The sequence below is a fragment of the Bradyrhizobium sp. Pha-3 genome (assembly GCF_042258615.1).
Taxonomy (GTDB): Bacteria; Pseudomonadota; Alphaproteobacteria; order Rhizobiales; family Xanthobacteraceae; genus Bradyrhizobium.
The window spans coordinates 1305193-1420046 of sequence record NZ_CP170152.1; the positions used below are offsets into that span (position 1 = coordinate 1305193).

Genomic DNA, 114854 nt, shown 5'->3' on the forward strand with positions numbered 1-114854 from the left:
CCACGCGGCTGATGCAGCTCGCGTCCTGGCTGCTGCTGCATCGCGCGGTCAAGGAAGGCGAGATGACGCTGACCCAGGCCAATCGCGAAAAGACCAAGGTGAAGCTGTCGGCCGCCGATCCTGGCCCGGTCGACATGGTGACCAAGCTGCCGGAGCAATTGCAGCAGCTGATCGCCCGCTCGATGGATCTGCAGGCGCGCGTCCGCCGCCTCGACACCACGATCCATGCGCCGGCGCCGGATCGCTCGTCGATCGGCAACCCGCTGGTGCCGCAGCTCAACCGCCTCAAGGCTGCGTTCGAGCAGTAAGATCCGAACACTCAGTGTGAAGCCTCGGTGCGGCGCGGCTTGGCCCGCCGCTGTGACGTGTGCTGATCGATCACGCGTCGCAGCCGGATCGCCGCTGCCTCTAGCTCGTTCGGTTCAAATCCGCCGAAGCCGAGCATCAGGCCGGGCCGCGCCGCTGCCTTGTACATCGGTGAAATCGGCCGCACGACGATGCCGTCGGCAAGTGCTGTCTTCGCCAGTCGCACATCATCGAAGCCTTGTGGCAACCACAGCAGCAGATGCATGCCCTGGTCGCTCGGTTGCAGCGTGACGTCATCGGGCATGTGACGTCCGAGCGCCGCGATCAGCGTCGCGCGCCGCGCGGCATAGACGCCGCGAATGCGCCTGATATGCGCTTCGAACAGCCCCTCGCGCATGTAGGCCGCCAGCACGTGCTGGTCGGTGGTCGGTGAATGCCGGTCGAGCAGCGCCCGCGCGCCGGCGAAGGCGTCGATCAGCGGCAGGGGCGCCACGACGTAGCCGAGCCGCAGCGAGGGAAACAGCACCTTGCTCAGCGTACCCAGATAAATCACGCGCGACGGCGCGAGGCCTTGCATCGACGGGAAAGGATGACCGGCATAGCGCAGCTCGCTGTCGTAATCGTCCTCGACGATCCACGCATTGCTTCGCTGCGCCCACGCCACCAGCGCGTTGCGGCGGGCCATGCTCAAGGGCATGCCCAGCGGGTACTGATGCGAGGGCGTCACGAAAGCCGCGTGCGCATCCGGACACGCGGCAATCGCCGCATCGACGTCGATGCCTTGTGCATCGACTGCAACACGCGTGGTGACGAGATCGAGATCGTCGAGCACGGCCGTCATGCCGGGATAGGCGGGATCCTCAGCCCACACCCGATCGCCCGCCGACAGCAGCACGCGGCCGGCGAGATAGAGGCCCTGTTGCGTGCCGGCCGTGATCACGACCTGCCCGGGTTCGCAATGCACCGCGCGGGATTTGCGCACATAGTCAGCGATTGCCTGCCGCAGCTCCATCAGGCCGCGCGGATCGCCGTAGCTTGCAGGCGCTGCCGCGCGAGATGCGCGCACGCGGTTGCCGAGGCGGCGCCAGTTGTCGTCGGGCGCGACCGCGCCGCCGGGGACCGCGATCGCGAACGGGATTTCGGGCATCGGCGTGAAGGCCGCCACAACCTTGGCAAGCCGCACCGCGCGCGGCGGCAACTCGATCGGTGCTGATTTGTTCGGGCTGCGGCCAGCCGCCGGGCGGGGTGGCCCTGCTTGTTCCGCGAGCGTCGGCGCGACGCGGGTGCCGGCGCCGACCTGCGATTCCAGATAGCCCTCGGCCTGCAACTGCTCGAAGGCTTCCATGACCGTGCCGCGCGCAACGGCGAGCGAGGCCGACAGCGCGCGGGTCGACGGCAGATATTCGCCGGCCTTCAACTCGCCATTAGCGATGGCGGCGCGCAGGGCCCGCGCGATCTGGCGCCCAACCTGTCCGGCGCCGCGGTCGACCGCCCGCAGCGAGGGGATGCTGATGGTGGGGCGCAGGCGGGGCATAGTGGACCAGTCATTGTCATCGAAAGTGGCTCTTATCATAGGCCACTTCGGCGCTATTGTGCGAGCAGCAATTGATGAGGTCGACCAAGAGGTCTGCAATGTACCTGCCGCCGCATTTCAAGATCGACGAGCTCGGCCCGATCCACGCCGCGATGCGGGCCTCAAAGCTCGCGACGCTGGTCACCGCGACCGCCGACGGGCTGATCGGAACGCCGCTGCCGCTGATCCTCAGTGAAAACGAGGGTGATTACGGCACGCTGTACGGTCACGTCGCGCGGCCCAATCCGCAGTGGAAGCTGCCCGCCGTGGGTGACGCGATGGCGATCTTCATGGGCCCCGACGCCTATGTGACGCCGTCCTGGTACGTGACCAAGGCCGAGCACGGCAAGGTGGTGCCGACCTGGAACTACCTCGCCATCCACGCCTATGGCGCTGCCGAGTTCTTCGAGGACGCGGATCGCCTGCTCGACGTCGTGACCCGCTTGACCGAATTGCACGAGAAGTCGCGCAAGGAAGTCTGGCAGGTCAGCGATGCGCCCGATGATTTCATCAAGGCGCAGTTGCGCGGCATCGTCGGCTTCCGGATGCCGATCACGCGGATCGACGCCAAGAAGAAGATGAGCCAGAACCGCAAGCTCGAGGATCGCACCGGTGTCATCGCGGGCCTTGGCGCCAGCGACAACCCTGGCGACCGCGAAGTCGCGGCGATGATTCCGGCGAACTGACGAAGCCATCGATGGAATTGTACCTTGCCTTTGCGGTCACGACCGCGACCTTCGCGCTGATCCCGGGGCCGGCCATGCTGTACGCCGCGGCCCGCACCCTCGCAGGCGGCCGGCGTGCGGGGCTGATGGCCTCGCTCGGCCTGCATCTTGGCGGCTATGTTCATGTCATTGCCGCGGCCGCCGGCCTCGCGCTCCTGTTTCATGCGGTGCCGCCGCTATTCATGGCGATGAAGCTTGCCGGTGCGGCCTATCTGGTCTGGCTCGGGCTGTCGCTGTTTCGCGATCGCGACACTGCAAAGCGCCCCGAGCTTGCGCCGCCCTCCGCGGAGCGCGCCTTCGCGCAAAGCATCGTCGTCGAGGTGCTCAATCCGAAGACCGCGATCTTCTTCCTTGCGTTCCTGCCGCAGTTCGTCGATGCGTCGGCGAGCCTGCCGGTATGGGCCCAGCTGTTCCTGCTCGGCACGACAGTCAACCTGACGTTCTCGGCGGTCGATATCGTCTGCGTGTTGTTCGCCAGCGCCGTGATGGCAAAGCTGCAGCGCTCCCGGAGGTCGCAGCGGATCATGCAGCGGATCGGCGGCAGCATCCTGGTCGCGCTCGGCGCGCGGCTCGCCTTGCAGGATCGCTAGAGGCAGTCATCGTCCATCAGCGGCGACGGTGTCGATCAACGCTTCGCCAACCTGCGCCAGGAGCCGCTTCTGCAGATCCGGGGCGTGGACTCACAGATCCCAAAAGCTCGATCGCCCCGCGTCGATGGCCTCGTCAAATCAGCGGCACTAGCTAGTCCGTAGATCGGGTTTTGGGCGCGGGCAGTCAACCTTCGGAAGAATGCATGACCGGCGGCAAGAACTGAGCCGCGAGGCGCATCAATTCGGATTGGCGCGAGGTCCCAGTCTTCTCGAACACTTTGGCAATATGGGTCCGAACGGTAGTCATTGCTGTCCCCATGGTCCTTGCTGTCTCTGCAGGCGTCCGGCCGGCGAGCAGGGAGCCGAGGACGCGCGTCTCCGCGGACGTCAAACCAAAAAGTGATGCCAGGGACTCCGCGGGGATAGCCGTGCGCATTTCCGATGTGACAAACAAGGCCGCGCTCGCGCGTAGCGCTATGCGTTTGCCTCGATTGCCGCCTGCAAGCGGTAGGACATGAATCAGAGCGGGCGAGCCATCGGCCTGCGGCGCAGGCAGGCCGATTCCGAGCTTGCCGACCGCAGCCTCATTCGCCGCCGCGGTCGCGACGGCGGTCCGAAGTGCGGCTGATGTTTGGGGCGATCCGGTTCGCAGCTCGCCCCGATGGGAACTGATCGGAGATCCGGATTTGAGCATGGTCTCGGCCGCACGATTGGCATGGACGATTTTTGTTTCACCATCGAGAAGAACGATACCTGCCTGGAAGAGATCAAGTGAAGCCCGCAGCGTTTCGGCTTCGATCGCCTGCATATTGAGCACATCGCTGATCGTCACTGCGCGCCGGATGTGCGGCGCCAGCAGTCTCATGATCGCCAGATCGCGCTCCGTTATGTGGCCGAGGCTCTTGTGACGCCACACCCCGAAGGCGCCGATCCGGCTGGGCTGACGCAGCGGGGTCATCTGGATGGTATCGATGAAGCCCAGCGGCTCCGCCCATTCGCGGTAGTAGCGAGACTGGACGAACCGCTGCGGAATATCGCGCAGAGCGGTCAGTGGTTCATCGATCGGCCGTTCATGGAGGTCGGCGACGCCGTCCCAAAGTCCGGCCAGCTCTGTGGCACAGATTTGAATTTTCTCGAGCCACTCAGGCTCGTAGTTCCAATGTTCGCGAATGAGCGAGGAGAGCGTGTTGAGATCATGAGCCCCAATGATCCCGGCGGCACAATTGGTTGCCTGGCATACTTCGCGAATGGCATTTGGCCATTGTCTCGGATCGATGGCGCAATCGTAAATGGCGCCGACAACGTGCGAAAATTCGGCGACGGAAGCAATATCTTCTCGCAAGGGCGACTCCCGAACTGAGGGGCACTCCCATTCAAATCTTTTGAGCGTTCGGCTCTCTATTCGGCGCCATTCAGCGGCGGATCGCGAAATTGCGCGTCTGCACCAGTTTTGCTGAAGGCCTCATCAACATGAATGATGCCACAGGGGCGTGACCAGGCACAATGGCCCACCCATGGCGGCGGGAGTTGCGCTGGCAGCATACGCAGTCCCCATGCGCGAAGATGCGACAGTAATCCTGACGTGAAAGGGAAGTCGGGCGCCTGTGTCGCGATGATCAGTGCACGGTTGGCGAATGAGCAAGGCAAACGAATTTACCAAGGAGGATACTTCAATGTCGATTGCACAATTCACCCGGTTCAAGAGCGACAAGTCCGAGGAGATGATCGCGGCCGCCAGGGAGGCGAAGGCGATCGTCGAAAGACATGGCGCCGAATTCCTCCGATTGTCGCGATTCCACACCGGCGCGTGGGCCGGGGAGTGGCTGGCCGTCACGCGCTACTCCAATTGGGAGGTGTACGGCAAAGTTCAGGAGGCGCTGTCGAAGGATCCGGCCTTTGCAAAGCTCGTCGCGCATATGCGCACCATTTCGGAATTGACGGGCCGCAACATTACCGTCGGCGTCGATCTCTGATCGCCGCGACCCACTTTCGCAATCCAGCTGTGATGACCGGTCGCGAGCCACGGTGACAGTGCACTTGATTCGCCACCCGCGAGTTAAGTGCACTGTCATCGTGATCTTGTCTTGGACATCCTTCGCGAATGGCGTCTGGCACCGCTTCGGGTGGATGGCGAAATCGCAGGCAACGTGCGAAAGCTCAGCTACGGAAGTAGTGCCTTCTCGCAATTCTTGTCCCCCAACTGAGGGGCTCTCCCATTCAAATCTTTTGAACGTTTGGCTGTTTGGCCGGCACCATTCAGTGGCGGATCGTGAATTCGCACGTCTGCTCCAGATTTGCTGCCAGCCTCATCAACATGAATGATGTCACGGTGCCGCGATTGGGCACAATGGCCCACCAATGGCGAGGAGCCGCGGTGGCAGCATACGTGGTCCCGATGCCCAGAAGAGATACGACACGGGCACAACTGACATCGAGATCGAGATCGGCAACATCATCCCGTACAGCGGGCCAGTGTCGGAAGAAACACCGTCGCAGGAGACACCGCAATGAGCACGACGCACGCCACAAATTGGCTGGACCGGACATCTCGACCGACTCGGCATGTCGCCAGCTTCGTCTGGAAATATTGGGATGCCTTTCAGGAGCGCCGCGAACGCCAGAAACTGCGCGCTTCCTTGGCCGATTTGAGTGACAGGGAATTGATGGATATCGGCATCGCGCGTGACCAGATCGACTACGTCGCCTCGAACCGCACGATCGACCCGCGCGGCCTGTGATCCATCTCTCCGATGAACGTCTGATATCGGGCGCCGACGGATGACCGGAATTGGACACGCCCAGACGCACCGTTCCGCGGTGCCCGCTTCCGCTTTGAGTTACGTAAGGCCTTGATGATCGGCCTCGTCTGAATGCTCGGGAGAGTGCCATGCCAGCCCGTTATTCGCACCGCATTCCCGGAGATCTCGACCTCGCGATGCGTGTCTTTCAAGCTGATAGTTCCTGGTATGAAAACTATTGGCTAAGGGAGCGCAAGCCGCGACCGGCCGGCATGGTCGCTCGAACTCTTCGGGCGATCGTGTCTTGCCTTCGCCTGGCTCGCGTGGCTTCGGTCCAGAGGGCGGTGTTGGTGGCAAGATTGCCGATCAAGAACGTATTGAGCCTTTCCGGTCGATGGTTGACCAAGGGGCAGTTACACGTTCGATGGAAAAACGGCCGAACATCACATTGAGATTTCGTCAAATGCCGTGTGGACGGGACCGGCGCGGGTTCGGACGTCAAACGCGATGAAGGCAGAGTGCTCGGGGCCCATGGGTGCGATCGGCACCCGGCTTTCCCTGCGCCCTCTTGAGAGAGAGGGCGGAACGAAGAGCAAGGCTCGGACAAATCATGTCGCGAGAACGCGAAGCTGCATCCCCACCACAACTGTCATCGCACACTCGACCGGGCGATGACGCCGAACTCGCTCGAGATCGTGCTACACATTCAGTGTCGTCCTGGCGAAAGCCAGGACCCATTACCCCAATTCTCAATTGTTGCGCGCGCTGGGGCCACGATCCCGTTCATCACCGCATGCGGTGGTTTTGGGTCCGGCTTTCGCCAGGACGACGCGTGGAGAGGGTGGCGCTCGCTCAGCCAATTCGCACCAGCCCAAAACAAAAACGCCCCCGAAACGGAGGCGTTTTGCGTGTGATCGTAAGGGCGATCCCGAAGCGGACTTTAGTCCTTCTTGAGGAAGCCCGAAAACTTCTTTTGGAAGCGCGAGACACGGCCGCCGCGGTCCATCAGCTGCTGGGTACCGCCGGTCCAGGCCGGATGCGACTTGGGGTCGATGTCGAGGTTCAGCGTGTCGCCTTCCTTGCCCCAGGTGGAGCGGGTCAGGTACTCGGTGCCGTCGGTCATGACGACCTTAATCGTATGATAATTCGGATGAATATCGGCTTTCATGGCAGTTCCTTCGGCGCGCTAGCGCCCGTCTCAAGACATCTAGGTACGGGATTTGGGCGGCTCTATAACCCATGGAGCCTCCCAAAACAAGCCAAGAAACCGGGCTCAAGCCCATCACCGGATTGGGACTTTACCGGATTTGCCAGCCGGGGGTCGGCGGGCCTATGTGGTGGGTCATAGAACCGGTCTAGATTAATGAGTGTAGCCGAACAGCTTGAGACCCCTCGCGGCACCCCCGAGCCGCCGCACGACGTGTTGCTCGATGAGGAGGCCTTCATCGAGAGCCAGATCATGGAGCCGGCGAAGAGCCGTGCCCGCTTGCGGCCCCTGCTTGCGCTCGCGCCCTATGTGGCGCGCTACAAGGGACGGGCGATCCTCGCGCTGATCTCGCTGACGATCGCGGCGATCACCACGCTGATCGTGCCGGTCGCGGTGCGGCGGATGATCGACCTCGGCTTCACGCCCGAAGGCATCGCGATGATCAACAGCTATTTCAGCGTGATGATCGCGGTCGTTGCGGTGCTCGCCTGTGCCAGTGCCTCGCGCTACTACCTCGTCATGACGATCGGCGAACGCATCGTCGCCGATCTCCGGCGCGACGTGTTCGCGCATCTGATTTCGTTGTCGCCCTCGTTCTTCGATTCCGCACGGTCGGGCGAATTGGTGTCGCGGCTCACCGCCGACACCACGCAGATCAAATCCGCGGTCGGTGCCTCGGTGTCGATCGCGCTGCGCAATGTGATGCTGTTCTTCGGCGCCGCCGCGATGATGGTGATCACCAGCCCGCGGCTCTCCGGCTTCGTGCTGCTCGCGATTCCGATGATCGTGATTCCGCTTGTCGCATTCGGCCGCTGGGTGCGGCGGCTGTCGCGCACCGCACAGGACACGCTGGCCGATGCCAGCGCCTATGCCAGCGAGCTGGTCAATGCGATCCGCACCGTGCAGGCCTATACCGGCGAGCGGCTTGCCAGGGCGCGCTTTGCCCGCGAGGTCGAGCAGGCCTATGAGGCCGCGCGCAGCTCGACCAAGGCGCGCGCAGTGCTGACGCTGATCGTCATCTTCATCGTGTTCGCCAGCGTCGTCGTGATTCTGTGGGTCGGCTCGCACGACGTGCTGATCGGCGCCATCAGCCCCGGCCGGCTCGGCCAGTTCATTCTCTACACGGCTTTCGCCGCGAGCGGCCTCGGCCAGCTCAGCGAGGTCTGGGGCGAGGTCTCGGCCGCATCGGGCGCCGCCGAACGGCTGTTCGAGATTTTGCGCGTCAGGCCGCAGATCGCGGCTCCCGCTTCGCCGCGCGCACTGCCGCAGCCCGCGCGCGGCGACGTCGGCTTCGACAATGTCAGCTTTGCCTATCCCACACGGCCCAACGCGCTTGCGGTCGACGGCGTGTCGCTGGCTGTACGCTCGGGCGAGAAGGTCGCGATCGTCGGTCCATCCGGCGCCGGCAAGAGCACGCTGTTCCACCTGCTGCTTCGCTTCTACGATCCGAAATCGGGCACCATCTCGCTCGACGGCGTGCCGATCCGGCAGGCCGATCCGGCCGACGTGCGTGCGCGCATCGCGCTGGTGCCGCAGGATTCCGTGGTGTTCGCCGCGAGCGCCCGCGACAACATCCGGTTCGGCCGGCCCGACGCCACCGACGCCGAGGTCGAGCGGGCCGCCGATCTGGCGCACGCCACCGAATTCCTGCGCCGGCTGCCCGATGGCTTCGACGCCCAGCTCGGCGAGCGCGGCGTGACCCTGTCCGGCGGCCAGCGGCAGCGCATCGCGATCGCGCGCGCGATCCTGCGCGATGCGCCGCTGCTGCTGCTCGACGAGGCGACTTCGGCGCTCGACGCGGAGAGCGAGACGCTGGTGCAGACCGCGCTGGAAGAACTGATGCGCCACCGCACCACGCTTGTCATCGCGCATCGCCTGGCGACCGTGCTGTCGTGCGACCGCATCCTGGTGATGGACCAGGGCAGGATCGTCGAGCAGGGTACCCACGCCGAGCTGGTGGCGGCCAACGGTCTCTATGCGCGGCTAGCGCGGCTGCAGTTCGAGGGAATTTGAACGGGCCGCGGTCGGCCGCTTATGCCGATCCTATGAGATCGCCCGCGCGCTCCCCTCGAAAACCTATTGCCGCACCGGGATAGTCACGCCGCGCCGGGAATCGGCGCGGGGGTGTTTGATCGATGCGCCGTGACGGAGCGACCGAAACGCAGGGCAAACTGCTCTGCGCCTGGCAACTCGCCGTGCTTCGCTTCGCGGTGACGCTCGACAATGCCGAGCGCATGCATGTGCTCGCCGTCGCCGGTGAGCTTGACCGGTTGAGCGGCGCGGCCGAGGGCGCGTTCCAGTTCTTCCGCAGGACGACTGCGGAGCTCTGTCACGCCATCACCGGTAACGATGCGCATGCCGAGTCTATCGTCCGGCGCTTCGAGAGGCAGATCGACAATCCGCGATTGCGGCGGGCCTTCGAGGCTGCGATCGCGAGAGACCAGACCCCGCCGAAGATCGTCACAAGCCGGACCAGGCCGAGCGAAGATCTCTGGAGAGGCCTCGCCCCGCGACGCGCCACCGGAACGTAACGAACTCACTGCAAGGCCAAACCCGTCATCCTGAGGAGCGCGGCACGCGCGTCTCGAAGGATGCACGGCCCGGCCGGTGGCCGTCGATCCTTCGAGACGCCGCTTCGCGGCTCCTCAGGATGACGGGGAAAGCAGGGAATCAGCCGAGCCGATGTTGATCCGGTCCCGTCCTTCTCCGCCCGCGCAATCGACGATTGCATGACACCACGCCGCGGCGTTCTCGATCGAGCCGTCGCGATGGATGCGATGCATTTTTGTCTCTTGGCCCCGACTGGGTCCGGTCGTAAGCCTTTCATGAAGGCGAGCGGTCGGTGTCGGACAATGCGGGGAGTGGCGAGATGGGTGGTTTGGTGATCAGCGGCGGCCGGGTGGTGGATCCGGCCAGCGGGATGGACGCGATCGGCGACGTGGCTGTCGTCGACGGCAAGATCGCCGCGGTCGGCACCGGCCTCGGCGGCGCCGAGCGGCAGATCGACGCGGCCGGGCTCGTGGTGGCGCCCGGCTTCATCGACCTGCACGCGCACGGCCAGACCATCCCGGCCGACCGTATGCAGGCCTTCGACGGAGTGACGACATCGCTCGACCTCGAGGCCGGCGTGCTGCCGGTCGCGTCCTGGTACAAGCGGCAGGCCGAGAAGGGGCGGGTGCTGAACTATGGCGCGGCGGCCAACTGGGCGTTCGCGCGGATCGGCGCGATGACCGGCTCGAATTCGGAAAGCTCGCTGGAATCATTCGGCGCAGCGATGCGCGATCGCCGCTGGATCGAGAACGTGGCGACTGAAAGCGAGGTCGGCGGCATCCTCGCGCGCCTTGCCAACGGACTGAACGAGGGCGGCATCGGCATCGGCATTCTCAACGCCTATGCGCCCGGCGCCGGCGTGCAGGAATTGACCGCGGTGTGCCAGCTCGCGGCCGATCATGCGGTGCCGACCTTCACCCACGTCGCCTACATGTCGCGCATCGATCCCGAGAGCGCGGCCGAGGCCTATATCCGCCTGATCGGCTATGCCGGCGCCACCGGCGCGCACATGCACATCTGCCATTTCAACTCGTCGAGCAAGACGGACATCGAGCGCTGTGTTGCGCTGATCGCGAAAGCGCAGGCGCAGGGCCTGCCGATCACCGTGGAGGCCTATCCCTACGGCACCGGCTCGACCGTGCTGGCGGCGACCTTCTTCAGCGATCCGAAATTCGAGGAACGCAACGGCCTCGGCTATGATTCGGTGCAGCGCGTGACCGACGGTCATCGCTTCGGCAGCCGCGAGGAGCTGCTGGCGGCGCAGGCCGCAGAACCCTCGACACTGGTGCTGTGGCATGTGCTCGATATCGAGAACAACGCGCATCATCGCGATCTGCTCGACATGGCGGTGCTGTATCCGGGCGGTGCGATCGCGTCCGACGCGATGCCGTGGACGCTGTCGGATGGCCGTCCCTACACCGGCGACGCCTGGCCGCTGCCTGACGATGCCACCTCGCATCCGCGTTCGGCCGGCTGCTTTACCCGCTTCATCCGCGAATGGGTGCGCGAGCGCAGGAAGGTGTCGCTGCTCGAGGGCATCCGCAAATGTGCGCTGATCCCGGCGGAAATCCTGTCCGCGAGCACGCCGGCGATGCGTGCCAAGGGCAGGCTGCAGGCGGGCGCCGACGCCGACGTCGTGGTGTTCGACTTCGAGACGCTCAGCGATCGCGCGACCTTCTCCGCGATGAACCGCCCGGCGGAAGGCGTGCGGCATCTCGTGGTCGGCGGCCAGCCGCTGATCAATGACGGTGTGCTCGATGTGGCCGCAAGGCCCGGACGGCCGGTGCGCCGTCCGGTCACTGGGGGCTGACGTGCCGGTCCCGATCCTGCTGGTCGCGGGTTTTCTCGGGGCGGGCAAGACCACGGTCTTGAACCATCTGCTGGCGCATGCGCAAGGCCGGCGCATCGCCGCCGTGGTCAATGATTTCGGCGCGATCAACATCGACGCGGAGCTGATCGCCGGCGCCAGCGATGGCGTGGTCAGCCTGAGCAATGGCTGCATCTGCTGCACGCTGGAGGGCGATCTGCTGCGCACGCTCGCAACCCTGCTTCGACGTGATCCGCGTCCCGAATTCATCGCGATCGAGACCAGCGGGATCGCCGATCCCGCCGATATCGTGCGCAACCTGATGGACCCGGTGATCTGGAAGGAGGCGCCGCTGGAGACGGTGCTGTGCGTGGTCGACGCGACGCAGCCCGCGGCGATGTTGAAAGACGCGCTGCTGCGCTCGCAATTGCGGGCGGCGGATGTGGTGGCGCTGAGCAAGGTCGATCTGGCCGATGCGGCCGCGTGCGCCGTGATCCGCGATGCCGTCCGCGCGGTGCGTCCGGCGGCTGTCGTCGTCGATGCTCTGCATGGCGAGGTGCCGGCGGCGTTGCTGTTTCCGGCGGATCTCGATCATGTGCCGGCGCCGCGTGAAACTGCGCCGCGACGGCCGGTATCCGACCGGTTCGAGACGCTGAGCTGGACCTCGGAGCGGAAGGTAGCGCTACCGCGCTTGCAACAGGCGATCGGCAAACTGGCGCCGAAGCTGGCGCGGGCGAAGGGATTGTTCGAGACGGTGGAGCAGCCCGGTCGGCTGACGGTGTTTCAACTCGCCGGCGGACGCGCGACGCTGGCTGCCGGCGGCGAGCCGGCACCCGGCGTACCACGCACGCGAATCGTCTTCATCGCCGAGATGGGCGCTCTGTCGCGGGCCGAGATCGACGAGGTGTTGGAAGGTTGCGTCGAGTGACGTAAATGTCCCGTCATCCTGAGGAGCGCGTAGCGCGTCTCGAAGGATGCACGGCCCGGCTGGTGGCCGTCGATCCTTCGAGACGCCGCTTCGCGGCTCCTCAGGATGACGGGTCTAGGAAGTCTTCGCGTCGTCGCAGGCGCTGTGTCGTCGCCGCAGCACCATCCCGCAAAGCATGTGTGCGACAATCGCATCGAATTGACAGCCCATCCCGCACCACCTATCGTTTCTGCCGACGGTTCCCTTCGGGGATCAAAAGGGAATGCGGTGCGAGGGTAACCCCAATGCCGCAGCTGTCCCCGCAACTGTAAACGGCGAGCCTTTCGTCAATTTGCCACTGGGCTATCAGGCCCGGGAAGGCGTCGACAGGCGATGACCCGTGAGCCAGGAGACCTGCCGTCAGTCGTGGTCACACGCGAGCACATCGGGCGGGGGCGTCCTGGTGGGATCGGAGCACTGCCTTTTGGGCAATGCGCCAGTCCGCGTTCGCGGTGACGTGCCACGTTACCGCGAGTCCCTTTTGATGTCTCCGTCCTCTCCTGCCGCGCGCCGTTGGCGCCTCGGTCTCGTTTGCTCCCTGTCATCGCTGCTGCTGCCGGCCGAGGGTTCGGCACAAACAGCTCCGCCCACCACGCTCGATCCGATCGAGGTCGCCCCCTCGACATCCGCAAAACCCAAGCCCGCGGCGCGAAGCAGCAATCCCGCCGCCGCATCACGATCGCGCGCCAGACCTGCAACGGCGGCTGCTGCCGGCGGTGCGCCGCGCGCGGCGGCGTCGGGCGCATCGGGATCGGCATCGCCGACGCTCAACGCCACCACGCAGGGCGGCACCGGCAGCCGGCTCAATCTGACGCCGCTGCAAACGCCGGCCAGCGTCGAGATCATCACGGCGCAAACCATCGCCGAACGCGGCCAGCATAATGTGACCGACGCCGTCACCCAGGACGCAGCCGGGTTCATCGCAACGCCGGCGCCCGGCAATGGCGGCCTGTCGTTCAGCACTCGCGGCTTTGCCGGCAGCAACTCGGTGATGACGCTGTATGACGGCACGCGCTTCTATATCGGCTCCGGCACCCTGACGTTCCCCTACGACACCTGGTCGACGCAACGCATCGAGGTGCTGCGCGGCCCGGCTTCGGTGCTCTACGGCGAAGGCGCGATCGGCGGCGTCATCAACGTCGTTCCGAAGAAGCCGCAGGGCACGCCCTATAACGAGGCCGAGGTCTCGCTCGACAGCAACATGACACGGCGGCTCTCGGTGGACAGCACCGGTCCGATCAATCCGAATGTGTCCTACCGCATCAACGCCACCGGCAACATGTCGGAAGGCTGGGTCGATCGCGACAAGACCTCGAATGCAGTGGTCTCCGCGGCCGTGCGCGTGCAGGCATCGGAAAATCTCGCCTTCACGCTGTCCGAAGATTACGGCGACCGCAGCCCGTCGCGCTATTTCGGCACGCCGCTGATCAACGGTTCGATCCAGGATGCGCTGCGCTTCAAGAACTACAATGCGCTGGACAGCGCCATCCGTTATCAGGACAGCTGGACCCAGTTCAAGACCGAGTGGGATGTCGCCGACGGCATCAAGGTCAACAACACGTTGTATTATCTGACCAGCGAGCGGCACTGGCGCGATATCGAAAACTACACCTGGAATCCGAAGACCCAGCTGATCGACCGTTCCAACTATATCGAGATATTCCATGACCAGAAGCAGCTCGGCAACCGGATGGACACGACCTTCAGCGGTCACGTCTTCGGACTTGCGAACCAGTTCGTTGCCGGGTTCGACGTCAACCGGATCGACTTCACCCACACCAACAACTCGCCCTATGGTGGCGCGTCGTCGGTCAATCCTTACGTGTTCGATCCCGGATCGTTCTTCGCGACGACCACGGCGACGACGCCGGGCTTCAACGCAATCGTCAATCAATACGCGCTGTTCGCCGAAGATCGCCTGTCGCTGACCGATCAATTGTCGCTCGTCACCGGCGTCCGGTACGATCGTCCCGAGGTCGATCGGACAGATTACAAGACGCCGGCGAACAGTTTTGAAACCACGCTGTCGGGCACCAGCTGGCGAACCGGGCTGGTTTACGAGCCGATCAAGAACCTCGCGTTCTACGGCCAGTATGCGGTTGGCGTCGATCCGGTCAGCAACCTGATCTCGCTGTCGACCTCGCAGAAAACCTTCCAGCTCGCGACCGGTAAGCAGACCGAGATCGGGGTCAAGCAGTCGTTCTGGGGCGGCCGCGGCGAGTGGACGCTGGCTGCTTACGAGATCGTCAAGACCGGCCTGACCATTCCCGATCCCAGCAATCCAACCGCCGGCCTCGCCTTGCAGATCGGCCAGCAATCATCCCGCGGGGTCGAAGGAACGATCGGGCTCGCGCTGAACGACGGCTGGCGCGTCGACGCAAATCTGGCGCTGCTGCGCGCCCGATACGACAACAACAGCCAGGTCGTCGGCGGCAAGATCGTCAGCTACAACGGCAATGTTCCGGTCAACGTGCCGCAGCAGGTCGCGAACGTCTGGCTGACCTGGGACTTCGCGCCCAACTGGTCCGTCTATGGCGGCGTGCAGATCGTCGGTGCGATGTACGCCGATCTCGCTAACACCCAGTTGCGGCCGGGCTACAATGTGGTCAATGGCGGCATCAGGTGGAAGCCCGATGACCGCACCACCGTTGCGTTCCGCGTCTACAATTTGTTCGACAAGGTCTACGCGGTGACCTCGAACGGGACGGGGCAGTGGCTGCTGGGCATGCCGCGCACCGCGGAACTGTCCGTCAATGTGAAGTTCTGAACATGCGCAACGCTCTGATCCGGCGAGGGCGGCGATGGCTCTATGTCGTCCATCGCTGGATCGGCATTGCGACATGTCTCTTCTTCGCGATGTGGTTCATCTCCGGCCTCGTCATGATGTACGTGGCCTTTCCGCGCCTCACTGACGACGAGCGCCTCTCTGCGCTCCCTGTCATCGTTTGGAACAAGGTGCAGGTCGCTCCTGATCGCGCGATGGCGATCGCGGGCATGGAGCATTATCCGCGCGATCTCCGTCTCTCGATGATGGACGACGTTCCGGTCTATCGCGTGACCGGATGGAAGGGTGGCGCCGTCACCATTTCGGCGATCGACGGCGGCGTGATCGACCGGATCACGCCGGATCAGGCCCTTGCTGTCGCCCGGCACCACACGCGTGCCGTGCAGCCGCAACTGCTCGATACCGTGACGCGCGATCAATGGTCGGTCACCGCGCGCTTCGATCCGTTGCGGCCGCTCTATTTGATCGGCCTCGGCGATCCCGATGGTACCGAGCTCTATGTCTCGTCGCGCAGCGGCGAGATCGCGCTCGATACCACCCGGCAGGAGCGCGTCTGGAACTGGCTCGGATCGATCCCGCACTGGATCTATCCGACCGTGTTGCGCAAGGACGGTCCGCTGTGGCGGGACGTGGTGCTGTGGATATCGGGCATCTGCCTCGTCGTCGCGGTCACCGGCTTCTGGATCGGCATTCTCCGCCTGCGGCTGGCGAGCCGTTACGCTGATGGCGCCGTCTCGCCCTATCGCGGCTGGATGGCCTGGCATCATATAGCCGGTCTTGTCGGCGGCATCTTCGTCTTCACCTGGATGTTCAGCGGCTGGCTGTCGCTCAATCCCGGCGGCGCGTTCTCCGGCCGCGGCCTCACGCGCGAGGTCGCGGTCGGCTACAGCGGCCACGACACGCCCGATATCGTCGCCGGCTTGCCGTCGCGGCCGTCGGAATCGGCAGTGGAGGCGCACTTCGTCTGGATCGGCGGACACCGGCTGATGCTGCTCGACGACAGCAACGGCCGTCGCAGCCTCGCCGATCCAGTGACCGGCGCGCCCGTGACGCTCTCGCAGGACGAGATCATCACAGCTGCGCGCGGCGCGATGCCGAAGGCTGCAATACTGTCGGCGCGGCAGCTCGATGAACCGGACGCCTACTGGTACACGCTGCATCATCAGCGCGAGCTTCCCGTGTTGCGGATCGGCTTCGACGATCTTGCCCACACCTGGCTGCACGTCTCCCCGGTCACCGGCGAAATCCTCGACCGCAGCGACGACAGCCGCCGCTCCTATCGCTGGCTGTTCAACGCACTGCACAGCCTGGACTTCCCGCTGCTGCTGCGCATCTGGCCGGCGCGCGACGTCGTGGTCTGGCTGCTGTCGGCGGTCGGCACAATCGTCTCGATCAGCGGTATCGTGATCGGCTGGCGCCGGTTGCGGCGGCGCAAGGTGCGCCCGGCGTGAGGACGCCGTCCTTGTTAGCAGATTGTCACAATCTATTCCTATGTTGCGCCTGCCGCGGGTTTTGATGAACGGCTGTATCGATCACCGATGGATCGTGCTGTTCAGTTGGGGCTTGAGGATCAAGGCGGCGCCTCATGCACTTTGTTCAATGGGTCGGAAGATCGGGGCTGCGCGCGAAGCATGATCGGATGTGGCAGCGCCTTCTCGCCCTGGTCATAGGCACTCTCGTTGCCGGGAATATCCAGACGGTAACGATGGCCGGGAGCCCTGAATCAGTTCGGACACCGGCAACGGTCGATTTCAATATTGCGGCCCAGCCCCTGGTCTCCGCACTCGATGCCTACAGCGCGGCCACCGGTCGTCAGGTCGTGTACGACGCCACCCTGGCGGCAGGTCGCAGCGCGCGGGCCGTCAAGGGATCGATGACGCCCGACATGGCGTTGCAGCTTCTGCTCGAAGGAACCGGTCTGGTCGCGGTCTATGCCGCGGCGAACGCCTTCACGATTGTACCTGCGGCTACCGCGCCGCAGACGGCGTCGATGCACAGCTTCATGCCGTATCTTGCGGCCGTCCAGAGCAGCGTCGAGGAAGCATTCTGCCGGTCCGCGCTGACCGCGCCGGGCGGCTATCGGATCAAGTTCAGGTTCTGGATCGGGCACGCTGGCGAAGTGCTGCAGCCCCAGCTGCTCGGCTCGACCGATGACGGCGCGCGTGACCGGGCGATCGCCGCCATGTTGGGTGCTGTCGTGATCGGCCGGCCGCCGCCGCCGGACATGCCGCAGCCCGTCATGATGGCGGTTTCGCCGCGGCCGCCTTCCGAGACCGGCGACTGTGCTGCGCGTGACCCAAGGCGCCCGGGACTGGTCGCGCGATGACGGAAACCACTTCGACCACGCTTCGGCAGGTGCTCGTCGAGCGCTACGACGAGCTTCGGCGCCGCCTCGCGCGGCGTCTCGGCGACGAGAAGGCGCGCGAAACCCTTCACGAGACGTGGCTGCATCTTCGCGACAAGAACGGCCCGGGCGTGGTGGACAGCCCGATCGGCTATCTGCTGCGCAGTGCGCTCAATCTTGCGATCAGCCGCGAGCGCCAGGAGACGCGCCGGATCAAGCGGTTCGAGGTGCAGCCGATGCTCGAGATCGCCGACGCGGCGCCCGGCCCGGAACGCGAGGTCGAATCGCGGGAGCAGATTGCGCACCTGGAGCAGGTGCTTGAGGAACTCACGCCGCGCCGCCGCACGATCCTGCTCGCATCCCGCCTGGAAGGCACGCCGCTCCGGGAAATCGCCGCGCGCCTCGGGGTTTCGCAGCGTTTGGTGGAGCTTGAGCTGAAAGCCGCGCTCGAGCATTGCGCCAAGCGGTTTAATAAAAAAGTCACAAGACGTTTCGGTCCGGCACCGCGGGAAACGTCCTGATAGGAGAGCGTCAGAGTGTTGCGTATTTGGATGGAAGTGCTGCCAAGAGAAACGCCCGATCGATGACACGGAGCGACGAACCGTCGGAGGAGCTGACCGCGATCGAGAGCGAGGCGCTTGCACGCGTCCAGCGGCTTGGTTCGGGTCGGGCCACTCGACGGGACATCGAGGAGACCAAGCACTGGGGAAGCCAGAGCACCGCTCATTCGGAGGCGCTGGCACAGGCCAGCCTGCTGTGGGATCAGCTCGGCCCGGCCGGCGCCAACCTGCTGAAGCGGCGTGGCGATTCCATGCTGGCGGATGTCCGGCGGCAGCCGCGAATGACGCGGCGGGCGGTGCTGGGAGGTGCACTTGCGACGTCGGCCGCCGCGTATCTCGTGGTGTCGCCGCCCTTGCAGTTGTGGCCATCGCTGCAGGATGTGATGGCGGATTATCGCACCGCTGCCGGCGAGCAGCGCAAGCTCACGATCGATGGCGGTGTCAAGGTGACGCTGAACACCGGAACCAGCGTCAATGTCCAGCCCAGCGAGGCCAGCCTCGATCGGATCGAGATCCTGACCGGGGAAGCCGTGATCGCGACGGCTTCGGCGAGCCGCGAGGTGCGTGTGGTTGCCGGCGACGGCGAGATGAGTGCGCGCCAGGCACAATTCAACGTCCGTCATGAGCAGCCCGGCACCTGCGTGACGTGTCTCGATGGCGAGGTCCAGGTCACCCGCCACGGCTCCGTCGCGGCGCTGCGTGCGGGGCAACAGGTCAGTTATGCAGCGCGTGGTCTCGCGGCGCCGATGTCGGTCGATCCTGCTGAGGTGACGGCCTGGCGCGACGGAATGCTGATCTTTCACGATGCTCCGCTTGGCAACGTCGTGACCGAGATCAATCGCTACCGGTCGGGCAAGGTCATGGTGACAAACGCGGAATTGGAACGCCGTCTCGTCAACGGTCGGTTCCGCATCGACAATGTCGATGGCATCCTGGCCATGTTCCAGCAAATCTTCGGCGCGAAGGCGCGACATCTGCCCGGCGGCATCGTGCTGCTGAGCTGACGTCGAGCGAGCCATGAAAGCGCGCATCATGCCTGCGCAGGAATTGTGATGCAGCCCGCGATTTTGTCGTTCGGTCCCACCGATCAAATGGCGTCCTTGGAGACGAGAAGCCTGGCATACGGTCAAGCCGTGTGACGAGCACCTGCGCAGATCCGATCTGCGCATCTTTCCGTCCGTTGTTCCCAGGGGACATCCTATGCCGTCTCGTCAGCGCGTTGCCCGCCGTCCTCGTCTCGATCCGCGTCGGGTCGCGCCGCTTCCGTCGCGGCAGCGGATCGGATTGGTATCGCGCTCCATGCTGCTCGCGGGAACAAGCACGTTGGCGCTGCTGCTGAGCGGGCTTGAGGGCGCATCCGCGCGTCCGCTCGGCAATTTCGCGACGACGACGTCGGCGCCGGCGATCGCCAGCGACGCGGCAACTGCCGCGGCCCAGCAGGCGAGGGAGGTCGCCAGGCAAAGCCAGGGCGCGCTGACGCGGGCGACCCAGGCCATCCAGGCGTTGCAGGCTGCGCAGTCCGCCGCACGCAGTGCAGCCGCCGCCTCGCAGCGATCGGCCACCTTGCCGCAGGTGGCGGTGCCGAACGGCCTCGCGCCGGGCGGGCTTCAGGTTGCGCCCGGTGCCGTGCCCGGCTCGAGCCTCTGGCAAGGTGCCGCCCTGCCGAGCCAGACCGCAAGCGGCGGTCAGACCGCGGTCACGATCAATCAGACCGCGCCGCAGGCGATCCTCAACTGGCAGAGCTTCAACGTCGGCAGCCAGACCACGCTCAATTTCAACCAGCAGGCCAGCAGCTGGACCGCGCTCAACCGCGTGGTCGGCAACACCGCACCGAGCCAGATCCTCGGCCGCATCACCGCGCCCGGCCAGGTGCTGGTGATCAACCAGAACGGCATCATCTTCGGCGGCGCGAGCCAGATCAATGTCGGCTCGCTGATCGCATCAACCGCCAATATCGCCGACAGCCAGTTCCGCGCCAGCGGGCTCTATTCGACCCAGAGCGGCACCAGCTATCTGCCGAGCTTCACCGGCGCCGGCGGCAAGATCGTGGTCGAGAGCGGCGCGCTGATCACCACCAATGCGCCGTCGTCGGTCACCTCCGGCGGCGGCTTCGTGCTCATGATGGGCACCGAAGTCGACAATGCCGGCGCCATCACCACGCCGAAGGGGCAGACCCAGTTCGCCGCCGGCGACGATTTCATCCTGCGCGCCGGCTACGGCACCAATGCCAACCAGAACTCGACCACGCGCGGCAACGAGATCGCGCCGGTGCTGTATCGCGGCAGCAGCAGCGGGACCGTCACCAACACGGGTCTCGTCCTCGCCCAGCAGGGCGACATCACGCTCGCCGGTCATGCCGTCACCCAGGATGGCATTCTCGTCTCCACCACCTCGGTCAACCAGCGCGGCACCATCCATCTGCTCAACTCGGCGTCCGACACGACCGGCAGCGTCACGCTGACCAATAACGGCATCAGCCTGATCCTGCCGGAGACCGATGCGGCGGCCGCACTGGTGGCCGGCATCGATCCGAACGCGACGGCGTTCAATTCGCAGCGCGACGCCCTGATCGCCTCGGCCAAGCCGAACCTGCTGGCGACCGGCCAGTTCGACAACCTCTCGACGCTGTCCGATCGGCCCGATCAGTCGCGCATCGAGATCGTCACCGGCGGCACCGTCGATTTCAGGAATGGCTCGCTGACCATGGCGCAGGGCGGCCAGGTGACGGCCGCAGCCGGCAAGCGGGTGTTCGCCGAAAGCGGATCGGTGATCGACGTCTCCGGCACCACCGGCACCGTGCTGCCGGTGTCGGCCAATGCGATCAAGGTCAACGTCCAGGGCAACGAGCTGCGCGACAGCCCGCAGAACCGCGACGGCGGCGCGCTCATCAACAGCAATCTGTGGATCGACGCCCGCGATCTGACGCTGGTGCCGGCCGGCACCGGCGGCTATGCGACGGACCGCTATTACACCGCGGGCGGGCTGCTCGAGGTCTCCGGCTATCTCAACAACACCGGCCACAAGATCGGCGAATGGACCGCGGTCGGCGGCACCATCACGCTGTCGGCACCGGAGGTGGTGGCGCAGCGCGGCGCGATCTTCAATATCTCGGGCGGCGCGGTGCAATATCAGAGCGGCTATGTGCAGCAGACGCTGCTGCTCGGCAATGACGGCCGCATCTACAATGCCGACGCTGCCCCGGCCAACCTGACCTATGTCGCGGTGGCCAACGGCTTCATCGTCAATCACGCGCACTGGAACGTGGTCGAGGTCTATCTCAGCCCGTTCGGCAAAGGCAGCTCGCGCTGGGAGAACGGCTACACCGTGGGCCGCGACGCCGGCAGTCTCGTTCTCGCGACCCCGACCTCGGTGTTCGAGGGCACGATCCTCGCCAATGTGATCGACGGCGAAAACCAGATCGCCAAGCGTCCGGCCGGCGTCGCCGACGGCTACAAGCTGACACAGAACGCCGTGCCGCTCGCCGGCACGCTCGCACTCGGGCAGTACAATGGTTATGGCCTCGCCAACGCCTACAACACCGATGTGTCGTTCGGCAACGTTGCGCCGGTCGCAGGCGGCCTGGACCTGACTTCCGCGCTGCCGGCGGATCGCACCAACACGGCCTGGTTCGATGCGCCGACGCTGAACAGCTTTGGCCTCGGCGGCCTCAACATCAATACATCCAACAAGATCGCGATCAATGCACCGCTGCAGCTCTCGGCCGGTGCGCAGGTCAAGCTGATCGCTCCGACGGTCGACGTCGCAGCCGACATCACCGCGCGCTCCGGCACCGTCACCGTGAGCAACATCCTCAATGCAGCGACCGGCACAGTTACGCTGACCAATGCGACCGGGGGCGCGTCGCTGACGCTGGAATCCGGCGTCACCATCGATACGCGCGGCCTGTGGGTCAATGCGCAGCTCGATCCGAACAGCGTGTCAGGTCTCGGCTTCCTCGACGGTGGCAACGTCACCTTCGATTCCACCGGTGACCTGACGCTCGCTGGTGGTAGCACGATCGATGTCTCATCGGGCGGAGCCATTCTCGCCAATGGCAAGACCCGGGGCGGCAAGGGCGGCAATGTTACGCTGATCGCCGTTGATCCGGCCGGCGGCGGCACCGCCGTCAATGGAATGTTGACGCTCGGCAGCAGCATTCGTGCGGCCGGCCTCAGCGGCGGCGGCACGCTGACCATCTCGACGCCGGGGACCGTGGTGATCAGCGATCAAGCAAGCCTGTTCGGCGGCACGCTGCTCGCCAACACGCCTGCGAAGGCGAACCTCGTCCTGGCGCAGCCGCTGACGATTCCCGCCGGCCAGCCGCTGCCGATGCCGTACAGCGTGGTGTTGACGCAGGCCCCTCTCGATACGCCACTGCCGGGCGGCGTCGTACCAGGCGATCAGCGCACCGACGGCAGCGGACAGTTCGGCGTCACCGTGCAAAACGACTGGGTCGTGCCGACAGGCATGACGGCCACCGATTGGAATACCATCACATTCTACCAGGCCGGCCAGACGATTCCGGCGGGCTCGAACATTTCCGCTTTCGGCGGCGCGTTCCCGGTCGGCTATGTCGTTCCGTCCGGGACATTTCCGAATGGCATCAGAACGCCAGCCTTCACCTACACGATTGCGGCCGGGAGCGCGCGGTCAACGGACACCACATACGCGCCAGGCGCTGTGATCCCTGCCGGAACCAGCCTCGGCGTCACCGTCGCGGTCCAGTCGCCGGTCGTCCTCACGCCAAGCCTCTTTGCATCCGGTTTCGCGAACTACGACATCAACGGCGGGACGGAGACGCTGGTGACGAATGGGACGGCCGTTGTGCCGACCATGCCGGTCTACCGGTTCACGGCGAGCAGCTATGCCGCGCGGACCGGTACCGATCCGGCAACGGCACTGTCGTTGTGGCAGCCGCCGCTGTTCACCGAGAGCCCGCTGAACGCGACGCTGACGCAGCGGGCCGGCGCCAGCGTAACGCTGCATTCATTGATCAAGGGCGGCCTGGAGCACGGTGGTGGTCCGATCGTGATCGGCGACGGTGCATCGATCACGGTCGATCCCGGTCAGAGCATCAAGCTCGATGACTATAATCAGATCACGATGGACGGCCGGCTGACCGCGCATGGTGGCAGCATCACGCTGATCAACGAGTCCGACAATTCACTGGGGGCCTCGCGCAACTTCGACGCGTACGGCCAGGGCCGTGCCCTGTCGCTGTGGATCGGCGCAAATGCCGCGGTCGACGTGTCGGGCGCGGCTTACACGGCCACTGACACCACGGGACGGACGTATGGCACCGTCACCGATGGCGGCAGCATCAACCTGGGTGGCGCAACCGGCTTCGTGATCGTCCGGCCCGGCGCCGAACTCAATGCCGACGGCGCCGGCATCACCGTCAACTCCGCTGCCGGCATGTCACCAAATGCGGCCGGCAGCGCGCAGGCGCTCGTGAGCAATGGCGGCTCCATCGCACTCAGCTCATCGAGCGGCCTCTATCTCGATGGCAATATCCACGCCGCGGCCGGCGGTGCGGGCGCGGCGGGCGGCAGCCTGTCGATCTCGCTATCCAGCGCCGTTTTTCCCGGCGACGGCTCCTTCGTGCCGAATAATGCGCTCGTACCTAGTACGATCATCGTGACCCAGACGCAGCAAGCGCTGCTGCCTGTCGACATCGCGCCGGGGACCGACGCTTCGAAGCTGACATTCGGCCAGGCCGTGGTCAGTGCCGACATGGTCAAGGCCGGCGGCTTCGGCAATCTGTCGCTGAGTTCGGGCGACTACATGCAGTTCTCCGGCAATTTGTCGCTCGCGCTTGGCCAAAGCATTACGCTCACGGCTGCCGCCTTCACGTCGGGCGCGGCGGTGCCGGGCCTGCCGGTCCCCGTCGGTTCGCCAAGCAAGCCGGATCCTTCCGCGCCGATTCCGACCGGCGATGTCCTGCTGTCGGCGCCCTATGTATTGCTGCGCGAACCGGCGGCGACCACCGCCGGATTCATCGGCAATCCCGGCTCGGCCGGCGTTCCGAGCAGGGCGAGTTTCGAGGTCGATGCCAACCAGATCGACGTTCAGGGGCTGATCCAGTTCTCGGCATCCGCGCCGAACAGCATGTATTCGCCTGGCTTTGCCGACGTCAGGTTCGTGAGCAAGGGGGACATCCGTTTCCTGGGCCTCTCCACACCGGGGCAGGCGACGCGGCTCTCGACCGACTGGAATCTCGATCTCATTCCCGCCCAGCTCTATCCGGCCACCGGCGTTGTCGCGGTCGTCACCGCCGGGCAGAACAATTTTACGGCTGCGCAGTCCGATCAGCCGCCCACGCTGACCATCGGCCGCAGCACCGATACCATACCGGACGCACCGCTGTCGGTGTTCGGCAGCCTCGCGCTCGCCGCGCCTGTCGTCGAGCAGGGCGGCATCGTCCGCGCGCCATTCGGAGCCATCGTGCTCGGCAATAACAATCCGTTCGACAACCGCATTCCGACGCAACGGGTCGACGTGCTGCCGGGCAGCCTGACCTCGGTCTCGATGGCGGGCATGTCCATCCCCTATGGCGGCACCATCGATGGCGTGACCTACAGCTACAACGGGTCGAGCGTGAGCCGGATCGACGTGACGAACTTCGGCAATGTTGGCCATCAGTCCGGCGTCACACTGGACAGTCAATCCATCAACGTCGAAAGTGGTGCAACGCTCGACATGTCGGGCGGCGGCATCCTCAGCGGAGCCGCGTTCATTTCGGGTCGCGGCGGCTCGGTGAACGTGCTCAACACGCCGCTGATCAACGCCAATCCGGCCACGCCTGTCAGCAAGCCGAGCGACAAGGTGTATGCCATCCTGCCTGGCTATGCGTCCGGCTATGCGCCCGTTGCGCCCGAAAATGGCGCTGGCGATCCGGCCATCGGCCAGCAGATCACCGTTCCGGCCGGCGTGCCGGGCCTGCCGGCAGGCACCTATACATTGCTTCCGTCGAACTATGCGTTGTTGCCTGGCGCCTATCGCGTTGAACTTGGCGCGGGCACGCGAACGCCGATCAACGGCGCCGTCACGATCGGCAACGGCACATATGTGACCTCGGCGTATACGAGCACCACCAATACCGCGATCAGAAGCGCGCTTGCATCGCTGGTGTTGATCACTCCGGGCACGTCTGTACGGAAATATTCACAGTACAACGAACAGGGCTACAGCGACTTCATGATCGCCAATGCCACACAGTTCGGCGGCGTACGTCCACTGCTGCCGGCCGACGGCAAGATGTTGATGCTGGCGTTCGAGACGCCATCGACGACGCCACCAACCGCGCCCGCACTGACATTCAACGGCACCGCGCTGTTACAGGCCGGACAAGGCGGCTTCGCGGGACAAGTGGCCCTGTCAGGCGTAGATGAAATCTATGCTGGCTCGCCAACACCGGGCTTTGCCGGCGTATCCGTCCGCGCAGGTGATCTGGACGCGATCGGCGCTCCACGGCTGATCGTCAACGGCTCCGATGGCATCGTCAACGGCACGATGATCTTTTCCGGCGGAAGAGACCTCCACATTCGCGACGGCGTCACGCTGACCGCCAGTGAAGTGTTCCTGGTCGGTGGCAACATCACGGTCGGCAACAACGTCACGCTCAGCACCATCGGGCAGGGGCCTGCGTCGTTCGACTCCACCTCTCTTGGCGTGAGCTACACCACGGGCTCCGGAACAACGGTGCTGGCGCTGTCCAACGGCAACCTCGACTTTCTGGGTTCGAATGGCGGCTCGGGCGCGATCACGATCGGTGCCAACTCGCAGCTCTATTCCGAAGGCACGCTGGTGTTTGCCACCAACGGCGCCTCGAACATCGATCCGTCCGCGCATTTCGGATCGCGCAACATCACGCTCGCGGTCGGCAGCATCAATATCGGCGACAGCGGCACGATCGGTGCGTCGGGTGCGCCGACCGGCTTTATGTTCAACCAAGCCCTGTTCGATACGCTCGTCCACGGCGACCCCACCCATGCCGCGCCTGCGCTGGAGAAGATCACGCTGAGCGCTGCGAACTCCGTCAACCTGTTCGGCTCGACCGGTCTCGATGCCACCGGCACCGGCATCGATCTCGTGCTGAATACGCCGGCGATCTATGGCTACGGGAGCGCCGGCGACACCGCGACGATCGCCGCGGGCAAGATCACCTGGAACGGCATCGCCGGCGCGCCGCCGCCGGCGCTTGGGGCCGGTGGGCTCGGGAGCGGCCTCGGCACGCTCAATCTCGTTGCGGGCGAGATCGATTTCGGCAAGGTCGCCTCGCTGGATACGACGGCCCCGAGCCGCGTCATCTACGGCTTCGGCAACGTCAGCATGACGGCCAGCTCGCAGATCGTCTCCGCCGGCAACAGTTCGCTGTACGTCTACCAGGCGCCGAGCACGGCGGCCGGCGCGGTGTTCGGCCAGAGCGGCACCGGCGGAAACCTGACGCTGTCGACGCCGCTGCTGACCGGCGGACAGAAGTCGATCATGAATTATACCACCGGCGGCGCGCTTGATATCACCGTGCCCGCGGGGCTCGCGCCGAGCGCGGCGACGTCCACGGTCTCCGGCGCCGAGATCGACCTGACCGGCGACAGCGTCGCGAACGCCAGCACCGTCCTGTTGCCGAGCGGCAAGCTGATGGTGAACGCGACCAACAACATCACGCTCGGGAGCGGCGGCCGCATCGATCTCTCCGGCCAGGCCTCGATGATCCAGCGCGCGACTGTCTATGGCTTCGGCGGCACCGCGATCTTCAACAGCAGCCACGGCGGATTCACGCAGGCGGCCGGCTCCGTGATCGATGTGTCCGCCACCAACGCCAGCGGCGGATCGATCAGCGTCAGCGCCGGCAGCGGAGCGGTCTCGTTCGGCGGCCGCCTCGTGGGCAGTGCCACCGGCAGCAACACCAGCGGCGATTTCAGCGTCACCGCCGCGAGCATGAGTAGCGCGGATTTCGCCGCGCTCAATGCGCTCCTGACGCAAGGCGGCCTGTTCGATGCCCGCAGCTTCGACATCAAGAGCGGGGACCTCGCGATCGGTGACGGCGTCAAGGCGCACAGCGTGACGGTCTCGGTCGATAGCGGTGGCTTGATTGTCGCCGGCACGATCGACGCCAGCGGCGCCGCACCCGGCACGATCCGCCTTTCGGCCGGCAACGGCCTCACGCTTGCATCGAGCGCCGTGCTCGATGCTCACGGCACGGTGTTGCAGACGGACAGCTACGGCCAGCCGATCGAGGCCAAGAACCGCGGCCATATCGAGTTGACCGCGGCTCGCGGCACGCTGACGTTGATGTCAGGCGCAACCCTGGATCTCACGGTGCCGGATCCCAACGGCATCGCCTATGGCGATGTCGTGCTGAACGCACCGCGCGTCGACGAGACATCGGGTAACATTGCGATCAACGCAGCCAGCTCGCTCACGATCAAGGGAGCGAACAGCATCGCGCTGAATGCGTTCTGGACCTACGATCTGCCTGATGGCAGCACCATCACCCAGGTGACGCTCGATGGCTACGACACGGCGAGCACCGCCTTCATCAACGCCGCACTGGGCAATGCGCGGTGGTCGGCAAACTTCTCCGGTCTGTCGGCCTATGGCAGTGCATTCCATCTGCGTCCAGGTGTCGAGATCACGTCGAGCGGCGACCTGTCGACTTCGGGCGATATCGACCTTGCCAAGTATCGCTACGGCGCGGGTGCGGATCGTGATCCGAACTCGGTAGCGTACGGTGCAGGCGAGCCCATCGCCCTCGTGGTCCGCGCGGGCGGCAATCTCTCAATCAATGGAAGCATCTCGGATGGATTTAGGGCCGGCAGAGGCACCGATCCCACCAACGTCGCCATTTTGCCTGCCTCCCTGTCCACCGACACGGCTCACTTCGCCGCGCAAGGCACTCTGCTGTGGCGGCTGGTAGCCGGCAACACGGTTACAGTCACTGCACCGGGAGGCTGGACCGTACCGACCTTGGTGACCGGAGCCGGGTTCCCGCTTCCTTTCCGGCCGCAAGGCGCTGACGGCACGACCTACGCGTCGGGCACTGTGATCCCGAAAGGGACCCTGTTGACGCGTCTCTATATTCCCAAAGGTAACGAAGCTTCCGTGACCGGACTGTCGCTTCAGACCGACCCCGGCAGTCCTGCTCCGGCTGCAACGTCGGCACGCGCGGTGATGCTGCCTGCCGGCTCGCTCTCCGCCTCAATCCGCCTGGTCGCGGGCGCCGATCTCGCTGCGGCTGACCAGCGGATGCTTCGGACGACGCAGACGCTCAACGGAGCGGGCAACCTTATCTTGAACGATCCCGCTTACAATCTGGTGCCGAACGGCACGTTCTTCAGTGTCCTCCGTACCGGCACCGGCAGTCTCGAGTTGCTGGCGGCCGGAAGCTTCAGCGAGGCCACGCCCTACGGCGTCTACACCGCCGGCACGCAATCCGCGCCTATTCTTGCGCCCAATGGTAGCAATCCCTACGATCTGACCGGGACCCTAACCGGCGGTGCACAGCACGCATGGTATCCAACCCACGGCGGCGATCTGTCGCTCATGGCGCAGCAGGATGTCAGAGGTTACATCACGACCGCGGACAATACGTTCCACTATGTCGACACGGACCGGATCGGCAACTGGCTGCAAACCCAGGGCGGCGGCGGACTGTCGCCTGATCCGACCGCGTGGTGGATCAACTTCGGCGCCCTCGTCAAGGCCGGCCTGGATGCACGCAGTGCCTCCCTTGTCGGCTTCCAGGGAATCGGCACGCTCGGTGGCGGCAACCTGACGGTGATCGCGGGCCGCAATGCCGGCGCGTCGGACGGCAGCGGCGCAAATATTTCCACCGGGCTCGATCTTGCGGTCGCTTCGACCGGGCGGCTGCTGCCGGACGGGACGCTGCTGCAGACCGGTGGTGGCGACCTGACGCTGAGCGTCGGAGGCATTCTCAATCCTATGAACCCACTCACCGCGTCGGGATCTGCGTGGCCCGATTATTTCGGGTCGGTTGCCGATCTGCGCGGCAACATCGGCGTTCGTGCCGGGGCGGTCGGAACTGTGGTGCAGAATGGGCGGAGCGGAGGGGCCTCTTCGGTCGATCCGCGCACGCTTGATCCATCCACCTTCAAGGATTCGATGAAAACGCCGGGCCCGACATTCACGCCGGGCGACGGCAGCGTCAGCGTCACGACACGCGGCGATCTCGTGATCAGCGGGGCGAGCGACGCGGGCATGGCGGCGTTGGTCAATGTCAATGGCGGCCCCTACACCCGGGTCAATGGCGACGGATCGACCACGCTGATGAGTTCGGGCGGGCGCACCAACTTCACGCTGTGGACGTCAGCCACTGCGATCAGCCTTTACGCAGCGGGCGGCGATGTGGCGCCATTGGCGGGAGACTCCGCCGGCAGGCAGGACGCGAACGGCTTCTATCCGGGAACGCTGATCGTTGCGGCCGCCAACGGCGATATCCGCTTTGCCGGGGGTCTCTCGATCGAGATGATGCCGTCGCCCTACGGCCAGCTCGAACTGCTGGCGGCAGGGTCGATCTACGGGCAGGGCCAGGTGCTGTCGATGTCGGGCGCCGACATGAGCGCACTGGCGACGCCATTCCATCCGGTGCTCTACATCGGCTCGAGAAACACCAACGCGTCGCCGGACGCAGCCTACCGCAACAACAATTTCAATGCGATCGCCTTTGGCGAGGACACGCCGGTCTCCAATCTGCATCAGGGGGATACCCAGCCAGCGCTGGTCTATGCCGGCGTCGATATCGACGATCTTGGCCTCGGCGCGACACTGACCATGATCCGCAGTGGCTCCAGCGGCTTCAATCCTCTGCATCGCACCTGGTATCTTGCGGCCAAGCCGTTCGAAGTCATCGCCGGACGCGATATCGTCGGCCTCGGTGCGACGCCGGACGTGTTCTTCAACACCAACCCCACCGGTGTTTCGCTGATGCAGGCCGGCCGCGACATCATCTACCAGTCGGTCAACGTGGTCGGCCCGGGCTTGCTTCAGACCCAGGCCGGCCGCAACCTGTACCAGGGCTATTATGGTTCGCTGACCAGCGTCGGGGATGTCGTCAACCCTGCCAACAGCGCGGGTGGCGCCGACATCACGGTGCTGACCGGCGTCGGCGCGAACGGCCCGGATTATGCCGATTTCGCCAAACGCTATTTCAATCCTGCCAATCAGCTGCCGAGTAATGGCACACCGCTTGCCGGCAGCGGCAAGGTGGTGCACGCCTATGGCGCTGAGTTGTTGGCATGGCTCCAGAAGCGTTACGGCTACGCCGGAAGCGCGGCCGACGCGCTCGCCTATTTCCTGGCGCTGCCGAGCGAGCAGCAGGGCGTCTTCGTCCGCCAGGTCTTCTATGAAGAACTGACCCTCGGCGGCCGCGAGTACAATGATGCGAACGGGCCGCGTTACAAGAGCTATCTGCGCGGCCGCGAGGCGATCGCGATGCTGTTTCCCGACCAGGATGCGAACGGCAGGCCGCTCACTTACTCAGGCGGGCTTACGATGTTCAGCGGCTTCGCGAAGGACCCTTCCAACGATCCGTATCAGGCCGATACCGGCATCCACACACAGTACGGTGGCGCGATCCAGGTCCTCAATCCGGGCGGGCGAACCATCCTCGGCGTGGAAAGCGTCACGCCGGGCGCGGGGTCCGGCCTGATCACGCAGGGACGCAACAGCCCGATCGACATCTATTCGCTCGGCAGCATCCTGCTTGGCCAGAGCCGCATCATGACGACTTTCGGCGGCAACATCCTCGCATGGTCCGCCACCGGCGACATCAACGCCGGCCGCGGCTCGAAGACCACAACGATCTTCACGCCGCCGCTGCTGAGCCAAGATAGCTACGGCAACGTCACGCTCTCGCCGGCTGCGCCCTCGAGTGGCGCCGGCATCGCCGCGCTCGCGACCATCCCCGGCACTCCGCCGAGCGACGTCGACCTGATCGCGCCGCTCGGCACCATCGATGCGGGCGAGGCCGGCATCCGCGTCTCGGGCAACGTCAACCTCGCCGCGCTGCAGGTGGTCAACGCCGCCAACATCCAGGTGCAGGGCACCTCGACCGGCATTCCGACGGTGCAAGGGCCGCCGGTCGCGGCGCTGACATCAGCGTCAAACACCACTGCCGCCAGCCAGCAGGCCGCGGCGCCACCGCCAAAGAACAATGACCAGCCGTCGATCGTGATCGTGGAAGTGCTCGGCTACGGCGGCGGCGACGGATCTCCGCCTCAGGGGCAGCCGGAGCAGCAGCGCAAGCCGCGCGAAAAGCAGAGCTACAACGAGAACAGCGCCTTCCAGGTCATCGGGCTCGGCGATGCGACGGGCTCGTCAGGCAGGTGACGCGCGAATGGACGACTTCCGGGAAAGCGAGCGGGCTCTCCCGGAATCGCCAGCGCGGCGCGCATAGACTTGGGATAGCGATCGGCGATTACTTGACCGTCAGATGCACGTCCGGTGCTTGCCGGTCGGGGACCCATTCCAATGCAAACCGCTGGCCGGCGATGATCTCATAGGTCGAGAGCTTGGATGCGACCGCATCGCGGAAGCGGAGATAGGCATCGCGCTGTCGCCCGCCGGTGCGGGCCGCCGCCAGATTGAGCCATTTGTAGGCCAGCAAGAAATCGGTCGGAACGCCGTGGCCCTTGTCGTAGCTCAGGCCGAGCATGGCTTGTGCGAACGGATCGCCCTGCATGGCGCCGCGATAGTAGAGATCGGCGGCGGCCGCGTAGGCCTGCGGTACGCCGAAGCCGTGCTCATACATGAAGCCGAGCATGCCGAGGGCTCTTGCGTTGCCGCGATCGGCGGCCGGCGAGAGCTCGTGAAATGCCCTGACATAGTCGCCGCGATGGAAGGCGGCCGTTCCGCGCGCAAGGCTGTCGGCGCTCGCGACCGATGCGGTCATCGCCCAGGCCACGACCGCAAGCGAAGCGTAAAGGTTTGTCCGAAGCGCGCGCGTAAGGAGCATCGTGTCGCCCCGCTCAATGGAAGCTGGTGGTGATCGGCGCATTGGTCGTCGTCGTGGCGATGCTGCCGCGCAGTTTCGAACGAAGCTCCTCGGCCACGATCTGGGCGTCGGAACCGTTGCGGATGATCTGCGGGCGAATGAAGATGATCAACTCGGTGCGCTGGGTGCCGTTGCTCTGATGCCCGAAGGCATCACCGAGGCCGGGAATCTGGTCAAGCACGGGCAGCGCGTTGCGGTTGCCGCTCTGCTGTTCGCTGATCAGGCCCGCCAGCAGCACGGTCTGGCCATTGGCGACCGCGATCTGGCTCTTGACCCTCCGTTCCGACACCGTCGGGGTCAGGCTGTTCGCGCTGGTCTGCGGAACGTTGCTGATCTCCTGCTCGACATCGAGCCGCACGGTGCCATTCACGCTGACGCGCGGCGAGACCCGCAGGATGATGCCGGTGTTGCGATAGTCGATGGTGTTGACCACCGTGTTGCTCCCGGTGAGCACCGTCGCGCTGCCGGTCGACACCGGGACGACGTCACCGACCTGCAGCGTCGCGACCTGGTTGTTGATCACGACCAGCGACGGATTGGAGAGCACCTTGACGCTGGTGACGGCATGCAGCGCATCCAGGATCAGGCTCGGCTGCGTCTCGGATCCGATCAGGAAGTTGAAACCCGGGAAGGCGCGGTTGATGAAGGCATTGGTGACCGAGCCTGCGACGGAGGCGACCCCGGTGGTCGCGTCCGTGGTGGTCGCGGGCGCCGTGGTGGCTTGAGTGCCCGTGAACGAGCCGACGTTCGGCTTCAGGCCGAGGTTCCTGCTGGTGAGGTAGGTCTGCACACCGTAGGACAGGGTGTTGTTGAGCGTGACCTCGGCGATCGTCGCATCGATCGCGACCTGGAGCTGCGGCTCGTCGATCTGCTGCAGCGTCGCCTCGATGATGCGGTAGTTGGCCTGGTCGGCATAGATCAGGAGATTGTTGTTCACGGCATCGGGCGTGATCCGCACATCCTGCATGACGGGCTGGCCGTTGCCTGAGCCTGAGCTAGCGCCGCGTCCGCTGTCCAGTGCGGCATTGTTGCCCTGGCCTTGATTGGGGTTGTTCGCTTGCCCGCCGGCGCCAAATCCCTGGCCGAGGCCCTGGCCCGTTGCGCCCGTCCCTGACGTGCCGCGCGAGGCAAAGCTGTTGGAGTTCGAGCCCAAGTTGCCGTTCGCCGACAGACGGTCGGCGACGCTTGACGTCGACGAGGTGCCGGAGCCGGGCGCGAGCTGGCTGTCGGCGCTGTCGAGCAAATTGCCGGACGATCCGCCGAGGAACATGTCGGTCAGAACCCGCGCGATCTGGCGCGCGTCGCCGTATTTGACGCGGTAGACATGGACCGAGGTGCGCGCGGTGTCGTTGCGGTCGAGGCGCTTGATCCAGGTCGCCGCCGTGTGCAGCATGTCCGGCTTCTTGGTCACCACCAGCACCGCGTTGAGGCGTGCGATTGGCATGAACTTGATGACGTTCTGGCTGAGGCCGTTCTCGCCGGAATCGACGATCTTCTCCAGCTCCGCAATGACGGGTGCGGGCGAGCCGCTCGAGATCGGGAAGATGCCGACCGATTGGCCGCGCATCCAGTCGACGTCGAAGCTGAGCACGGTGTCGACGGCGGTGCGGCGCTCGGCGCCGGTGCCCTGGATCAGGAGCAGATTGCGCGTCGTGTCGGCGCGGATCGAGCCCGCCCTGGTGGCGAAGCTGTCGGTCAGCTTCAGCAGGGTCTGCGCCGACACATATTGCAGGGGGACCACCGAGATGCCGAATCCGGGTTCGGGATTGGCGGCCGCGGCATCGACGCGGCCGCCGCCGACGGCGTCGCCGAGCGGCGTCAGGCGATAGCCCGCAGTATCCTTCAGCAACACCACGCCGCTCAGGCGAAGCGCGTTTTCAAGCACGAAAACCATGTCGGATTTCGGCACCGGTCGGACCGACACCAGGCTCACCGTGCCCTGTACCCGCGGGTCGATGGTGTACCCGACATGCAGGATGTCGCCGAGCACGACCTTGGCGACGGTCGCCACCGGCGTGCTTTCGAAATTCAGATCGAAGCCATTGCCGTTCGAGGCCGGCTGCGGCCGCGCGTCGGCGACCCCGGTCACTTCGCTTCCCTCATACATCGCCGCGCGGACGCTGCCGCCCTGGCTGCTGCCCGCCGCCGCCAGCCCGCTCACCGGTTGCGGCTGGCGCGGCAACAGATCGAGCGATCGCACCTTGTCGGTGACGTCGATCTGGGATGCGTCCACGCTCTCGCCGACCGTCGCGGAATTGCAGGACGCCAGCAACCCCAGCGAAGTCAGGGCAAAAATGGCCGCCAAGCCGCCCCGGATCGTCGGGCAGCGGCCCACTGTGCCTACGCGTTGCATGAAGGCCCTTCGCTCTGACTAACTGAAATTTCGACGGCGTGCGAGGATCGGTCCTACCCGGTGGGACTCTTAGCGATCGAACATGACAGAAATAAATTGGTTACATGATTGTCGTTCGCGACCTGCCATCGCATCGCACCAAATCTGTGCAGTCGGCGCGCCGCCGTGTCCGCCATGCCACGTCAAGGTTTCTTGAGCGAGGCGAACGATGTGACTTCGCACAGCTGTCACACTTCGGATCGATAACCGCAGAATTGCCGGGAGCCGAACGCGACGGCGCACGGCACGGACTGATCCGGGATAGTGTGGCGGGATATCGAGAATGGCCAACGACCTGTCCGTTCGGTTCGTGGATTATCTGCGTCAGAGCAATCACCTGGCGTCGATCGACGGATCGCCTGAACGGACCGGGCAAGGCGCCGACGTCAGGCAATTGAAACTGTGGGAGATCACCAGTCTCTCACCGACCGAGTTCGCCGACGAGGCCGCGCGCTTCTTCGCACTCGGCCGCCTGACGCTCCAGGATATGACCTCGGCCGAACCGCTGGTCGGAGCATTCTCGCCGCGTTTTCTGCGCGAGACCATGGTCTATCCGTGCCGGACGGCCGATGGGAGCACTGTCCTCGCGGTCGTCGACCCGACCGACCAGGCGACGCTGCGGGCGGCGCAGATCGTGCTCGGCGCCGGCATCAATGTGAAGGTGGCATCGTCGGAAGACGTCGCCATCGCCCTGAACAACTCTTCCAGCGCCGAGGAGGCCGAGACCACCGACACGGCCGCGGCGCTGCCTCGCGAAGACGACATCGAGAGCCTGCGCGATCTCGCCAGCGGTGCGCCGGTGGTGCGCGCGGTCAATGATCTGATCGAGAAGGCCGTCGAGCTCCGCGCCAGCGACATCCACATCGAGCCGTTTTCCTCCGGCCTCATGGTGCGCTTGCGGATCGATGGCCTGCTGCGCCCGGTCGCCGCGCTGTCGGGGGTGCTGCCACAGGCGGTGGTCTCCCGCATCAAGATCATCGCCAATCTCAACATCGCCGAGCGCCGCCTGCCGCAGGACGGCGCGGCGCGGCTGCGGGCCGGACGCACCGACATCGATATCCGCGTCGCGATCATGCCGATGCAACACGGCGAATCCGCCGTCATCCGCATCCTGCCCAAGGATCGCGGCCTGCTGGTCGTCGAAAAGCTGGGATTCTCTGAGCCCGACGAAGCCAAGCTGCGGCGGCTGCTGAAGCTGCCATACGGCATGGTCGTGATCACGGGACCGACCGGCAGCGGCAAGACCACGACGCTGGCGACGATCCTCTCGATCCTCAACGAGCCCAGCCGCAAGATTCTGACGATCGAGGACCCGGTCGAATACGAGATCCCCGGCGTCAACCAGTCCCAGGTCAAGCCGGCGATCGGTCTGACCTTCGCCACCGCGCTGCGGTCGTTCGTTCGCCAGGACCCTGATGTCATCATGGTCGGTGAAATCCGCGACTCGGAGACCGCGCATGTCGCGGTGCATGCTGCGCTGACGGGACATCTGGTGCTGACGACGCTGCACACCGAGACGGCGGCTGCCGCGGTGCCGCGCCTGCTCGACCTCGAGGTCGAAGGCTATCTGCTGCGCTCGGTGCTGCGCGGCGTGATCGCGCAGCGTCTGGTCCGGCAATTGTGCGAGCGCTGCAAGACCGCGCGGCCGCTGGCAACGGCCGATTTCACCGAGGATCCCCGGCTCGCCGCGCTCGGATTCCGGGAAGGCGAGATCATTCACGAGCCATGCGGCTGCGAACGTTGCGGCGGGACCGGTTATCGCGGCCGTCTCGGCGTGTTCGAGCTGCTCGAACTATCCAATGAACTCCGCGAACTGATCGGAGAACGAACCGACGGACTGAAGATCGATACCATGGCGATCAAGGCGGGCATGACCACGATGCTCGATGACGGGGTCGCGAAATGCCGCGCCGGATTGACCTCGCCCGCCGAGATCCTCCGCGTCGCGACGGTGCGGTGACGCCGTGCCGAATTATCGCTATCGCGCTTTGACCCAGGCCGGCGAGATCGTGAACGGCACGATCTCGGCGCCGACCGCGGCCGAGGTGGCGCGGCGGATCGAATATCTCAAGCTGCTGCCGATCGAAACCACCGAGGACAAGCGCGCATCCGGCACAGCCGGTGGTCGCAGCCTGTTCGGCGGGCCGAGTGCTGCCGAGGTGACCACGTTCACGCGCGATCTCGCGCTGCTGCTCAAGGCCGGCGCGCGCCTCGACGATGCCCTGGAGCTTTTGTCCGGCGATGCCGATGTCGGCCGGATGCGTCCGGTGGTGGCGAAAATCCGGGCGGCCTTGCTTACCGGCGAGAGCTTTGCCGATGCGGTGGCGGATCATCCGACCCTGTTCCAGCCGATGTACATCGCCCTGGTCCGGGTGGGGGAAATCTCCGGCACGCTCGACTCCGTGCTGGAGATGCTGGGAACCGAGCGTGCGCGTTCCGAGCAGATGCGGCGCAAGCTGACCGACGCCATGCAGTATCCGGCCTTCGTGCTGGTCGCGGCATCCGGCGTGATGCTGTTCTTCCTGCTGTTCGTGCTGCCGCAATTCTCGACCGTGCTCGGCGATTTCGGTGGCAAGTCGGATACCGCCCTCGCCAGCTTCATCGCGGTGTCGGATTTCCTGCGCGCCAACGCCACGGCGGCAAGCCTGATCAGTGCGGCAACGATTGCGCTCGCATGGTGGCTGCTGCGGCAGGCGCGCGTGCGCGCCGCGCTGGTCAGCGGGATCTCGCGGGTGCCGGGCATCAGCAGCGCCTTCCAGTTCTATCGCGCGAGCCTGTTCTGCCGCAATCTCGGCGTCCTGCTCGGCAGCGGCGTCAACCTCACGGCTGCATTGCGCATCCTCGTCGACATCATGGCAGTGACCGGGAGCGAGGCGAATTGGACCGCCGCCGCCGACCGCGTCCGCCATGGCGGAAAATTGTCGGACGCGCTCGCCGTGGCGGACAGCCTGCCGCCAATGGCGGTCCGCATGCTGCGGCTCGGTGAAGAGACCGGGCAGCTGCCGGTGCTGGCCGGGCGGGTTGCGGAATTCTACGAAGCAAAATTGCAGCGCAGCCTGGACCGTGTCGTCGGCATCGTCGGTCCGCTGGCGATCATCACGATCAGCACCGTCGTCGGCGGATTGATCGTATCGGTCATGACGGCGCTGCTCTCGGTCACGCAGCTAGTCGGTTAAAGCAGGGGTCATCGGTCATGATATCGCGCAACACGGTCATCGAAACATTCTCCATGCGAGCGGGACGCGATCCGGCGCGCTCACAACCGCCAAGGCGCTCGGGGCAGGAGGGCTTTACCCTCGTCGAGATGCTGGTGGTGATCGCGATCATCGGCCTCATCATGGGGCTGATCGGGCCGCGCGTGCTCAACTATCTCAGCGAATCCAAGGTCAAGACCTCGCGCATCCAGTTGCAGAGCTTCTCCAGCGCGCTCGACCTGTTCTACCTCGACGCCGGGCGCTTCCCGTCCACGGCGGAGGGACTTGCCGCGCTGGTCCGGCGCACGCCGGGCGTCGCCGCCTGGAACGGCCCGTATCTGAAGGGCGGCAACGTTCCGAACGATCCCTGGAATCATCCCTATCTCTATCGCTCGCCGGGCGAACACGGGCCTTACGACATCGTCTCCTATGGCTCCGATGGTCAGGAAGGCGGCAGCGGCACCTCGGCCGACATCTCGCTTGAAAAGACGACAGCCGCCAACAACGACCAACAATAAGGATGCATGGCGAGCATGAATGATGCGACGCAGCGCGGTTTCACCCTGCTCGAGATGGTGTGCGTCCTTGCCATCATCGCGCTGCTGGCGGCCGTGCTGCTCCCGTTCATTCCGCATCAGACCTCGCGATCGCGCTTGCAGGCCTATGCGCTGCAGACCGCAACGCTGCTGAAGGCCGATCGCAATGCCGCCATCGAGCGCAGCACCAGCGTTGCGACGCTGGTCGATGCGGCGAGCCGGGTGATCCACTCCGGCGCGTCGCGCATGACGGTGCGTATCCCCGATGACGTGCGGTTCGATGCGGTGCTGCCGCAGAGCTGTCAGCGCCGCGCCGCCCTGTCGACCATCCGCTTCTTCGCCAATGGCGGTTCCTGCGGCGGCTCCATCGCGCTGACGCGGCTCGATGCGGGATATGAGGTCCGCGTCAACTGGCTCACCGGAAGGGTAGAAATCGTTGCTCGCGACGTCGCCGCCAACTGACCGCCCTGATGCAGGGTTCACCATCATCGAGGTGCTGGTGGCGCTGGCGCTGGTGGCTGTCTCGATCGTTGCCATCGGCGCGGTCATGGGCGTCAAGACGCGCGGCGTCCGGGCCATGGAGCAGCACGTCGCGCTGATGCAGGCGGTGCGCACATTGATGACGGTCGGCATTCCGCCGCGCGCCGAACTCCAGTCGGGCACGTCGACGGGGCAGGCGGAGGGCTATCGCTGGACCATCGAGGTCAGTCCGCTCGGCGGCGACTGGAAGGTGCCCGAGGGCAACGTGCCCTGGGCGCCGGAGTTGGTCCGCATTCGCGTCAAGTCTCCGGGCGGTGCGTTGTCCGACATTCGCACCGTGCGCCTGATGCCGAGGTCTTCGGAATGACCCCGGCAAGGACAGCACTGCGAACGGGCGAACGCGGCTTCACGCTGATCGAGACCATCGTCGCGCTGGCACTGATGGGGCTGCTGCTGTCGGCACTCGCCAGCATCACGGCGCAATGGCTGCCCAGCTGGAACCGGGGGCTCGACCGGATCCAGCGCAGCGAATTGATCGGGATCGCGCTGGAGCGGATCGGCGCCGATCTCGCGGCGGCGGAGTTCGTTGCCGCCAACCGCGATACCCACAAGCCGCTGTTCGACGGATCGGAATTGTCGGTCACGTTCGTGCGCACGTCGGTGGGGCCGAATGCGGGGCCGGGGCTCGACGTGGTGCACCTTGGTGAAACCCGGGATCGCAGCGAGTTCGTCACGGTTCGTTCGCAGGCGCGCTTCACGCCGCTGGCCGATGGGGTGTCGCTGTCGGAACAGGTGCATCTCGGCAGCCCCGTCGTGCTGCTGCGCGCACCCTATCGCCTGTCCTTCGCCTATGCCGGTGCCGACCGGGCCTGGAAGAGCGTGTGGAAGGATGCCAACAAGCTGCCGGCCATGATCCGGTTGACCGTGCGTGACGCGGCAAGCCAGCGCGTCCTGTCGGTTTCGACCATCGCGCCGGTCCATGTCCAGATTCCGAGCGACTGCACCAAGCCGGACGGCAATTGCGGCGACAAGCAAAGCTCCGACGGTGCCACCGATCAGGGGAAGACGTGATGGGGGCGTCCGGCAAACTCGGCGGATCGCCGCGCAACCGCGGCTTCGTCATCGTTGCGGTGCTCTGGATCCTGCTTGCGCTGTCGTCGCTGGCGATCATCTTCTCGGCCTATCTTGCCGCGTCGGCGCGCGCGTTGGCGGCCAGCGATCTGTCGTTGCAGACCGAGGCGCTGGTGTCGGCCGGGCTCGAGCTCACCGCCTATCAACTGACGCTGACGGATGAGAAGACGAGGCCGCAGCACGGGGCGTTTCATTTCGGGCTGGATGACGCCAGCGTCGGTGTCACCTTCGTGTCGGAGGCCGGCCGCGTAGACCTGAACTACGCGTCGAAGGAAATGCTGATCGGCCTCTTCGTCGTGCTCGGCGCGCGAAAGGACGCGGCCAGCGAATACGCCGACCGGATCGTCGGTTGGCGAACCCGGCCCGTACCGGGCAGCGAGAATGTGGAGGCCGCGCGCTACAACGCGCTCGGCTATTCGCCGCGGCAGGGGCTGTTCACCCATGTCAACGAGCTGGCGCTGGTCGCCGGCATCCCTGAAGCCTTCGTCGATCGCGTGTTGCCGTTCGTGACGGTGTTCAACGGCAGTCCGGATGTCGATCCGGCGATCGCCGCGCCGGAAGTCGCTCTTGCCGTGGACAAGGCATCGGGGAAGCAGCAGGACAGCTTCGGCTCGCCTGCTTCCTCGCCGAACGGCGGCCTCACCGCTGGATCGCAGGCGCCGAGCCCGCAAACTGCGGCATCGACCGCGCAGAGCCCTTGCTACCGGATCGCAATCTCGATCCGGTTCCGCAACGGTCACCGCACCACGTCTGAAGCCGTGATTGCGCTCGGCGACAAGGTCGAGCCCTATCGTGTGTTGTCCTGGCAGAACGATGTCGAGCCGCGCAGCACGGTTCTGCCGCGGAGGAGAGGTTGATGGCAATACTCGCCGAAGCACGGCAATGGTTCGAGCAATGGATCGGCGCGGTCGCGACGGCCGTCGACGGCGTCGCGGGCAGGTTCATGCGCCGGCGCAGCATCGAGCTCGACGAAAATGCCGACGGCACCTTCACGGCCCGCGCCACCGTGGCGAGGGATGGCTCGCCGTCAGCTCCGGTCTCGTTCCGGCTCGATCACGACGCGCCGCAGCCTCCGCTGTCAACAGAGTGGAAGACCGCGTTCGACGGCAGCCGCATCGAGGTGCGGTTGCGATCTGATCATGTCGTCAGCCGCGTGCTCGATTTCCCGAGCCAGGCCGGCGACTTCCTCGATGGCATGATCCGCGCGCAGGTCGACCGGCTGACGCCATGGACCGCCGCCGATGCGGTCTTTGGCTGGGGTTCGCCGCAACCGATCTCCAATGACCGTATCGAAGTCGCGTTCAGTGCGACCGCGGCGACCAAGGTCGATCCGCTGGTCCGGATGGCCAGGATGCTCGGCGCCGGCTCCGTTGCGGTCTCAGCGCCAGCGGTTGGCGGCGACGGCTCCCCGCAGCAGGTGACGCTGCTCGACAAATCGTTGCGCGGCCTCGCCGGACCTGCGGTTCCGCGCCTGTTGCGCATCGGCCTGGTCTCGACGGCGGCCGCGGCCGCGGTCGCCTTGCTGCTCAACGTCTATCTCGGCGGATGGCTGCAATCCGAGCAGGAGGACCTGCAACACCGGATATCGCAGCGCCGCGCCGCGCTGCGTCTCGATGCCAATGGCGACTCGTCCGGCATCGGCCTGCTGGCCAAGCGCAAGCAGACGACGCCATCGAGCGTCATGGTTCTGGAAGCGATCTCGCGCGTCCTGCCCGACACCACCTATGTGACGGAGCTCCGCATCGAGGGCAACAAGGTGCAGGTGGTGGGACTGACCCAGGATGCGCCATCCCTGATCCGCTTGCTGGAGCAGTCGCCGCAATTCACCCGCGCGACGTTCTTCGCGCCGACGACCCGCGCCGCAAATGAATCGGCGGAGCGGTTCCACGTCGAGGCCAATATATCCGCTTCTTTTGGGTCCGGCTCATGAGCGCAGCATCCCGATCGCTGACGGCCGTCAGCACTTCGCCACTGGTCGCGACCGCGAGCTATCTCGGCCTGTTCGTGCTGCTGCTGTTCGTCGTCATCTCGTCGCTCTCGGATATCATCGGCCTGCGCAGCGATGTCGCGGCATCGGTCGTGATGCTGGAGCAACTCGAGGGACGGTCCAAGGCGAATACCGCGCCCGGTCAATCCCCCATGCCGACCGGTTCAGCCTATCTCGAGGGGGCAACCGTCACGGTCGCGGGCGCCACGCTGCTGCAACGCGTGTCGGGCGCGGTGATCAAGGCCGGCGGCAATGTGCTGTCGACGCAGCTCGACGTTCCCAACGCGCCGGCCAAGGCCGGCTTCATCAGCATGGTCGCGAGCAGCGAGATCGAGCAGGCGCAGCTGCAGCAGGTGCTCTACGATCTCGAAGCCGGCATGCCGTTCCTGTTCATCGACCAACTGGTGGTGCAACCCGTCGCCGACGAAGCGGCCAAGGGCGCCGATCCCGGCAAGCTGCGCGTGCTGCTCGGCGTGTCCGGACAATGGCGAGGAGCCAAATGATGCGACGCTTCGCTGCAACCATTGTGCTGTTGGCGGTGTCGGCCTATTCGGCGCCGGCTGCGGTGCCTGACCCATCCGGCGATGCACTGGACGCCGGGATGCTCGATGATACCCGCTTGGGTGGACCGGTGCTGAGTTCGCCGCCGCCGTCCGAACCGGTGACGTCGGTTCGGGTTGCGCCTTCGCCGGCGCCAACGCCCCGGCCGCTCAGCGCAAATCCGCTGTGGGGCATTCCGCTCAAGACGCTGTCCAACACCCGCGACCGCCCGGTGTTCTCGCCGTCGCGGCGGCCGCCGCCTGCCGTCGTTGCGGAACCGGAAGTCAGCAAGCCGTTGCCGCCGCCGCCGCGCAAGGTCGCGCTCGAGCCGCCGCCGCTGTCGCTCGTCGGCACGATCGCCGGGGACGATGAAAGCTTCGGGATCTTTCTCGATCAAGCGAACAAGACCGCATTACGGTTGAAGCTCGGCGACGATTTCCAGGGATGGAAGCTGCGAACCATCAGCGGACGCGAAGTTACGATGCAGAAAGACGAGCACGATGCCGTGCTCACATTGCCCCAGCCGGGCGCCGAGCAGAGCGGCGATGTCCGCCTCGTTCCCGTCAGCACCGACAGGAGGCCGCTGGCTGCGCGGATCCAGAGGTGAGTGCGCTTTCGCTCCCGCGCTAAAGCGTGATGAGATTAGGTTGAGCTGGATCGGCATCGGAGGTTCACCTCTCCCTTGGGAGAGGTCGATTTGCGCAGCAAATCGGGTGAGGGGTTACGGTCTATCGAGAGAGCAAGAGCCCTCACCCGGATTGCACCGGACGATGCTTCGCATCGCCGAGAGCAATCCGACCTCTCCCCGACGGGGAGAGGTGAACCGAACCCGCGGCAAGCCGATTCAACCAAAAATCATCCCGCGCTAATTCAATCCCAGCCAGCCCTGCAGGGCCGGCGTCAGGAGAAGTCCGAGCGCCAGAAACGGACCGAACGGGATCGACGTCTGGCGCTTCATCTCGTGTCCTGCGAGTTGCAGGCTGCCGGCGACAGCAAGTGCTGCGAGCGCCGCGATCAGCAGCAAAGTCGGAATCCCAAAAGCTCCGACCCAGATCGTCGCGGCGGCAAGGAACTTGACGTCGCCAAGTCCCAAGCCGTCCATATGCCGCACGGCGGCGTAAAGGCGCTGCAACAGAAAGAACAGGGCGCCGATGAGGCCAGCGATCGCCATGGCACTGAACGCAGCTCTCGTACTTTCAGTGTTGACGACATGTGCAAGCCCGAGGGCGGCGATCGCAAGATTCAGCCAATCGGGAATGATGCCGTGGCGAAGATCGATCAGCGCGACGGTGCAGCACAGCACGCAGAGCGCGCCGTAGGATGCAATCAAATAAAGAGCTTCGCGATCGATCGGCATGGTGGTGGGACAAGTGTGACGCGTGAACACACTGTGTTGCAACAACTCGCGCGCGTTGAACAGTGCAATTTCAATCGAGTAATGCGTTTGCGGGATTGTGATCGTCAACAACGATAGCGAAGCAGAAAAGATGCGACAAAAAGTCTGCGCTGTCACAAATCCGCATAGGATACCGACAATAGTTCGCCCGATTACGTGCCGCGAGCCCTTCGCGGCAGACGAGTGGGTTGGCTATGCACAAGATACGAGTGGCGGCGTGCCTGGCTTTGCTGGCAGCGTCGGCAGGTCTGCGCGCCGCGAACGCGGGCGCTCTCGAGGAGGGCGCCGAGCGCTATCGGCCGTATTTGATCGAGGGCGTTGCCAGTGCGCTGGCGGGGGCGCGTGCATTGCGCGACCGCGCCGCTGCGGCGGACTTGCCCGGTGCAAAGAAGGCCTGGTTGTCGGCGCGTGCCGGCTGGGAGCGCTCGGAGGTGTTCACCGCGGGCTTCGTGCCCGAGCTTGATGCGCAGATCGACGCCTGGCCGAACGCGGACAGCGGGTTTCACGCCATCGAGGCCAAGCTGTTCGGAGCCGGCAATACCGAAATTGCCACCGATGCGACGGGCCTGGTCGAGCACCTGAACGATCTTCACGGAAAGCTCAAGGATATCAAGTTGACGCCGCAGGGCCTCCTGGATGGCACGGTGCGGCTCGCCTACGAAGTCGGCGAAAGCAAAGCCGATGGCGGCGAGTCGCGCATCAGCGGCACCTCGCTGGACGATATGCGCAACAACATCGCCGGTATCGACTTCGCCTATCACACGATTTTCTCCGCCGCGCTCAACACGGTCGACGGCAAGCTCGACGAGATGGTGACGAACCGGATCGAGCGGCTCGAGGCGATCGTCGCGACGCCCGACCTGCCGCATGTCGATATCGCCGATCTGCGCCAGACCAGCGAGGAACTGGTAGTCGCGCTGCAGAGCGCCTCGGCAAAGCTCGGGCTGCAGCGCCCGACCCTGGAGGCGCAGGCGCGATGAGATCGCTTCAGCTGCGTGCGGCTGCGCTGCTCTCCGCGGTCATCGCCCTCGCGTTGCTTGGGCGCGCGGCGGCGTTTCCGGTCGACGGCGACAAGACCGTGCTCCCTGTTGCGACCGAGCTGAACGAGGATGCGCTCGACAAGCCGCGTGAGGTGTTCCAATCGGAGCGGACCGGAGCCAAGTCGTATCTGGTGAATCTCGGCGATCTCGCCTTCAATTCGCCCGGGCTGCTCGGCGAGGTGGCGCGGCAGGCCGGTGTGAGCTGCGGCACCTGCCACGTCAATGGTGCGAACAACGCCAAATTCTTCATGCCGAAGATGTCGAGCCGGCCCGGCACGTTCGACACCACCGGGGCGCTGTTCAACCCGAAGGCCAATAACCTTTCGTTCGATCCGGTGAGGATTCCGAGCCTGCGCGGCGCCCGCTATCTTGCACCCTACGGCGCCGATGGCCGGTTCGCCTCGCTGCGCGACTTCGTCCACAACGTCATCACCAGCGAGTTCGCAGGTCCGGAGCCGTCGCCGGCAACGCTCGATGCGATCGTGGCCTATCTTCACGACATCGATTTCCTGCCCAATCCGAGCCTTGGTCCCGGCGGGCGGCTGGCCGGCAAGATCACCGACGCGGAGCGCCGCGGCGAAGCGCTGTTCGCAAGGCCGTTCCCGCACGATCCGGCGCTGAGCTGCGCGGGATGCCACGTACCATCGTCCGGCTTTGTCGATCACCAGCAGCATGACGTCGGTTCGGGCGGTCTGTTCAAGACGCCGACCTTGCGCAACGCCGACTTCAACGCGCCGTACTTCCACGATGGCCGCTTCGACAATTTCAAGCAGGTCGTCGATTATTTCGACCGGACCTTTCAGCTCGACCTCTCGGCGCAGGACAAGGGCGACCTCGTCGCCTATCTCACGGCCGTCGGCGACGGCGTGCAGCCTTATGAACGCGACGGTGCAGGTGCAACGCTGAAGGAGATCAACGATTTCTCGACAGTGCTCGCGACCGCGATTCCCGCCGGCGACAAGGATATCGTCGCGCTTGCAGTCGATACGATCGGCCGCGAACTGCGCGAGTTGACCGAGCAATACCCCGATCGCAAGAACACCAGCGTGTCGGGCGGCGAGCAGCAGCGCGTGCTTGCGCGCAACGGTCTCAAGGAGCTCGTGCTCACGCTGCGTCGAATCGAGATGGCCGTTGCAGCGGGCCGCAACGCGGACGCTGCAAGCGAGTTCAGGAATTATCGCAATCTGATGGCGGCTGCGGTGCCTGCATTACTGGCGAGCGCCGAGCCGTGGTCGTTGTTCAATCAAGACGTGCATGATCAGCATTACGCTGCGCTTCGCGAAGTGATGCGCTCCAGGCACGTCTCGCATTGATTGAGCTGTACTGTAAGGCATTTGCGATCCGCGCCGCTGCGTGGAGCGCTTCATCTGCGTTCGATCTTCCGTTGAAGAATCGAATCGTGGAGATGCGGCGTGCAGCAGCAGATGTCTCCACGCAAAATATTTGAACGTTTCGAAATTTCTCGCGCGCTTTCACGCAAGCGAAAACCATGCGTCATGTTGTCGCACTAAGCAGTGTGTGTTGCTAACCGCAAACACCCTGAGGTCGACAATGAGTTTGAACTACAAAAAGCACTGGCGAACCAGCACCGCGCTCTGCATCGCGTCAACGGTGCTCGTCGCAACAGCCGCATATGCCGCTCACTATCCGGGCGGACACAGTGATTGGGACAAGCGTCCGCATCACAATCACCAGGCGCATCAGGAAGCTGATCGCGTCAAGCATGACCACGATAATGACGACAAGGATCACGGCGGCAAGGGCAAGACCGCTTCGCCGATCAAGCACGTCATCATCCTGATCGGTGAGAACCGCGGCCTCGATCACACCTTCGGTATCTACAAGCCGAAGGGCAAGGGGCAGACCATCTCCAACCTGTTGTCGAAGGGCATCGTCAACGAGGATGGAACGCCGGGACCGAACTTTGCGCAAGCGCAGCAGTACTCGGTTGCGGGCCAGACGGCCTATTATATCGGTGCGCCGACCATCTCGAAGTCGCCCTACAACGCGACCAATGCGATGCCGCAGCCGAACACCAACGGCACGCCGACCGCGCAAAGCGACACGTCGCCTCCATTCAAGACGATCACCGAGGCCAACGTCGAGATGGACATGGATCCGGCGGATCTCGACATCCTCACCACCGGCTTCAGCGGCCTGCCGACCGGTGTGCTTGATACCCGCGTTCCCGGCGCCGGCGGTCTCAACGGACCGTTCCCGCTGCAGGGCGAGCAGATTAGCGACGACGACTACACCGGCGACTCGACCCATCGCTTCTATCAGGATTGGCAGCAGGAAGACTGCAACGCCGCCAACGCCACCCAGAAGAACAACTCGGGTTGCTTGAACGATTTGTTCCCGTTCGTGATGGCGACCTATTCGGCGTCCAACAAGAGCATGGCCAACTCGCTGGGCTTCTACAATGCCCAGCAGGGTCAGGCCCCGATCCTGAAGATGCTCGCGGACCGCTTCACCCTGAGCGACAACTTCCACCAGTCGTTCCACGGTGGCACCGGCGCGAACCACTTCATGCTCGGCACCGGCGATGCAGCCTTCTGGAGCGACGGCAAGGGCAATCCGGTGACACCGCCGGTCGGCCTGATCGCCAACCCGAACCCGGTCGCGGGCTCGGTCAACCGGTATAGCGTCGACGGCAACTGGAGCAACTGCTCCGACGTGTTCCAGCCCGGCGTTAAGCCGATCGTCACCTACCTCAACAATCTGCCGTACGCGGCGGAGCCGAACTGCAAGCCCAACCACTACTACATGCTCAACAACGTCAATCCGGGCTATCTGCCGAACGGCGCGCTCTCGGGCGGCAACAACGTTCCGCCGTCGTCGGTTCGCACGATCGGTGACGCTCTGATCGAGAAGAACATCACCTGGGCGTTCTATGGTGGTGCGTTCAACGACGCCGTGGCGCTTTCCAACGCTGCGGTTGCCGCCAATCCGTCGAACCCGAACCTCAGCGCCGCTGCGGTCGCCGATCCGGCGCACGCACTCGGTGTTGCCTACTGCCAGATCTGCAATCCGTTCCAGTATGCGACCTCGATCATGGCCAACCCGACCGTGCGTCAGGCTCACATGAAGGACACGGCCGATCTGATCACGGCGATCCAGCACAACACGCTGCCCGCGGTGTCGTTCGGCAAGCCGGACGGTCTGCTCGACGGTCATCCGCAGAGCTCGAAGGTTGATCTGTTCGAGGCTTATGTCCTGAACGTGCTCAACGCGCTGGACAACAATCCGGAGTTGAAGGCCGACACCGCGGTCTTCATCACCTGGGACGAAGCCGGCGGCTACTGGGACTCCGGTTACACGCAGTCGATCGACTTCTTCGGCGACGGACCGCGTATTCCGACCCTGATCCTGTCGCCCTACTCGACGGGCGGCAAGGTCAACCACAACTACGCCGACCACGTTTCGCTGCTGAAGTTCATCGAGCGCAACTGGGCTCTCGAGCCGCTCACGGGCCGCAGCCGCGACAACCTGCCGAACCCGACCTACTCGAAGAGCAACGAGTACGTCCCGACCAACAGCCCGGCCCTGTCTGACATGTTCGACGCGTTCGACTTCAGCAAGCCGGTCAGTCTGTCCTACACCGAGTGATCGAACCCTCGTCGAGGACGAGATCTTGATTTGAACTGAGATCGGCGCCGATCGAACCGATGGTTCGGTCGGCGCTGTCATGTTTTGCCAGCCATCTGACCGCCCGGAAATAGACGATGAAGCGCAATGAGAAGACGTGCTCGATGAGCCGGGGCGCGGCGACCCTCCTGGTTGCCGTTGCCATCCTGGCCCATGCTCCGATGCCGGCCGCGGCCCAGCAGTTCTCCGCCGACCTCGTTGCGGGCAGGGACGAAGCGACGACTGTGCTGGGAACGCTACGCGTCTCGCAACAGAAGGCACGAATCGAAGCAACGGCGCTGCCGGATGGCTTTTTCCTGATCGATATGGCGAAGCCTGCGGCGGTTTTCGTCCGTCCCGGCGCCCATGTCTTCATGGAGGCACGGCAGTCCAGCCCGCTGACCCGGATGTTCGTTCCGGTCGATCCGGACGATCCCTGCCGGCAATGGCTGGCGATCGCACAACTGTCCGCGCCGATCGATCCCGCCACGTGGCATTGCCGGCGGGACAGGCCGGAAGCCATTGCGGGCCGTGATATGGACGTCTATCGGATCGTGGCGCCGTCCGGTGCCGGCTTTGTCGGCTGGGTCGACCGCGCGCGCGGGTTTCCGGTGCAGATCAAGACCGCCGATGGGACGGTGATCGTCGCCGATCACATCCGCGACGAGCCCCAGCCGGCGCAAACCTTCGAAATTCCGGCTGGTCTGCGCAAGTTCGACCCGCAAGCCCTGATCCGCCGGATCCAGCAGAGCGATGTATGGGTTGCGCAGCCCGCCTCGCAGTGAACGCGTGGCGTTACTGCGGCTGCCGGCTCGTCACCGGCAGCAGCCGGCCGAGCGCGCTGTAGTGCGATTGATGCACGTTGCTGTTGAAGAGGGACCAGGGCTCGGCCTTCTTCAGGGCGACCGGAACGTCGAAGTTCACCAGCTGGGCAAATTTGCGGTATTCCGCCATCGCTTCGTCGATCCGTCCGGCCCCGACCTCGAGGTCGATACGGCGCAAGGTCAGAACGAGATCCTTCAGGATCGCGCGCGCGGCGAGCCGCTCGTCCTTGCCGCCGACTGCGGTGTTTCTGATATCGGGGATGTGCTCGGTCAATTCGCGCAGCTCGGCGCCGACCCCGGTCACGGCCAGCGACACCACCGCGGTGTCGGCGGCCGGAATCGCGACCTCGAGCACGCTCGAGAGCTCAAGCACTTCCTTCATCCGCAGCACGACGCCGTCCTTGTCGAAGGGACGTTCGCCGTCGCCGACCGCATTGAGATAGGCCACGAGGTCCTGCGTGTCCTGGGTCGATAGTTCGAGGTCGAACATGCGATCGAAATGGCCCACCACCTCTTCATACGTGTCGTAGCGCCCGTCGTGAAAATACGGCGCATTGAAATTGGCGTTGAGCAGGGTAGGGGTCTTGACCAGTCCGCCCGATCCGACGTCGTGACGCAGCTGGTCGTTGAAGGTTCCGGCCGGAATATGACAGCCGGCACAGCTCAGCTCGGCCTGCTTCGGGAACGGCTTGAAGAATAGCGCCTCGCCACGACGCTCGGGCAAGCTCGCCTGCGCGGCAAGCCTGCCGCCGGGCGCAATCTTCGGATTGGGGAGGAAATCGATATCGTTGATATAGGCGACGAGGCCATCGAGAACCTCGTCGCGCGGCCGCGGCCCGGAAAACTCGTTGACGATGACATTATATACGAAGTCGCGCAGCGAGGTCATGCGCCCGTCATGTCCGTAAGGCGCGAGGAAGCGGGCGCCCCGCAGGCTCGGAATCCTGACCGGATCGAGGATGCTGTTGAACGTCTTCGTATTGAAGACAAGGCTGGTCGTGTCGAAGGTACCGGGGCGGGAGGACGCGCCCGGAACGAACAGTTTCGGGTTCGACGCGCCGTTGACGTGACAGGTGCCGCAGCTCATCTCGGCCTGACGGGCCTTGCCGCCGAGGATGGAAGGCGAATTGAACGCGAGATCGCCGAGATTGACCAGATAGGACTTGCGCCCGCCCATCGCTTCGGAATGAAAGATCTCGCGCGGCCGCGTCAGCGCTTCCTCGGAAAATTCAGTGCCGGCCGGCAGCACGGTCTGGTCGCCGCCGAGCGGGAATGCCATCGTCCGCAACGGGAGGAGCGCAACGACGAGCGCCAGCAACGCGACTCGTGACGCTCTGACGCCACGATCGGCACACGCAGTACGACATTTTCCGGAGCCGGACGCCAGAATATCCCAAGCCATTGCGAGAAAACGCCCCTGTCACAATGCATATGCGCTGCCGCACGTCGGAAGATGTCACGCAGGTGACGGTTTCCTGTCGGCAGGTTCAATGACCATCTGTTTGGATAGACGACCGTTGATTGCGGTTTGATGACGATCGCCGAGACGCAAGCCAATCTGAATTTGACAGAATGAAGATTTATCGGCGCGTACGCATCTTTTCACGCATTTGTGCGCGCGTCGAAAAACGGTCATCCCAGCGAAATGTGTTTTGCATAGCGTGTAACTCCATTTCTAATTCTTTCTGAAATCAGGAGAGCATTATGCGGCTTTGGGGAGCCATTCCGGCGCTCGCAGTTGTTGCTGGCGCCGTTGCCATCTCACCGGTGGCGAAGGCCGAAAATTTGGTCGAAAAGATCGTTGATGAATTCAAGCGCGAGGTCAGGGACGAGCTGCGCGACCGCGGCCATGAAGGTGTGCATCAGTACAAGCACATCGTCGTCATCTACCAGGAGAACCACAGCTTCGATAACCTCTACGGACACTGGGGCGATGTCGGCCGTGACCGGATCAACGGTACCTCCGACGCCGATCAGGCGCATACGCTGCAAGTCCGGCAGGACAACCAGACCGTCTATGCCTGTCTGCTGCAGAATGACGTCAACCTGACCTCTCCGTCGCCGCAGCCCACGACCTGCACCGACAACACGGGCTCGGTCGCGATCCTCAGCGCCTTCAAGAACAAGCCGTTCGAGATCAACGACTTCATCCCGACCTCGGCGACCACCTGTCCGAAGCCGCTCGGCGCTTTCGCGGCGCACGGCTTCCTCAACGGCACCGGCTCGCCCGGCGGTTGCACCGAGGACATCGTGCATCGCTTCTACAGCGAGCAGTACCAGCTCAACGGCGGCCGGCAGAACCGCTATGTGACCGGCAGCGATGCTGCGGGCCTGGTGATGGGCTACTACGACACCAAGAAGCTGCCCATCTACACCTATCTCCACGGCCACGGTGCGCCGAACTACGTCATCGCCGACAGCTTCTTCCAGGGTGCCTTCGGCGGTTCGTTCCTCAACCACCAGTTCCTGGTCGCGGCCGCGGCGCCGCAGTTCGTCGGTGCCTTGAACGACGGCAGCGCCAATGACTTCCACGCGATCGTCGATGCCAACGGCATGCCGACCAGCACGCCGCTCTATACGCCGCTGTCGACCGTGAAGGACGCGCAGCTGACGGCGAAATGCAACCAGCCCGGCCTGCCGGCTGGCCTCGCCTGCGGCGACTACGCGGTCAACACCACGCAGCCGACCTATCAGCCGTATTCGCCGGGCACCCCGGACATCAAGCGCCTGCCGCCGCTGCACACGCCGAACATCGGCGATCGGCTGTCGGCCAAGCATGTCGACTGGGCCTGGTATTCGGGCGGCTGGTCGAACGCCAATGGCGATGTCGGCGCGTCCGGCTGGACCAACGGCAACGGCACGACCTGCACCGATCCGAACCATGTCTCCACGGCGGTGTTCCCGAACTGCCCCGATGTGACCTTCCAGTACCACCATCAGGCGTTCAACTACTTCGCCAACTACGCGCCGGGAACGCAGGCCCGCAGGGATCACCTGAAGGACGAGGCGGAGTTCATCCAGGCGGCCAAGAACGGCCGGCTGAAGCAGGTCAGCTTCATCAAGCCGATCGGTGAGGAGAACGAGCATCCGGGCTACACCAGCGAAACCGAAGGCAGCCAGCATCTCGTCGATCTCGTCAAGGCAATCGTCGAAGGGCCGGATGGCAAGGACACGCTGATCGTCATCACTTATGACGAGTTCGGTGGACAGTGGGACCACGTTCCGCCCCCGCCGTTCAACCGACATGGCGCCGAAGCCAAGGCTGCGGACCAGTGGGGCCCCGGCACCCGCATTCCGGCGCTGCTGATCGCCAAGCGCTTCAACAAGTCGGGCGTCGCCCATGAGGACTTCGACACCACGTCGATCCTCCGGATGCTCGAAAAGCGCTTCGATCTCGATCCGCTGGTGACGCGCCCGGTGCGCAGCCTCTCGGCGGCACTGAAGGCCGGCGAAGGCTGGCACTGACACGTGAAATAGTCCCGGCCCGCGTCAACTCTGACGTGGGCCGGGACCCTTACTACGGTTCAGGGCCGTTACAAGATCAGATCGTGTTGCACGTGCGTAACCTGGTCTGACAGAATGCTGCCGGCCATCGCAACGCTTGCCGGGCTGGGTGCGAATGTCGGGGCAGACGTCCAGGTCTTGAGGTCCTGAATATCGACCGGAAGGATGGCCGTGGCTGCATCGCCGTCCTTGTCGATGGCGGACACGTCGAACAGCAGATCGGTGCCCGGGATGGTCGTCTTCTCGGTATAGGCGATGTTGTTGACCGTGAAGGTAGCGTCGCCGCGTGCCGCATGATCGTAGTCGACCTGGACCTGATTGAACTCCTTTCCGACGTAGAGCGTGTAGGTCAACGTCGTGTTGTCAAAGGCGTAGGTATTGATCAGCGAAGCATTCGAGGTTTCCTTCACCACGATTCCGGTGCAGCCATCGGGTGGCTTCGGAATGCAGATGCTGAAGTCGTGGACGTCGCAGCTGCCATCAAGGACCTTGAAGGTCACGCTCGCAGCGCCGCAACCCTGCCATTGAGCGAGGGTCAAACCGACTTGCGACTGCTTCCCGGAGAACGCGAGGTTCAACTGCTCGTCGGGGTCCATCTGCAGTCCGCAATCGCCGACCGCAATACCGTTGTCCGACGCCTTCACGTCGAGGGGATGGCCGCAACTATCAGAACCGGTGATAACGAGTTGGCCGTCCGCAGCAGTCAGCGACGGCTTCGCGTCGCCCGGGGCGCCGAAATCGGAGCCGGTAGCGGTGACGTCCTTCAGCAGATCGACGTTATCGAGATTGAAGCAAAAGGTTCCGTGCGGATCGATCAGCAGCTTGAAATACGGATCGGTCAGGGTGCCGCCGCAATCCGCACGATAGGCGTCCAGTTCGACGCCGCCGCCCACCTCGTGGGTTGAATAGTAGAAGGTGAAGTTGTCGCCATTTCCAGTGACATGCACCGCGGTATTGCCGTCGTCCAGGTGCGACGCGGCCAGATCGTATCCTGTGTTGCCGACTGCACCGCTATGGATGGCAACGAGCATCGCGGCGTCACCGTCAGCGCCGAAATTGACATCGTAAGTGCCGGTCGCGAACTGATTGTCCTGGTCGACGACGCAAATCTTTGAAAAGTTGCAAATCGTCGGACTGTCGTCCGTGATCGTCAGTTGCTTGCCGAGATCGATGGACGCGCTCTGGAAGTCGCCGTCCTTGTCGGTGATGGTGGCAACCAGGCCTACAACGCCGGTACTCAACGATACGCTGTCACCGCCATCAGAACTGGCGTCGAACGGATGCATCACTGCCCGATACTCGGTGAAGCTCACGCCCCCCGTGGCCGGATCGAGCGAGATGGTGAACGCCAGCGTGCCGTTCGTTGTGCCGACATGGCCTTCGATGGTGTTGCCGTTCAGAACCAACACGTCGGCGCAGCCCGTGTGCGAGTCGATCAGGCCTGATGCGGTGCCGTTGCCGCCGGCGATCGTCAGTGCGTAGCGGATGGTCGCGCCATCCGCGCCCTGTACCGACGTGAACGCGGTCGAGAAGTCGGCGGACATCGTGGTCAGGGTCGAATCCGGCGCCGTGCCTGCGATATGGTCGTCGAACACTGTTGCGGTCAGATGCGCTTCGGCCAGTGTCAGAGACGGAGTTGCACCGCTCGTCTTGATGCTCGGACCATCGTCCAAAATCGTCAGCTGCTGGCCAAAATCAACGCTCGCGCTCTTGAAGTCTCCGTCCCTGTCCGTGATGGTCGCCACCAGGCTGACAAGGCCGGCGTTCAACGCCACACCTTCTCCGTTGTCCGGGCTGGTACCGAGCGGCTGCTTCACCGCCCGGTACTCGGTGAAGGTCACTCGTCCGGTGACCGGATCGAGCGCGATGGTGAACGCGAGCGTGCCGCTGGTCGTGCCGACATGGCCTTCGATCGTGTTGCCGTTCAGAACCAGCAGGTCGGCCAGGCCAGTGTGCGAGTCGATCAGACCCGACGCGGTGCCGTTGCCGCCGGTGATCGCCAACGCGTAGCTGATCGTTGCACCATCCGCGCCTTGGACCGAGTTGAATGCCGTCGAGAAGTCGGCGGAGGTCGTCGTCAGCGTTCCATCAGGCGCAGAACCTGCGATGTTGTCGTCCAGCAGCGTTGCAGTCAGATGCTTCTCACTTAGCGTCAGCGAGGGGACTGTTCCGCTCGTGCTGATGCTCGGGTCATCTTCGGTAATGGTCAATCTGCTGCCGAGATCGAGGGTCACATCCTGAGACAGGCCGTCCTTCGTCACGGTCGCAGTCAGGGTTACGACCCCGGTCGCCAGCGACACCGTTTCGCTGTCGTCGGTGCTGGTGCCAGGCGGCCGCATCGCCGCCCGGTACTCGGTGAAGATCACGAGCCCTGTGGCTGGATCGAGCGTGATCGTGAATGCCAGCGTCCCGTCAGCCGCGCCGACGCGGCCTTCAACGGTGTTGCTGTTCTGAACCAGCACGTCGGCCAGGCCGGTGTGCGAATCGATCACCCCCGACGCCATACCGTTGCCGCCGGGGATCGTCAGTGCGTAGCTGACTGCCGCGCCCGCCGCGTCCTGTGCGCTCGCGAACTTCACCGAGAAGTCCCCTGACGTCGTCGTGAGCGCCCCGTTCGGTGCGGAGCCGGCGATGTTGTCGTCGAGCGCCGTTGCCGTCAGGTGTGTCGCGCTCAACGTCAGCGACGGCGCCGCTCCGAAGCTCAGCTTGAGCGGCGTCGGTGGCGGCGGTGGCGGGTTGAAAGTATCAATGAAAGCGAATTTGAACACCGGCACGGGCGCGAGCGGATCTGGCGTCAGCGACGGCGAGTCAGGCTGGAAATTGATGGGCTCCAACAGCGGCGACCCTTCGAGAGCGGGCATTCCGGACCCTTTTGATCCCGTTCCCTTCGCGAGATTGGCAAGCGTCTCCTGCTGGGCGTCCCGCAATTCCTCCATGTGGGCCGGGCTATTCGTGACCTGGTTCACCCCGACCGACGACCCTTTGGCGCTCAAGATGATCGTCACTCCGGGATCGTCGACGACGATGTGCCGGGGGATCGCCTCCTTGGTCACCAGCTCGAACACGCCGTGGTGGAGGTCCTTGTAGTTGATCTTGTCGTCGTCCAGGAATGTGACGTTCGGCTCCGCAGCCCGCGCGTCCTCCAGGAGCGAGAGGGTCAGCGCCGCGAACGACAGCATGCCAAGGCCGCTGGCCCGGATGGTGCCAACAGGCGTGTCCGCCGCCAGGACGCTTGACCCTGCCAGCCGGCTGCCAATCATGCGGAAGATGTTTCTGGCCTTGGCGAACTTCCCCGGGTGCAAGGTGCGACCTCGGTCTTCCAAGTCGCCCAATTCCAGCCGGGTGCCAGCCGGCAGGTCGAGCACCGTGCCATCGACCAGGCGGATTGCGACCCGGCCGTCCGCCGCGATCTCGACGAGGTCACCCTGGCAAACGGGATCGCCGGGCACGATTTGAATGGCAGTGCCGTGTGCACGCGTGATCGTGCCGCAGCCGGACGCCGTTTGAACAACGCCAACCACTCGGGGCAGCTGGCCGAACATGGCCAGGGATGCGTCCCCGAACGCTACGCCGGACGCGACTAACATTGGCTTTTCGCCTGCTAAATAGCTCAGGCGGAACGCGGTGCCGTATGTTTCTTGGTCTGGCTTGCGCCCGCGACGAGGTGAAATAACCCCGCACCGGCAGCCATAGGCTTGCCCGCCGAAACGTCCTGATTGAAACTAAATTCGGTAGTCGAAATGGGATTCCAGTACGGCGGGGAGACATCGCGAAAATGACAGAACTGCTGTCCTTTATCGCGAGTGCAGCCCCACTGGATTTAGTGTATATTTACCAAGTCGATTGTCCACCTATTAATTTTTAGTCGAACTACGGCAGGCGTTTAGGCCTGTCTGTTGCAACTTGGCACTCAAGGTCCTGCGGTCTCGGCCCGACGGTCCACATCACCATCGAGCCGCGACACGACAATATCTTCTCGAGGGAGGGGATCGTGCGCATCCATTTTATTGTTCAATTGCTCGTCGGCACCGTTTTCACGCTCGCAGCACTGACGTCCGGTCCGGTGCTGGCGCAAACCGAACCGGCTCAACCCGCGGTCCAGGACTCGTCAGCGAAGCTGATCGGGAGGGTGGTCGTGGCAACCGGCGCGGTCACGATCGAGCATCCGAGTGCGGTCGTGGTTCAGGCTGCGCTATCTGATCAACGGCCTCAGACGAAGGTCGGCGACCTCGTCTATATGGGCGACGTCGTGCAGACCGGAGCCGATGGACGCGTCGGGATCAACTTCACCGATGGCACCTCGTTCAATCTGTCGAGCAACGCCAAGATGACCCTGACCGAGTTTGTATACGATCCGAACGGCAAGTCGAATTCGACCTTGTTCAAGCTGGCCAATGGAACGTTCACCTTCGTTGCCGGCAATGTCGCGAAGACCGGTGACATGAAGATCGACACGCCCGCGGCGACGATGGGAATTAGAGGCACCACGCCACGCATCGAAATATCCGACGATGGAACGGTCAGGTTCGCGACGCTCGTGGAAGAGGGCAAGAGCAAGCTTCTCAGGAAGCCCGCGACACGCGTGGCGCCGCAGCCCGAGCAAAACACCTACCACAGGTTCAATCCGAATATTTGTCGAGGGTGCTAGGCGAGCAGGGCGTCGGCCTTGAGCGGCCACTCATGGAAACCAGCGACGCGGCGTCGTCAAAACCGGAGCCCGACATGAAGCCTCGTGCAGGATCCGGGGGGAGTGGCGGCCTGGCCGCGCTGTTCATCCTGCTGTTGCTCGCATTGCCGGCGGTCGCGCAGAACCCGAAGCAAAAGAGCAACTATCTGCGGAACATCGAGCTGTGCAGCGGCCTCGATCACGCGCTGGCCGACGCGCGCATCGGTGCCTGCACGGCGCTGATCGATGCGGGGCAGGACATGACGCCGGCCGGCCTTGCGATCGCCTACAACAACCGCGGCAACGCCTACGCCGCCAAGGAAGACTATGACCGCGCCATCGGGGATTTTGATCGATCCATCGAGCTCAATCCAACCTACACCAAGCCGTTCAACAACCGCGGCGTAGCCTACTTCAGGAAGCGCGAATACGATCGCGCGACCGACGCGTTCGATCAGGCTATCAAGCTCAACCCGAATTACGGCGAAGCCTTTGCCAACCGCGCCGGTGCCTACCTGAAGAAGAATGAATATGCCCGCGCGGTGCAGGATTACGATCAGGCCATTCGCCTCGAGCCGAACCTCGACGGCGTGTGGAACGGACGCTGCTGGAGCCGCGCCATCCTCGGCGCGTTGCAGGAGGCGCTGCAAGACTGCAACAAGGCCCTGCAAGCGGGGGCGCCCAATGCCGCGACCTACGACTCGCGCGGCCTGATCTACCTGAAGACCGGCAAGCTTGGCGCAGCGATCGACGACTATAGCTCCGCGCTCCGCATCGATCCGAAGCTCGCAAGCGCACTCTATGGACGCGGGCTGGCGAAGCTGAAACAGGGCGACAAGGCCGGCGGCAACGTCGACATCTCGGCGGCCAAGGCGATCCAGGGCAGCATCGGCAACGACTTCACCCGCTACGGCGTGCAATAAGCGAGCACTTCCGACGTAGATGAAGGACGGGCGAACCGGCTTGATGCCGTCGCGATGAATGCTGCCGGTCCGGCCGGTTAGTCCATGATCTCGACCGTGGCCGAACGGCCTGCGACCAGTGCGATGCGGTCCGGCAGCTGATCCAGCGTGATGCGCACGGGAACGCGCTGCGCCAACCGGACCCAGCTGAATGTCGGATTGACGTTTGCGAGCAGGTTCGCGCCGTCCGTGCGGTCGCGGTCCGCAATGCCGGCTGCAATGCTCTCGACATGTCCGGTGAGCCGAACCGGCTCGCCCATCAGCGGGACCTGCGCCTTGTCGCCGACGCGAATGCGCGCGAGCTTGGTCTCCTCGAAATAGCCCTCGACATGCAGCGTATCGGTGTCGACCAGCGCCATCACGCCCTTGCCCGCAGTGACGTAGGCGCCGGGCCGCAGGTCCATGTTGGTGATGGTGCCATTCACCGATGCATGCACTTCGCTGCGATCGAGGTTGAGCTGCGCGACGGCGCGATCGGCGACCGACTGGTCATAGGCGGCCTTGGCCTGAAGCTGCGTGGCCAGGACCTGCTCCTGCTTCTGCTGCGACACCGCATCGGTGGTCAGCGCGCTGTAGCGTTTGAGGTCGGCGTCGGCCTGATCCAGCGTCGCGCGGTGGCCGGCGACCGCAGCGTCGGCCTGCCGCAACGCGAGAGCAAAGCGGGCGCGGTCGATCCGGAACAGGATATCGCCGCGATGCACTTGCTGATTGTCCTTGACCAGCACGTCGGTGACGAAGCCGGAGACGTCGGGAGCAACCTGCACCACGTCGGCGCGGACCCTGCCGTCGCGAGTCCATGGCGACTCCATGTAGTAGACCCAGAGCGCGCGGCCGACGGCGAGCGCGGCGACGAGCGCGATCGCGGTCAGCGCAACCCGGCCGAGCCAGGTGAAATTCCCCTTCATGGCAGAAACTCCGAAAGATAGACGACGATGCCCAGCAGGCATACGTACAGGGCGAAATTGAACAGCGCGCGATGCCAGACCAGCCGGTAGAGCCCGAAGCGCTGCATGATCCGGCTGATCCCCGCGCTCAACGCATAGGCAACGATCAGCCACAGCAGCAGCGCCGGGACCAGGACACCATAGATGTCGAGTTCATATCTCATGCAGCAAAGCTCTCCTCGGGCTGCGATCGATACGCAGGTGCATCCGGAAACAGGCCGCGGCGGATGCCGACGAGGCCGAGCAATGCATCGTCCCGCGCGCGCTCATTGGGATCCTTGACGACCGCGGTCAGCGCCGCATCGACGCGCGACAGCAACTCGGCCGGCAACGCCTCGTCCGCATGGGCGCGAAACGCCGCAGCGAGGTCGTCCAGCATGTCGTCGATGGCACGCACGGTCGATGCGGCGAGGCCGTAACGGGCCCGCCTGAGGTCGATGATGTTGAGCCCGATCCGGAGCTGGACCAGGCTGTCGGCATCGCGGCGGTCGCTTTCGGAGATGAAGGCGATGCGCTGCACCAAGAGGCCGAGCCGATGCAGCATCAGGCCGGCAAACTGCGCGCGGTCGCCGTGGCCGCGCCGCTCGGCCGCGACCGCGAGCGTCTGCCAGCCCGACGTCATCAGCCGCTTGGCGATCCATTCGGCGCCGACGCCGCGCGCGACCCGCGTCACGATCTCGGCGATGACGACGCCGAGGAAGAAGGCGACCGACGTGTTGGCAAAACTGGCGAAATCGGCGCTGTAGGTCGATTGCAGCGCCAGCAGCGTTGCGGTGTTGGCGGCGAGCGCCATGCCGATCGGTGCAGTTTTGGGCCGCGCGATCAGAAAACCGTACAACAGGAAGGTCGGCGCCAGCGCGGCGATCAGGACCTCGACATGGGAGATGCCCGGCACCAGTGCGAACTGATAGATCGCGACGACGACGATCGCGACCAGCGAGAACAGGCCGAAGGCCCGGATGCTGCGCGCCGGCTCGTCCTGCGCGGCGAAGAAGGAGCAGGCGACCGCCGCCATCATCGGCGCCGAGGCGCCGTCGGCCCAGCCGGTCGCAATCCACAGCCCGCAGCAGATCAGGATCGCCACCGCCGCCCCCGCCGCCGACCACAGCGCCATGCCGTGGTCGCGATGACGGACCGGCGCGGCCCCCGATTCCGGATGGAACGCCAGCGGGACGGTGGAGATATCCCGGCCCGCGGCAATCGCATCGCCGATTGCGCGGCAGTCGGCCGAGATGTCGACTAGCTCGCGCAGCCGGAGCAGCAGGCTGATGGTGATGATGCGCTCCCGCGGCGGGACGCCGTCGAGGGCAGTTTGCCGCTCGGCGATCGCAGCGCGGATCTCGTCGCCCGATTGCCGCTGCCGATCGTCGTCCACGATCCAAGCGGCGAGATCGTCGATCAGGTGCCGCAACTCCGGCTGCCTTTGCAATGCCGCTTCGCCGAGCCCGGCAAGCCGGTCTTCGATCGACGTGATGATCGGCAACAGCATCAGCATGCGCAGCCGGACCTCGCCGAGGCCGCGCACGGTGCCGGCGTCGGCCAGCCGGTCATAGGCGACATGGGTCATTAGCGTATCGATCTCGACGATGTCGGTCGCAAGGCGAAGGCGTTGGGCCCGGCGCGTCTCGCTGGTGCCGTGATCGAGCAGCACGTCGCGAGACAGACGGCGCGCATCCGACAGCCAGTTCCTGACGCGGCCGCCGACCGCCGGCGCGACGCTGCGCGGAAACACGACTGTCGACACCAGGCTGGCACAGATGATGCCGAGCGAGATCTCCTCGACCCGCGCCAGCGCGACATCGAAGATGCTGCCCGGGTCGGCCACCGACGGAAAGCCGATCAGCGCGACGGTATAGCCGCCCAGCATGAAGACATAGCTGCGCGGCGTGCCGTCGAGCAGCGACAGATAAAGGCAGAGCCCGACCCAGAGCGCGATCGCGAGGCACAGCAGCTCCGGCGCATTGATCAGGTTCGGCACCAGGGCGACCGTCATGGTCGCGCCGACCAGGGTGCCGATCACGCGGAAGAACGCCTTCGAGCTGGTCGCGCCGGCCAGCGGCTGCGACGTGATATAGACCGTCGCCATCGCCCAATAAGGCCGCGGCAGATCGATCGCCAATGCGATGACAAGTGCCAGCATCGACGCGGCGAACGTCTTCAACGCGAAGATGAGGTCCGCGTGGCGGACCAGGAACGGCTCTTCCGCGCGCATGACTATTTCGCCTCTGGAGCGGTCTTAGCTGTAGCGGTCTTGGCTGCAGCGCTCTTGGCGTCTTGCAGGCGGCTCGCCCGCGCCTCGATGCGCTGCAGCGTTTCGAAAGTTACCGCAAGTTCCTCGCTGCCGATATCCTTCAGCACGCTGGCCCGTACGCGGCGCAGCACCCGGTTGGTTTCCTCGACCTTCGCTTCGCCGGCCGCGGTGAGATGCAGCGTCTTGGCGCGCCGATCGGTCGGGTCCTCGCGACGCTCGACCAGGCCTTCGGACTGCAGCAGATCGATCAGCCGCACCAGCGACGGCCCCTCGATCCCCAGCTCGTCGGCAAGTACGCCCTGGCGGACGTTCTCCCCCTGCCGCGACAGCAGCAGCAGCGGAATCGCCGTCGCGTAGGACAGGCCGTGATCGGACAGCGCCTGATCCGACTCGCGACGCCAGATCCGGGCCAGCCTGGTGATCAGGCGGCCGATCTCGGCGTGGATATGGGATTGCGAAGGAGGCATGCAAATTAGATAGGATACAAACTATTAGGCTGCAACTATATAGTCCGGAACATTCCTGGTGATCACGCAAAAGCGATCGAGCAAGCAGCAATGGGCACGAGCTCCACGGCAGGAGCGGGCGAAGAATTTCGCGGCGACGGCAGCCTGGCGCTGGTCCCGACCTTCATTGTCGTCGCCGTGGATGCGACGGGATTGGGGATCATCCTGCCGTTGCTGCCGTTCTATTCGCTGCGGCTGGGCGCGACACCATTCGTGATTGGGGCGCTGATCTCGGTCTACGCGCTATGCCAGCTGATCGCCGGCCCGATCGTCGGCGTGCTCTCCGACCGCTACGGCCGCCGCAAGGTGCTGGTCGTGAGCCAGATTGGCACCTGCGTCGGCTTCGTTTTGCTGGCCATCGCGGGCAATCTGACGCTTGTGTTCCTGGCCCGCATCATCGACGGGCTGACATCCGGCAACATCTCGGTGGCGCACGCCTATGCGGCCGAGCACAGCGCGCCGCAGGCCCGCAAGCAGGCGCTCGGCATGACCAGCGGTGCGATCGGGACCGGCTTATTGGTCGGCCCCGCGCTGTCGGGCCTCCTTGTCCACTACGGCGACACCGCGCCGGTATGGGCCGCCGCAGCGTTGTCGCTGATCAGCATCGTTGCCACGATCGTTCTGCTGTCGCCGGATCATCCGGCCGCAGAGCCGCTCTACCAGCAGCGGGTGCCGGAGCCGACGCCGGCGCGCACGATCGTCGGGATACGCTATGCGTGGCGCGTGCTCGGTCTGCTCATCGTGTTCTTCTTCGTGAATTCGATGTTCCTGTCGCAGATCGGTCTGTTCCTGTCGGCGCGCTTCAGCTGGAACGGGCATGCCTTCGGCGCCCGCGAACTCGGCGCCGTATTCGCCTATGCCGGCTTCATCAACATGGTCGTGCAATGTTTCCTGATCACGCGCGCGAATATCTTCGCGTCTGATCGGGTCATTGTCCTGGCGGCGTTTGCCTGCATGGCGATCGGATTTTCCGGACTGGCGCTCGCAGAGCGGATCAGTCTGCTTGCGGCCTTTCTGACGCTGATCATCGTCGGCATGATGTTCACCCGCAGCACGCTGACCGCCGAACTGTCGCGCAGCACCGCGATCAACCGGCAGGGCATGATCATGGGCCTCAACCAATCGCTGATGTCGGGCGCCAACATCAGCGCTCCGCTGCTGAGCGGCGCGCTGATCGGTCACCAGCTGTACGTCGGCTGGACGCTCGTGATGGCGGCGATCGCAATGCTCGGCGTGGTCCTGGCCGGGCAACTCCTCCCGCCGCGACAGCCAGCGCCGGAGCTGGGCACGACGAGGCCCGGCACATATCCTCCGCGCAGCCGCGCGTCTTACGGATCGAGCTCGGTATCCCAGTAGAGATAATCGAGCCAGCTCTCATGCAGATAGTTCGGCGGGAAAAGCCGGCCGTTGCGGTGGAGCTGATGCACCGTCGGGGCGTAGGGCGTCTGCTTCGGAAACATCTTGGCCTGCTGCGGCGTCAGATTGCCTTTGCGCAGATTGCAGGGCGAGCAGGCGGCGACGACGTTCTCCCAGGTGGTCTGGCCACCCTTGCTGCGCGGAATGATGTGATCGAAGGTGAGGTCGTCGCCCGACAGGCAATATTGGCAGCTGAATCGGTCGCGAAGGAAAACGTTGAACCGGGTAAAGGCGGGGTGGGTGGTCGGCTTGACGAAGGATTTGAGGGATACGACGCTCGGCAACTGGATCTCGAAGGAAGGACTTCGTACCGCCCGGTCGTAATATTCGACGATGTTGACACGATCGAGGAACACCGCCTTGATCGCGTCCTGCCAGGACCAGAGCGACAGCGGGTAATAACTCAGCGGCCGGAAGTCCGCATTCAAGACCAGCACCGGCCAACCGCCTTGCGAGACATGTGCGTTCAAATAACGCTCCTGATCTCCCATTAGCTGCGAAGCAGCATGCACTCACATACTACAGGCAGCGTGACGGGATTGTGAAGAGCAATGAGCGGCTTATCCGCCATGCCCTGCCATGTTCCTGCCCCGATTGCCTCCCGCCCGCGGGGCCCGTAAAGGGAGCCGCAAGGCCCTGTCGGCCAGTGACGGACCCTGCCGATGACCACGACCACAAGCTATCTCGAGGCGCCGCGCCGGTTGCGCGCATTCGTGCGTGCGCACGAGACGAGCCTCGTGGTGCTGGCACTGCTGATCGGCGCCATTGGCGGCCTCGTGGTTGCGGTCATGAGCGGCCTCGTGACAGTGCTGCACTCGGTGCTGTTCAATCTGCCGCTGGGCGATCGGCTCTCGAGCCAGCCCAGCATCGATCCCGTGCGCGCCCTCGTGGTTCCCACGGTTGGCGGACTGGTGCTTGGCGTAGCGTTCCTGCTGCTGCTCAGGGTCCGGCCGGCCCGGGAAATCGACCCGATCGAGGCCAACGCGCTTTATGGCGGCCGGATGTCGTTCCGCGGCAGCGTGATCGTGGCGCTGCAGACGATCTGGTCGAGCGGTGTCGGCGGCTCGGTCGGGCTCGAGGCCGGCTACACCCAGCTGTCCAGTGGCCTCGCCGCCTCGCTCGGCCGCGGCTTTCATCTCCGCCGCAACGACCAGCGAATCATGGTCGGCTGCGGCGCGGCGGCGGCGATCGCAGGGGCCTTCAGCGCGCCGTTGGCGGGCGCGTTCTACGCTTTCGAACTTGTGATCGGCGGCTATACGCCGGCGAGCCTGACCCCGGTCGGTGTAGCGGCGGTGACCGGCTATTTCGTCGCCCATGCCTTCGAGCCGCTGCCGCTCGGCGTCGGCGTCGGAACCGTCGGCGACGTGCTCGGACGGGATCTAGCGATCGCCGCGCTGCTCGGCGTGGTTGCGGCCCTGACCGGGATTGCGATCATGCGCGGCGTGGCGCTGTGCGAGACGCTGCTCGCCAAGACCCGGCTCTGGCCGCCGCTGCGGCCGGCGCTGGGCGGGCTTGCGGTCGGCGCCATGGCGCTGCTGACGCCGCAGGTGATGTCGTCGGGCCATGGCGCGCTGCGCTTTGCCGGCATCGTGGCGATGCCGCTCACCTTCATCGCCGCCGTGTTCGCGCTGAAGGCGGTCGCCTCGATCGTGTCGCTCGGCTCGGGTTTCCGCGGCGGATTGTTCTTCGCCACGCTGTTCATGGGCGCGCTCGGCGGCCGGCTGTTCGCGGCCGGCGTCGACATCGTGTGGCCGGGGCTCAATCTCGATCCCAACGCCTATGCCGTGATCGGCATGAGCGCGCTATCGGCCTCGGTGATCGGTGGTCCACTGACGATGTCGTTCATCGCATTGGAATCCACCGGCGATCTCTGGCTCACCACCGCGGTGCTGGTCGCGGTCATCATCTCGACCACGATCACGCGCGAGCTGTTCGGCTATTCGTTCGCGACCTGGCGGCTGCATCTGCGCGGCGAGACCATCCGCAGCGCCGCCGATATCGGCTGGATCCGCGATCTCACGGTCGGCAAGATGATGCGGCAGGACATGACGACGGTGAACGCCGCGATGCCGATCGAGGCGTTTCGCGGCGAATTCCCGCCCGGTTCGAAGACCCAGGTCGTCGCAATCGATGGCGAGGGACGTTATGCCGGGCTCGCGCTGGTCGCGGAAGCGCACGCGCCCGATATCGAGGCCGACAAGGGGCTTGCCGCCATCCTGCGCTACGCCGACGTGGTGCTGCATCCCGGCATGAACGTGCAGGAGGCGATCGCGGTGTTCGACGCCGCCGAAGCGGAATCGCTCGCGGTGGTCGAGGACGACGGCGACCGGCGGCCGATCGGCCTGCTCACCGAAGCGCACGCGATGCGGCGCTACGCGGAAGAATCCGAGCAGCGCCGCCGCGAGGTGATCGGCGAGATTTGATTGCGGCGGGCGTGATCAACGTGTGGTGCTCGCTATTTGATCCGTCATCCTGAGGAGCGCGGCACGCGCGTCTCGAAGGATGCACGGCCACCAGCCGGGCGTCGACCCTTCGAGACGCGCGCGATGCGCGCTCCTCAGGGTGACGGGTAAGACAAAGGGCGGCTTTGACAGAACTACACCATCGCCCGCTCCAGCTTCTGCAAGCAGCGCGTCACCCGCACCGCGGCGGGCATCTCGGTGTCCGGAAAGCTGGTCTTCCAGTCGGTGACTCCGACTTCGCCGACATAGATGTCGCCGCGCGAATCCAGCGCGATGCCGTGCGGTGCCGCCGCGAGGTGATCGGCGAGATTTGATTGCGGCGGGCGTGATCAACGTGTGGTGCTCGCTATTTGATCCGTCATCCTGAGGAGCGCGGCACGCGCGTCTCGAAGGATGCACGGCCACCAGCCGGGCCGTCGACCCTTCGAGACGCGCGCGATGCGCGCTCCTCAGGGTGACGGGTAAGACAAAGGGCGGCTTTGACAGAACTACACCATCGCCCGCTCCAGCTTCTGCAAGCAGCGCGTCACCCGCACCGCGGCGGGCATCTCGGTGTCCGGAAAGCTGGTCTTCCAGTCGGTGACTCCGACTTCGCCGACATAGATGTCGCCGCACGAATCCAGCGCGATGCCGTGCGGTGCCAGGAATTTGCCGGTCTCGACGCCGGGGCCATGCTCGCCGCCGAGCCGGGCGATGCGCTTGCCGGTGCCATCGACGATCGACAGCCGTGGGCCGAGATTGGGCACCTTGCGGTTCACAGCCATGCCGGGGCCGAGCTCGCCGATCACGAAGTTCGGCTGCTTGCCGCCGCAGCAGCACAGCGCGCAGGGCCGGTGCAAATTGTTCCACTGCGTCTCGTATCTGCCGTTGCCGTCGAACACTTGAACACGATGGTTCTCGCGGTCGGCGACGTAGACCCAGCCGTCGGCGTCGGTTGCGATGTTGTGCACGATGTTGAACTGGCCGGGATCGGTGCCGGGCTCGCCCCAGGTTTTGATCAGTTTGCCGTCCGGCGTGTATTTGTGGACGCAGGCGTTGCCGTAACCGTCGGAGACATAGATCTCGCCCTTCGGCGACAGCGCGGTGTGGGTGCAGCGATGAAACGGCTCGCCGCTCATGAACGGCGCCGGCTTGTTCGGGATGCTGATCGTCAGCAGCACCTTGCCATCGGTGGAGCATTTGCGCACGGTGTGGTCGCCGTCGTCGGTGCAGTAGAGATTGTCGTCGGCGTCGATGTGCAGGCCATGGGCGCGCGCAAACAGGCCTTCGCCCCAGCTCCTGATGAAGTTTCCCTCGCGGTCGAGCACCACCATCGGGTGGTCGCCGCGGTTGAAGACATAGACGCGGTCCTTGCTGTCGACCGCGACGGAGGCGACATCCGTCAGGCTCCAGCCGTCGGGGAGTTTTGCAAAATTCTCCACCACGCGGTAGCGATGCTCGCCGGTGCCGAGGATGGTTGGCATTAGTTAGTCCTCTCTCGCCACCGGCCCGACATCGCGCGGCAACAGGCCTTCCTCGATCGCCTTGATTTGCAGCGCAAGATAACGCGAGTTGATGCGGCATTGCGCGAGGCTGCCGGCGATGAACCACAGGCCGGGCTGCGGCGTGCGGGTGTACATGTTGCGCAGCTCCTGGCCGTCGCCAAAACCCCAGATCGGACCGACGCGCGCGGCCATGGCCTCGCCGAACAGCCTCTTCACCAGCTCTTCCTGCGGCCGGTAGCCGGTCGCGAGCACGATGAGGTCGGCGGCAACCGTTTCTCCGCTCTTCAGCCGCGCGCCTTCGCTCACGAAAGTCTCGATATCGGAAAATTGTTTCAGGGCGATCGCGCCGCTCGCGACGAGATCGGAGCAGCCGACGTTGAAGTAGTAGCCGCCGCCGCGGGTCAGGTACTTGAACTGCCAGCCGGTGCCGCCGTCGCCGAAATCGAGCTTGAAGCCCTTGCCGGCGAGGCCGTCGAGCAGCGGTTTGTCGAGCTCCTTCGACTGCTCGGTCATCAGCACATGGCTGCGCTTGGCGAGCGCGAGCGGCATCGAGGTCGCGATCAGGTCGTTGTCCTCGAGCGAGCCTTCATTGTAGGCCGCATAGGCAAGCTGCGCCGACGGCTCGATATTGGTGATCAGCGTCGAGGAACGCTGCACCAGCGTGACGTTGGCGCCGGAGGAATGCAGGTCCTGAGCGATGTCGTGGCCGCTGTTGCCGGTACCGATCACCAGCGCCCGCTTGCCGGCCCAGTGCTCGCCGTCTTCATAGCCGCTCGAATGCAGCACCTTGCCGGAGAAAGTCTTCAGGGACGGGATATCAGGTACGCTCGGGATGCCGCTGACGCCGGTTGCCATCACGACATGGCGCGGCTGCATTTTCCGCATCGTGCCGTCGGCGTGGCGCAGTTCGATGGTCCAGCGTCCCCTTGCCTCGTCGTAGCTGCCGCCGACGAACTCCGTGCCGGTCCAGAAGTTCAGCTTCATGGCATCGACATAGGACTCGAACCAGTTGGCGAGCTTGTCCTTCGGGATGTAGGTCGGCCAGTTCGGCGGGAACGGCATGTAGGGGAGGTGATTGACCTGCACCTGGTTGTGCAGCGTCAGCGCATGGTAGCGCCTGCGCCAATTATCGCCGACGCGCGCCTCGCGGTCGACGATCAGCGCGTCGATCTTGAGCTGTTGCAGCCGCGCGGCGATCGCAAGCCCGGCCTGTCCGCCGCCGACCACCAGCACATCTGGGTCGCGGTCGGCATATTCTGCGGCCGCCTTGCGCCGGTCGAGCCAGTTGGGACCGCGGAAGTCGCGGGAATGGGCCTGTCCACGCGGCCTTGTGTGTCCCTGCTGCTCCTCGAATCCCTTCAATTCCTCCAGCGCCGTCAGCAGCGTCCAGGCCTTCAGCCGATCGCCGTCGGCGGCGTCGGGGATCAGCCGCACGATGCCGTGGCCGCGGCCGACAGCGGTCTCGAACTTGAAGATCGCCTCGATCGCGTTCGTGCCGGCGCGCATCACCCGGCGGGGCGCCGCGCGCTCGGCGTCGATGCGGAAATCATGTGGTGCGCTGCGGCGCGCATGCGCCAGCAGGTCCTCGATGATGGCAAAGGCGCGGTTGACGGTCTGGATGTTCCAGCTCAGCGCCAGCACGTCGCGCCAGTAGCTCTCGGGATGGAACAGCGGCTTCAGCAGCACATCGTCGGGGCCCGCCAGCGCATCCTCGAACTGCACAAGCCAATTGTCGGCGGCGACCGAAATATCGTCCGTCTTGTCGAGCATTGAGCGTTTCTCGTCATCGGCCGCCTTGGTGACGTTTCTTGGCGGCGTTCCCTTGTCCGCAAGCCTATACCCATTGGCGAGGCCGCAGAAAGGGCGCGACGGGATATCGCCTATTCGGCCAGCGACAGGATCAGGCCTTGATCCGGCGGAACGCGGCCCTGCAGGGTATCGAGATAGGCCTCGCGCACCGCGGCCGGGCCGCGCCGTTCGACGACATCGAGCCAGTTGGGCAGATGCGGCACGAGGTCCGTCCACGCGGCGCCGAAACGCTGGTCGATGCCGCCGGGACCCCATTCCTTGGCGCGCTTGCGGATCTGGTCCGGCGCGAAGAACCACACCGGCTTGGCGCCCGGCAGTGTCGGCTCGTCCGGCTCGCTCGCACGATGCGTGAGCCCGACCCGGCCGGAATAGACCATCTGCGCGCCGAAGTGCCGGTGCAGCGTCTCGCGCAATGCGCTGTTGCCGGCCATGTCGACATAGGCCACAGGCTCAACCGCCGGGATCGCGGTGACCTGGTCATAGGTGACGACCTCGTCGTAGCAGCCGAGCGAGGTGACGAAATCGACATTGCCCTTCGAGGTCAGCCCGATCACCCGGATACCGCGCTTGTGCAGGAGATGGGCGAGCCCGAACGCGGTTTTGCTCGAGGCCGACGACAGGATGACGCGGCGTGCGCCGTAGAACGCGTTCTCGGCGAGGGCGTCGTCGACCAGGAACGACAGCATGAACAGCGGCAGCAGCAGCGCGCGGAAATCGCCTTGCCGGCCGGCATAGGTCGGATCGCCGGAGACGCGGGCATAGGCATTGTAGACCGGCGAGACCTCCTGGCGGTGCGCGGCGCCGTCGCGCAGGCCGCGCTTGCTGACATCGGCCGCCTCGATCACCAGATGGGTCGCCATCGGAAAATAGCCGAACAGCGTTTCGCCGGCTGCGATCATGGGATGCTTCGAGGCCAGCACCTCGCCAAAGCCCCACACCGGGATGATGCCGTAGCCGTCGGGCGCCGGGAACAGCTGCCAGTATTTCAGCTGCTCGCCGATCACGGCGTAGGTGATGTTGTTGGCGGTGAAGGCGAAGCGGGTCACCTTCACCAGCAGCGCGTCGGCCGGCAGCGCCGCGGCATCGGGCAGCTGCGTCTCGATCACCTTGCATTGCTGCAGATCGTTGCGGATGACAATGAAGTCAGTGACGTTCATGGCGATGATCCCGGCTTCGGATGCGCCGGCATCGTTGCGTCGATTGCCGGCGTTTTGCAACAGCAACTAAGTTTCAAACGCCGTTCGGCTTCACCGCCATCTCGCTCAGCGAAGCTGTCCTTCACGGTAGAGGTCGCGCAGCTTGCGCTTGAAGATCTTGCCGGTGGCTTCGCGCGGCAGCGCGTCCATGAAGCGGATGTCCCTCGGCACCTTGAAATTGGCGAGCTTGCCGCGCAGAAATTCCTGGATCGCCGCGACCGACAGCGTGCCGCCCGCTTCCGGCTCGACGCAGGCGAACAGCCGCTCGCCATATTCGTCGTCGGGCACGCCGAATACCGCGCAGTCGCGGACGCCTGCCATGCCGATCAGGGTATTCTCGATCTCGGCCGGATAGATGTTGACGCCGCCCGAGATCACCATGTCGCGCTTGCGGTCGCACAGGAACAGATAGCCGTCGGCGTCGAGATAGCCGACATCGCCGACGCTGATCAGGCCCTCGCGGTCGGCCTCGGCGCGCGCCTTGGCGTTACCATGATAGTCGAAGTCCGATATCAAGGTTTGACGCATGAAGATCTCGCCGGGCTCGCCGATGTCGCAAGGCGTGCCGTCGGGCCGGAAGATCCTGACGATGCCGCCCTCGATCGCCCGCCCGACGGTGCCGGGCTTGGCCAGCGCTTCCGCCGAGGAATGCCAGACCGGGATGCCGGTCTCGGTCGAGCCCAGATATTCGTTGATCACGGGTCCCCACCACTCGATCATCGCGCGCTTGACGTCGACCGGGCAGGGCGCCGCGCCATGGATGATGAAGCGCAGCGACGACAGGTCGTAGCGGCGCCGCGTCTCATCCGGCAGGCGCAGCAGCCGCACGAACATGGTCGGCACCATATGCATGTGGGTGACGCGGTGACGCTCGATCAGTTGCAGCAGATCCTCGGGATCGAAGCGTGGTTCAAGCACGATGCTGCAGCCACTGCGGAACGCGAGCATGCCGTAGGAATGCGGGGCCGAATGGTACATCGGCCCGTTCATCAGGATCACCTGATCTTCGTCAGGCTTGACGCCGTAGGTGATGGCGCCGATGCGGGCCGCCGCCGGCAGCTGCTCGGGACGCATCGGCTTGCGCCGCACGCCCTTCGGCAGTCCGGTCGTGCCCGAGGTGTAGAACATCGGCGCGGCGCCGAGCGGGGCGTCGGTCAGCGGCGCATGGGTGTCGCGCCATTGGTCCCAGTCGGCGACGCCATCGGGCACGCGTGTGAGTTCCGGCGCCACGCCATAGGCGGCGGCGATCTCCGGCGGCGTCGTCACCACCAGGAGCTTGATCCCCGGCGGCAACCCGTCGCGGATCTGCGGCAGCAGGTCGGCGTGGCAGACCAGCGTGTCGGCGCCGCTGTCGGACAGGATATAGGCGACCTCGTCGGCCTTCAGATGCCAGTTGATCGGCACCACCGGACTGCCGAGCGCGGCTGCGGCTGCGACCACCTCGAACAGCGCGAAATCGTTGCGCAGCATCATGCCGACCGGCTTGCCGCCCTGAACGCCGAGCGCGCGGAAGCCGGTCGCCGCCCGCGCAATGCGGGCGTGAATGTCGCCGTAGCTGATCTGTCTGTCGCCGCTGATGATCATAGTCCGTCCGTTTCCTCGCGATCGCCCGGCCGGTGTTCGGTCTTACCAGTTTCCGGCCCGCGCCGCTCATTTGGTCTTCGCAAACGCGATGATCGGTGACCAGATCGCGTCGGGCATCTCCTTGTAGATCGCGTTGTGATCAAATCCGTCGATCACGCTGGAGGTCTTCGTTCCCGGCTTGGCATCATAGACCCGTTGTCCGAGATCGACAGGGATTGTCTTGTCCGATCGGCTGTGAACCCAAAGCAGGGGGATCGCCAAATGGCTCGCCGCGTCGACATTGTTCCAGACGTCCGGCAGCTTGAGCATGGCCTGCTCGGGCGCGCCGCCCCGAATCGCAATGTCGCGCAGCGACGAGAACGGACTTGCAACGATGATGCAGTCCGGTTTGGCGTCGTTATGCGTACGCCGCGTAAAGCAATGGACCGCCGCCGAGCGAGTGGCTGAGCAGGCAACGCCGTCCGCCGGCGGGAAACAGCTTCAAGAAGGCATCGAGAGCCGCGACGCTGTCCTCGTTGATGTTGTCGATCGTCCCCGGAGGGCTGCTCCGGCCGTGCCCTGAATAGTCGAACACCAGCGAGGACACACATTTGTCGTGCAGGAATTTCTGCGCCGCGATCCAGTCAGCGACGGTTTCGCCGCGGCCGTGAAAGATCAGCAGCGCCGGCGCGGCCTGGCAGGATGCGGCCGCCCGCACCAGGAAGCCGTCGAGCCGGCGATCGTGGCTCGGTATTGCGACGCGCTCGAAGGCCAGGCCGAGGTCTGCCGGCGTCGCCTGCGACATCTCGCCAGGATTGAGCGTGTTCTTCTCGAACGCGCCCCACGGGCCGTCGCCGGCCCGCGCCGTGCTGGACATCGTTGCGAGCAGGGCGAGAAGGATCAATGACAGCGGACGCTTCATCCTGCGCTCCTGCGATATGTCCGGGATTGCCGTTCAGGCGCTGAGCCGCGTCGTGAAGCTGTCGCGCGCCTGCGCGAGTTCCGCCTTCATCCGCGCCACCAGTTCGGCGACCGGCGGGGCGTCGGTGATCTGGCCGATGCCCTGGCCCGAACCCCAGATGTCGCGCCACGCCTTGGCCTTGGTGTTGCCGCCGGAGCCGAAATTCATCTTGGTTTTGTCGGCGACCGGCAGGTTGGCGGGATCAAGGCCGGCGGCCGCGATCGACGGTCCGAGGTAGTTGCCGTGCACGCCGGTGAACAGGTTCGAATAGACGATATCGTGCGCGGCGTATTCGGTCAGCGCCTGCTTGTACCTGAGGTCGGCGTTGGCTTCCTCGGTTGCGATGAAGCGGGTGCCGACATAGGCGAGGTCGGCGCCGAGCGCGAGCGCGGACGCGATGCTCCAGCCGTCGGAGATCGCGCCCGACAGCAGGATCGTGCCCTTGAACCATTGCTTGACCTCGCGCACCAGCGCGAACGGCGACAGCGTGCCGGCATGGCCGCCCGCGCCGGCGCAGACCAGGATCAATCCGTCGACGCCCTGCTCGGCGGCCTTGCGGGCGTGCTTCACGTTGATGACGTCGTGGAACACCACGCCGCCGTAGGAATGCGCGGCCTCGACGATCTCGGACGGCGGGCGCAGCGAGGTGATGATGATGGGCACCTTGTGCTTCACGCAGGTTTCCATGTCGTGCATCAACCGGTCATTCGAGGCGTGGCAGATCTGGTTGACCGCGTAGGGCGCGACCTTCTTCTCCGGATGCTTCGCCTGGTGCTCGCCGAGCTCGTTCTCGATCTGCGTCAGCCATTCGTCGAGCTTTTCGACCGGGCGGGCGTTGAGTGCCGGGAATGAGCCGACGATGCCGGCCTTGCACTGCGCGATCACGAGCTCGGGCCCCGAGACGATGAACAGCGGGGAGCCGACGACCGGCAGTTCAAGTCTGTTGGCGAGCGAGGCGGGCAGCGACATTGTTCGGATCCTCCATGCGCGCCGCCCGGCCAGTGCCGGGGCGGATCGCGATTTGTTGTGATGGTGGAGCTGAGGCTCCCTTGGCGCGACAATATAAGGCTGGACGGCCGCATCACGACGTTCAATATTGAACAGCTGATTGGCCAGAAATGAACAGATGCGCGGGTGGCATGGACTGGGAGCTTTGCAAGACCTTCGTCGCGGTGGCCGAGACGCGCAGCTTCGCCGCCGCGGCGCGGCGTCTGCGCATCAGCCATCCCACCGTCGGCCGCAACGTCGCGACGCTCGAGAAGCAGCTCGGGACCCGCCTGTTCGCCCGATCCAATGACGGCCTGTCGATGACAGCGCACGGCCGCAAGTTTCGCGAGCACACCGAGGTGATGGCTGCGGCGGCGCTGCGCGCGGAGGCGGCCGCGTCGGCCACCGGCGAGCAGGCCCGCGGCGTCGTGAAGCTGTCGATCGGCGCCACGCTGGCGGCGCATTGGCTGATGCCGCGCCTCGGGCCGTTCCTGCGCGATCACGCCAATATCCAGCTCGAGATCATCACCCATCCGTTTCCGGCGAGCGTGCGGCGCCGCGAGGCCGACGTGGTGCTGCGGCCGGTCGATGCCGGGGACGAGAACCTGATCGGGCGCAAGATCGGACGGCTCGGCGCCGGCTTCTACGCGTCACGCGGATATGCGGCGGGGCGCAAGCTGCCGGAGCGGCAGGACGAGTGGCGGGGGCACAGCGTGATCGGGTTTGCCGACCAGGCCTCGAATGCGCGCCTGGCGCGGTGGAGCGATGTCATCACGCGGCAGGGCACGCTGGTGATGCGCTGCTCCTCGCAGGGCGACATGCTCGCGGCGGCGCGGGCCGGGCTCGGGATTTGCGCGCTGTCCTGTCTGGTCGGGGCGGATTATCCCGATCTGGTTCGGGTCGCTCCGCAAAAGCTGTCGAGCCTCTCCGATCTCTGGCTGCTCGCCCATCCCGATCTGGTCGAGCTTCCCTCGGTGCGCGCCGTCATCGGCTTCGTCACCGATTGCGCGCGCGAGGACCGCGTCAGGCTGCGCGGGTAGAGCGTTTTCGAGCGAAGTGGATACCGGTTCGCGTCAAGAAAACGCGTCAAAACAAAAACCTAAAGCGTGATGAGATTAGGTTGAGCTGGATCGGCATCGGAGGTTCACCTCTCCCTTGGGAGAGGTCGATTTGCGCAGCAAATCGGGTGAGGGTTACGGTCTATCGAGAGAGCAAGAGCCCTCACCCGGATTGCACCGGACGATGCTTCGCATCGCCGAGAGCAATCCGACCTCTCCCCGACGGGGAGAGGTGAACCGAACCCGCGGCAAGCCGATTCAACCAAAAATCATCCCGCTCTAGAGCCCCGTTCCGATTCCATCGGAACGGAAAAGGGCTCTTGAACGTGTTTTCAGGCGCGGGCCCGCCATAACGTTACCGCGAGCAACATGAAGGCAGCGCAAGTCCACAGCGACTGCCAGTTCTCTGGCCCTTCGTTGAGCCCTGTGTAGACTGCCGCTGCAAGGAAAATGCCGGCAAACATCGATTCCGCCAGAGGGCGGTTTCCCTTCCCGGGAGGATTGAGCAGCGTCAAGGCTGCAAAAGGCACCGCCGCCATCGTGAGGGGCGCGAATGGAAAATCGATGAAGCGCGGGTCGAAGATAAGGCCGAGTGCTGTCGCTGTGCCGATCACGGCGGTGACCATCAAGGCCAATCCGTGCATCGTCACCAGTATCGATTCAGTGTGGTAGCCCTTCGGACCCAGCAATTCGGCAAAGCTGGGCGGTGCGCGGCCCGACATCAGGGCGTTGGCACCGAACACCGGCGAGGCCGTTGCCGCTACAAGAAGCGAGCCCCACACAAGCCAGCCTCCGGTGCCGTAGCTCTCATAGACCAGTCGTTGCGCGGCGACCCCGAACAGGATTCCGGCTGTGGTCGCAGAGAGTCCGACCGCAAGCCACGACACGAGCCTTGCTTCCTTTGGCTCCCTCGGCTTGCGGCGCGAGGTCAGCCAGGCCGCGCTGAACACCAGGATCGCCAGCGCCATTCCGCTCCACATCTGCAGCTTCCAGAACGGAAAATTGCTGATCGGCAGGCCAGCCGGATACTTCAGTGTTCGCTCTTCGGAATCGAACAGGCCCCAGGATCCGCCGACCGTGCCCTCGATCTCGCGCTTCCATCCTTCGTCATAGGCCTCGAACAGGTTGACGCGGAAATGCTCGCGTCGGGCAAGGTCGAGCACCTCCGAGACCACCCGCGCCTGATTGACGCGTGACGGCAGCGCGGATTCGCGCATGCGCCCCTCGCTCGGCCAGCCTACTTCTCCGATAAAGATTTCCTTGCCCGGAAAAACCGCCGCGATCTGCCGGCGCATGTCGTCAGCGTGAGCTGCGGCACGTTCCGCGGGAATCGGGATATTCTCCCAGTATGGCAGGATGTGAATCGTGATGAAGTCGACGACGTCGGCAAGTTCGCGATTGCTCAGCCAGAACTCCCAGACGTCGGCATAGGTGACGGGAACGCTGACCTGTGCCTTGATCGAGCGGATCGTGGCGGCGAGGTCGGACGCCGACATTTCCTTGCGCAGCAGAACCTCGTTGCCGACCACGAGCGCAATGATCGTGTCTGGATATTGCTTGGCGAGGCGGATCGCCGTTTCGACCTGCGTCGCATTCTTCTTTCGATCCCGATCGAGGAAAATGCCCTGAATGACTTTCAGCCCCGCCTTTGCTGCAAGCCCGGGGATCTGGTCGAGGCCGAGATCGGTCGCATAGGTGCGGATGCAGTTGGATATCTTCGCGAGTTGCGCGAGATCCTCCGCGATCTGCTCCGGCGTGACCTGCGTCGCGGGAGCAAGTGATGTCTGATTGTTGCGGAACGGGGCGTAGGAGATGCACTGGACTTTATCGCTCGGATCGATCGGAGCGCGCACCAGGTCGACCGGGATGCCCAGCCACCACCACACCGCGGCGATAGCGCCCAGGGATATCAGGAGAAGCGTCAGCGGAGTGCGAAGCGAAACCAGGTCCGTCCTCCTTGCAGGAAGGATGTGCTGGGCATCATCAATGCGCGACGCCGGCAAATTGAAAAAGTATTGGTCTACTCATGATCTATTGCGCGATCACCCGGCAAGTGTTTTTTACGCCTTACTTTGCGCCGGCGATCACGCCTTCGCGATTCCTGAGCACGCGATAATAGGCCCACCACAGATGCGCGGCGGCGCCGCGCATCGGGCGCCACGGCTCGGCAAGCGGTGCCATCTGCTTCGGCGTCGGCCGCTCCTTCAGCCCGAGCCCGACCTTGACCGCTTCCTGCACCGCGAGGTCGCCCGCCGGCCAGGCATCGCCATGGCCGAGGCAGAACAGCAGATAGACGTCGGCGGTCCACGGGCCGATCCCGGGCAGCGCAGTCAGCGTGTTGTGCGCGGCATCGGCCTCCTCGTTGGCGAGCACGTCGAGGTTCAGCCGTTCCTCGGCGAGCTCGCGGGCAATGTGTTTCAGCGTCTTGATCTTGGCCGCCGATAGTCCGAGCCGTCCGAGCCGATCGGCGCGCGCCTTTCGGATCATATCATGGTGGAACGGGTCGAACGCCTTGCTGACGCGTCCCCAGATCGCGGCAGCACTCGCGGTCGACAGCTGCTGGCCGCAGATGATCGCGGCAAGCCCCGCAAACCCCGGCTCGCGCTGCCGGATGGCCGGCATGCCGGTCAGTTCGAGGATCGGGCGCAGCCGTCGATCCTGGTCGACCAGTTTCTGGATGGCGTCGTCGAGGTCGGCCTGGGTTTCGAGATGGATCAGCATTGCGGGATCGGCTTCCTCAGACGGGTGCACGCACCGCTTGGGCACCACGCCTTGTGGACGGTTCAGGAGATTTCAGAGTATGACAACATTCATTGGTTTCGGAAGTACTCGATGAGCCTGAGAAGCATTCCTGCCGACATGGACGCAGGAAAGGTTGCCTCAATCGATGCGATGCTCGATCGCATCGCAGATGAACACCGCGTTTTCTTGCCGCTGGCCGTCGAGAGCGGAAGCCGGGCGTGGGGCTTTTCGTCGCCTGACAGCGACTACGATTGCCGCTTCGTTTATGTCCGTCCCGCCATCGATCATGTTACGCCCTGGACCGTACGGGACGTGATCGAGCTTCCGCTTGAGGGCGATTTGGACGCGAATGGCTGGGATTTGCGCAAGGCACTTCAGTTGCTGCTGAAAGGCAACGCGGTCATCGTGGAATGGCTTTGCTCTCCCGTGGTCTATCGCGGGCAGGCCTGGTTCCGCGACAGTTTTCTCGAGTTTGCGCGGCATGCGGCGAGCCGGGAAGCGATCTGCCGCCATTACCTGCATCTTGGCGAGAGGCAGCGAAGGGTCTATTTCGGCGACGAGAGCAGCATTCCGCAGAAGAAGATTTTCTATGCACTCCGGCCGGCTGCGGCGTTGCGCTGGCTGCGGATGCATCCGGCCGACGCCGTGGCGCCAATGCATTTCCCGACGCTGATGGCAGAATGCGCTCCTCCGGCGGAGTTGGCGGACGAGGTGCGCCAGCTGATGGCCCGTAAAGCGGTCACCCACGAACTGGGTGCCACACCGCTTTCGCAAGCAGTTGGGAGCTTCATCGATTCGGAGTTCGAAATCGCGCGTAACGCGTTCGAAAAGGGCGGAGCGGATGCGTCTGAGGAGATGACGCTGGAAGCGGGACGCTTCTACCGAATGGTCGTCGAGCGCCTGGAGCGGGAGTCAGGCTCCGCATCCGGCGTGTTTCGTCGCGTCGGCTCGGTCTGATGCCGCCACCCGTTTTCCGTTTTGCGCCGAGTCCGAATGGCTACCTGCATCTCGGCCATGCCTATTCGGCGCTGCTCAACCACGACCTGGCGTGCGATTCGGGCGGACGCTTCCTGCTGCGGATCGAGGACATCGACGCGACGCGCTGCCGTCCGGAATTCGAGCAGGCGATCTATGAGGACCTGGCCTGGCTCGGCATCGCCTGGGAGACGCCGGTGCGGCGGCAGTCGGAGCATTTTGCCGCCTATGGCGCGGCGATCGACCGCCTGTCGGCCGAGCGGCTGGTCTATCCGAGCTTCGAGAGTCGCGCCGACATCGCGCGGCTGGTCGCGGAACGCGAGGCCGGTGGCGCGTGGCCGCGCGATCCGGACGGGGCGCCGCTCTATCCGGGAACGGCGAAATCCCTCTCGGCCGAGCAGCGCGACCGGCTCATCGGGCGGGGCGCGCCGTTCGCGTTGCGGCTCGACATGGCGGCAGCATGCACCCGCACCGGCGGCCTGCGCTGGCAGGAGGCCGGCGAGGGTCCGGCCGGCGAGACCGCAGACGTGGCGGCCCGGCCGGAGGCCTGGGGCGATGTGATCCTGGCGCGCAAGGAGACCCCAACCAGTTACCATCTCTCGGTCGTGATCGACGACGCCCTGCAAGGCGTCACCGATGTGGTCAGGGGCATTGACCTGTTCTGGTCGACCAGCGTGCATCGGCTGCTGCAGGAATTGCTTGGCCTGCCCGTGCCGGCCTACCGGCACCATGCGCTGATCCGGGACGCCGCCGGCCAAAAGCTGTCGAAATCGACCCGGGCGACCGGACTGCGCGAGCTGCGGGCGGAGGGAGCCAGCCCGGCCGATATCCGCCGCCTGGTCGGCTTGCTCTAGCGTGCTGCGCATGATTTCGGAATAATGGAATTTTGTCCCTGATTTGCCCGACGTGTCAAGTGCCGTGTCGAACGCCGGTAGCCGCCGGCTACTTTGCATGGGGTTGTTTTCGATATTTTGGCGGCACGTCCCTACGACGGCAGGCTATCGCGTATGGCCGTCAGCCAAGTGCCATGTGCGACAGCCCTGCCCGCAAGCGGGTGAGGTGCCTCGGGTGGATGGACTGGTTACCATCATGCTGACTTGCCTTGGCTACACCCAAAGGGCGCCGTGACTCTGCCGCTCCTGGCATGCCATGCTGCCCGCGGGGCGGGGTCACGGAGATCATGGCGAAAGCATCGCGCGGAGGGCGCAGCAAGCGGCGAGCCAAGGGCGAGCCGTCGAAGACCCGCGTCGCCAAGACGGTCACCAAGGCGGTCACCAAGACGGTCACCAAGGCGATCGCGAAGCCGGGCCGCAAGCGAACTGCGCCGAAGGCCTCCCCGAAGGCCGGTCCCGGCCTGATCGAGACTGCGCTTGCCGCCTTTGCCCATGAGGTCCGGACCCCGCTGACCGGAATCCTGGCGATCAGCAACCTGCTCGCGACGTCGGATCTCGACGAGCGCGAGCGGCGCTGGGTCGATACCATCAAGGCCGGCGCCGAGCATCTGGCGAGCCTTGCGACCCTGTTCGTCGATGCTGCCCGGAGCGAGGGGCCGGGGCTCGAGATCCGGCAGGATTTTTTCGACCTGCGCACGCTGGCGCGCCACGCCGGCGATTCGCTGGCCGGCCGCGCCGCAGCCAAGGGACTGCGGGCCTCGGTTGAGATTTCCGCCAAACTGCCCGCCTTCGCGGTCGGCGATCCCGTCCGCCTGCGCGCGGCGCTGGAGAACCTGATCGACAACGCCGTCAAGTTCACCGAGCAGGGCAGCATCGAGCTGCACGTCGCGCCGGTGCGCGCGGCCAAGGGAGTGGCAAAAGGAAAGACGGAGGGCCGGATCGGCGTTGCCTTTGCGATCTCCGACAGCGGCATCGGCCTGACGCTATCGGAGGTCAAGCGCCTGTTCCGGCCGTTCTCGCAGGCCAATGTCTCGATCGCCGCGCGGTTCGGCGGCGCCGGGCTCGGTCTGTCCTCGGTCAAGCAGCTCGCGCGCGCCATGGGCGGCGATATCGTCGTGGCCCAGCGCAAGGGCGGCGGCACTGTCTTCACGCTCAACGTGGTGCTGGCTTCAGCCGCAGGACCGGCCGGTGCGTCCCCGAGCGAAGGCGCGGCGGCGCCGTCAACGCAGGGGCTGCGGCTGCTCAGCGTCGAGGACAATCCGTTCGGCCGCGTCGTGCTCAACACGATCCTGACCGAGCTCGGTCACCACGCCGAATTCATCGGTCAGGGCGAGGGCGCGCCCGATCGCCTCGCACAGGGGGCCTTTGATGCCGTGCTGATGGACATGGTGCTGCCCGGCATCGGCGGTGTCGAGGTCATCAAGCGGATCCGCGCGCTGCCGCCGCCGCACGGCCGCATCGTGATCGTCGGGATTTCCGGGCGTGCCGAGGACGAGGCCGCGGCGCGCGCCGCCGGCGCCGACGCCTTCCTGGTCAAGCCTGTTTCTCCGCGGGCGCTCGCGACTGCGCTGCTTGAAGTGGCACGCCGCGCGGCAGCCGCGACTTGATGATCGCCGCGTTCAGCTCGCCGCCGAACACGAAGATCGCGGCGATGAAATACAGGAACACCAGCGCGATCACCACCGAGGCGAGCCCCGCATACATCGTGACGTAGTTGTTGGCGAAGCGCGCCAGATACATGCCGAAGCCGATGCCCGAGATCAGCGAGGCCACTATGGTGAAGATGATGCCGGGCAGGATCTGCGTGAAGCCGCGGCGGCCCGCCGGCAGCCAGGCGTGCAGGATGAACAGCGCGACGACCAGGGCCAGCACCGTGACGCCGTAACGGGCGGTATTGAGCAGGCTCTCGTTCGATTCGACGAAGAACGGAATATAGCGCCGCGCCGCCTCGATGATCAGCGGGCCGAGCACGATCAGGAACGCCATCGCGAGCGAGGTGAACGCCGCGACCAGCGTGTAGCCGATCGATTCCAGCCGCAGCCAGTACCAGCGCCGCGGCTCGATCACGGCATAGGCGCGGTTCAGCGCCACCCGCAGCGCCTCGACGCCGTTGGAGGCGAAGTACACCGCGAGCACCGCGCCGATGGTCAGGATGTCGCCGCGGGTGTTGGTCAGCACGTCGTGGATCTGGCCGGACAGCGCCTCGGCGACCTGCTGCGGCCAGACCTGCAGCAACAGCCCGACGGCCTGGTCGGCAAGCTCCTTGGAGCCGAAGAAGCCGGCCACCGACGTCAGCACGATCAGGAACGGAAACAGCGCCATCAGGGTCGACAGCGCGATGTGGCTCGCGATCGCCCAGCCGTCATCGGCGAGGAACGTGTAAAAGGCATCCATCACGACGTCGTAGACGTAACGAAGCTGCTTCACATTCCACCCGGCATTGTCGAAAACCGCTCAGTCCGAGACCGGACCCAGCATCTGATATTACGCGGTGAAAAGCCAGTTGGTTGCTTCCGCCGCCTGTGTGGAAGTCCGCGTCCTGCGGTGTTATGTACCGCGGATGACATCTGTCCTCAGCATGATCGTTCTTCCCATCGCCGTCGGCGCCGTTGCGCTGGTGCTCCTGCTCGGCCTCGTCAACATGATGAAGGGCGGCTCGCCGAACACATCGCAGAAGCTGATGCGGCTGCGCGTGCTGTTTCAGTTCGTCGCCATCGTCATCGCGATGCTCGCGGTCTGGGCGATGGGGCGGTAGCTGAGGTACACTTTTCACCTCTCCCATGGGGAGAGGTCGGATCGCCTCAGCGATCCGGGTGAGGGGTTCAGGCTCACCGATAGACTGTGACCCCTCACCCGCTCGCAAGATGCTCGCGACCTCTCCCCATGGGAGAGGTGGACTCGAACACCGGAGCCAGCCATGGTCGTTCTCAATCGGATCTACACGCGCACCGGCGATGACGGCACCACCGCGCTCGGTACCGGCGAGCGGCGGCCGAAATACGATCTGCGGGTTGCAGCCTACGGCACCGTCGACGAGACCAATGCCGCGATCGGCGTGGTGCGGCTGCATCTGGCCGACAGTCCCGAGGTCGATGCGATGCTCGGCCGGATCCAAAACGATCTGTTTGATCTCGGCGCCGACCTTGCGGTGCCCGAGCGCGAGGGCAAGGCTGAGCGTCTGCGGATGCTGGCGAGCCAGGTCGAGCGGCTGGAGCGCGATATCGACAGCCTCAACGACCAGCTTGCGCCGCTGACCTCGTTCGTGCTGCCCGGCGGGACGCCGGCTTCTGCATATCTGCATCTCGCCCGGACGATATGTCGCCGTGCGGAACGGATGATGGTGGAACTCGCAGCCCGGCCGGACGAGACGGTCAATGAAGCTGGCATCCAGTATATGAACCGACTGTCGGATTTCCTGTTCGTTGCCAGCCGCTTCCTGAACAATAAAGGGGCGGGGGACGTGTTGTGGGTGCCGGGCCAGAACCGTTAGACTGGCTCAAAACCGGGGGACGGTTTTTTGGCTTTGCCGCGTTGACCGGGGGGTACGGGACCTTTAGGTTCCGCGCCAGCCAACCGAAACCCATAAAATCAAAGCGAAAGAGGATCGATGAAGGTTCTTGTGCCGGTAAAGCGGGTCGTCGACTACAACGTCAAGGTCCGCGTCAAGAGCGATGGATCGGGCGTGGAGCTCGCCAACGTCAAGATGTCGATGAACCCGTTCGATGAGATCGCCGTCGAGGAAGCGCTGCGGCTGAAGGAAGCCGGCAAGGCGACCGAAGTGGTGGTGGTGTCGATCGGACCGGCGCAGGCTTCCGAGACCATTCGCACCGGGCTCGCGATGGGCGCCGACCGCGGCATCCTGGTCAAGGCCGAAGGCAATGTCGAACCGCTCGCGGTTGCCAAGATCCTCAAGGCCGTAGTCGAGGCGGAGCAGCCCGGCCTCGTCATTCTCGGCAAGCAGGCGATCGACGACGACTCGAACCAGACCGGCCAGATGCTGGCCGCACTGCTCGGCTGGTCGCAGGCGACCTTCGCCTCCAAGCTCGAGGTCGATGGTTCTGATTTCAAAGTCACCCGCGAAGTCGATGGCGGCCTGCAGACCGTCAAGCTGAAGGGCCCCGCGATCGTCACCACTGACCTCCGCCTCAACGAGCCGCGCTATGCGTCGCTGCCCAACATCATGAAGGCGAAGAAGAAGCCTATCGACGACAAGAGCGCCTCGGATTACGGCGTCGATCTGACGCCGCGCCTGGAAGTGCTGAAGACCGCGGAGCCGGCAGGCCGCAAGGCGGGCGTCAAGGTCAAGGACGTCGCCGAACTCGTGAACAAGCTCAAGACCGAAGCCGGGGTTCTCTGATGACGACGCTGTTGATTGCCGAACACGACCACGAGACCCTGAAGGACTCGACCAACAAGGCGCTGACCGCGGCGAGCCAGCTCGGCGGCGATGTCCATGTTCTGGTTGCCGGCGGCGGCCAGGGCACCAAGGCGGCAGCGGAAGCCGCCGCCAAGCTTGCCGGCGTCAGCAAGGTGCTGGTGGCCGAAGGCCCGGCCTATGAGCACGACCTTGCCGAGCCGCTGGCTGCGCTGATCGTCGCGCTGGCGCCGGGCTATGACGCCTTTGTCGCGCCCGCGACCTCGCGCTTCAAGAACGTGATGCCGCGCGTCGCAGCGCTGCTCGACGTCATGCAGGTTTCCGAGATCATCAAGGTCGTCGCGCCCGACACCTATGAGCGGCCGATCTATGCCGGCAACGCGATCCAGACCGTGAAGTCGAAGGACGCCAAGAAGGTGATCACGGTGCGCACCTCGACCTTCGCCGCGGCCGGCGAGGGCGGCAGCGCCGCGATCGAGAACGCCGCATCCGCCGCCGATCCGGGCCTGTCGACGTTCGTCGGCGAGGAAGTCGCCAAGAGCGACCGTCCGGAACTGACCTCGGCCAAGATCATCGTCTCGGGTGGCCGGGCCATGCAGAGCCGCGAGAACTTCGCCAAATACATCGAGCCGCTCGCCGACAAGCTCGGCGCCGGCGTCGGCGCCTCGCGCGCCGCGGTCGATGCCGGCTATGCGCCGAACGATTGGCAGGTCGGCCAGACCGGCAAGGTGGTGGCCCCGGAACTCTATGTCGCGGTCGGCATCTCCGGCGCGATCCAGCATCTGGCCGGCATGAAGGACTCCAAGGTGATCGTCGCCATCAACAAGGATGAGGACGCACCGATCTTCCAGGTCGCCGATTACGGCCTGGTCGCCGACCTCTACCAGGCGGTTCCGGAGCTGACCGAAGCACTCGGCAAGCTCGGAAAGTAAGCGACAAGACACCGGCCGGGTGGGTAAGCTCCGGCCGGTGTTGTTATTTTCGAGGCAATGATCCGGAAACGTTTTTCCGGAAGGATCATGCCCGATAGGGGAAATGGGATCGGGATGTGATTGCCTGCAATCACATCATGGTCCCGGGAAACGTTTTCCGGCGGATTGGGCAACCCGGAAGGCTTCACTTCGGGTATCGTTGGAATTGGGCAGGCGCGACATGCGCGCCGTTCCGGTGGATGACAAGATGACGGTGGCAATCAAAAAGGTCGGCGTGATCGGTTCGGGCCAGATGGGCAATGGCATTGCCCATGTGGCGGCGCTGGCCGGTTTCGACGTGGTGCTCAATGACGTCTCCGCGGACCGGCTGAAGTCGGCGCTGGCGACCATCAACGGCAATCTGACCCGCCAGGTCGCCAAGAAGGCGATCAGCGAGAGCGAGCGCAAGCAGGCGCTCGACCGCATCGCCTCCGCCGAGACGATCGATGCGCTGGCCGATTGCGATCTCGTGATCGAGACCGCGGTCGAGAAGGAAGAGACCAAGCGCAAGATATTCCACGACGTCTGTGCGGTGCTGAAGCCGGAAGCGATCGTCGCGACCAACTCGTCGTCGATCTCGATCACACGGCTCGCCGCCTCGACCGACCGCCCGGAGAAATTCATCGGCATTCATTTCATGAATCCGGTGCCGGCAATGGAGCTGGTCGAGCTGATCCGCGGCATCGCCACCGACGACACGACCTTCGACACCGCCAAGGCGTTCGTCGCCAAGCTCGGCAAGCAGGTCGCGGTGTCGGAAGATTTTCCCGCCTTCATCGTCAACCGCATTCTGCTGCCGATGATCAACGAGGCGATCTACACGCTGTATGAAGGCGTCGGTAACGTCGAGGCGATCGATGCCGCGATGAAGCTCGGCGCGCACCATCCGATGGGCCCGCTCGAGCTCGCCGATTTCATCGGCCTCGACACCTGCCTGTCGATCATGCAGGTGCTGCATGAGGGGCTGGCCGATTCCAAGTACCGGCCGTGCCCGCTGCTGGTGAAATACGTCGAGGCCGGCTGGCTCGGACGCAAGTCCCAGCGCGGCTTCTACGACTACCGCGGCGACAAGCCGGTTCCGACGCGGTAATCCCCGCGCCTCGTCAGATCAGTGCCCGCAGCAGCGCAAGCGTCGCGGGCACGAGACCTGCAATCATTGCCATACCCGTTCCAAGTCCGAGCAGATGCGCTGTCAGCGCGAGCCGCTCGCTTTGCCCGTGCGCCGTCATTGCAGTGCCTCGCAGGCGCGCTTCAGACGCCTGGCAGCTTGCTCGATGATCGATGACGGGTTGGCGAAGCTGAGGCGGATATAGGGCGACAGCCCGAGATCCTCGCCGGGGAACACCACCAGATCGGCGTGTTCAAGCAGGTAGGTCGCAAAATCGCGGTCGGTCTCGATCACTCTGCCGTCGGGAGCGCGCTTGCCGATCACGCCGGCGCAACTGACCAGCAGATAGAACGTGCCTTCGGGCGGCGTGCAGGACAGCCCGCTGCATCCGTTCACGCGTTCGGCAAAGTGGTCACGTCTCGCGCGAAGAAGGGCGGCGCGCTCGGCCAGCACGTCCTGCGCGCCCTCAAGGGCTGCGACCGCAGCGGCCTGGCTGATCGACGAGGCGCCCGACGTGGTCTGCGACTGGATCGTGATCATCTCGCGGATCAGCGCCGATGGGCCAGCGGCATAGCCGATGCGCCAGCCCATCATGGCGTAGGTCTTGGCGAGGCCGCTGACGGTCAGCGTCCGCGGCCTCAGGCGCGGCTCGATCTGCGCGAGTGTCGGCGCAGGTCGGCCGTCGAATACGATGTGCTCGTAGAGCCCGTCGGCAAGCACCCAGATATCGGGATGCTGCAAGAGGACCGCGGCGAGCTCAGCCAAATCCTTCGTCGAATAGACTGCACCCGAGGGATTGACCGGATTGTTGATCACGATCCAGCGCGTCCGCGCCGATATCGCCGCCTGCAAATCCTCCACACGCAGCTTGAAGCCGTTGTTCTGCGCGCACGGCACGATCACCGGCGTCGCGCCTGCCAGCCGCACCTGATCGAGATAGGGCGTCCAATACGGCGCGGGGATGATCACCTCGTCTTCAGGCGCCAGCGTCGCCAGCAGCGCGTTGAACAGCGCTTGCGTCGAGCCGTTGGTAATGACGATCTCGTCCGGCCGATAGTCGAGTTGATGGTCGCGCAGCAGCGCGGCCTGCACCGCCCGCTTCAGCTCCGGCGTGCCGTCGACATCGGTGTAGCGGGTTTCGCCGCGCAACGCCGCGTCATGCGCCGCCGCGATCACATGATCCGGCGTCGGGAAGTCCAGATTGCCCGACGACAGCTCGATGATGTCGCGTCCGGCCGCGCGCAGTTCACGGGCGCGGCGGCGGAGGACGGACGCCGGCGAAGCCTTGATGCCGCCCATGCGCGGCGAGAGGATCGGTGCGGCGGTCATCGGACGTACTGCGCCTCACCGTTGCCGAACGACCAGTTCTCCGGCAGCACCTCGACCAGGTTGATGAAGATGTCTTCAGTGCGCAGCCCGGGGCTTTCCGTCAGCAGGTCGGCGATCCGTCGATAGAGCCTCTGCTTCTGCGCCACCGGGCGGGTGTTGCTGACCGTGATCTGGATGATGACCAGATCGTCGCTGCGCCTGATGCCGAGATAGTCCGCCCCATAGGCGAAATCGTCGTCATCGTGCTCGGAGATCGTCATGAAGCGATCGCCTTCCGGCACATCGAAGGTCTCGCGCATGGCGCGATAAAGGCTCTCGAGAATGGCCTTGCGGTAGGCGGCGGGCTTGCCCCGTCGCAATGAGACGCGGGTCAGCGGCATGATGGGTGTCTCCTGGTAGCAATCGTTGACTGCGCTGATCCTAGGAGTTCGTTGATCATTGAAAAACGGTATGGTATCGTATTTCAATGATTGCCAATTTAAATGAATGGCCATGAAGGCGCTCGACGTCGAGGCGGTGCAGGCCTTTGTCCTGGTCGCCGACCTCAGCAGCTTCACGCGGGCAGCGCAGGTCATGGAGACCACGCAGTCGGCGATCAGCCTGAAGATCAGGCGGCTGGAAGACGGGCTCGGCCGGCGGCTGCTGGAGCGAACGCCGCGGCTGGTCCGACTGTCCGCGGAGGGCACTGCCTTCCTCGGCGCGGCGCGCAATCTGGTGGCCGCGCATCAATCGGCGCTCGGGTCGTTTGCGGTTGAACACCGTCGGCTCGTCGTCGGCATCAGCCACCACATCGTCGGATCGGAATTGGCCTCGCTGTTGAAGCGGATGAATGCCACCGATCCCGGACTGGTGATCCAGTTGCACGTCGATACGTCGCGTTCGGTGCTCGGCGCATTCGACGACGGCAAGCTCGATGCTGCGATCGTGCTGCGCCACGATGCCAAGCGCCGCGATGGCGACGTGCTGTTCGAAGAACCCTTCGGCTGGATGGCCGCGCCGGATTTTCATCATCGGCCGGGCGAGCCGCTGCGCCTCGCGACGCAAGCCGAGCCTTGCAGCGTGCGCGCTATGGCGGTCGAGACTCTCGACGCCGCCGGCATCGCCTGGACCGAGGCGTTCGTCGGTGGCGGGCTTTCGACGATCGGGGCCGCGATCTCCGCGGGGCTGGCCGTCGCCGCGCTGGCGCGCCGGGTGGCGCCGGCGGATACCGTCGACCTCGGACCGCGACTTGGCCTGCCGCCATTGCCGTCGCGCGACGTCATGCTTCACTCAAAGCTGTCGGACGCGCGGACCCGGCAGGCGCTGCGTACCCTCGGCGCGGCCTTCGCGGCGAACGCGGCCTGAGCGGCGCATCATCCAAACGATGCGTCAGCCTGACGCGGCCATCCGTTACCCAAACATTAACTTTCGCGCGCTACGCAAAGCCAAGTTTGGGAGTGCCGCGTATGGACATGATGAGCATGGTGTCGAGCATCCTGTCGATGCAGCAGGGCAATCTGCAGGGTCAGATCGCGACCCGCGTGACCAAGCAGAACCTCGATGCGGAAAAATTCGCGGTTCAGACCCTGCTCGGCACGCCGTCGACCGCCAATCTCGGTCCCGGCGTCGGCGGCAACCTCAACGCCGTCGCCTGATCAGAACCCCGCCGCGGCCGGGGCTAGCGCCGCCTTCACCAGCTTGATCGCATCGTCACTCGCCCATTCGGCGGGACCGGCGATATTGGCGATTTCGCAGCCCTTGCCGTCGACCAGCACCGAGGTCGGCATGCCGAGCGCCTTGCCTATGTTCTTAAGGTCCTGAAAGACCTTGGCTTTCTGGTCGCTGAAATAACCGAGATTGGTCAGATTGGCTTCCTTGAGGAAGTTCTTCGGCTTGTCCGGGTCGCGGGTGTCGATGTTGATCGCGACCACCTCGAAATCCTTGCCGCCGAGCTTGGTTTGCAGGCTGTCGAGCGCGGGCATTTCCTTGCGGCAGGGCACGCACCAGGTCGCCCACAAATTGACCAGCACCGTCTTGCCGCGCCAGTCCGAGAGTTTCTTCGGCTGGCCGTTGGCGTCCTCGAAGGTCAGGTCGGGAAGCCTCAGCGGCGTGGTCGCCATGGTCAGCGCCGCGACCTCGCCATGGGCGAGCGGGGCGATCTTCTTGGCCAGATCCACCGCGCTGTTGCAGGCGACGTCGCCGCCGGCGGGATGCCTGAGGCCGGAGACGCCGACATAGCCGATCACGGCCCCGGCCAGCACGGCACCGATCACCAGCGGGATGCGCCATTTGGCAGTCGGCCTGGCACTCGGCTTGGCGGTCGGTTCGGATGGGGTCGTCTCGGGCATATCGTTTGTCATCCTGGGTCAGATATGGCTATGCAGTGCCGGGACTACGTCCGGAACCGCCATGCTGTTTCGCCACTACGGCCAAAGAAACAGCACGGCCTGAAATACAAATTCGTGAGCGAGATGTCATGAGCAACAAGATGTGGGGCGGCCGGTTCTCGGAGCGTCCCGACGCCATCATGGAGGAAATCAACGTCTCCATCGACGTCGACCGTCACCTTTACGCCCAGGACATTGCCGCGTCCAAGGCCCACGCCGCGATGCTCGCTGCGCAGGGCATCATCACCTCAGCTGATGCGAAAAATATCGGCAAAGGTCTAGACACGATTTTGTCAGAAATCGGCAAGGGCGATTTCGATTTCAAGCGCGCGCTCGAGGACATCCATATGAATGTCGAGTCGCGGCTGTCCGAACTGATCGGGCCGGCTGCTGGCCGGCTGCACACCGCACGCTCGCGCAACGACCAGGTCGCGACCGATTTCCGGCTCTATGTCCGCGACACCATCGACGAGACAAATGCCGCGCTGGCCGCGTTCCAGCAGGCGCTGGTCGCCCGCGCGCTGGAGCATGCCGGAACCGTGATGCCGGGCTTCACCCATCTGCAGACCGCGCAGCCCGTGACCTTCGGTCATCACCTCCTGGCCTATGTCGAGATGGCCGGCCGCGACCGCGGGCGCTTTGCCGATGCGCGCAAGCGGCTGAACGAATCGCCGCTCGGCGCCGCCGCGCTCGCCGGCACCTCGTTCCCGATCGATCGCACGGCTACCGCCAGGGCGCTCGGCTTCGACCGGCCGATGGCCAATTCGCTCGACGCGGTGTCCGACCGCGATTTCGTGCTGGAAACGCTGTCGGCGGCTGCGATCTGCGCGGTGCATATGTCGCGCTTCGCCGAGGAGATCGTGATCTGGACCTCGCCGCTGGTCGGTCTCGTCAAGCTCAGCGACAAGTTCACCACCGGCTCGTCGATCATGCCGCAGAAGCGCAACCCGGACGCCGCCGAGCTGGTGCGCGCCAAGACCGGCCGCGTGATCGGTGCGCTCACCGCGCTCCTGATCGTGATGAAGGGCCTGCCGCTCGCCTATCAAAAGGACATGCAGGAGGACAAGCAGGGCGCCATGGAGGCGTTCGAGGCGCTGTCGCTCGCGATCCGCGCCATGACCGGCATGGTCGAGGACCTGGTGCCGGACGAGGCGACGATGAAGGCCGCGGCCGGCGAGGGCTATGCTACCGCGACCGACCTGGCCGACTGGCTGGTGCGCACCCTGAAAATGCCGTTCCGCGACGCCCACCACGTGACCGGGCGCATCGTCGGCCTGGCCTCGGCACAGGGCGTGGCGCTGCACGAGCTGCCGCTCAAGGCCATGCAGGAGGTCGAGCCGAAGATTACGGCAGAGGCGCTGAAGGTGCTGAGCGTCGAATCCTCGGTCAAGAGCCGGACCTCGTTTGGCGGTACGGCGCCGAAGAATGTGATGGCGCAGGCCAAGGCTTGGGCCAAGCGGCTGGAAAAAGAGCGAAAATTGGGCTGATCCGGAAAATTTGGCCGTGATTTCATCGCGCTCCGCCTCTCGCCAGAGCACGCCAATGTTTGTATGGTGCCGCCCGAATTGGGGAATTCGTCGTGATTAGCAAGAACCGCCTGACCCCCTCGGGATGGGCCATCATTGTGCTGAGCGCTGCAACGCTTGCGCTCGGCGGCTGCGGCCGCAAGGGACCGCTCGACCTGCCGCCGACCGCGAACGCCGCGCCGGCCGCAGCACCGGGCGACACCGAGCGCGAGCGCGCGGCCCAGCCCAGCGTGTTCAATCCGACCTATGGTTCGGATGCCGCGCCGGCCGCGTCGAAAGGCAATAAACGGTCTTTCGTGCTCGATCCGCTGCTCGGCAACTAATATCTGGAGCATGATCCGGAAAAGTGGAAACCGGTTTTCCGAAAAGATCATGCTCAAACAATCAAGCCTGTCATGAACCATTTCGACTATCGCAACGGCGTGCTGCATGCCGAGGCGGTCAATCTCATTGAGCTGGCGGAGGCCGTCGGCACGCCGTTCTATTGCTATTCGACCGCGACGCTGGAGCGGCACTACCGCGTCTTCACCGAGGCCTTTGCCGGCGAGAAGGCACTGGTCTGCTACGCGATGAAGGCCAACTCCAACCAGTCGGTGCTGCGCACGCTGGCCAAGCTCGGCGCCGGGGCCGACGTGGTGTCCGGCGGTGAGTTGAAGCGGGCGCTCGCAGCCGGCATCCCGCCGTCGAAGATCCTGTTCTCCGGCGTCGGCAAGACCGAAGGCGAGCTGCGTGCCGCGCTCGCCGCCGACGTCCTCTGTATCAATATCGAGTCCGAGCCGGAGCTCGAGATGCTGTCGCGCGTTGCGGTCGAGATGAAGACGACCGCGCGCATCTCGGTGCGGGTCAATCCCGACGTCGATGCCGGCACCCACGCCAAGATCTCGACCGGCAAGTCGGAGAACAAGTTCGGCATTCCGATTGCGCGCGCCCGCGAGGTCTATGCCCGCGCGGCGAAGCTGCCGGGCATCAAGGTCACCGGCGCCGACGTGCATATCGGCAGCCAGATCACCGATCTCGGCCCGCTGGAGGCCGCCTTCCGGCTGCTCGCCGAATTCGTGCAGACGCTGCGCGCCGACGGCCACAACATCTCACATATCGATTTCGGCGGCGGCCTCGGCATTCCCTATTACATGGACCGCGCCGCGCCGCCGGCGCCGGCCGCCTATGCCGCGATGGTCAAGCGCGTCACGCATAATCTCGGCTGCACGCTGATGTTCGAGCCGGGCCGCCTGATCGTCGGCAATGCCGGCATCCTCGTCACCCGCGTGATCCATGTGAAGCCGGGCGACGCCAAGAACTTCGTGATCATCGACGCCGCGATGAACGACCTGATTCGGCCGACGCTGTATGAGGCGCATCACGACATCCTGCCGGTGCGCGAGCCTGCGCAGGGCACGCCGACCATGGTCGCCGACGTGGTCGGCCCGGTCTGCGAGACCGGCGACTACCTCGCGCTCGACCGTTCGCTGCCGCAGCCGAAGGCCGGCGATCTCTTGGCGATCATGACCGCCGGCGCCTATGGCGCGGTGCAGGCCGGCACCTACAACACGCGGCCGCTGGTGCCGGAAGTGCTGGTCAAGGACGACCAGTACGCCGTGGTCCGCCCGCGTATCGACGTCGACGCGCTGATCGCGATGGACAAGAGCGCGCCCTGGCTGTGATAGCCGGTGTCTCGCCTCACTAACGGTGTCGTCCCTGCGAAAGCAGGGACCCATAACCACCGCTCTTGATTGTTTTGCGGAGCTGTTGCCCCAGCCCAGCAAAACAACGAAACCCTGTGGTTATGGGTCCCGGGTCGCGCGGAGCCTGTCATCGGGCGGCGCTTCGCGCCGACCCGTTGGCTTGCCCGGGACGACAGCGCAATTTTTCGACAGCCTTACTTCGCTGCGTGACCGCCCTTGCCACCGCCGACGATCACGCCCGCGGCCTTCTCGATCGGCTTGATCGCCGCGGTGAAATCCGACTCCGGTCCCTCGTCGCGGATGATGACTTCCCAAAGCCGGCCGACCGCTTCGGCGACTTCCATCGACAGTCCGAGCGAACGCATTTCTTCGACCGCGAGCCGCACGTCCTTCACCATCAAACCGGTGGCGAAGCCGAAGTCGAAGCTGCGCGGCAAGACCGAACGCGGAAACTTGTCGCGGCTCGCGGTGTTCAGCCCCGAGCCCGCGTTGATGACGTCGATCATCACGGCCGGATCGAGTCCGGACTTCACGCCCATCACCACCGCTTCCGAGGTCGCGACCATCGCGGTCGCCGACAGGAAGTTGTTGGCGAGCTTCATGGTCTGGCCGGAGCCCGGCTTGGTGCCGATGAAGAACACCTTGCCGATGACGTCGAGGGCGCTCTTCACCAGTTCGAAATCGGCGCGCGGGCCCGACACCATCACCGCCAGCGTGCCCTTCTCGGCGCCGGAGACGCCGCCGGAGACCGGGCTGTCGATCTGCACGATGTTCTTCTTCGCCAGGAGATCGTGAATCTTCACCGCCATCTGCGAGCCGACGGTGGAGAGATCGATGAAGCGCTTGACGCGCTTGCCCTCGATCACGCCGCCGGCGCCGGTCGCAACCTCGAGCGAGGCCTGCAGCGAGGGCAGGCTCGCCATCACGGTCTCGACGCGGTCGGCGATGTCCTTCGGTGACGTTGCCGTTGCGGCGCCGAGCGCAACCAGCCTGTCGAGTGCGTCCTTGCTCGTGTCGAACACGGTGAGCTTGTGGCCGGCCTCGATCAGCCGGCGCGCCATCGGGAAGCCCATCTTCCCGAGGCCGATGAATCCGATTTCCATGGTGTTGTTTTTCTCCCTGGTCGCAGTGTGAGCGATGCCGCATGCCCACATTCAGTGTCGTCCTGGCGAAAGCCAGGACCCATAACCACCGCTCTTGATGATTGTGCGAAGCTGGGGCTCCAGCATCTCCAACCACGAAGGCCTGTGGTTGGGTCCCTGCTTTCGCAGGGACGACGGTTAGAGGCGCCTCACGCCTTGTTGTCGAGTTCGGCGAACACCTCGCGCGCGATGCGGAAGCTGTCGACGCCGGCCGGGATGCCGGCATAGATCGAGACCTGCATGAAGATCTCGCGGATCTCGTCGCGCGACACGCCGTTGGTCAGCGCGCCCTTGATGTGCGCCTTCAGTTCGTGCGGCCGGTTCAGGATCGAGATCATGGCGAGGTTGAGCATGCTGCGCGTCTTGCGCGGCAATTCCTCGCGGCCCCAGACCGCGCCCCAGCAATATTCCGTGACCAGTTCCTGGAACGGCTTGTTGAAGCTGTCCGAATTCTTCAGCGCATTGTTGACATAGGCCTCGCCGAGCACCGCCTTGCGGATTTCGAGCCCCTTGTCGTGCGTCTTCTGGTCCATGTCGTTTCCTCATGCGTTAAGGCGTTGGTTCGGCCGGGACGTTACGGGGTCGAACCGCCGCAGTCACGCCTTCGTGTTATGCGTATTTCCCGGTGTGGGTTACGTCCCGGAACGGGTGCCTCAAAGCCGCAGCTGTGCTAGGCTGACGTGCCGGCTACCCCGGAGATTTTATTGAGCGGAGCCAACATCGACCCGTCTGACACCCCGTCACGCGCCGCCCGCGACAGCGATGCGGACGCGCGGCTGAAGCTGACGCAATTGAAGCTGACCGAGGCTCTGCAGCGGGCGAAATTCGCGATTGCGTGGGAACGGGCGTGGCCGCATCTGGCGCGGTTCCTGACGGTCGCCGGTCTGTTCCTGGTCGCGTCCTGGGCCGGGCTGTGGCTGGTGCTGCCGTTTGCCGCACGCGTGGCCGGCGCCGCCCTGTTCGGCATTGCCGCGCTCGCGGCGCTGTTGCCGCTGCTGCGCTTCCGCTGGCCGAGCCGCGAGGAGGGCCTGAGCCGGCTCGACCGCGGCGCCGGCGTCCGCCATCGCCCGGCGACCACGCTCTCCGACACGCTGACCAACAAGGACCCGTTCGCGCTGGCGCTGTGGCAGGCGCAGCGCGAGCGCACGCTGGCCTCGATCAAGCGCATCCGCGCCGGCCTGCCGCGGCCGCGGGTCTCGCTGCACGACCCCTGGGCGCTGCGCGCGCTGGTCATCGTGATGCTGGTCGCGACCTATGTCGCGGCCGGCGACGAGCGCGGCCTGCGGGTTGCCTCCGCGTTCGACTGGAACGGCATCATGGCGCCGGCCAATGTCCGGGTCGACGCCTGGGTGACGCCGCCGAACTACACCGGCAAGCCGCCGATCATCCTGTCCAATGCCAACAAGGACGCAGCCGCGGCCGACACCACCCCGCTCGCGGTTCCGGCCGGCAGCACGCTGCTGGTGCGCTCCAGCGGCGGCACCATCGACGTCGTGGTCGGTGGCGGCGTCGCCGAGGTCGCGCCCGAAGGGCAGGCGCCCAAGGGCACCAATGAGCGGCATTTCAAGATCACCGGCGACGGCACCGCGCATGTCCGCGCCCCGGCCGGGCAGCCGCAGTGGAAATTCACCGCGACGCCGGACCGCCCGCCGTCGATTGCGCTCGCCAAGGATCCGGAGCGGCAGGCGCGCGGCGCCTTGCAGATGTCCTACAGGCTCGAGGACGATTACGGTGTCACCGAAGCCCGCGCGCAGTTCGCGGCGCGGCCTGCCGATGCGCCGAAAGATGCCGATGGCAAGGCAGCGCAGCCGCGTCCGCTGTTCGAGCCGCCGCAATTTCCGCTGGTGCTGCCGAATGCGCGCACCCGCAACGGCGTCGGGCAGACCGTCAAAGACCTCAGCGAGGACCCTTACGCGGGCGCCGACGTGACGCTGACGCTGACCGCCAAGGACGAGGCCGGCAATGAGGGCGGCAGCGAGCCCTTCAACATGCGGCTGCCCGAGCGGCTGTTCACCAAGCCCTTGGCGCGCGCGCTAATCGAGCAGCGCCGCATCCTGGCGCTCGATGCCAACCAGAACGGCCAGGTCTACGCCGCGCTCGACGCGCTGATGATCGCGCCGGAAATGTTCATGCCGGAGACCGGCTATTATCTCGGCCTCCACACCGTGAGCCGCCAGCTCGAGGCGGCGCGCACCGACGACCAGCTGCGCGAGGTCGTCGCCAGCCTGTGGGCGCTCGCCGTCACCATCGAGGACGGCAACATCACCGATGTCGACAAGGCGTTGCGCGCGGCGCAGGACGCGCTCAAGCAGGCGCTGGAGCGCGGCGCGAGCGACGAGGAGATCAAGAAGCTCACCGACAATCTGCGCGCGGCGCTGGACAATTTCCTGCGCCAGATGGTCGAGCAGTTCCGCAACAACCCGCAGCAGCTCGCCCGCCCGCTCGATCCCAACGCCAAGGTGCTGAGCCAGCAGGACCTCAAGAACATGCTCGATCGCATGGAGCGGCTGTCGCGCTCCGGCGACAAGGATGCGGCGCGGCAGCTGCTGGAACAGATGCAGCAGATGCTGGAAAACCTGCAGATGGCGCAGCCCAATCAGGGCGACGACGACATGCAGCAGTCGCTCAACGAGCTCGGCGACATGATCCGCAAGCAGCAGCAGTTGCGCGACAAGACCTTCAAGCAGGGCCAGGATTCCCGCCGCGACCGGATGCGCGGCAAGCAGGGCGACCAGTCGATGGGCGACCTGCAGCAGGATCAGCAGGCGCTGCGCGACCGCCTGAAGAAGCTGCAGGAAGAGCTCGCCAAGCGCGGCATGGGCCCGGAGCAGCGCGGCCAGAAGGGCCAGAAGGGGCAAGGCCAGAAGGGCGACCAGGCGCAGCAGGGCGACCAGGGTGGCGATCAGGGTGATGACGACGGCGATGGGCTCGACCAGGCCGATTCCGCGATGGGTGATGCCTCCGGGCGGCTCGGCGAGGGCAATGCCGACGGTGCGGTGGATTCGCAAGGCCGCGCGCTGGATGCGCTGCGCAAGGGCGCGCAGAGCCTTGCCGACGCGATGCAGCAGGGCGACGGCGACCAGCCGGGCGATGGTCCCGGCAACCGCGCCGGCCGCCAGCAGAGCGGTGGCAACCAGACCGATCCGCTCGGCCGGCCGCTGCACGGCCGCGAGTTCGGCGACGACTACACGGTGAAGATCCCCGGCGAGATCGACGTCCAGCGCGTCCGCCGCATCCTCGAAGAGCTGCGCCGCCGCCTCGCCGATCCGTCACGCCCGCAGATCGAGCTCGACTACATCGAGCGGCTGCTGAAGGATTATTGAGCCCGCCATCCTCTCCGCTGTCATCGCCCGGCCTCGACCGGGCGATCCAGTATTCCAGAGACGCCAGCGCTTGAATCGAGAAGCCGCGGCGTACTGGATGCCCCGCTTTCGCGGGGCATGACATCAAATGTGAGGCGAGTTGCTTCGCTTGCAATGACGACGCGGAAAGCACCGCGCACCACCCTCGTCATGCGCGGGCTTGACCCGCGCATCCATCGAGCTTCGCGAGAATTGTTCTTCGGGGATGGATTGCCGGGTCAAGCCCGGCAATGACGAGCTATTGCGCCTTCCTTGCCGCCAGCGCATCCGCCACCGCGGTGCGGATATCGGCCACAGAGAACGGCTTGGTCACTACGTCATGCACGATCGCCTCGAGGCCGGAGGCGCGTTCGCGCTGATGGGCGAAGCCGGTCATCAACAGGATCTTCAATTCGGGGAAGTCGCGTGCCGCGGTCAGTGCCAGCGCGATGCCGTCCATCACAGGCATCTGGATGTCGGTCAGCAGCAGGTCGAACGCGCCCTCATCGCGCGTCAGCATCTCCAGCGCCTCGGCGCCGTCCTGCGCGGTCACGGTCTCGTGGCCGTCCATGGCGATGGCGCGGGCAACCAGCGAGCGCATCGAGTCTTCGTCGTCGGCGATCAGAACACGCGTCATGGTGATGGTCGGTTTCCGAAAGTGGTGGCCGTCAGCCTCAGGCGCGGCCGCCGGTGAGATCATGCTTGTTGAAGAAGCGTACGTCGATATTGCGGCCTTCGGGCGGCGGTGAGGCAAGGCGTGACTTGAAGAAAGCGCGCTCGCCGGGATTGAGCACCGGCTGCTCCAGCACCGCATTCCAGGCATAGATCTCGGCGCCCTGCGCGTCGCGGACCGAGAAGCGCAGCCGCGGCAGTTCGACCGGCTTCCTGGTCTGGCCGACGATCATGCCTTCGATCACCAGCACCGGCTTGCCGTCCACGGTCTCGGTGGTGATCTTGAGGTCCTTGAAGGCGAGGCCGCGCAAATTCACGTCGAGCCCGACCATCTTGTAGAACAGCGCGGTCTGCGGCAGCAGCCGCACCACGTCGTTGCGCCAGACGAACAGCGCGATGATCAGCGCGCCCATCGCGGCGCAGGTGGTCGGCAGGGCGCCGATCACGGGCATGAAGGGAATGCGCGGCAGGGAGGGCAGGCGAAACAGCCGGGGAAGCCGCGGCAGGCGGAAGCGGCGCTTTCCGGCGGCGTCCTGGGTACCGGCATGGGCCGCGGCATCCGCCTCGGCCACCGCCGGCCATTCCGTGGCGGCGTCCTCGTCGGCGGGTAAATCGGCCGAAATCGAGGGGCTCTCGACCACCGGGGTCGCGTCAGCCTCCTCGCGGCCCATCGCATCCCATTCGGCGGCGAGACTGGAGCCCGCGGCCTCATAGGCCAAAGTGGGCGCGGTCGCCCCGATCGCGTCCTCCGGCCGGGCCAGCCAGACCTCGCGGCAGCGGGAACAACGGACCGTGCGTCCGGCCTCGCCCAGGGTGGCCGGATTGATGGCGTAAGATGTTGTACAATGCGGGCAAACGATATGCATATGGAGCCGAATCTCCACCGTGTGGTATGCCCGGATGCTACTGAGCGACCGTTAACGAATCGGAAACCATAACCGACGCACAAGCTTTCTGTGCGGTTCGCGGCCGCCCGGCGGGTGTTCGGGCCGCGAAAGCGTTTTCGAGCGAAGTGGGTACCGGTTCGCGTGAAGAAAACGCGTCCAAACAAGAATCCAGAGCCCCGTTCCGATTTCGTCGGAACGGAAGCGGCTCTGGAGCGGGGTATTGGGCCACAGGCCCTCTCGAACGGAGCTAGCGCATTGGTTCGGTTCGAAAATGTCGGTCTGCGCTACGGGCTCGGCCCGGAGATTTTGCGCGACCTCTCCTTCATGATCCCGGCGCACTCGTTCCAGTTCCTCACCGGGCCGTCGGGCGCCGGCAAGACCTCGCTGCTGCGGCTGTTGTTCCTGTCGCTGCGGCCGACCCGCGGGCTGGTCAATTTGTTCGGTAAGGACGTCTCCCTGCTGAGCAAGGACCAGGTCGCCGACCTGCGCAAGCGGATCGGCATCGTGCTCCAGGATTTCCGCCTGCTCGACCACATGACGACCTATGAGAACGTCGCGCTGCCGTTCCGCGTGATGGGCCGCGAGGAATCGACCTATCGCCGCGAGGTGATCGACCTCTTGAAATGGGTCGGCCTCGGCGAGCGCATGGATGCGCTGCCGCCGATCCTGTCGGGCGGCGAGAAGCAGCGCGCGGCCATCGCGCGCGCGGTGATCTCGCGGCCGCAATTGCTGCTGGCGGACGAGCCGACCGGCAGCGTCGATCCGACGCTCGGGCGCCGCCTGTTGCGGTTGTTCATCGAGCTCAACAAATCGGGCACCGCTGTTATCATCGCGACCCACGACATTACATTGATGGATCAGTACGAGGCGCGGCGACTGGTGCTGCATCAGGGACGGCTGCATATCTATGAGTAGGAGCGGCGACGAGAAAGTGTCGTTGGTCGATCTCGGGCGCGAGCGCCCGCAGGTCCCGGCCACCGCGCGCAACATGTCGCCGATCGTGCCGCGGGCCTCGATCTCGGGCCGCGCGCTGGTCGCGGTGGTCGCGATCATGACCTTCCTCGCCTCGCTGACGACAGGCACCGTGCTGCTGGTCAGCGCGTCGGCGGCCGAGTGGCAGTCCGAAGTGTCGAGCGAGATCACCATCCAGGTGCGGCCCTCGCCGGGCCGCGACCTCGATCGCGACGCGCAGGCGGCGGTGGAGGCGATGCGGGCGCAGTCCGGCATTCTCGAGGTGCGTCCGTTCAGCAAGGAGGAATCCGCCAAGCTGCTGGAGCCCTGGCTCGGCAGCGGGCTTTCGATCGACGAACTGCCGGTGCCGCGCGTGATCGTGGCGCGGGTGCAGCCCGGCTCCACGCTCGATCTCGCCGGCTTGCGCGCGCGGGTGACGCAGGTGGCGCCGACCGCTAGCGTCGACGATCACCGCGCCTGGATCGAGCGCATGCGCTCGATGACCGGCGCCACGGTGTTTGCCGGGGTCGGCATCCTGATCCTCGTGATCATCGCCACCATCATCTCGGTGTCGTTCGCCACCCGCGGCGCGATGGCGTCCAACCGCCCGATCGTCGAGGTGCTGCATTTCGTCGGCGCCGGCGACAGCTTCATCGCCAACCGCTTCCTGCGGCATTTCCTGCGGCTCGGCCTCGAGGGCGGGCTGATCGGCGGCGGCGCGGCGATGCTGGCGTTCGGCTTCTCCGAGTCGATCGCCAACTGGTTCTCCGGCACGCCGGTGGGCGACCAGTTCGCGGCCCTGCTCGGCACGTTCTCGCTGCGTCCGTCGGGTTACCTCGTCCTGGCGTTGCAGGCGGTGCTGATCGCGGCGATCACCGCATGGGCGTCGCGGCGCACCCTGTTCGCCACGCTCGACGACATCGACTGACGGCCCGCAGCGTCGCAATCATGGGCCGGTTTCTTGATCGCGTTTCGCTGCCAGCGTGTGATTTCGTGCGGATCCGCGCCGCCCTGGCCGGGCAAAACCGGTTTCCACTTTTCCGGATCATGCTCTAAAATCCCCGGGGGGAAGGATATCCGCATCACATGAGTTTGCAGCCCGACGATACGTCGCCGAAAGGCCATGCCGCGCAGGCGCGTGGCTGGCTGCGCGCCGTCTTCGTCGTGCCGCTGGCGCTTGCCTTCGTTGCCGCCGCGGTCGGTTTCATCGGCTTCCTGTCGCAATTGCGCGGCGTCGAGACCGATCCGCCGCACAATGCCGACGGCATCGTGGTGCTGACCGGCGGCTCGTCGCGGGTGTCCGACGCGATGGAGTTGTTGGCCGCGGGTTACGGCAAGCGCCTGCTGATCTCCGGCGTGCATCCGACCAACGACGCCAATGACATTTCGCGCTCGGTGCCGGACAGCCAGGGGCTGATGCGGTGCTGCGTCGATCTCGACCGCTCGGCGGTGAACACCCGCAGCAATGCGGCGGAGACGCGGCGCTGGGCGCACGAGCGCGGCTTCAAGTCGCTGATCGTGGTGACCTCGAACTACCACATGCCCCGGGCGATCGTGGAACTGTCACATGCGATGCCTGACATCACGCTGATCCCGTTCGCGGTCGTCGGCGACAAATGGCGCGACGAGCCGTGGTGGACGAGTGGCGGAACGTTCCGTCTCTTGCTATCGGAATACGCCAAATATGTCGCCGCGGAGATGCGGGTGCGGCTGGCCGATATCGGCCTCGACCTGACCTCGGATCTCGCCGAGCAGCCGGCAGCTACGCCGCGCCGACCGGCGACGGCGCAGGCGGACAAGGACTGAAATGATCTTCCTGCGCTCGCTGATCTTCAACGTGCTGTTCTATCTGGTGCTGGTGCTGCTCTGCATCGTCGCGCTGCCGGCGCTGCTGCTGCCGCGCGGCGCGATGATGGCGATCGAGGCCGCGTGGGCCAGCACCAGCCTGTTCCTGATGCGCGTGATCTGCAACATCCGGATCGAGTTCCGCGGTGTCGAGAAGATTCCGCAGGGGCCGCTGGTCGTCGCCTCCAAGCACCAGTCGTTCTGGGAAACGTTCGCGCTGGTGCGCTTCTTCGAGCATCCGCTGTTCATCCTCAAGCGCGAGCTGATGATGATCCCGGTGTTCGGCTGGTACCTCAAGAAGGTCGGCATGATCTCGGTCGAGCGTGGCGGCGGCCCGCGCTCGCTGATCAAGACGCTGAAGCGAGCGGCGGCCGAAGTGAAGCTCGGGCGGCAGCTCGTGATCTTCCCGGAAGGCACCCGCACCGCGCCCGGCGCTGCGCCGAACTACAAGGCCGGCGTCGCGCAGATCTATGCCGAGAGCGGCGTGCCGTGCCTGCCGATCGCGCTCAATTCCGGGCTGTTCTGGCCGCGCCGCACCTTCATGCGCTATCCCGGCACGCTGGTGGTCGAGTTCCTCGATCCATTGCCGCCGGGCCTGCCGCGCGACGAGTTCATGACCCGCCTGCGCGAACAGATCGAAACCGCCACCACCCGCATCGTCGACGCCGGCCGCGCCGAGCAGGCGCAATTGTTCGGCGGTGTGCCGGGTGCGGCGAAGGGGTAGGCGGAGAGCTACCGCATCACGAACGGATTCGCCGGCACGTCCGTCGCGGTGGAGATCCAGACGCTCTTGGTCTCCTGATATTCGCGTACCGCGTCGATGCCGCTTTCGCGGCCGACGCCTGAGAACTTCATGCCGCCGAACGGCATCATGTAGCTGATGGCGCGGTAGGTGTTGACCCAAACCGTGCCGGCGCGCAGCTGCTTCGGCACGCGGATGGCGCGGGCGAGGTCCTTGGTCCAGATGCCGGCGGCAAGGCCGTAGATCGTGTCATTGGCGATGCGGATGGCGTCTTCCTCGGTGTCGAAGGAGATGATCGACAGCACCGGGCCGAACACCTCCTCGCGCGCGATCCGCATCGAATTGTCGACATCGGTGAAAATGGTCGGCTCGACGAACTGGCCGCCCTTGATGCCGTCGCCTGTGGCCGGCTTGCCCCCGAGCAGGCAGCGCGCGCCTTCGGCTTTCGCGATATCGATGTAGTCGAGCACCTTCTTGTACTGCGCCGGCGTCGTGATCGGGCCGACATTGGTGTCGGCTTGCATGGGATCGCCGATCTTGGCGGATTTCGCCAGCTCCAGCACGCGCGCGACGAACTTCTCCTTGATCGAGCTCTGCACCAGCAGGCGCGAACCGGCGATGCAGGTCTGACCGGTGGCGGCGAAGATGCCGGAGATCGCGCCGGCCGCCGCCGCAGTGAGGTCGGCATCCTCGAACACGATGTTGGGCGACTTGCCGCCGAGCTCGAGCGAGACCCGCTTCAGGCTCTTCGCCGCAGTCTCGTAGACCTTTGCGCCGGTCGTGTCCGATCCGGTGAAGGTGATCTTTGCGACGCCGGGATGGGCGATCAATGCGGAGCCCGCTTCGGGCCCGAAGCCGGTCACCACGTTGAAGATGCCGTCGGGAATCCCCGCCTCTTTCGTCAGCGCGGCGAATTCCAGCGTGCTGGCCGAGGTGAACTCCGAGGGCTTCACCACGACGGCGCAACCGGCCGCCAGCGCGGCGGCGCATTTCCAGGCGACAAACAGCAGCGGCGAATTCCAGGCGGTCAGCGCCGCGACGACGCCGACCGGCTCGTGCGTCGTGTAGGCGAAGGTGTCGGCCTTGTCGATCGGCACCAGGCCGCCCTCGAGCTTGTCGACCAGGCCGCCGAAATACCACCACCACTCCGGATGGTAGCGCAGCTGGCCGAGCATCTCGGCCATCAGCTTGCCGTTGTCGCGCACCTCGATCTCGGCGAGACGCTCCGCATTGGCCGCGACGAGGTCGCCGAGCTTGCGCATCACCTTGCCGCGCGCCGACGCCGTCATCTTCGCCCACGGGCCGCGCCACATCGCCTCGTTGGCGGCCTTCACCGCCTTGTCGGCATCGGCCGCCGAGCCGCGCGGAATTTTGGCCCAGGCCTCGCCGCGATAGGGATCGATGCTGTCGAACCACTCGCCATTGGCGGGGTCGACATACTGGCCGTTGATGTAGAGCTGATAGGTCTTCATGCGATCCTCCCGCAAAGCGATGGTTCTGGTTGGGCAGACGGTATCACGCATTGCGCGACGCCGTCATAACGCAGCTGCGGGAAGGGGTTGCAGGCAGTGTGGGCCGGCATCAGCCGTGCGGCGCGGCAAGCTCGGCTGCGATGATGGCGCCGAGCGCCAGGTCGCTCTGTTGCCCGAAGCCGTGATGCACGATGTTGCCGTCGCGGCCGATCAGGATGCTGGTCGGGGTTCCCTGCATGCCGTAGCGCTGCATGGTGACCGGGATCGGCGTGCCGTCGCCGGCTTCGTCGACGCCGATCGGGAAGGTCAGGCGGTATTCGTGGATGAAGGCTTCCAGCGACACCTCCGTCATCGCCGCGTGGTGCTCGAACACGGTGTGCAGCCCGATCACCTGCAGGTCCGAATGCTTGAACAGCTCGAACGCGCGCTGCGTTTGCGGCGTGCCGTGGCTGACGCAGCCGGGACACAGCATCTGGAACGCGTGCAGCAGCACCGGGCGGCCGCGCAGCGCGGCAAGGGTCAGGGGCTCGCCGGTGTTGAACCAGCGGGATGCAGCGATTTCCGGTGCTGGAGTCACAATATCAGTTCCTTGCGCTGAGCCTTTCGGCAAATTGGCAAGGCCGGACAAGGTCTGTCAACGACCCCAAAGCATGATCCGGCAAAGTGCGAAGCCGTTGTCCCTCGCGACAAACGCGGAACGCGTTTGCGCGGAGATCACGCTCAGACAAGAAGCTAAAGCGGACCGGCGGCCCTCGAGATGTCCTCTTGTGACCGCAAGAGACAGCGACGGCTCCTAATTGCTGCTGCGCAAAATAGACCATCGAGTATATTTCGCCGGTCGCGTTTCCCTGCTGTAATCAGGTGGTTGCAAGCCGCTGGTGTGGTTCCGAACCACAGGGAGGCGATGCGGCGACTTTCATTGCAGGAGACCATGGTTGCGCGCTGCATGCGGTGCGCGCTTGAGCGGTATGATTTTTTTGGCGTACCCTTAAGGGAGATCAGTCATGAGAACCTTACTAGCGAGTACTGGTTTAGCGCTGTTGTTGGCCTTGGCAACGGAACCAACCGTCAGCGCTCAGGAGGCCCCTGAATATTTCAAACAGACATTTCCTGACCAGGCACTGAAGCCGCATTGGGACGAACAACTGGCCGTGATGAATCCCAACGGAGCTTTGGACGCGAAGACCAAGCAACTCATTGCCCTCGGTGTGGCAGCACAGATTCCCTGTGTCTATTGCGTTTACGGTCACACCAAATTGGCAAAAGCGGCTGGTGCGACCGATGCTCAAATAAAGGAGGCCATTGCGACCGCCGCGCTCATCCGTTTCAACAGCACGATGCTGCAAGGCTCGGGTTATGACCTGCAGAAATTCCAACAGGAGGTTGATAGACTGTCCGCACCGAAATAGCTTTGGTGTCAATTTTGCTTGCAGGGGTAACGCGGACCTCGCTACCCCGCGACACGCGCTTCGAATTTGTGAGTACACGGCCTGGTCAGGACGCGCGTGCCGCGGTCCGCCGCGCACGGCGCGCGGCGCGGCGCCGCTGGGTCCAGAGCCTGGCGCGGTCGAGATAGAGATAGACCACCGGCGTGGTGTAGAGCGTCAGGATCTGGCTCAGGATCAGGCCGCCGAAGATCGCGATGCCGAGCGGCTGGCGCAGCTCGCTGCCTTCACCGAGGCCGATCATCAGCGGCACCGCGCCGAACAACGCGGCGAGCGTCGTCATCATGATCGGCCGGAAGCGCATCAGGCAGGCCTGGTAGATCGCATCGCGCGACGACAGCCCGCGCTGGCGCTCGGCATCGAGCGCGAAGTCGATCATCATGATCGCATTCTTCTTCACGATGCCGACCAGGAGGATCACCCCGATCATGCCGATGATGTCGAAATCGGTGTGCGACAGCATCAGCGCCGCCACCGCGCCGACGCCGGCCGAGGGCAGCGTGGAGAGGATGGTCAGCGGGTGAACGTAGCTCTCGTAGAGCATGCCGAGCGAGATGTAGATCGTCGCGAGTGCCGCGAGAATCAGGAACAGCTCGTTCGCCAGTGCCTGCTGGAAGATCTTCGCGGAGCCCGCGAACCCGCCGGAAATGCCCGCCGGCATGCCGAGCGCGTGCATCGCGCTCTCGATCGTGGTGGTCGCAGTGCTGAGCGAGACGCCCGGCGGCAGGTTGAACGAGATGGTGCTGGCGACCAGGAGATCCTGGTGGTTGACCGCAAGCGGCGTCTCGCCATGCTCGAAACGGGCGACGCTGGACAGCGGGATCATCGTCTCCGCGCTGGTCGAGACCGCGGTTCCGGTCGAGGCGACGCCCTTGCCGGTGGCGCCGATCGAGTTGGTCGCCTGATTGCGCACCACATTGGCGGCGACCGAGCTGATTGAGCTCTTCTGCGACGACGAGGCCACCGTGCCCGCCACCGCATTGGTGCTCTGCGTGCCGGTCGCCGATCCGCCCGAGGTCGAGATGTAGACCTCCTTCAGGGTCTGCGGATCCTGCGAGAAGCGCGGCGCGACCTCCATGATCACGTGATACTGGTTGCGCGCGACGAAGATGGTCGAGACCTGGCGCTGCCCGAACGCGTCATAGAGTGTATTGTCGAGCTGGCTGACCGTGATCCCGAGCCGCGAGGCGGCGTCGCGATCGATCACCAGATTGGCTTGCAGCGCCTTGTTCTGCTGGTCGGTGTTGACGTCGGCGAGCGTCGGCTCCTTCTGCAAGGCGGCGACGAGTTTCGGCGTCCACTCGTTCAGCTCCTCGAAGGTCGAGCCCTTCAGCGTGTATTGATAAGCCGCATTGCCCGAGCGCCCGCCGGCGCCGAGATCGCCGATCGATTGCAGGAACAGGGTGGCGCCCGCCACCTTCGCCAGCGGATCGCGCAGCCGCTCGATCACCTTGTCGGCGCGCAGCTTGCGTTCGTCCATCGGCTTCAACGAGGCGAACACGGTGCCGGTGTTGGTGCCGCCCGGACCCACGCCGCCGCCGCCGGTGAAGCCGACGGCGGTCTCGACCGCCGGATCGGATTTCACGATGTCGATGAACTGGGTCAGCTTCTGCTGCATCAGCTGGAACGAGGTGCTCTGGTCGGCCTGGATCGAGCCGATCAGCAGCCCGGTATCCTGTTGCGGAACGAAACCCTTGGGCACCACCGTGTAGAGATGGACGTTCAGATAGAGCGTGCAGCCCAGGATCAGCATCACCAGGAGCGGATGCCGCAGCGCGAGGCCGAGCGTGGCGCGGTAGCCGCTCAGCATCAGCTCGAAGAGGCGCTCGTTGATCCGGTAGATCCGGCCATGCGGCTGACCTTCGTCCTTGCGCAGCAGCACCGCGCACATCATCGGCGTCGTCGTCAGCGAGACCACCAGCGAGATCACGATCGCGATGGTGATGGTCATGGCGAACTCGCGGAATAGGCGGCCGACCAGCCCGCCCATCAGCAGGATCGGCACGAACACCGCGATCAGCGACACGCTCATCGACAGCACGGTGAAGCCGACCTCGCGGGTGCCGACCAGCGTCGCCTCCAGCCGCGACATCCCGGCATCCATGTGGCGGGCGATGTTCTCCAGCACGACGATGGCGTCGTCGACCACGAAGCCGGTCGCCACCGTCAGCGCCATCAGCGAGAAGATGTCGAGCGTGTAGCCGAGCAGATACATCACGGCGAAGGTCGCAATCAGCGACACGCCGACCGCCACCACAGGCACCAGCGTGGCCCGGGCGTTGCGCAGGAAGGCGAACACGACCAGGATCACCAGGGCGACGGCGATCAGCAGCGTGATCTCGACATCGTGCAGCGAGGCCCGGATCGTCTTCGAGCGGTCCATCGCCAGTGTGATGTCGATCGCGGGCGAAACCGAGGCCCTGAGCTGCGGCATCAGCCCTTTCACGCTGTCGACCATCTTGATGATGTTGGCGCCCGACTGCCGGTACACGATCATCACGACGGCCGGCTTGCCGTTGGAAAGGCCGAGCGTGCGCACATTCTCCACGGAATCGATGACGTCGCCGACATCGGTCAGGCGCACCGCCGCGCCGTTGCGGTAGGCAACGACCAGCGGCCTGTAGTCGGCGGCCTTCCGTGCCTGGTCGTTGGCATAGATCTGGTAGCGCTGGTTGCCGACGTCGATGCCGCCTTTCGGGCTGTGCGCATTGGCGCTCGAGAGCGCGGCGCGGACGTCCTCGAGCCCGATGCCGTATTTGTAGAGCGCCGGCGGGATCAGCTCGACGCGCACCGCAGGCAGCGAGCCGCCGCCGACCGAGACTTCGCCGACGCCCTCGACCTGCGACAGCTTCTGGGCCAGCACGGTCGAGGCGGCGTCATAGAGCTCGGCCGGCGTCAGCGTGTCCGAGGTCAGGGTGTAGATCAGGATCGGCGCCGAGGCCGGGTTGAACTTGCGGTAGGTGGGGTTGGCGCGCAGGTTGGTCGGCAGGTCGGCGCGCGCCGCGTTGATCGCCGCCTGCACGTCGCGCGCGGCGCCGTTGATGTCGCGGTCGATGTCGAATTGCAGCGTGATGCGGGCGGAGCCGAGCGAAGACGTCGACGTCATCTCGGTGACGCTGGCGATCTGGCCGAGGTGGCGCTCGAGCGGGCTCGCCACGGTGGAGGCGACGTCGGCCGGGCTGGCGCCGGGCAGGGTCGCCTGCACCATGATGGTCGGGATGTCGACGTCGGGCAGCGGCGATACCGGCAGCTTGAAGAACGCAATGATGCCCGCCACCACCAGTCCAAGGGACAGCAGCGTGGTGCCGACCGGCCGGCGGATGAAGGGTGCGGAGAGGTTCATTGCATCAGTGTCGATGTTCGCGGATGAGCTTCTATCCGTCTGCGCCGCGATGCAAAAGCCTAAATGTCACAGGCCACTGTCATACACCCGCCGCGATTTGCCGGATACGCCGCGCCGCGCGCCGAAAAAGTGCGATTTGGCAACAACCCGTTTACAAGGGCTGATCGATGATACCGACGCGGCGACCTCCGGTCGAGAAAGGGGACCATCTGTGAGCAAGGTGAAAACTCCCCAGGAGAAGAAGCGACTGAGCTACCGGAACGATCGACGCAACACGTATGGTGAAAATCAGAAGAGCAGTCGAAAGAACATCCCGCGCAGCAAGCAGCTCTCGCATCAGGACGAACGCCGCTCGGTGCGGCAGGCGCTCGTCGCCACGCGGGGGGACGTCGCGGCCGAGCTCGCTGACGAGGCGCAGTCGCAAGCACTGCGCAAGGGCCAAGTGAAGAAGCTCAAGGCATTCCGCAAGTCACCGGACAGTCCGCTCGGCGAGGTCGTTAAACGACGGCTGGGCAAGCGAACCAAGTAGAGCCTCGCGCTGCGGCCCTACGCATCCCGGGCATCCTGCAGCGGATGGCGAGCCGCATGGGCATCATGCAGCATCGTCGCGAGCTGGTGCAATTGCGTGTCGCGAAAGCCCTGCTTCTCGATTGCCGCGACGGTCGAGAGCACATAGTCGCGGTTGTTGCCGGAGCGGCCGTGGCCCTGCTGCACCAGGCGCAGTTGTTCGGAGAGCGACAGCCGTCCGGCATATTGCACATGGCCGCGATCGACCACATAGGCCAGCGCGGAGACGCGGTCGCGCGCCGCATTCTCCAGCCACACCGAGCGCATCACCTCGCGATAGACGTTGGTGGTCTGCTCGCGCGCCCGCAGGTAAGCGATTGTGTCGTGGCGCAGGCGGGCGGCGACGCGGAACGCGATGCCGCGGCAGGCGCCGCCGCGGTCGAGCCCGAGCACCAGGCCCGGCTTCTCCGGGGTGCCGCGGTGGTCGAACGAATAGACGCAGAGCGCGCGATGTTCGCCGATCAGCCGCGCCGGCACCTGCTCCAGGAACTCGAAGCCCGGCTTCCACATCAGCGAGCCGTAGCCGAACACCCAGAGGTCGCCGTCGGTTTCGGAATGGGGAGGATTTGCTGACATCGCGCAGATGGGCTAGCAGAACACGCCGTCGAAGCGAAGCAGATTCCGTGATGTTTCCAAGAGTTACCTAAGGGTTACGCAAGGGTTGCGCGAGGGTTGCGCAACAGGTGCGCAAGGAGTGCTCGCGGCTTGCTGCCGCTTCGATTTTGACAAATTCGACCGCCAAAGGACGCCGCATGTCCGATTTGAACTCAGCCCCTCGCCGTCGCTCGCGCTTCGGCCTCTATGCCGTCCCTGTCGTGGTCCTGATCGCCGCGGTGCTGTGGAGCGGCTTCTGGTTCTTCGCCGCCTCGCAGGTCGGCGTGCAGGCCGATGCCTGGCGCGCGCAGGAGGCGAAGGCCGGCCGGGTCTATGATTGCGACAAGCGCTCGGTGGCGGGTTACCCGTTCCGGCTCGAAATCCGCTGCGAGCAGCCCAGCGTGATGCTGGTGTCGCAGACCGCCTCGCCGCAAATGTCGTTCGTGGCGCGGCTGGTCGAGATCCTGGTCGTGGCGCAGATCTATGATCCCAAGCTCGTGATCGCGGAGTTCAAGGGCCCCGCCACGCTCGCCGAGCGCAACGCGCAGCCGACGCTGTCGGTGAACTGGAGCCTTGGACGCTCTAGCGTGGTCGGCCTGCCGGCGGTGCCGCAGCGCGCTTCGCTGGTGTTCGACAATCTCGCCATCGATCGCACCGGCGGTCCCGCGCCGACGCCGCTGATGCGCGTCGACCACATCGAACTGCACGGCCGGCAGGTCGACGGCTCGGCCCCCGACAGCCCCGCGATCGAGACCGTGCTGCAGATCGCCGGCGGCAGCCTGCAGGACGTGCATCCGCTGCTCACCCAGCCGTTCAACGCCGACATCCATGCGCGGCTGAACGGCCTGAAGGATTTCTCGCCCAAGCCGTGGCCGGATCGTTTCCGCGAGATCCAGGCGGCCGGCGGCAGCGTCGAGATCCAGCAGTCGCGGATCGAGCAGGGCGATGTGCTGTCGGTCGCGGCCGGCACGCTCCGCCTCAACGCGCAAGGCCGCATCGAGGGCGAACTGCAGATGACGGTCGCCGGCTTAGAGCGCGTCATCCCCGCGCTCGGCATCGACAAGATGCTGGAGGAGGGCGTGCCGCAGTCGACGCTCGATCGCGTCGCGCCTGGCGTGAAGAGCCAGGACCTCAGCAATCTGTTCGGCGCGCTGGATCGCGCGATCCCCGGCCTCGGCAAGGTGATCAAGCAGAACGCCAATGCCGGCATCTCCGCCGGCATCAATTCGCTCGGCACCGAGGCTACGCTCGAAGGCAAGAAGGCGCGCAGCTTCCCGCTGCGCTTCGCCGACGGCGCGGTGTTTTTGGGTCCGCTGAAAGTCGCGCAGATTCCGCCGCTGTTCTGAGCGGCACCGCTCGAAGCTCCGTAGGGCGGGTTAGGCGAAGCCGTAACCCGCCAAGCAAGCCAACCAAACAGGGCGGATTACGCTACGCTAATCCGCCCGACGCACCTGCGCGTCAGGAATGCTCAAACGGGCCGACTTCGCGGATCACCTTGCAGATCTGCAGGAAGCCGCTGGCGTAGAATTCGGTATGTCCGCGCTGCATGGTTTCGACATGGTCCGGATGATGGCGCCAGGCTTCGAGCGCTTCCTCCGAGGCAAAGCGAAACAGCGTGAGCTCCTCGCCATCCGCCGCCTTGAACGATTTCACCGACAGGAATCCCGGAAGGCGGCTGACGATGTCGTACATGCGTTCGCCGAGCCGGTTGTATTCGTCGAGCGAGGCGTCATCCCGTAACTTCAGGTCACCGACCACAATGACTTCACCGATCATGTTGCTGCCCTTCGTCCATCGCATGTCCATGGCAGCCTGAAGCAGGTGCCGAACGACAATTCGATCTCGCGACCGCTGTTGTTACACGTCCGCCTCTGATCGCCGCGCGCCCAGAGGCGAATTGCGCTGCGCAAATTCCCCCGCACCGCACGGACTCCTTAATCCCTCGCGCGCGATATCGTCCGTCGCGGCAGGACATTCCCGCGGTCGCGATGAGAAAAACGTGACCGGAATATTGCGGATGCCTGCGAATATCACTCCCCGAATACCGCTCTCTCTCGCCTGAGGAAACAACCTCGTGTGGAGGAAGCGATGCGAATTCTTGGGGGAATTCTGCTCGGCAGCATGCTGTTGTCGGCAGGTCCAGCGTTGGCGGACGATGATGCGTCGGAGCTGAAGGCGTTGAAGGCGCGCCTCAGGCAGCTCGAACAGAAAATGGAAGTGCAGGCGCGCAAGGAGGAGACGCTGGCGGCAAGACAGAGCGCCATACAGAACACGCAGATGGCGGCGAAGGCGCCGGTGCCGTTCGATCCCTGCGCATCGGGCAAGCTCTGCTATAAGGGCGTCACCTTTACCTTCGGCGGCTGGGTCGATCTCACCGGCATCTATCGCAGCCGCAACCTCGCCTCCGACACCGGCTCGGTCTACAACTTCATTCCTTTCCCGCAGAGCAAGAACTTCAACACCGACGAATCGCGGTTCTCCGCGCGCCAGAGCCGGTTCTCGCTGCTCGCGGAAGCCGACGTGTTCGCCAATACACACGTCGCAGGCTATGGCGAACTGGACCTCGAAGGCGCGGCGCAGACCGCAAATTCCGTCGCGACCAACTCCTTCAACCCCCGGCTACGCCAGGCCAGCGTCGAGATCGCGCGCACCGATCTCGGCCTGCATTTTCTTGCCGGCCAGAGCTGGTCGCTGAATGCGCCGAGCAAGGCCGGCATCGATCCGCGCGGGGTCGATGCCCCCGGCGTGATCGATTTCGAATCGGTGCCCGGCTTCCTCGCGGCGCGGCAGCCCGGCGTTCGCGTCTGGCAGGATTTCGGGCCCGAGTTCAAGCTCGCGTTCTCGGCGGAAAATCCGCAGACCTCGTTCTTCGGCGGCAACACGCCGCTGGTCGGTACGCCGGCGGTCGGCCCGCAGGGCGTGCTGAACCCGAATGTCCTCGTCAACCTCACCGGTCCGGGCGGCAGCTTCTTCAACAACGCCAACAATGTCAGCCTCAATCACGTGCCTGATTTCACCGTGAAGGGCGCGTGGGATCCGCGGCTCGGGCCCTACAAGCTGCATCTCGAGGGCTGGGCGATGTATCGCGACTTCTACGACCACTTCAACTTCGCCAATCACGACGTCAACACTGTGAGCTTCGGCGGGCATTTCTCGGCGGAGATCGTGCCGAAGCTGCTGGAGCTGCAGGGCTCGGCGTCACACGGCGCGCTCGGCCGCTTCACCGCAACGCCATTCCCGGACGCGACGTTGCGCCAGGACGGCTCGATCCAGCCGCTGCCGATCACCGCCTTCCTGCTCGGCACGGTCTGGCACACGACGCCGTCGCTCGATCTCTATGCCTATGCCGGCCTCGAGAAGACCAAGGCGACGTTCTCCAATGTCGGCACGGTGCCGTTCGGCTACGGCAACCCGCTCTACAACAATCTCGGCTGCAACATCGAGAACTCGCCGGCGGCGACCTGCAACGGCAACACCTCGCAGGTCAGGCAATACACGGTCGGCTTCTACGACACGATCTTCAAGGGCGACTACGGGGCGATCAAGGCCGGCATCCAGTACTCCTACAACCAGCGCTTCGCCTTCGCAGGTGTCGGCGGTGCGCCGAAGACCGACGACCACATCGTCATGACCCAGATCCGCTACTACCCGTTCTAAAACGTCGAGTAGCAATTCGGTCGTGAGAAGGTGTGAACCTATCAACCCCGTCATTGCGAGGAGCGATAGCGACGAAGCAATCCATCGTAGTACTTGCCGCGCGATGGATTGCTTCGCTCCGCTCGCAATGACGAGACAGATCGGTTCACAGCCTCCGCGGACCGATGCGCCGGTAAGGGAGACAGCAGATGAGGATCGAGAGCAGAAAAGAGAGGGCCGTGATCGCCCGCGAACTGGTGATGGTCAGCCGCGCCGCGCATGTGTTGCAGCGCGCCGGTCTGGCGATGGCCGGCGCCATGGCCGGCACCTTCGTCGCCGCCCAGCTCGCGAAGGGGCACATCGCTTTCTTCGGCACGCTTGCCTTCATCGCGACGACGATCGTGATCGGCGCCGCCGGCTTCTATCTCGGCATCGATATTCCAAGGCCCGCCTTGCGCGCCTCGGGGCGTATCGATGCCGTCGAGCTTATGAGCGCGGGCGGCATCTTCCTTGCTGCGCTGGCCGCCCTGGTTTCGGTCTATGGCATCGTGTTCGACGAGATACCGCCGCGCGCCTGGGAGTTCGTGGTCGGCTCGTGGTGGTTCGGCGGCGACATCATGCTGGCAACCGCCGGCCTCGTCGGCCGCCAGCGGCTGACCCAGAAGGTTGCGCCGATATCGGCGGCGGGGCCGATCCGGGATCAACGATTGCGACGGTGAGCGCCGTCGCTGACCTGCTGCGCCAATCTGTCCCGTAGCTGAGCCTGCCTGATGACCGGGCGATCCAGTACGCCGCGGCCTCTCGGCTCAAGCACAGACTTCTCTGGAATACTAAATCGCCCGGTCAAGCCGGGCGATGACATCGAGATGAGGTACGCAATGACGGTACGTCGTATCGCGCGAGACCCATCCTCATCGTCGTCCTGGCGAAAGCCAGGACCCATTACCCCAAATGAAAATTGTCGGAAGACGCTGAGGCCACAATCCCGTTCACAACCCAATGCGGCGGCAATGGGTCCTGGCTTTCGCCAGGACGACGCAGCGGAGAAAGCTGCGTGCCCGATCCTACTTCTTCAAATTCGCATGCGGCCGGCCGAAGTCGGGCGCAGCCGAATCCTGGCCGATCTCGACGATGCCGCGGCGGATGGCGCGGGTGCGGGTGAAGTGGT

96 protein-coding genes and 1 riboswitch (2 of these 97 only partly in view) are annotated in these 114854 nt (G+C 65.0%); of the genes, 58 read left to right on the forward strand and 38 right to left on the reverse strand.

Going from position 1 to position 114854, the window contains the following annotated elements:
- Nucleotides 1-308: the 3' portion of a DUF1465 family protein gene (locus ACE10Z_RS06135; protein ID WP_092123179.1), read on the forward strand. 205 nt of this gene lie to the left of the window's left edge; 308 of the gene's 513 nt are visible here — the last part of the coding sequence; the start codon falls outside the window, past its left edge; it ends in the stop codon at nt 306-308.
- A gap of 11 nt (nt 309-319) precedes the next feature.
- Here the strand turns inward: ACE10Z_RS06135 and ACE10Z_RS06140 are convergent, their stop codons facing one another.
- Complete coding sequence (locus tag ACE10Z_RS06140; RefSeq protein ID WP_375787140.1) at nt 320-1840, reverse strand: PLP-dependent aminotransferase family protein; 1521 nt, start codon at nt 1838-1840, stop codon at nt 320-322.
- Nucleotides 1841-1938: 98 nt separating this feature from the next.
- On the opposite strand from ACE10Z_RS06140, the gene ACE10Z_RS06145 reads away from it, so the two are divergent.
- A complete protein-coding gene (locus ACE10Z_RS06145) occupies nt 1939-2565 on the forward strand; it encodes an FMN-binding negative transcriptional regulator (RefSeq protein WP_375789760.1) in 627 nt (208 codons plus the stop codon).
- 11 nt (nt 2566-2576) lie between these two features.
- Nucleotides 2577-3194, forward strand: coding sequence for a LysE family translocator (locus ACE10Z_RS06150; RefSeq protein ID WP_375787141.1), 618 nt, complete (start codon nt 2577-2579; stop codon nt 3192-3194).
- A 184-nt stretch (nt 3195-3378) separates the two neighbouring features.
- On the opposite strand, the gene ACE10Z_RS06155 is transcribed toward ACE10Z_RS06150, so the two are convergent.
- Nucleotides 3379-4536, reverse strand: coding sequence for a helix-turn-helix transcriptional regulator (locus ACE10Z_RS06155; RefSeq protein ID WP_375787142.1), 1158 nt, complete (start codon nt 4534-4536; stop codon nt 3379-3381).
- Nucleotides 4537-4867: 331 nt separating this feature from the next.
- On the opposite strand from ACE10Z_RS06155, the gene ACE10Z_RS06160 reads away from it, so the two are divergent.
- Complete coding sequence (locus ACE10Z_RS06160; RefSeq protein WP_375787143.1) at nt 4868-5167, forward strand: hypothetical protein; 300 nt, start codon at nt 4868-4870, stop codon at nt 5165-5167.
- A 534-nt stretch (nt 5168-5701) separates the two neighbouring features.
- The gene (locus ACE10Z_RS06165) at nt 5702-5932 is read left to right on the forward strand and encodes a DUF1127 domain-containing protein (protein ID WP_298368757.1); all 231 of its coding nucleotides are present in this window, start codon (nt 5702-5704) and stop codon (nt 5930-5932) included.
- Nucleotides 5933-6872: 940 nt separating this feature from the next.
- Here the strand turns inward: ACE10Z_RS06165 and rpmE are convergent.
- Nucleotides 6873-7100: a 50S ribosomal protein L31 gene (gene rpmE, locus ACE10Z_RS06170; protein ID WP_016845230.1), complete on the reverse strand. Its 228-nt coding sequence runs from the start codon at nt 7098-7100 to the stop codon at nt 6873-6875.
- A 195-nt stretch (nt 7101-7295) separates the two neighbouring features.
- Here rpmE and ACE10Z_RS06175 point away from each other — a divergent pair, with 195 nt between their 5' ends.
- A complete protein-coding gene (locus ACE10Z_RS06175) occupies nt 7296-9152 on the forward strand; it encodes an ABC transporter ATP-binding protein/permease (RefSeq protein ID WP_375787144.1) in 1857 nt (618 codons plus the stop codon).
- Nucleotides 9153-9274: 122 nt separating this feature from the next.
- Entirely contained in the window at nt 9275-9670 is a 396-nt protein-coding gene (locus ACE10Z_RS06180) for a hypothetical protein (protein WP_375787145.1), read from the forward strand.
- A 114-nt stretch (nt 9671-9784) separates the two neighbouring features.
- Here ACE10Z_RS06180 and ACE10Z_RS06185 read toward each other — a convergent pair whose 3' ends face one another.
- Nucleotides 9785-9922: a hypothetical protein gene (locus ACE10Z_RS06185; RefSeq protein ID WP_375787146.1), complete on the reverse strand. Its 138-nt coding sequence runs from the start codon at nt 9920-9922 to the stop codon at nt 9785-9787.
- A gap of 86 nt (nt 9923-10008) precedes the next feature.
- Between ACE10Z_RS06185 and ACE10Z_RS06190 the strand changes: the two genes are divergently transcribed.
- The 8 genes from ACE10Z_RS06190 to ACE10Z_RS06225 all read left to right on the forward strand — a co-directional run bounded on the left by ACE10Z_RS06190 (nt 10009) and on the right by ACE10Z_RS06225 (nt 31502).
- Complete coding sequence (locus ACE10Z_RS06190) at nt 10009-11499, forward strand: amidohydrolase family protein (RefSeq protein ID WP_375787147.1); 1491 nt, start codon at nt 10009-10011, stop codon at nt 11497-11499.
- A 1-nt stretch (nt 11500) separates the two neighbouring features.
- Nucleotides 11501-12424, forward strand: a complete 924-nt coding sequence (locus ACE10Z_RS06195) for a CobW family GTP-binding protein (protein WP_375787148.1) — start codon at nt 11501-11503, stop codon at nt 12422-12424.
- Between the two features lie 219 nt (nt 12425-12643).
- Nucleotides 12644-12840: riboswitch (cobalamin riboswitch) on the forward strand.
- A 107-nt stretch (nt 12841-12947) separates the two neighbouring features.
- On the forward strand, nt 12948-15230 hold the full coding sequence (locus ACE10Z_RS06200) for a TonB-dependent receptor (protein ID WP_375787149.1): 2283 nt from the start codon (nt 12948-12950) through the stop codon (nt 15228-15230).
- Between the two features lie 2 nt (nt 15231-15232).
- Nucleotides 15233-16699, forward strand: a complete 1467-nt coding sequence (locus tag ACE10Z_RS06205; RefSeq protein ID WP_375787150.1) for a PepSY domain-containing protein — start codon at nt 15233-15235, stop codon at nt 16697-16699.
- A 188-nt stretch (nt 16700-16887) separates the two neighbouring features.
- Complete coding sequence (locus tag ACE10Z_RS06210) at nt 16888-17574, forward strand: STN domain-containing protein (protein ID WP_375787151.1); 687 nt, start codon at nt 16888-16890, stop codon at nt 17572-17574.
- Nucleotides 17571-18113: an RNA polymerase sigma factor gene (locus ACE10Z_RS06215; protein WP_375787152.1), complete on the forward strand. Its 543-nt coding sequence runs from the start codon at nt 17571-17573 to the stop codon at nt 18111-18113. Before ACE10Z_RS06210 ends, ACE10Z_RS06215 begins: the two co-directional genes overlap by 4 nt.
- 62 nt (nt 18114-18175) lie before the next feature.
- Nucleotides 18176-19156: a FecR family protein gene (locus tag ACE10Z_RS06220; protein ID WP_375787153.1), complete on the forward strand. Its 981-nt coding sequence runs from the start codon at nt 18176-18178 to the stop codon at nt 19154-19156.
- Between the two features lie 196 nt (nt 19157-19352).
- Nucleotides 19353-31502 carry a filamentous haemagglutinin family protein gene (locus ACE10Z_RS06225; protein WP_375787154.1) on the forward strand — a complete coding sequence of 4050 codons (12150 nt, stop codon included), beginning with the start codon at nt 19353-19355 and terminating at the stop codon, nt 31500-31502.
- A gap of 88 nt (nt 31503-31590) precedes the next feature.
- Here the strand turns inward: ACE10Z_RS06225 and ACE10Z_RS06230 are convergent, their stop codons facing one another.
- Entirely contained in the window at nt 31591-32064 is a 474-nt protein-coding gene (locus ACE10Z_RS06230; protein ID WP_375787155.1) for a tetratricopeptide repeat protein, read from the reverse strand.
- Nucleotides 32065-32140: 76 nt separating this feature from the next.
- Nucleotides 32141-34519 (reverse strand): type II secretion system secretin GspD, encoded by a 2379-nt coding sequence (gene gspD / locus ACE10Z_RS06235; RefSeq protein ID WP_375787156.1) that lies wholly within the window; start codon nt 34517-34519, stop codon nt 32141-32143.
- 322 nt (nt 34520-34841) lie between these two features.
- On the opposite strand from gspD, the gene ACE10Z_RS06240 reads away from it, so the two are divergent.
- Genes ACE10Z_RS06240 through ACE10Z_RS06285 form a run of 10 tightly spaced genes read left to right on the forward strand, consistent with a single transcriptional unit; the run spans nt 34842 to nt 43033 of the window.
- Nucleotides 34842-36518 (forward strand): GspE/PulE family protein, encoded by a 1677-nt coding sequence (locus ACE10Z_RS06240; protein ID WP_375787157.1) that lies wholly within the window; start codon nt 34842-34844, stop codon nt 36516-36518.
- Between the two features lie 4 nt (nt 36519-36522).
- Nucleotides 36523-37734, forward strand: a complete 1212-nt coding sequence (locus ACE10Z_RS06245; RefSeq protein ID WP_375787158.1) for a type II secretion system F family protein — start codon at nt 36523-36525, stop codon at nt 37732-37734.
- 53 nt (nt 37735-37787) lie between these two features.
- The gene (gene gspG / locus ACE10Z_RS06250; protein WP_375787159.1) at nt 37788-38270 is read left to right on the forward strand and encodes a type II secretion system major pseudopilin GspG; all 483 of its coding nucleotides are present in this window, start codon (nt 37788-37790) and stop codon (nt 38268-38270) included.
- Nucleotides 38271-38285: 15 nt separating this feature from the next.
- On the forward strand, nt 38286-38750 hold the full coding sequence (locus tag ACE10Z_RS06255; RefSeq protein ID WP_375787160.1) for a Tfp pilus assembly protein FimT/FimU: 465 nt from the start codon (nt 38286-38288) through the stop codon (nt 38748-38750).
- Nucleotides 38725-39135, forward strand: coding sequence for a prepilin-type N-terminal cleavage/methylation domain-containing protein (locus tag ACE10Z_RS06260; RefSeq protein WP_375787161.1), 411 nt, complete (start codon nt 38725-38727; stop codon nt 39133-39135). Before ACE10Z_RS06255 ends, ACE10Z_RS06260 begins: the two co-directional genes overlap by 26 nt.
- A complete protein-coding gene (locus tag ACE10Z_RS06265) occupies nt 39132-39839 on the forward strand; it encodes a type II secretion system protein J (protein ID WP_375787162.1) in 708 nt (235 codons plus the stop codon). Before ACE10Z_RS06260 ends, ACE10Z_RS06265 begins: the two co-directional genes overlap by 4 nt.
- A complete protein-coding gene (locus ACE10Z_RS06270) occupies nt 39839-40756 on the forward strand; it encodes a general secretion pathway protein GspK (protein WP_375787163.1) in 918 nt (305 codons plus the stop codon). Before ACE10Z_RS06265 ends, ACE10Z_RS06270 begins: the two co-directional genes overlap by 1 nt.
- Nucleotides 40756-41829 (forward strand): PilN domain-containing protein, encoded by a 1074-nt coding sequence (locus ACE10Z_RS06275; protein WP_375787164.1) that lies wholly within the window; start codon nt 40756-40758, stop codon nt 41827-41829. The genes ACE10Z_RS06270 and ACE10Z_RS06275 overlap by 1 nt, the downstream gene beginning before the upstream one ends.
- Entirely contained in the window at nt 41826-42389 is a 564-nt protein-coding gene (gene gspM, locus ACE10Z_RS06280) for a type II secretion system protein GspM (protein WP_375787165.1), read from the forward strand. The genes ACE10Z_RS06275 and gspM overlap by 4 nt, the downstream gene beginning before the upstream one ends.
- Complete coding sequence (locus tag ACE10Z_RS06285) at nt 42389-43033, forward strand: hypothetical protein (RefSeq protein WP_375787166.1); 645 nt, start codon at nt 42389-42391, stop codon at nt 43031-43033. Before gspM ends, ACE10Z_RS06285 begins: the two co-directional genes overlap by 1 nt.
- A gap of 258 nt (nt 43034-43291) precedes the next feature.
- Here ACE10Z_RS06285 and ACE10Z_RS06290 read toward each other — a convergent pair whose 3' ends face one another.
- Nucleotides 43292-43939, reverse strand: coding sequence for a prepilin peptidase (locus ACE10Z_RS06290; protein WP_375787167.1), 648 nt, complete (start codon nt 43937-43939; stop codon nt 43292-43294).
- Between the two features lie 77 nt (nt 43940-44016).
- Here ACE10Z_RS06290 and ACE10Z_RS06295 point away from each other — a divergent pair, with 77 nt between their 5' ends.
- The 4 genes from ACE10Z_RS06295 to ACE10Z_RS06310 all read left to right on the forward strand — a co-directional run bounded on the left by ACE10Z_RS06295 (nt 44017) and on the right by ACE10Z_RS06310 (nt 49274).
- Entirely contained in the window at nt 44017-44802 is a 786-nt protein-coding gene (locus tag ACE10Z_RS06295) for an EfeM/EfeO family lipoprotein (protein WP_375787168.1), read from the forward strand.
- Nucleotides 44799-46175, forward strand: a complete 1377-nt coding sequence (locus ACE10Z_RS06300; RefSeq protein ID WP_375787169.1) for a cytochrome c peroxidase — start codon at nt 44799-44801, stop codon at nt 46173-46175. The genes ACE10Z_RS06295 and ACE10Z_RS06300 overlap by 4 nt, the downstream gene beginning before the upstream one ends.
- 238 nt (nt 46176-46413) lie before the next feature.
- Entirely contained in the window at nt 46414-48471 is a 2058-nt protein-coding gene (locus ACE10Z_RS06305) for a phospholipase C (RefSeq protein ID WP_375787170.1), read from the forward strand.
- Between the two features lie 116 nt (nt 48472-48587).
- A complete protein-coding gene (locus ACE10Z_RS06310) occupies nt 48588-49274 on the forward strand; it encodes a hypothetical protein (RefSeq protein ID WP_375787171.1) in 687 nt (228 codons plus the stop codon).
- Between the two features lie 10 nt (nt 49275-49284).
- On the opposite strand, the gene ACE10Z_RS06315 is transcribed toward ACE10Z_RS06310, so the two are convergent.
- Nucleotides 49285-50592 carry a cytochrome c peroxidase gene (locus ACE10Z_RS06315; RefSeq protein WP_375787172.1) on the reverse strand — a complete coding sequence of 436 codons (1308 nt, stop codon included), beginning with the start codon at nt 50590-50592 and terminating at the stop codon, nt 49285-49287.
- A 425-nt stretch (nt 50593-51017) separates the two neighbouring features.
- Here ACE10Z_RS06315 and ACE10Z_RS06320 point away from each other — a divergent pair, with 425 nt between their 5' ends.
- The gene (locus tag ACE10Z_RS06320) at nt 51018-52778 is read left to right on the forward strand and encodes an alkaline phosphatase family protein (protein ID WP_375787173.1); all 1761 of its coding nucleotides are present in this window, start codon (nt 51018-51020) and stop codon (nt 52776-52778) included.
- Between the two features lie 68 nt (nt 52779-52846).
- Here ACE10Z_RS06320 and ACE10Z_RS06325 read toward each other — a convergent pair whose 3' ends face one another.
- A complete protein-coding gene (locus tag ACE10Z_RS06325) occupies nt 52847-56359 on the reverse strand; it encodes a DUF5801 repeats-in-toxin domain-containing protein (RefSeq protein WP_375787174.1) in 3513 nt (1170 codons plus the stop codon).
- A 449-nt stretch (nt 56360-56808) separates the two neighbouring features.
- Here ACE10Z_RS06325 and ACE10Z_RS06330 point away from each other — a divergent pair, with 449 nt between their 5' ends.
- Together ACE10Z_RS06330 and ACE10Z_RS06335 are read left to right on the forward strand one after the other, a co-directional pair.
- Entirely contained in the window at nt 56809-57465 is a 657-nt protein-coding gene (locus ACE10Z_RS06330; RefSeq protein ID WP_375787175.1) for a FecR domain-containing protein, read from the forward strand.
- A 74-nt stretch (nt 57466-57539) separates the two neighbouring features.
- Nucleotides 57540-58406 (forward strand): tetratricopeptide repeat protein, encoded by an 867-nt coding sequence (locus ACE10Z_RS06335; RefSeq protein WP_375787176.1) that lies wholly within the window; start codon nt 57540-57542, stop codon nt 58404-58406.
- Between the two features lie 77 nt (nt 58407-58483).
- Here ACE10Z_RS06335 and ACE10Z_RS06340 read toward each other — a convergent pair whose 3' ends face one another.
- From ACE10Z_RS06340 to ACE10Z_RS06355, 4 genes are read right to left on the reverse strand one after another with little or no spacing between them, the layout of a single operon-like run.
- Entirely contained in the window at nt 58484-59350 is an 867-nt protein-coding gene (locus tag ACE10Z_RS06340) for an efflux RND transporter periplasmic adaptor subunit (RefSeq protein ID WP_375787177.1), read from the reverse strand.
- The gene (locus tag ACE10Z_RS06345; protein ID WP_207833444.1) at nt 59347-59553 is read right to left on the reverse strand and encodes a DUF1656 domain-containing protein; all 207 of its coding nucleotides are present in this window, start codon (nt 59551-59553) and stop codon (nt 59347-59349) included. Before ACE10Z_RS06345 ends, ACE10Z_RS06340 begins: the two co-directional genes overlap by 4 nt.
- Nucleotides 59550-61601 carry an FUSC family protein gene (locus ACE10Z_RS06350; RefSeq protein WP_375787178.1) on the reverse strand — a complete coding sequence of 684 codons (2052 nt, stop codon included), beginning with the start codon at nt 61599-61601 and terminating at the stop codon, nt 59550-59552. Before ACE10Z_RS06350 ends, ACE10Z_RS06345 begins: the two co-directional genes overlap by 4 nt.
- Nucleotides 61602-61603: 2 nt before the next feature.
- Complete coding sequence (locus ACE10Z_RS06355) at nt 61604-62107, reverse strand: MarR family winged helix-turn-helix transcriptional regulator (protein WP_375787179.1); 504 nt, start codon at nt 62105-62107, stop codon at nt 61604-61606.
- A 90-nt stretch (nt 62108-62197) separates the two neighbouring features.
- Between ACE10Z_RS06355 and ACE10Z_RS06360 the strand changes: the two genes are divergently transcribed.
- Entirely contained in the window at nt 62198-63502 is a 1305-nt protein-coding gene (locus tag ACE10Z_RS06360) for an MFS transporter (RefSeq protein WP_375787180.1), read from the forward strand.
- On the opposite strand, the gene ACE10Z_RS06365 is transcribed toward ACE10Z_RS06360, so the two are convergent.
- Entirely contained in the window at nt 63475-64032 is a 558-nt protein-coding gene (locus ACE10Z_RS06365) for an HNH endonuclease (RefSeq protein WP_016845270.1), read from the reverse strand. The genes ACE10Z_RS06360 and ACE10Z_RS06365 overlap by 28 nt on opposite strands.
- Before the next feature lie 192 nt (nt 64033-64224).
- Here ACE10Z_RS06365 and ACE10Z_RS06370 point away from each other — a divergent pair, with 192 nt between their 5' ends.
- A complete protein-coding gene (locus ACE10Z_RS06370) occupies nt 64225-65985 on the forward strand; it encodes a chloride channel protein (RefSeq protein ID WP_375787181.1) in 1761 nt (586 codons plus the stop codon).
- Between the two features lie 527 nt (nt 65986-66512).
- On the opposite strand, the gene ACE10Z_RS06375 is transcribed toward ACE10Z_RS06370, so the two are convergent.
- From ACE10Z_RS06375 to ACE10Z_RS06405, 7 genes are all read right to left on the reverse strand, one after another.
- A complete protein-coding gene (locus ACE10Z_RS06375; protein WP_375787182.1) occupies nt 66513-67487 on the reverse strand; it encodes a peptidyl-alpha-hydroxyglycine alpha-amidating lyase family protein in 975 nt (324 codons plus the stop codon).
- A 3-nt stretch (nt 67488-67490) separates the two neighbouring features.
- Entirely contained in the window at nt 67491-69278 is a 1788-nt protein-coding gene (locus tag ACE10Z_RS06380) for a flavin-containing monooxygenase (protein WP_375787183.1), read from the reverse strand.
- A gap of 110 nt (nt 69279-69388) precedes the next feature.
- Nucleotides 69389-70474, reverse strand: coding sequence for a DUF2855 family protein (locus ACE10Z_RS06385; RefSeq protein WP_375787184.1), 1086 nt, complete (start codon nt 70472-70474; stop codon nt 69389-69391).
- A gap of 105 nt (nt 70475-70579) precedes the next feature.
- The gene (locus ACE10Z_RS06390) at nt 70580-72097 is read right to left on the reverse strand and encodes an acyl-CoA synthetase (RefSeq protein WP_375787185.1); all 1518 of its coding nucleotides are present in this window, start codon (nt 72095-72097) and stop codon (nt 70580-70582) included.
- 66 nt (nt 72098-72163) lie between these two features.
- Entirely contained in the window at nt 72164-72406 is a 243-nt protein-coding gene (locus tag ACE10Z_RS06395; protein ID WP_375787186.1) for a hypothetical protein, read from the reverse strand.
- Nucleotides 72407-72494: 88 nt separating this feature from the next.
- A complete protein-coding gene (locus tag ACE10Z_RS06400; RefSeq protein ID WP_375787187.1) occupies nt 72495-72998 on the reverse strand; it encodes an alpha/beta fold hydrolase in 504 nt (167 codons plus the stop codon).
- Nucleotides 72999-73031: 33 nt separating this feature from the next.
- Complete coding sequence (locus ACE10Z_RS06405; RefSeq protein WP_375787188.1) at nt 73032-74006, reverse strand: NAD(P)H-dependent flavin oxidoreductase; 975 nt, start codon at nt 74004-74006, stop codon at nt 73032-73034.
- 170 nt (nt 74007-74176) lie between these two features.
- Here ACE10Z_RS06405 and ACE10Z_RS06410 point away from each other — a divergent pair, with 170 nt between their 5' ends.
- Nucleotides 74177-75064 (forward strand): LysR family transcriptional regulator, encoded by an 888-nt coding sequence (locus tag ACE10Z_RS06410; RefSeq protein WP_375787189.1) that lies wholly within the window; start codon nt 74177-74179, stop codon nt 75062-75064.
- 350 nt (nt 75065-75414) lie between these two features.
- On the opposite strand, the gene ACE10Z_RS06415 is transcribed toward ACE10Z_RS06410, so the two are convergent.
- Nucleotides 75415-76986 (reverse strand): glycosyl hydrolase family 17 protein, encoded by a 1572-nt coding sequence (locus ACE10Z_RS06415; protein ID WP_375789761.1) that lies wholly within the window; start codon nt 76984-76986, stop codon nt 75415-75417.
- Between the two features lie 163 nt (nt 76987-77149).
- Nucleotides 77150-77803 (reverse strand): DNA-3-methyladenine glycosylase family protein, encoded by a 654-nt coding sequence (locus tag ACE10Z_RS06420; protein ID WP_375787190.1) that lies wholly within the window; start codon nt 77801-77803, stop codon nt 77150-77152.
- On the opposite strand from ACE10Z_RS06420, the gene ACE10Z_RS06425 reads away from it, so the two are divergent.
- The 3 genes from ACE10Z_RS06425 (at nt 77792) to ACE10Z_RS06435 (ending at nt 81299) form a co-directional block, all read left to right on the forward strand.
- On the forward strand, nt 77792-78781 hold the full coding sequence (locus tag ACE10Z_RS06425; protein ID WP_375787191.1) for a DNA polymerase beta superfamily protein: 990 nt from the start codon (nt 77792-77794) through the stop codon (nt 78779-78781). The two genes, ACE10Z_RS06420 and ACE10Z_RS06425, sit on opposite strands and share 12 nt — an antisense overlap.
- Complete coding sequence (gluQRS, locus tag ACE10Z_RS06430; protein ID WP_375787192.1) at nt 78781-79653, forward strand: tRNA glutamyl-Q(34) synthetase GluQRS; 873 nt, start codon at nt 78781-78783, stop codon at nt 79651-79653. Before ACE10Z_RS06425 ends, gluQRS begins: the two co-directional genes overlap by 1 nt.
- A 326-nt stretch (nt 79654-79979) precedes the next feature.
- A complete protein-coding gene (locus tag ACE10Z_RS06435; protein ID WP_375787193.1) occupies nt 79980-81299 on the forward strand; it encodes an ATP-binding protein in 1320 nt (439 codons plus the stop codon).
- Here the strand turns inward: ACE10Z_RS06435 and ACE10Z_RS06440 are convergent.
- Nucleotides 81226-82086 carry a YihY/virulence factor BrkB family protein gene (locus ACE10Z_RS06440; RefSeq protein WP_375789762.1) on the reverse strand — a complete coding sequence of 287 codons (861 nt, stop codon included), beginning with the start codon at nt 82084-82086 and terminating at the stop codon, nt 81226-81228. The two genes, ACE10Z_RS06435 and ACE10Z_RS06440, sit on opposite strands and share 74 nt — an antisense overlap.
- A gap of 166 nt (nt 82087-82252) precedes the next feature.
- Here ACE10Z_RS06440 and ACE10Z_RS06445 point away from each other — a divergent pair, with 166 nt between their 5' ends.
- From ACE10Z_RS06445 to ACE10Z_RS06465, 5 genes are all read left to right on the forward strand, one after another.
- Nucleotides 82253-82447 (forward strand): twin transmembrane helix small protein, encoded by a 195-nt coding sequence (locus tag ACE10Z_RS06445; protein ID WP_375787194.1) that lies wholly within the window; start codon nt 82253-82255, stop codon nt 82445-82447.
- Between the two features lie 162 nt (nt 82448-82609).
- Nucleotides 82610-83182, forward strand: coding sequence for a cob(I)yrinic acid a,c-diamide adenosyltransferase (locus ACE10Z_RS06450; RefSeq protein WP_375787195.1), 573 nt, complete (start codon nt 82610-82612; stop codon nt 83180-83182).
- Between the two features lie 117 nt (nt 83183-83299).
- Nucleotides 83300-84049 (forward strand): electron transfer flavoprotein subunit beta/FixA family protein, encoded by a 750-nt coding sequence (locus tag ACE10Z_RS06455; RefSeq protein WP_375787196.1) that lies wholly within the window; start codon nt 83300-83302, stop codon nt 84047-84049.
- Nucleotides 84049-84999: an electron transfer flavoprotein subunit alpha/FixB family protein gene (locus ACE10Z_RS06460; RefSeq protein WP_050422791.1), complete on the forward strand. Its 951-nt coding sequence runs from the start codon at nt 84049-84051 to the stop codon at nt 84997-84999. Before ACE10Z_RS06455 ends, ACE10Z_RS06460 begins: the two co-directional genes overlap by 1 nt.
- 247 nt (nt 85000-85246) lie before the next feature.
- A complete protein-coding gene (locus ACE10Z_RS06465; RefSeq protein ID WP_375787197.1) occupies nt 85247-86128 on the forward strand; it encodes a 3-hydroxybutyryl-CoA dehydrogenase in 882 nt (293 codons plus the stop codon).
- A 13-nt stretch (nt 86129-86141) separates the two neighbouring features.
- Here ACE10Z_RS06465 and ACE10Z_RS06470 read toward each other — a convergent pair whose 3' ends face one another.
- From ACE10Z_RS06470 to ACE10Z_RS06480, 3 genes are read right to left on the reverse strand one after another with little or no spacing between them, the layout of a single operon-like run.
- Complete coding sequence (locus ACE10Z_RS06470; protein WP_375787198.1) at nt 86142-86267, reverse strand: hypothetical protein; 126 nt, start codon at nt 86265-86267, stop codon at nt 86142-86144.
- Nucleotides 86264-87475 carry a pyridoxal phosphate-dependent aminotransferase gene (locus ACE10Z_RS06475; protein ID WP_375787199.1) on the reverse strand — a complete coding sequence of 404 codons (1212 nt, stop codon included), beginning with the start codon at nt 87473-87475 and terminating at the stop codon, nt 86264-86266. The genes ACE10Z_RS06470 and ACE10Z_RS06475 overlap by 4 nt, the downstream gene beginning before the upstream one ends.
- Nucleotides 87472-87855 (reverse strand): tautomerase family protein, encoded by a 384-nt coding sequence (locus ACE10Z_RS06480; RefSeq protein ID WP_375787200.1) that lies wholly within the window; start codon nt 87853-87855, stop codon nt 87472-87474. Before ACE10Z_RS06480 ends, ACE10Z_RS06475 begins: the two co-directional genes overlap by 4 nt.
- Before the next feature lie 112 nt (nt 87856-87967).
- On the opposite strand from ACE10Z_RS06480, the gene ACE10Z_RS06485 reads away from it, so the two are divergent.
- Both ACE10Z_RS06485 and ACE10Z_RS06490 read left to right on the forward strand, forming a co-directional pair.
- Nucleotides 87968-88819 (forward strand): LysR substrate-binding domain-containing protein, encoded by an 852-nt coding sequence (locus tag ACE10Z_RS06485; protein WP_375787201.1) that lies wholly within the window; start codon nt 87968-87970, stop codon nt 88817-88819.
- A 101-nt stretch (nt 88820-88920) separates the two neighbouring features.
- Nucleotides 88921-89109 carry a putative motility protein gene (locus ACE10Z_RS06490; protein WP_092123268.1) on the forward strand — a complete coding sequence of 63 codons (189 nt, stop codon included), beginning with the start codon at nt 88921-88923 and terminating at the stop codon, nt 89107-89109.
- Here the strand turns inward: ACE10Z_RS06490 and ACE10Z_RS06495 are convergent, their stop codons facing one another.
- Complete coding sequence (locus tag ACE10Z_RS06495; protein ID WP_375787202.1) at nt 89110-89802, reverse strand: TlpA disulfide reductase family protein; 693 nt, start codon at nt 89800-89802, stop codon at nt 89110-89112. It abuts the gene before it with no gap.
- 128 nt (nt 89803-89930) lie between these two features.
- Between ACE10Z_RS06495 and argH the strand changes: the two genes are divergently transcribed.
- The 3 genes from argH to lysA all read left to right on the forward strand — a co-directional run bounded on the left by argH (nt 89931) and on the right by lysA (nt 93028).
- Complete coding sequence (gene argH, locus ACE10Z_RS06500) at nt 89931-91328, forward strand: argininosuccinate lyase (RefSeq protein WP_375787203.1); 1398 nt, start codon at nt 89931-89933, stop codon at nt 91326-91328.
- A 92-nt stretch (nt 91329-91420) separates the two neighbouring features.
- Nucleotides 91421-91690 (forward strand): lipoprotein, encoded by a 270-nt coding sequence (locus tag ACE10Z_RS06505; protein WP_375787204.1) that lies wholly within the window; start codon nt 91421-91423, stop codon nt 91688-91690.
- Between the two features lie 72 nt (nt 91691-91762).
- On the forward strand, nt 91763-93028 hold the full coding sequence (gene lysA, locus ACE10Z_RS06510; protein ID WP_375787205.1) for a diaminopimelate decarboxylase: 1266 nt from the start codon (nt 91763-91765) through the stop codon (nt 93026-93028).
- A gap of 215 nt (nt 93029-93243) precedes the next feature.
- Here the strand turns inward: lysA and ACE10Z_RS06515 are convergent, their stop codons facing one another.
- Together ACE10Z_RS06515 and ACE10Z_RS06520 are read right to left on the reverse strand one after the other, a co-directional pair.
- Nucleotides 93244-94152 (reverse strand): NAD(P)-dependent oxidoreductase, encoded by a 909-nt coding sequence (locus ACE10Z_RS06515; RefSeq protein ID WP_375787206.1) that lies wholly within the window; start codon nt 94150-94152, stop codon nt 93244-93246.
- A 188-nt stretch (nt 94153-94340) separates the two neighbouring features.
- Nucleotides 94341-94724: a carboxymuconolactone decarboxylase family protein gene (locus ACE10Z_RS06520; RefSeq protein ID WP_018268955.1), complete on the reverse strand. Its 384-nt coding sequence runs from the start codon at nt 94722-94724 to the stop codon at nt 94341-94343.
- Between the two features lie 171 nt (nt 94725-94895).
- On the opposite strand from ACE10Z_RS06520, the gene ACE10Z_RS06525 reads away from it, so the two are divergent.
- Complete coding sequence (locus ACE10Z_RS06525; protein WP_375787207.1) at nt 94896-97514, forward strand: TIGR02302 family protein; 2619 nt, start codon at nt 94896-94898, stop codon at nt 97512-97514.
- Between the two features lie 277 nt (nt 97515-97791).
- Here the strand turns inward: ACE10Z_RS06525 and ACE10Z_RS06530 are convergent, their stop codons facing one another.
- On the reverse strand, nt 97792-98169 hold the full coding sequence (locus ACE10Z_RS06530) for a response regulator (RefSeq protein WP_375787208.1): 378 nt from the start codon (nt 98167-98169) through the stop codon (nt 97792-97794).
- A gap of 37 nt (nt 98170-98206) precedes the next feature.
- Nucleotides 98207-99070 (reverse strand): MJ0042-type zinc finger domain-containing protein, encoded by an 864-nt coding sequence (locus ACE10Z_RS06535; RefSeq protein WP_375787209.1) that lies wholly within the window; start codon nt 99068-99070, stop codon nt 98207-98209.
- A 276-nt stretch (nt 99071-99346) separates the two neighbouring features.
- Here ACE10Z_RS06535 and ftsE point away from each other — a divergent pair, with 276 nt between their 5' ends.
- The 4 genes from ftsE to ACE10Z_RS06555 all read left to right on the forward strand — a co-directional run bounded on the left by ftsE (nt 99347) and on the right by ACE10Z_RS06555 (nt 102611).
- Nucleotides 99347-100006: a cell division ATP-binding protein FtsE gene (gene ftsE, locus ACE10Z_RS06540; RefSeq protein WP_021079468.1), complete on the forward strand. Its 660-nt coding sequence runs from the start codon at nt 99347-99349 to the stop codon at nt 100004-100006.
- Complete coding sequence (locus ACE10Z_RS06545; RefSeq protein ID WP_375787210.1) at nt 99999-100970, forward strand: cell division protein FtsX; 972 nt, start codon at nt 99999-100001, stop codon at nt 100968-100970. Before ftsE ends, ACE10Z_RS06545 begins: the two co-directional genes overlap by 8 nt.
- 158 nt (nt 100971-101128) lie before the next feature.
- Nucleotides 101129-101848, forward strand: coding sequence for a YdcF family protein (locus ACE10Z_RS06550; protein ID WP_375787211.1), 720 nt, complete (start codon nt 101129-101131; stop codon nt 101846-101848).
- Nucleotide 101849: 1 nt separating this feature from the next.
- Complete coding sequence (locus tag ACE10Z_RS06555; protein ID WP_375787212.1) at nt 101850-102611, forward strand: lysophospholipid acyltransferase family protein; 762 nt, start codon at nt 101850-101852, stop codon at nt 102609-102611.
- An 8-nt stretch (nt 102612-102619) separates the two neighbouring features.
- Here the strand turns inward: ACE10Z_RS06555 and ACE10Z_RS06560 are convergent, their stop codons facing one another.
- Together ACE10Z_RS06560 and ACE10Z_RS06565 are read right to left on the reverse strand one after the other, a co-directional pair.
- Nucleotides 102620-104101: an aldehyde dehydrogenase gene (locus ACE10Z_RS06560; RefSeq protein ID WP_375787213.1), complete on the reverse strand. Its 1482-nt coding sequence runs from the start codon at nt 104099-104101 to the stop codon at nt 102620-102622.
- 109 nt (nt 104102-104210) lie between these two features.
- Nucleotides 104211-104678, reverse strand: a complete 468-nt coding sequence (locus ACE10Z_RS06565) for a peroxiredoxin family protein (protein WP_375787214.1) — start codon at nt 104676-104678, stop codon at nt 104211-104213.
- Nucleotides 104679-105105: 427 nt separating this feature from the next.
- Between ACE10Z_RS06565 and ACE10Z_RS06570 the strand changes: the two genes are divergently transcribed.
- The gene (locus tag ACE10Z_RS06570; RefSeq protein WP_375787215.1) at nt 105106-105510 is read left to right on the forward strand and encodes a carboxymuconolactone decarboxylase family protein; all 405 of its coding nucleotides are present in this window, start codon (nt 105106-105108) and stop codon (nt 105508-105510) included.
- Between the two features lie 85 nt (nt 105511-105595).
- Here the strand turns inward: ACE10Z_RS06570 and ACE10Z_RS06575 are convergent, their stop codons facing one another.
- Complete coding sequence (locus ACE10Z_RS06575) at nt 105596-108889, reverse strand: efflux RND transporter permease subunit (RefSeq protein WP_375787216.1); 3294 nt, start codon at nt 108887-108889, stop codon at nt 105596-105598.
- Nucleotides 108890-108896: 7 nt separating this feature from the next.
- Here ACE10Z_RS06575 and ACE10Z_RS06580 point away from each other — a divergent pair, with 7 nt between their 5' ends.
- Complete coding sequence (locus ACE10Z_RS06580; RefSeq protein WP_375787217.1) at nt 108897-109418, forward strand: hypothetical protein; 522 nt, start codon at nt 108897-108899, stop codon at nt 109416-109418.
- A gap of 17 nt (nt 109419-109435) precedes the next feature.
- On the opposite strand, the gene ACE10Z_RS06585 is transcribed toward ACE10Z_RS06580, so the two are convergent.
- A complete protein-coding gene (locus ACE10Z_RS06585; protein WP_375787218.1) occupies nt 109436-110032 on the reverse strand; it encodes a gamma-glutamylcyclotransferase in 597 nt (198 codons plus the stop codon).
- A 176-nt stretch (nt 110033-110208) separates the two neighbouring features.
- Between ACE10Z_RS06585 and ACE10Z_RS06590 the strand changes: the two genes are divergently transcribed.
- Entirely contained in the window at nt 110209-111396 is a 1188-nt protein-coding gene (locus ACE10Z_RS06590; protein WP_375787219.1) for a DUF2125 domain-containing protein, read from the forward strand.
- A gap of 112 nt (nt 111397-111508) precedes the next feature.
- On the opposite strand, the gene ACE10Z_RS06595 is transcribed toward ACE10Z_RS06590, so the two are convergent.
- Complete coding sequence (locus ACE10Z_RS06595; protein ID WP_375789763.1) at nt 111509-111826, reverse strand: antibiotic biosynthesis monooxygenase family protein; 318 nt, start codon at nt 111824-111826, stop codon at nt 111509-111511.
- Nucleotides 111827-112138: 312 nt separating this feature from the next.
- Between ACE10Z_RS06595 and ACE10Z_RS06600 the strand changes: the two genes are divergently transcribed.
- Together ACE10Z_RS06600 and ACE10Z_RS06605 are read left to right on the forward strand one after the other, a co-directional pair.
- Entirely contained in the window at nt 112139-113707 is a 1569-nt protein-coding gene (locus tag ACE10Z_RS06600; protein ID WP_375787220.1) for a hypothetical protein, read from the forward strand.
- 218 nt (nt 113708-113925) lie between these two features.
- Nucleotides 113926-114405 (forward strand): hypothetical protein, encoded by a 480-nt coding sequence (locus ACE10Z_RS06605; protein ID WP_375787221.1) that lies wholly within the window; start codon nt 113926-113928, stop codon nt 114403-114405.
- A gap of 345 nt (nt 114406-114750) precedes the next feature.
- Here ACE10Z_RS06605 and ACE10Z_RS06610 read toward each other — a convergent pair whose 3' ends face one another.
- On the reverse strand, nt 114751-114854 hold the final stretch of the coding sequence (locus tag ACE10Z_RS06610) for a prephenate/arogenate dehydrogenase family protein (protein ID WP_375787222.1). Its footprint extends 829 nt past the window's final position; only the last 104 of its 933 coding nucleotides appear in the window; its start codon lies off the right edge, out of view; the stop codon is at nt 114751-114753.

Bases quoted from the DNA above. Each gene is read 5' to 3' on its own strand.
- ACE10Z_RS06140 (WP_375787140.1), bottom strand. From the start codon at position 1,840: ATGCCCCGCCTGCGCCCCACCATCAGCATCCCCTCGCTGCGGGCGGTC.
- ACE10Z_RS06145 (WP_375789760.1), top strand. From the start codon at position 1,939: ATGTACCTGCCGCCGCATTTCAAGATCGACGAGCTCGGCCCGATCCAC.
- ACE10Z_RS06150 (WP_375787141.1), top strand. From the start codon at position 2,577: ATGGAATTGTACCTTGCCTTTGCGGTCACGACCGCGACCTTCGCGCTG.
- ACE10Z_RS06160 (WP_375787143.1), top strand. From the start codon at position 4,868: ATGTCGATTGCACAATTCACCCGGTTCAAGAGCGACAAGTCCGAGGAG.
- ACE10Z_RS06165 (WP_298368757.1), top strand. From the start codon at position 5,702: ATGAGCACGACGCACGCCACAAATTGGCTGGACCGGACATCTCGACCG.
- rpmE (WP_016845230.1), bottom strand. From the start codon at position 7,100: ATGAAAGCCGATATTCATCCGAATTATCATACGATTAAGGTCGTCATG.
- ACE10Z_RS06175 (WP_375787144.1), top strand. From the start codon at position 7,296: ATGAGTGTAGCCGAACAGCTTGAGACCCCTCGCGGCACCCCCGAGCCG.
- ACE10Z_RS06180 (WP_375787145.1), top strand. From the start codon at position 9,275: ATGCGCCGTGACGGAGCGACCGAAACGCAGGGCAAACTGCTCTGCGCC.
- ACE10Z_RS06185 (WP_375787146.1), bottom strand. From the start codon at position 9,922: ATGCATCGCATCCATCGCGACGGCTCGATCGAGAACGCCGCGGCGTGG.
- ACE10Z_RS06190 (WP_375787147.1), top strand. From the start codon at position 10,009: ATGGGTGGTTTGGTGATCAGCGGCGGCCGGGTGGTGGATCCGGCCAGC.
- ACE10Z_RS06200 (WP_375787149.1), top strand. From the start codon at position 12,948: ATGTCTCCGTCCTCTCCTGCCGCGCGCCGTTGGCGCCTCGGTCTCGTT.
- ACE10Z_RS06205 (WP_375787150.1), top strand. From the start codon at position 15,233: ATGCGCAACGCTCTGATCCGGCGAGGGCGGCGATGGCTCTATGTCGTC.
- ACE10Z_RS06210 (WP_375787151.1), top strand. From the start codon at position 16,888: ATGTGGCAGCGCCTTCTCGCCCTGGTCATAGGCACTCTCGTTGCCGGG.
- ACE10Z_RS06215 (WP_375787152.1), top strand. From the start codon at position 17,571: ATGACGGAAACCACTTCGACCACGCTTCGGCAGGTGCTCGTCGAGCGC.
- ACE10Z_RS06220 (WP_375787153.1), top strand. From the start codon at position 18,176: ATGACACGGAGCGACGAACCGTCGGAGGAGCTGACCGCGATCGAGAGC.
- ACE10Z_RS06225 (WP_375787154.1), top strand. From the start codon at position 19,353: ATGCCGTCTCGTCAGCGCGTTGCCCGCCGTCCTCGTCTCGATCCGCGT.
- ACE10Z_RS06230 (WP_375787155.1), bottom strand. From the start codon at position 32,064: ATGACCGCATCGGTCGCGAGCGCCGACAGCCTTGCGCGCGGAACGGCC.
- gspD (WP_375787156.1), bottom strand. From the start codon at position 34,519: ATGCAACGCGTAGGCACAGTGGGCCGCTGCCCGACGATCCGGGGCGGC.
- ACE10Z_RS06240 (WP_375787157.1), top strand. From the start codon at position 34,842: ATGGCCAACGACCTGTCCGTTCGGTTCGTGGATTATCTGCGTCAGAGC.
- gspG (WP_375787159.1), top strand. From the start codon at position 37,788: ATGCGAGCGGGACGCGATCCGGCGCGCTCACAACCGCCAAGGCGCTCG.
- ACE10Z_RS06255 (WP_375787160.1), top strand. From the start codon at position 38,286: ATGAATGATGCGACGCAGCGCGGTTTCACCCTGCTCGAGATGGTGTGC.
- ACE10Z_RS06265 (WP_375787162.1), top strand. From the start codon at position 39,132: ATGACCCCGGCAAGGACAGCACTGCGAACGGGCGAACGCGGCTTCACG.
- ACE10Z_RS06270 (WP_375787163.1), top strand. From the start codon at position 39,839: ATGGGGGCGTCCGGCAAACTCGGCGGATCGCCGCGCAACCGCGGCTTC.
- ACE10Z_RS06275 (WP_375787164.1), top strand. From the start codon at position 40,756: ATGGCAATACTCGCCGAAGCACGGCAATGGTTCGAGCAATGGATCGGC.
- gspM (WP_375787165.1), top strand. From the start codon at position 41,826: ATGAGCGCAGCATCCCGATCGCTGACGGCCGTCAGCACTTCGCCACTG.
- ACE10Z_RS06285 (WP_375787166.1), top strand. From the start codon at position 42,389: ATGCGACGCTTCGCTGCAACCATTGTGCTGTTGGCGGTGTCGGCCTAT.
- ACE10Z_RS06295 (WP_375787168.1), top strand. From the start codon at position 44,017: ATGCACAAGATACGAGTGGCGGCGTGCCTGGCTTTGCTGGCAGCGTCG.
- ACE10Z_RS06300 (WP_375787169.1), top strand. From the start codon at position 44,799: ATGAGATCGCTTCAGCTGCGTGCGGCTGCGCTGCTCTCCGCGGTCATC.
- ACE10Z_RS06305 (WP_375787170.1), top strand. From the start codon at position 46,414: ATGAGTTTGAACTACAAAAAGCACTGGCGAACCAGCACCGCGCTCTGC.
- ACE10Z_RS06310 (WP_375787171.1), top strand. From the start codon at position 48,588: ATGAAGCGCAATGAGAAGACGTGCTCGATGAGCCGGGGCGCGGCGACC.
- ACE10Z_RS06315 (WP_375787172.1), bottom strand. From the start codon at position 50,592: ATGGCATTCCCGCTCGGCGGCGACCAGACCGTGCTGCCGGCCGGCACT.
- ACE10Z_RS06320 (WP_375787173.1), top strand. From the start codon at position 51,018: ATGCGGCTTTGGGGAGCCATTCCGGCGCTCGCAGTTGTTGCTGGCGCC.
- ACE10Z_RS06325 (WP_375787174.1), bottom strand. From the start codon at position 56,359: ATGTTCGGCCAGCTGCCCCGAGTGGTTGGCGTTGTTCAAACGGCGTCC.
- ACE10Z_RS06335 (WP_375787176.1), top strand. From the start codon at position 57,540: ATGAAGCCTCGTGCAGGATCCGGGGGGAGTGGCGGCCTGGCCGCGCTG.
- ACE10Z_RS06340 (WP_375787177.1), bottom strand. From the start codon at position 59,350: ATGAAGGGGAATTTCACCTGGCTCGGCCGGGTTGCGCTGACCGCGATC.
- ACE10Z_RS06345 (WP_207833444.1), bottom strand. From the start codon at position 59,553: ATGAGATATGAACTCGACATCTATGGTGTCCTGGTCCCGGCGCTGCTG.
- ACE10Z_RS06350 (WP_375787178.1), bottom strand. From the start codon at position 61,601: ATGCGCGCGGAAGAGCCGTTCCTGGTCCGCCACGCGGACCTCATCTTC.
- ACE10Z_RS06355 (WP_375787179.1), bottom strand. From the start codon at position 62,107: ATGCCTCCTTCGCAATCCCATATCCACGCCGAGATCGGCCGCCTGATC.
- ACE10Z_RS06360 (WP_375787180.1), top strand. From the start codon at position 62,198: ATGGGCACGAGCTCCACGGCAGGAGCGGGCGAAGAATTTCGCGGCGAC.
- ACE10Z_RS06370 (WP_375787181.1), top strand. From the start codon at position 64,225: ATGACCACGACCACAAGCTATCTCGAGGCGCCGCGCCGGTTGCGCGCA.
- ACE10Z_RS06375 (WP_375787182.1), bottom strand. From the start codon at position 67,487: ATGCCAACCATCCTCGGCACCGGCGAGCATCGCTACCGCGTGGTGGAG.
- ACE10Z_RS06380 (WP_375787183.1), bottom strand. From the start codon at position 69,278: ATGCTCGACAAGACGGACGATATTTCGGTCGCCGCCGACAATTGGCTT.
- ACE10Z_RS06385 (WP_375787184.1), bottom strand. From the start codon at position 70,474: ATGAACGTCACTGACTTCATTGTCATCCGCAACGATCTGCAGCAATGC.
- ACE10Z_RS06390 (WP_375787185.1), bottom strand. From the start codon at position 72,097: ATGATCATCAGCGGCGACAGACAGATCAGCTACGGCGACATTCACGCC.
- ACE10Z_RS06395 (WP_375787186.1), bottom strand. From the start codon at position 72,406: ATGCTCAAGCTGCCGGACGTCTGGAACAATGTCGACGCGGCGAGCCAT.
- ACE10Z_RS06400 (WP_375787187.1), bottom strand. From the start codon at position 72,998: ATGAAGCGTCCGCTGTCATTGATCCTTCTCGCCCTGCTCGCAACGATG.
- ACE10Z_RS06405 (WP_375787188.1), bottom strand. From the start codon at position 74,006: ATGTCGCTGCCCGCCTCGCTCGCCAACAGACTTGAACTGCCGGTCGTC.
- ACE10Z_RS06410 (WP_375787189.1), top strand. From the start codon at position 74,177: ATGGACTGGGAGCTTTGCAAGACCTTCGTCGCGGTGGCCGAGACGCGC.
- ACE10Z_RS06425 (WP_375787191.1), top strand. From the start codon at position 77,792: ATGGATCAGCATTGCGGGATCGGCTTCCTCAGACGGGTGCACGCACCG.
- ACE10Z_RS06420 (WP_375787190.1), bottom strand. From the start codon at position 77,803: ATGCTGATCCATCTCGAAACCCAGGCCGACCTCGACGACGCCATCCAG.
- gluQRS (WP_375787192.1), top strand. From the start codon at position 78,781: ATGCCGCCACCCGTTTTCCGTTTTGCGCCGAGTCCGAATGGCTACCTG.
- ACE10Z_RS06435 (WP_375787193.1), top strand. From the start codon at position 79,980: ATGGCGAAAGCATCGCGCGGAGGGCGCAGCAAGCGGCGAGCCAAGGGC.
- ACE10Z_RS06440 (WP_375789762.1), bottom strand. From the start codon at position 82,086: ATGGATGCCTTTTACACGTTCCTCGCCGATGACGGCTGGGCGATCGCG.
- ACE10Z_RS06445 (WP_375787194.1), top strand. From the start codon at position 82,253: ATGACATCTGTCCTCAGCATGATCGTTCTTCCCATCGCCGTCGGCGCC.
- ACE10Z_RS06450 (WP_375787195.1), top strand. From the start codon at position 82,610: ATGGTCGTTCTCAATCGGATCTACACGCGCACCGGCGATGACGGCACC.
- ACE10Z_RS06455 (WP_375787196.1), top strand. From the start codon at position 83,300: ATGAAGGTTCTTGTGCCGGTAAAGCGGGTCGTCGACTACAACGTCAAG.
- ACE10Z_RS06460 (WP_050422791.1), top strand. From the start codon at position 84,049: ATGACGACGCTGTTGATTGCCGAACACGACCACGAGACCCTGAAGGAC.
- ACE10Z_RS06465 (WP_375787197.1), top strand. From the start codon at position 85,247: ATGACGGTGGCAATCAAAAAGGTCGGCGTGATCGGTTCGGGCCAGATG.
- ACE10Z_RS06470 (WP_375787198.1), bottom strand. From the start codon at position 86,267: ATGACGGCGCACGGGCAAAGCGAGCGGCTCGCGCTGACAGCGCATCTG.
- ACE10Z_RS06475 (WP_375787199.1), bottom strand. From the start codon at position 87,475: ATGACCGCCGCACCGATCCTCTCGCCGCGCATGGGCGGCATCAAGGCT.
- ACE10Z_RS06480 (WP_375787200.1), bottom strand. From the start codon at position 87,855: ATGCCGCTGACCCGCGTCTCATTGCGACGGGGCAAGCCCGCCGCCTAC.
- ACE10Z_RS06485 (WP_375787201.1), top strand. From the start codon at position 87,968: ATGAAGGCGCTCGACGTCGAGGCGGTGCAGGCCTTTGTCCTGGTCGCC.
- ACE10Z_RS06490 (WP_092123268.1), top strand. From the start codon at position 88,921: ATGGACATGATGAGCATGGTGTCGAGCATCCTGTCGATGCAGCAGGGC.
- ACE10Z_RS06495 (WP_375787202.1), bottom strand. From the start codon at position 89,802: ATGCCCGAGACGACCCCATCCGAACCGACCGCCAAGCCGAGTGCCAGG.
- argH (WP_375787203.1), top strand. From the start codon at position 89,931: ATGAGCAACAAGATGTGGGGCGGCCGGTTCTCGGAGCGTCCCGACGCC.
- lysA (WP_375787205.1), top strand. From the start codon at position 91,763: ATGAACCATTTCGACTATCGCAACGGCGTGCTGCATGCCGAGGCGGTC.
- ACE10Z_RS06515 (WP_375787206.1), bottom strand. From the start codon at position 94,152: ATGGAAATCGGATTCATCGGCCTCGGGAAGATGGGCTTCCCGATGGCG.
- ACE10Z_RS06520 (WP_018268955.1), bottom strand. From the start codon at position 94,724: ATGGACCAGAAGACGCACGACAAGGGGCTCGAAATCCGCAAGGCGGTG.
- ACE10Z_RS06530 (WP_375787208.1), bottom strand. From the start codon at position 98,169: ATGACGCGTGTTCTGATCGCCGACGACGAAGACTCGATGCGCTCGCTG.
- ACE10Z_RS06535 (WP_375787209.1), bottom strand. From the start codon at position 99,070: ATGCATATCGTTTGCCCGCATTGTACAACATCTTACGCCATCAATCCG.
- ACE10Z_RS06545 (WP_375787210.1), top strand. From the start codon at position 99,999: ATGAGTAGGAGCGGCGACGAGAAAGTGTCGTTGGTCGATCTCGGGCGC.
- ACE10Z_RS06550 (WP_375787211.1), top strand. From the start codon at position 101,129: ATGAGTTTGCAGCCCGACGATACGTCGCCGAAAGGCCATGCCGCGCAG.
- ACE10Z_RS06555 (WP_375787212.1), top strand. From the start codon at position 101,850: ATGATCTTCCTGCGCTCGCTGATCTTCAACGTGCTGTTCTATCTGGTG.
- ACE10Z_RS06560 (WP_375787213.1), bottom strand. From the start codon at position 104,101: ATGAAGACCTATCAGCTCTACATCAACGGCCAGTATGTCGACCCCGCC.
- ACE10Z_RS06570 (WP_375787215.1), top strand. From the start codon at position 105,106: ATGAGAACCTTACTAGCGAGTACTGGTTTAGCGCTGTTGTTGGCCTTG.
- ACE10Z_RS06575 (WP_375787216.1), bottom strand. From the start codon at position 108,889: ATGAACCTCTCCGCACCCTTCATCCGCCGGCCGGTCGGCACCACGCTG.
- ACE10Z_RS06585 (WP_375787218.1), bottom strand. From the start codon at position 110,032: ATGTCAGCAAATCCTCCCCATTCCGAAACCGACGGCGACCTCTGGGTG.
- ACE10Z_RS06590 (WP_375787219.1), top strand. From the start codon at position 110,209: ATGTCCGATTTGAACTCAGCCCCTCGCCGTCGCTCGCGCTTCGGCCTC.
- ACE10Z_RS06595 (WP_375789763.1), bottom strand. From the start codon at position 111,826: ATGATCGGTGAAGTCATTGTGGTCGGTGACCTGAAGTTACGGGATGAC.
- ACE10Z_RS06600 (WP_375787220.1), top strand. From the start codon at position 112,139: ATGCGAATTCTTGGGGGAATTCTGCTCGGCAGCATGCTGTTGTCGGCA.